This window comes from Leifsonia sp. 21MFCrub1.1 (assembly GCF_900107895.1).
In the GTDB taxonomy this organism is placed as follows: Bacteria; Actinomycetota; Actinomycetes; order Actinomycetales; family Microbacteriaceae; genus Leifsonia; species Leifsonia soli.
This window is the reverse complement of the sequence record NZ_LT629867.1, coordinates 2,938,529-3,051,895: the sequence shown is the minus strand read 5'-3', so window position 1 is coordinate 3,051,895 and position 113,367 is coordinate 2,938,529. Positions and strand designations below refer to the sequence as shown.

The following is a 113,367-nucleotide window of genomic DNA, read 5'->3' as shown; positions in this document are numbered from 1 at the left end:
AATCCCGGAGTCGCAGCTGCTGGTGACCAGCAAGATCAGCGGCCAGGAGTTCGTCGACAAGGTGCAGGCGTTCTACGAGCAGGAAGTGAAGAAGTAACGATGACCTCGGTGCGACCCCGCGCGGGCGACGACACGACCCGCCACTCCCCGTCGGCGCGACGGGCGGTTCGCGACGGCTCGCGCGGGGCCGCACCCGGGACCCCCGTGCGCCCGGCCGCCCGGAGACGGCAGGCCGGGCGCACGGGGAGGATCGGCTGGCTGCTCGTCGCGCCCGCGCTGTTCTTCTACGCGGCCTTCGTGCTGTGGCCGCTCATCCAGGGCGTCCAGTACTCGTTCTACGACTGGAACGGGATCGGCGCCTCCACCTGGGTCGGACTCTCGAACTACCTGACCGTCTTCACCGACCCGGACCTCCTCGGGGCGATCAGGAACGCGTTCATCCTCATCGCGTTCTTCACCGTCATCCCGGTGGTCGCGGGGCTGGTGCTCGCCACGCTCATCCGCTCCGTCCGCGCCGGGTTCTTCTCCAGCCTCTCGCAGACGGTGCTGTTCCTGCCGCAGATCATCCCGCTCGCCGCCGCCGGAATCGCCTGGTCGTGGATGTACGCCCAGACCGGCGCCGTCAACCAGATCCTGGGATGGATCGGGCTGGGCGGCCTGGCCCGGCCGTGGCTCGGCGACTACCAGACCGCGCTGCCGGCCGTCGGGCTGATCGGCTCGTGGACGCTGACCGGCCTGTGCACCGTGCTGCTCCTCACCGGCATCGGCAAGATCGACGCCTCCCTCTACGAGGCGGCGCGGCTCGACGGCGCCGGCTGGTGGCGCGAGTTCTTCACCATCACGCTCCCCGGCCTCCGGCAGGAGCTCGCGGTGCTCATCACCATCACGATCATCGCCGCGCTCAGCAGCTTCGACATCATCTACACGACCACCCTCGGCGGCCCGGGCAGAGCGACCCTGGTGCCGGGCATCTCGATCTACCGGATCGGGTTCACGCAGAGCGAGGTGGGGCTGGCCTCCGCCTTCGGCATCGTGCTCATGATCCTCGTCCTCGTGGTCGTCCTCCCGATCCAGCGCCTCTCGAAAGTCCGTGACCAATGATCGTCAATCCCGTCGAGAAGTGGACGGGCCGTGTGCTGCTCGTCCTCGTGCTCGTCCTCACCGTCATCCCGCTGCTCAACATGGTCTCGGCGGCGCTGCAGCCGGCCGACGTCAACCCGACCGGTCTGGCGTGGCCGACGAACCCGCAGTGGGGCAACTTCGTCGAGGCCTTCAACACCGGCCACGTCTGGGAGCTCCTCGGCTCGAGCGCCCTCATCGTGCTCGGGGTCGTCCCGATCAGCCTCGTCATCGCGAGCCTCGCCGGCTACGCCCTCGGCAGCCTCCGGATGAAGGGGTCGCGTGCGCTTCTCATCCTCTTCGTGCTGGGGCTCACCATCCCGTTCGAGGCGCTGATCATCCCGCTGTACTACGAGATGCAGTCGCTCAACGTTCTGAACACGCAGTGGGCGATCATCCTGCCGCTCATCGGGCTGTTCATGCCGTTCAGCGTGTTCTGGATGCGCGCCCACTTCGTCGGAGTGCCGACGGAGCTCTCCGAGGCGGCCAGGGTCGACGGGGCGGGGATGTGGCAGGAGCTCCGGCTCATCCACCTCCCGCTCGCGCGCCCCGCGCTGTCGGCTCTCGGCATCCTGCTGTTCCTGTGGACCTGGAACCAGTTCCTGCTGCCCGTCGTGCTCATCGCCGACCCGCTGCAGCGCACGGTGGCCGGGGCGCTGACGTTCTTCCAGGGGCAGTACAGCCTCAGCATCCCGCTGCTGAACGCGGGTGCGCTGATCATCATCCTCCCGACGATCCTGGTCTTCGTCATCTTCCAGCGCCAGTTCATCCGGGCGCTGATCCAGGGCGCGGTCAAGGGCTGACGGATGGGGTTCAGCAGAGACGGTCACTGGGTCTGGGATTTCTGGGTCGCCGACGACGGCGACCTCTTCCACCTCTTCTACCTGCACGCGCCGGTGTCGCTCGTCGACCCGGACCTGCGGCACCGCAACGCCCGGATCGGGCACGCGACCTCCTCGGATCTGATCGCCTGGGTCGACCACGGCACGGTGCTGGGCCCCGGCGGTCCGGGCGACCTGGACGCATCGGCGACCTGGACGGGCAGCGTCGTCCGCGACGGCGACGGCGCCTGGAGGATGTTCTACACGGGGTCCGTGTTCCTCTCGGCGGGCGAGATCACCAACATCGAGACGATCGGCGTCGCGGTGTCCGACGATCTCTTCCACTGGCGCAAGGACGACCGCCTGCGGCTGCAGGCCGACCCGCGCTGGTACGAGGTGCTGCCCGACCGCACCTGGCACGAGGAGGCGTGGCGCGACCCGTGGGTGTTCCGCGACCCCGAGGGCGACGGCTGGCACATGCTGATCACGGCCCGCGCACGCGACGGCGCCTCGGCCCGCGACCGCGGCGTGGTGGGGCACGCGGTCTCGAACGACCTCGTGGACTGGCGCGTCCAACCGCCCCTCACGGAGCCGGGCGCCGGGTTCGCGCACCTGGAGGTGCCGCAGAGCGTCCGCCTGGGCGGACGGGACTGGCTGCTGTTCTCGTGCGACACGGCCCACCTCGCCGGCGACCGGATGGCCGGCCCCGGCGGGATCTGGATCGCACCCGCCGCGTCACCGCTCGGCCCGTTCGACCTCGGAGCGGCGGAACTGCTCCTGGACGAGCGCTACTATGCGGGACGTGTCGTGGTCGGCCGCGACGGGTCGCCGCACCTCCTGGCGTTCGAGAACACCGGGGAGGCCGGCGGGTTCGGCGGCCGGATCACCGACCCGATCGCGCTGACGCTGGAGGCGGACGGCGCAGGAGGGATGCGGCCCCGGGCCGCCATCGACGACAGAGAGACGGAGACCACATGACCGACGTGATCGAGGGCACCGCCCAGGCCGGCTTCGACGGGGTCGCTTCGGCGTTCGCCGATGCGTTCGCCGGGAGGCCGACGATGGGAGCCGCGCTGTCCGTCCGGGTCGACGGCCGGCCGGTCGTACAGCTCTGGGGCGGCGTCAAGGACGAGCGCGACGGGCGGCCCTGGACCGCGGACACGGCCTCCGTGGTGTTCTCGTGCACCAAGGGCGTCATGTCCATCCTCGTCGCCCGCCTCGTGCAGGACGGCCTGCTCGACTACGAGGCGCCGGTCAGCCGCTACTGGCCCGAGTTCGCCGCGGCCGGGAAGGGCGGTGTGACGGTCGCCGAGCTGCTGTCGCACCGCGCCGGCCTCTCCGCGCTGCGCGAGCGGCTCACCCTCGACCAGGCGCTCGACTGGGAGACGGTCACCGGCCTCCTCGCCGCTCAGGAGCCGCTGTGGGCGCCGGGAACCGGCTACGCCTACCACGCGCTCACCCACGGCTGGCTGGCGGGTGAGCTCGTCCGCCGCGTCACCTCCACGATGCCCGGCGCCTACCTGGCGTCGATCGCCGCACCCTGGTCGGACGACCTGTGGATCGGGCTGCCCGCCGACCGTGCCGACCGCGTCGCGCATCTGCAGGCGTCGGAGAGCCAGGTCGAGGCGGGGGAGCAGCTGGAGCAGGCCGAGTCGCCCTGGACGGCGCTCGCCATGACGCTCGGCGACGCCTTCCCGCCGGAGCTCGTGACCCCGGAAGGCGGATTCAACGACCCGCGGGTCCGGGCGGCGCAGATCCCCGGCGCCGGCGGCATCGCGACCGCGGATGCGCTCGCGGCCCTCTGGTCGTCGACGGTGGCGGAGACCGACGGTGTTCGGGTGCTGGACGACGACGTGCTCGATGCCGGCCTCATCCCGATGAGCGGGGGAGAGCCGGTGTTTCCGACGCCCGGACCCTGGCCGCGCTGGGCGCGGGGCTTCCAGCTGGACTCGGAGGCGCGGCGGTACCTCGGTCCGTCGAGCCTCGGCCACGACGGGGCCGGAGGACAGGTCGCCTTCGCCGACCGCGACGACCGCGTCGGCTTCGCGTTCGTCACCAACTGGATGGAAGCGGGAGCCGACGAGCGGGCGACCAACATCGTCGCCGCGCTGAAGCGCGCGCTCGGCCGCTAGCTCGGCCGCTAGCTCGCCGCTAGCTCCCCGCGAGTTGCGACATCACGTCGCACCTCGCGCCGAATGGGAGCAACGACTCACCCCTCGATCCGCCGGCGGAGCCCGGGCTCAGTCGACGAGGAGGGCCGGCGCGACCTCATGCTCGTGCAGGGACGAGGCGAGCATCTCCATCCCGATGCCGGGCGCCAGCGGGGCACGATAGCGGCCGCCGGTCACCTCGGCCGGGGTGACGAAGTGCTCGTGCAGGTGCGTCGTGTACTCGATCATCCGGCCGTCCTGGCTGCCGGAGACGGCGACGAAGTCGAACATCGAGAAGTGCTGCACCGCCTCGCACAGGCCGACACCGCCGGCGTGCGGGCAGACCGGGACTCCGAACTTCGCCGCCAGCAGCAGGATCGCGATGTTCTCGTTGACCCCGGCGACGCGGGTGGAGTCGATCTGCACGATGGATGCGGCCCCCGCCTGCAGGAGCTGCTTGAACAGCACGCGGCTCATCCCGTGCTCGCCGGTCGCGATCGGGACCGGCGCGACGGCCTGGGCGATCGCGGCATGCGCGAGGATGTCGTCCGGGCTGGTCGGCTCCTCCACCCAGGCGAGGTCGAAGGGCTGGAGGGCGCGGATCCACTCGATGGCCTGGTCGCGGTCCCAGCGCTGGTTGGCGTCGATGGCGATCCGGATGTCGGGGCCGACCGCGTCCCGGGCGACCCGGAGGCGGCGGAGGTCGTCGTCGAGCCGGTCGCCGACCTTCAGCTTGATCTGGGTGAAGCCGTCGTCGACCGCCTCGCGCGCCAGGCGGCGCAGCTTCTCGTCCGAGTAGCCGAGCCAGCCGGGCGTCGTCGTGTACCCGGGGTAGCCGTCGGTGAGCAGCTCCGCCTCGCGGGCGGCGCGGCCCGGCTCCGCGGCGCGCAGCAGGTCGAGCGCCTGCTCGGGAGTGAGGGCGTCGGTGAGGTACCGGAAGTCGACGAGCGCGACGAGCTCCTCCGGCGACATGCGGGAGAGCAGCTGCCACAGAGGGAGGCCGGCGCGCTTGGCCTTGAGGTCCCAGAAGGCGTTCACCACGGCGCCGATCGCCATGTGCATGACGCCCTTCTCGGGCCCGAGCCAGCGGAGCTGCGAGTCGTGGACGAACTCGCGCCAGAACCCGCCGAGGTCGTCCAGGATCGCCTCGACGTCCCGGCCCTCGACGCGGTGGGCGATGGCCTCGATGGCGGCGACCTGGACGTCGTTGCCGCGGCCGATCGTGAAGACGAAGGCGTGGCCCTCGTGGCCGTCGGCGGCGTCCGTGGTGACGCGGAGGTACGCGGCGGAGTAGTCCGGATCCGGGTTCATCGCATCCGACCCGTCCAGCAGGGCCGATGTCTCGAACCGCACATCCAGGGTCTCGAAGCCCGTGACGATGCTCACGCCGTTGTCCTCTCGCTCGTCGTACTCAATATCCTATTGGATATAGCCAGCCAAGCGCCACCGAAAGGGCGACGAGTCGTGATTCGTTGCCGGTATCCGCGGCGAGTTGCGGCATGATGCCGCAACTCGGCGGGGTGGAGGGGGCTAGCCGGCCTTCTCGGCCTCGGCGAGGCTGGCGGAGATGCGCGCGTACGACTTGGTGATGTGGTCGAGCATCGCCTTCTCGGCCGACGCGGGCTTGCCGCTGCGCAGCGCCTCGAGGACGGCCTCGTGCTCGCCCGAGGTCTCGTCGACCACGCCGTGCTTGAAGTAGATGCGGTACTGGTGCATGTGCGAGCGGAGCCGGCCGATCGCGTCGGCGAGCAGGGCGTTGCCCGAGTGCTCCGCGATGATGCGGTGGAACTCGGCGTCCTGGTTGGCGAAGTCCTTGTAGTCCTTGAAGCGGTCGCCGCCGGTCTGCGCCGCCTGGCCGCTGCGGTGCATCGCGTCGCAGAGCTCCTCGAGCTGCGTCAGAGTCGCCGCGTCCAGCTCGCCGGCGGCGTTGCGCGTCGCGTACGGCTCCAGCAGTCGGCGCATCTCGAACAGCTGGCGCAGCCCGTCGCTGTCGAGCAGCGGGGCGGCGGTGTAGCCCTTCAGCGCCTTCTTGACGACGAGCCCCTCGGACTCCAGACGTGCCAGCGCCTCGCGCACCGGGGTGGGGGAGACGTTGAGCTGGCGGGCGATGCCGTCGATGCTGGCGCGGCTTCCCGGCTCGATCACCTGGTCCATCAGTAGTCCGAGGACGGCGTCGTACACGTCGTCGGCCAGCGCCCGCCGCGCCGGCAGGAAGTGTTCCCCCGATTGGATCGTCATGTGCACATCCTAGGTCTGCGCCCGCAGAACCGAGAGGATAGAGGATGCAGGATCTTCATGGCACCAGGCCCGCCTCCCGGAGCTCGTCCCAGACCGCCTCCGGCACCGGGGGTGCTGACAGGCGGGCGTTCCGCTCGATCTGCGCGGGGGTGTCCGCGCCGAGCACGACGGTCGAGACGGCCGGATGGCGCAGCGGGAACTGCACCGCGAGCTGCGGAACGGTCACCCCGTGGCGCTCGGCCACGTCGGCGATGCGGTTCACGCGGGCGATCAGCTCCGGCGACGCCGCGCCGTAGACGAAGGTGGCGTCGGGCGCCGGCCGGTCCGTCGCGAGGATGCCGGAGTTGAAGACGGCGGCGACAGCGACGGACACGCCGCGCTCCTGCGCCGCCGGGAGCAGGTCCTCCTCGGCGGTCGGGTCGAGCAGCGTGTAACGGTTCGCGCACATCACGATGTCGAGGTCCGTCTCGTGGACGAACCGGGTGAGCATGGCCGTCTGATTCATCCCGGCCCCGTACGAGCGGATGACGCCCTGCGACCGCAGTTCGTCGAGCGCGGGGAACGCGCCCTCCAGCGCTTCGCGCTCGAAGTCGTCCGGGTCGTGCACGAACAGCACGTCGATCCGATCGACCCCGAGGCGCCGCAGGGAGTCCTCCACCGAGCGGAGCACGCCGTCGCGCGAGTAGTCGAGGCGGCGCCGCCGCGTGGAGGGCACGTCGAACAGGTTCGCGATGTCGGTGTCGCCCGGCCGGTGGTCCGGGTTCGGCTCGAGCACGCGGCCCACCTTGGTCGAGAGCACGTACTCGTCGCGCGGGAAGGCGCGCAGGCCCTCGCCCAGGCGCTCCTCCGCGAGCCCCAGCCCGTAGTGCGGCGCCGTGTCGTAGTAGCGGATGCCGGCCTCCCAGGCGGCGGGCACGATGCCCGGCCACTCGTCCTCGGGGCGCGGCCGGTAGAGGTTGCCGAGGGCGGCGGAACCGTAGCCGATCGGCCCGACGGTCAGCCCGCCCCGGCCGAACGCGCGCTGGGGGCCCATCAGGCGACCCGCAGATCGTCGACGGCGTCCAGATCCCACTCGATCCCGAGGCCCGGCTGCGACGGCGCCAGGCCGTGGCCGTCTCGGATGACCATCTCGGAGCGGGTCACCGCGCGCAGCTGCGGGATGTGCTCCAGGTAGAGCGCGTTCGGCACCGCGCAGCAGAGCGACACGTGCAGCTCCATCAGGAAGTGCGGGGCGACCGCCACGTTGAACGCCTCGGCGAGGTGCGCGACCTTCAGCCACGGCGTGATGCCGCCGACGCGCGCGACATCCACCTGGACGATGGAGGCGGCCCCCGACTGCAGGTACTCGCGGAAGTGCCCGACCGAGTAGATCGACTCTCCGACCGCGACCGGAACGCTGGTCGACTCGGCGAGGCGGCGGTGACCGGCGACGTCCTCCGCGGGCAGCGGCTCCTCGAACCAGAAGATGTCGAGCTTCTCGAACAGTGCAGCGCGACGGATGGCCTCGGCGGCCGTCAGCGACTGGTTGGCATCCACCATGATGTCCATCCTGTCCCCGACGGCCTCGCGGACGGCGCTGAGCCGCTCGAAGTCCTCGTGCGCGCGCGGCTTGCCGACCTTGATCTTCACGCCGCCGAGCCCGCGCCGCTGCGACTCGACCGCCTGGGCGACGAGCTCGTCCGTGCTGAAGTGCAGCCAGCCTCCCTCCGTGTCGTAGAGGGGGATGCGCGGCTGCGCCCCGCCGGCGGCCACCCAGAGCGGGAGGCCGGCGGCCTTGCAGCGGGCGTCCCAGACCGCGGTGTCGACCGCCGCCAGGGCGAGCGACGTGATGAGGCCGACGGTCGTCGCCCGGGTGGAGGAGAAGAGCGCGCGCCAGACGTCCTCCGGACGGTTCACGTCCATCCCGACGACCACGTCGAGCAGCGTCTCGCGCAGCAGGCTCAGGACAGCGGCCCCGCCGGTCCCGATCGTGTAGCTGTAGCCGATGCCCTCGACCCCGCCGACGGTGCGCAGCCGGACGAAGATCGTCTCCTGCTTGAGGAAGGACTGCACCGCGTCGGTGCGGACCGTCTCCACCTCCAGGTCGCTCAGCCACGCCTCGGCGCTGACGATCGTGCCGTCGACGGCGGTGAGGGCGGCGGGCGGGGCGAGGCTCATGGGTGTCTGCTTTCTGGTGAGGGTGGGAGGATCAGCGGCCGCCGAAGCCGCCGAGGGCGACGCCCTTGATCAGCTGCCGCTGCAGCAGGGCGACGATGATCAGCGACGGGATGATCGCGATGGTGGATGCGGCCATCATCAGGCTCCACTGGGTGCCGTGCTCGCCGGTGAACATGGAGAGGCCGAGCGGCACGGTCGCGAGCTCCTGGCTGTTGATGATGATCAGCGGCCACAGGTAGGAGTTGTAGTAGCCGACGAAGGAGAAGACGCCGAGCACCGACAGCGGAGCGGTGAGCTGCGGCAGCAGCACGGACCACAGGGTGCGGAAACGCGAGGCGCCGTCGATGAGCGCCGCCTCCTCGAACTCGATCGGGATCGTCAGGAAGAACTGCCGAAGCAGGAAGGTGCCGAACGCGGTGAACGCGAACGGGATGATCAGCGCCGTGTACGTGTCGACGAGCCCGAGCTGGTTCATCATGATGAACAGCGGGACGACCAGCACCTCCTGCGGCAGCACCAGGGTGAGCACGTAGAGCAGGAAGATGCGGTCGCGGTACTTGAACCGGAGACGCGAGAACGCGTACGCCGACAGCACCGCGACGATGACGGAGAGCAGGGCGCCGCAGATCGAGACGAAGAAGCCGTTGAAGATGAACCGCCCGAACGGCACGAGGGTCCAGGCGTCGACGAAGTTCGACCACTTCACCTCGGAGCCGATGAAGGTCGGCTTCGGCGAGAACACCTCGGACTCCGGCTTGAGGGCCGAGAAGAACATCCAGATGAAGGGGAAGGTGAACAGCAGCGCGACGATGGCCATCAGCAGGGTGTTGAGCCAGGTCTTCGTGACGACCACGCGCTGGGCCGGTCGGAGCCGGTGACGGCGGAGCGTGTCACTTGTCATAGTTGACCCACCTCTTCTGGCCCGCGAACTGCAGGGCGGTGATGATCATGACGACGATGAACAGCATCCACGCCAGGGCCGACGCGTAGCCGAGCCGGTCGAAGACGAAGCCGTTGCGGTAGAGGTAGAGCACGAACGTGTTGGTCGACTCGCCCGGTCCGCCCTGGGTCAGGATCTGCGGCTGGACGAACACCTGGAACGCCCCGATCATCGTCATCGTCATGGTGAAGAACAGCGAAGGCGAGATCATCGGCAGGATGATCGACCGCAGCCGCTGCCAGGCGTTCGTGCCGTCCATCCGCGACGCCTCGAGGATCTCCTTCGGGATGCCGCCGAGACCGGCCGAGAGCACGATGACGTTGTAGCCGAACGACTGCCAGACCGACATCGCGATCACGGAGGCGAGGGCGAACCGGGAGTCGGAGAGCCAGCTGGGCCCGTCGATGCCGATGCCGGCGAGCGCCGAGTTCACCAGGCCGTTGTCGCTGAGGAGCAGCCGCCACACCAGGGCGTTCGCGACCATCGGGGTGATGGCGGGGAGGAAGAAGATCACGCGCCAGAATCCGGCGAACTTGATGCGGGTGTTGAGCCACAGCGAGACCGCCAGCGCCACGGCCAGGTTGAGGGCCGTGTAGACGAAGGCGAAGATCACCGTGTTGATCAGCACCGTGTAGAAGGTCGGGTCGCTGAACAGCTTCTGGTAGTTGGCCAGCCCGAGGAAGGTGGGCGAGCCGAACAGCGGCCACTCGAACAGGCTGATGACCAGCGAACCGATCAGCGGAACGACGATGAAGAACGTGAAGCCGGCGAGACCGGGCCAGAGGTAGGCGAGGGCGACCAGGCCGTCCCCGCGGCGCTTGCGGCCGCCACGGCGCGGAGGGGTGGGGTGCGGCACGCCGAAGGGGCGGGTCGGGGGCGCGGCGGGTGCCGCCGTCTCATCCGAGACGACGGCACCCGTGACCAGGGGGGAGGTCATGCGTTACTGTCCCACCGACTTCTGGATCGTGCTCAGCACGTCCTTGGCGGTCTTGTCACCCCGGTACCCCTCGACGCCGTACTGGGTGAACAGGGTCTCCACCTGGTTCCAGGTGGGGGTGGTGATCTGCGCTGTCGCGTTCTTCAGCAGCGCCTGCACGGCGGCGTAGGCCTCCGGGGACTTGCCCTCGGCCCAGGCCGACTGGGCGTCGGCGCGGGAGGGCACGATGCCGCGCTTCTCCGCCTGGCCCTTCAGGACGCTGGTGTCGGTCATCGCGACGATCGCCTTGAACGCGGCGTCGGGGTTCTTGCAGTTCTTCGCGATGCCGAATCCCGAGCCGGCCGTCATGCCGTGCGCCTCGCCCGAGGTGCTCGGAACGATCGTCACACCCATCGTGAACTTGGCGGCGTCGGCGAAGGTGCCGTACATCCACGGGCCCTCGATCAGCATGTCGACCGCGCCGCTGGTGAATGCGGCCTGCGACACGTCGGAGCCGTCGGCCGCCTCCGGCGCCTTGGCGATGCCCTCCTTGCCGACCAGGTCGAAGTACGACTGCACCTGGTCGACCAGCTTCGAGTTCGTGAGGTCGAGCTTGGAGCCCTTCACGGCCTCCGCGCCGTCGGCGATGGCCCAGGCGTTGGGGATGAAGAAGCCGGGGGAGATCGCCAGCGCCTTGTGGTCGCCGGTGGTCAGCTTCTTCGCGTCGGCCAGGAACTGCTCGCGCGTGTAGGTGGTGCTCGGGGCCTTCAGGCCCGCCTTCGCGAAGTTGTCGGCGTTGTAGTAGAGGACGATCGGCTCGGCGTCGTAGGGGATCGCGCGGATCGTGCCGTCCACCGTCATGCCCTTGAGCATCGACTCGTCGAACTTCGAGGTGTCGAGCTTGTACTTCTTGATCAGGTCGTTCAGCGGCATCAGCAGCCCGGAGAGCTCCTGCGCCCGCGCGGCCTGCGTGGTGAGCAGGCAGGGCGGGTTCGAGCCGCTGAGGCGGGTCTTGACCTTGGTCCAGTAGTCGTTGAAGCTCGGCCCCTCGATGGTGACGTCGAGGCTGGGGTCGACCTTCTTGCCGAGATCGATGAAGCCCTGCCACTGGTCGCGGTCGCTCTGACTGCTGACCCAGGTGTACATGCTGATGGGGCCGCCCTTGGCGTCGCCCCCGCTGCCGCCGGCGCAGCCGGCCAGTGCGGTGAGTGCTCCGGTCAACAGGACGGCGGTTCCGATCCGGGCCGCCCTGCGCTTGCTTCGTGGTGTCACGTGCTGTGCCTCCTCCATTGGATTCATCCAGGTGATCGCCTTGCGTTGGTGGTGCCTGTTTGTGATGCTTCGTTGCGGATCGTCCGGGGCTCCGTCGCCCCGTCGGGTGGTTCACGATCCTATAGGGTCTACGATATAGGCCTCATGCGGAGCTTAGATCGGAGCCCGACGGCCGGTCAAGAGATTCCACCGCCCTCTAGGCGAAATCGATAGCGATGACGTCGACGACGGCCCCCGATGCGGCGGGCGCCGGGATGTGCAGCTCGCCCAGCGGGTCCACTCCGGGCGCCGGCTGCTCGTGCACCTCCAGGTTCACGTCGTAGGGGAGCTCTTCGCCGGTCGCCAGCAGGCGGACGCCGGTCACCCGGCCCACCGGGATGCCGCGGACGACGACCTCCTCGATCGGACGCATCACCAGGTGGAGGTACAGCGTCCCCGGCCGGGCGGTGGACGGACCGTAGAAGTCGACGCCGACGGTGGAGGAGACGTCGACGACGCTCTCGGCGTGCACGTCCATCCACGCGCCGATCTCCTCCAGCGTGCGCACCTGCGACTCGTTGAGGCTGCCGTCGCCCTTGGGCCCGATGTTCAGCAGGAGGTTGCCGCCCCGCGATGCCACCTCGATCAGCGTCGTGACCAGCGAGGTCGTGCTCTTGCTCTTGGTGTCGCCCGGCCGCCAGGCCCACATCTGGCCGATGGTCATGCACAGCTCCCACGGGCCATCCGGTGCCGTGACGGGGAAGCCCTGCTCCGGCGTCTTGTAGTCGCCCTGGCCGAGCAGGCGGTCGTTGATGACGACATCCGGCTGCAGCGACTTGATGAGCGCGCGGAGGCCGGCGCTGTCCCACTCCTGCTCCGACCGCTCCCACTCGCCGTCGAACCAGAGCAGGTCGATGGTGCCGTAGCGGGTCAGCAGCTCGGTGAGCTGCCCGCGGAGGTAGGCCTGGTAGCGCTGCCACTGCTCGGGCGTCGCGCGGCGGTGCCGGTCGTCGGCGACGGGCGTTCCCGCGTTGGCGGGGTCGCCGGCGGCGGGCCAGTGCTCGAGCGCGTATGGGCGGTCCTCCATCCGGAACGCGGGGTAGTCGGGATGGTTCCAGTCCGGGAGGCTGTAGTAGATGCCGACCCGGATGCCCTCGGCGCGGATCGCCTCGACGAACTCCCGCGTGATGTCGCGCCCGAAGGGGGAGTGCTCGATGGAGAAGTCGGACTGCTCGGTGTGGAACATGGAGTAGCCGGCGTGGTGGCGGGCGGTGAAGACGACGTAGCGCGCACCGGCGCGCTTCGCGAGACGGGCCAGGGCGACCGCATCCCACTCGACCGGGTTGAAGGTGGCGGCGGTGGCCTGGTACTCGTCCACGGTCACGGTGTCCTCGACGCCGTCGGAACCGGGGATGATGGAACGGCCGACCAGGGGCCAGGAGATCTCGATCCCCTGCTGGCTGGCGTGGTCCCAGTGCACGAACAGGCCGAAGCCCGCACCGATGAACCATTCGCCTCCCGGGAGGCGGAAGTCGGTGGGCCGGACGAACGAGGCGGGGGGTGCGTCGAGCGCGGTGGTCACGGGAACTCTCCTTCGAGTGGGGGATCGCATCGTTGAACACGGATGCTATTGCCTATAGGATATGGATTCCGGACGCATCCCACAATCGTTCCGGCACATCCATTCGACGACGAAGGAGACCACTCGTGGCCATGTTCACAGACGACCCCGTCCGCCCGGAGAACTACCGCCGGTTCGAGCGCGAAGTGCCGCAGTGGTTCACCGACGCCAAGCTGGGGATCTTCGTGCACTGGGGACCCTACTCGGTGCCGGCGTGGGCGGAGCCGATCGGCGAACTCGGCACCATCGAGAAGGGGTACTGGTTCGCACACAACCCATACGCCGAGTGGTACTACAACACCATCCGCATCCCGGGCAGCCCGGCCGCGGAGCACCAGCGCGAGGTCTACGGCGGAGCCCCCTACGACGACTTCATCGACCAGTGGGACCCGGTCGACTTCGACCCGGAGGCGTTCATCGCGCTCGTGAAGAGCACCGGTGCCCGCTACTTCGTCCCGACGACCAAGCACCACGACGGCGTCACCCTCTGGGATGCGCCGGGCACCGACGGCCGCAACACCGTCGCCCGCGGCCCGCACCGCGACCTCGTCGGCGCTTTCGAGCGCGCCACCCGCGCGGCCGGTCTGCGCTTCGGGGTCTACTACTCCGGCGGTCTGGACTGGAACTTCGCCGACCTGGAGCCGATCACCGACGACGGACAGGCGTTCCGCCGGCCGGTCGACGCCGCCTACGCCGAGTACGCGTACGGGCACGTGGCGGACCTGATCGACCGGTACCGCCCGGACGTGCTGTGGGGCGACATCGAGTGGCCGGACGCGGGCAAGCCGAGTGGCCCGCACAGCATGGAGCGCCTGTTCGAGAAGTTCTACGCCGCAGCCCCCGACGGCGTCTCGAACGACCGCTGGGGCGAGACGCACTGGGACTTCCGGACCAGCGAGTACCAGAACGGCACCAACGTCGAGGGCACGGGGGCGTGGGAGAACTGCCGCGGGATCGGCTACTCCTTCGGCCACAACACGCTCGAGGACGAACGGCATATGCTCAGCGGCCCGGATGCGGTGAAGACGTTCGTCGACATCGTCTCCCGCGGCGGCAACCTGCTCCTCAACGTCGGCCTCACCGCGCGGGGGACCGTCCCCGACCTGCAGCGCCGGACCCTCGAGCACCTCGCCGCCTGGAACGCGATCAACGGGGACGCCGTGTTCGGGTCCCGGCCGCTGGACGCCTCCATCGCCGGTCCGTCCGACGAGCCGTGGGTGCGCTGGACGCGCGGCGGCGACGGTGCGGCGACCGACGCGGTCGCGAACGCGTTCGTGGATGCGGCGGGTGCGGTGCGCCTCGCGGGCGTCTCGTCCGATGTGGTTGCGGACAGCGCGCGGCTGGCGGACGGCACGGCGGTCTCCGCCACGCGGGACGGCGACGCCATCGCGCTGACCCTCCCGGAGCCGGCGGTCGCCGGCCCGACCCTCATCCGGTTCGACCTGGTCTGAGCCGTGACCGTCGACGCGCACCTGCACCTGTGGGACCTGGACCACGGAACGTACTCGTGGCTGTCCGACGCGGTCGCCCCGATCAATCGCACCTTCGCGCTCGCCGAGGCGGAGCCGCAGCTGCGGGAGGCCGGGGTCGACCGGGTCGTGCTCGTGCAGGCGGCCGGAACCCTCGAGGACTCCGCCGCGATGTTCGCCGTCGCGGCGGAGTCGCCGCTGGTCGCGGGCGTGGTCGCGTGGGTCGACCTGCTCGATCCCGACCGGGTCGGAGAGCAGCTCGAGCGCTGGGCGGAGGCGGGGCCGCTGGTCGGCATCCGGCACCTCATCCACGACGAGCCCGATCCGGACTGGCTGGCGCGGGAGCCGGTGCGCCGGTCGCTCGCCGTGCTCGCCGACCGCGGTCTGTCGTTCGACGTGATCGGGGTGCTCCCGCGGCACCTGGAGCACGCGGTCGCACTCGCCGACGAACTGCCGGAGCTGCGGCTCGTCATCGACCATCTCGGAACCCCGCCGGTCGGCGCGGAGCCCGATGACTGGGGGAGGCTGATGGACTCGCTTGCGCGCCGCCCGAACGTCTTCGCGAAGCTGTCCGGCCTGACGACCCTCGGGCCGGCCGGGCGCGCGTCGGCCGCCGACCTGCGTCGGTACGTCGATCGCGCGCTCGCCGCATTCGGCCCGTCGCGCCTCCTCTACGGCGGGGACTGGCCGGTCTCGACCCTCGCGGCGCCGTACGCCGAGACCATGGCGACCGCGCGCGCGCTCCTCGAGCCGCTGACCCCCGCCGAGCGCGACGAGGTGCTGTCGCTCGCGGCTCGCCGCACCTACCGCCTCCCCTGAGCCCGGCGACATTCGTGCCGAATGTGCCGCCCTGTCTCCACCGCGGCGTGTGAGATTTGGGCCAAATCGCGGTTCTGGGCGCCGCATTACCGCGATTTGGCGCAAATCTTGCGACGGGGTCAGGCGTCGGCGTCTTCCCGCACGGGGGAGAGGGAGGGGGCGGGGGCGTTGCGGCGGAGGGGCTGCAGGCGCGTGAGTTGAGTGACGTGGTGGGGGCCGAGTTCGGCCAGGGAGTTCACTTGGAGGAGCTTCATGGTGCGGATGAGCTGGTCGGTGAGGATCTGGATGGTGCGGTCGACACCCTCCCGGCCGCCGGCCATGAGCCCGTAGAGGTACGCGCGTCCGATCAACGTGAACTTGGCCCCCAATGCGTAGGCGGCGATGATGTCGGCGCCGTTCATGATGCCGGTGTCGATCGCGATCTCGGTGTGGTGGCCGACCTCGCGCGCGACGGACGGGAGCAGGTGGAAGGGGATCGGGGCGCGGTCCAGTTGCCGGCCGCCGTGGTTGGAGAGCACGATCCCGTCCACCCCGTGATCCACCAGGGTGCGAGCGTCCTCGAGGGTCTGCACCCCTTTGATCACGAGTTTCCCGGGCCACATGTCCCGGATGATCTTCAGGTCGTCGTAGTTGATCGACGGGTCCATCGCCGCATTCAACAAGTCCCCGACCGTGCCGCCGGTGGACGACAGCGATGCGAACTCCAGCTTCGGGGTGGTCAGGAAGTCGTACCACCACCACGGCCGCGGGATCGCGTTCAGGATCGTCCCCAGGGTCAGCTGCGGCGGAATCGAGAACCCATTGCGTTTATCCCGCAGCCGGGCCCCGGCGATCGGGGTGTCCACGGTGAAGAACAACGTGTCGAACCCGGCAGCTGCTGCCCGCTCCACCAGGCCGTAGGAGATCTCGCGTTGCCGCATCACATACAACTGGAACCAGTTCCTCCCGTGCGGGTTCGCCGCCTTCACGCCCTCGATCGACGTCGTCCCCAACGTGGACAGGGTGAACGGGATCCCCGCCGCCCCGGCAGCGCCGGCCCCGGCGGTCTCGCCTTCGGTCTGCATCAGCCGGGTGAACCCGGTCGGAGCGATCCCGAACGGCAACGCCGACGGGCCACCCCAGATCTCGCACGACGTATCCACCGTCGACACGTCGTTCAGGATCGAGGGGTGGAACTCCACGTCCTGGAACGCCTGCCGCGCCCTGGCCAACGACAGCTCGCCCTCCGCGGCGCCCTCGGTGTAGTCGAACGCCGCGCGAGGCGTCCGCCGCCGAGCGATCCGCGCCAGGTCCTCGATCGTCAACGCCGACTCCAGCCGCCGCTTCTTCAGGTCCAGCTCCGGCTTCTTGAAGCGCATGAGCTCCAGCAGCTCGACGGGCTTCGGAAATTGACGGTTCACCATGAAGGCTCCTGATGGGGTTCGCGGATGGGGGCGGTCAGCGCGGCGTCGCGGTAGTAGCCGCTGATGTGGTCGTGGATGCGGTGGCGGGCCGTCGACGCGTCGCCCGCTGCGATGGCGGCGACGACGGCGCGATGCTCGGCGCGCAGGCGCGCGGCCATCCCGTCCCAGTCGGTGAGACCCGATGCGGCGGCGAGCACATAGCTCTCGATGGAGGTGCGCAACCCGGCCATCATCGCGGCGACGACGACATTGCCCGATTCCTCGGCGAGCTGAAGGTGGAACTGCGCGTCGAGGGTGAGGAACTCCTCGCGGGCGAGGGAGACGTCGTCCATCGCGTCCAGCAGGTGCTCGGCGGATTCCAGGTCGACCGCCTCGGCGCGCTCCGCCAGCTCGGCGGCGACGGCCGTCTCCAGGATCAGACGGGTGCTCACCACGTCGGCGACCGGGAATCCGCTTGCCGCGACCTGTAACCGCATCAGCGCTTGCATCCCGCCGACAGGAAGCGCCACGATCACCGCGCCGGCGGTCGGACCGGACCCGGTCTGCGTCCGGACGAGGCCCATCGCCTCGAGCACCCGGATGGCCTCGCGGACGCTGGACCGGGCGACGCCCAGCTCGGCGGCGAGCGTGCGCTCTGCCGGCAGGTGGTCGCCGGGATGAAGGTCGCCCTCCACGAGTCCCGCCTCGATATGGGCGAGCACTCCCTCCCAGGCGCGCGGCTCCGCGCTCATCGCACCTCCGTGTGGTCGGACCATGTGGTCCGACCACACTACCATCGCGGTCTGGCGGTTGCCTAACGACTCATGGTCACCCGCGCGCGATCGGACCGGGGGAGACGAGGATCTTGACGTGGTTCTCGTTGTGGTGGATCAGTTGCTCGAAGCCTCCCTCAACGAGGTCGTCGAGTCCGATCCGGCCCGTGATGAAGGGTGCGAGGTCGATCCGGCCCTGCTGCACCAGCTCGATCACTCGCGCGTGGTCGTGCGCGTAGGCGATGGTGCCGCGGAGGTCGATCTCCTTCAGTACGAGCTTCTGCATGTCGACGCTCGCCGGATGTCCCCAGATCGAGACATTCACCACGACCCCTGTCGGCCTCACCGCGTCGAGCAGGGTGTCCAGGACGGCATTGACGCTCGAGCACTCGAAGGCCACATCGGCGCCCGATCCACCGGTGAGTTCGCGGACACGGTCCGCGACGTTCACGGTCGACGGATCCAGAACGTGATCGGCGACACCCGTCTCCGACGCTTTCGCCTTCCTGGCCTCGGAGAGCTCGGTGACGATCACCGTGAGCCCGTACGCTTTGCAGACCGCCGCGGTGAGCAGGCCGATCGGCCCGGCCCCGCCGATGAGTGCGACCTGACCCGCCGTCGCGCCGGAACGCACGAAGGCGTGATGTCCCACCGAGAGCGGCTCGATCAGTGCCGCCTGGTCGAGGGGCAGGTCGGGCCCGACGGGGTGCACCCAGCGTCGCTCCACCACGATGTGCTCGGAGAGCCCGCCGCCACGTCCTGCCAGCCCGATGAAGTTCATGTCCGGTGTGAGCTGGTATTCGGCGTCGCCGTCGACCGGGACGTCATCGCGGATGATGTAGGGCTCGACCACCACGTGATCGCCGACGGCGAGGTCGTCGACGCCGTCTCCGAGCGACGTCACGACCCCGGAGAACTCGTGGCCCAGCGTCACAGGCGCCGCTTCACCCGACAGCGGATGCGGATGCCCGGCCGGCGGGATGAAGATCGGTCCTTCCAGATATTCGTGCAGATCGGTTCCGCAGATCCCGCACCACGCCACGTCGATCCCGACCGTGCCCGGTTCCAGCGACTGCTCGGGGACGTCGTCGATCCTGATGTCTTTCTGACCGTGCCAGCGCGCTGCCCGCATACTCGTGCTCCTTAGGTTGGTGACCGGTGTGCTCGTGGTTCCAGGGTGCGAGGCCGGTTCCCGCCTTTCCAGGGTCGAACGTCCCGTAGCGATCCCTGCGGGCAGCATCGGTCGAGACTTTGGACCTTGTCCGCGCGCGCTGGGAGGGCCGAGGCTGGGGGTTCATCGAAGGAGTTGGGCGTGGGAAGAGTCGACCGCAAGGTTGCTTTGGTCAGCGGCGGCGCACGGGGGATGGGAGCATCGCACTGCCGAGCACTGGCACGTGAAGGCGCGAAGGTCGTGATCGCCGACCTCCTCGACGCGGAGGGGCAGGCCTTGGCGGAGGAACTGGGTGCGCAGGCGACGTTCGTCCACCTGGACGTGACGAGACCCGAGGAATGGGACAAGGCGGTCGCGCACGCGACCTCCACCTTCGGCTCGCTGGACATCCTGGTCAACAACGCCGGCATCGCCAACGGTGCTGCCCTGCACGAGTTCACCGACGACATGTGGTCGACGATCATCGCCATCAACCTCAGCGGAGTCTTCTACGGCATGCGCGCCGCGGTGCCCGCGTTGGCGGCCGGCGGGCGCGCCAGCATCGTCAACATCTCCTCGGTCGAGGGGTTGCAGGGAAGCCCCGGTCTACACGGCTACGTGGCGGCGAAGTTCGGTGTGCGCGGGTTGACGAAGTCGGCAGCCGTCGAGCTCGCTGCAGCGGGCATCCGGGTCAATTCCGTGCATCCGGGGTTGATCGAGACGCCGATGACGACGGGAATCGACGCGAAGCAGCTGCAGATCCCCCTGGGCCGGGCGGCGACACCCGACGAGGTGTCGAACCTGGTCCTCTACCTCGCCAGCGATGAGCCGTACTCGACCGGGTCGGAATTCGTCATCGACGGCGGCCTGACCTCGCACATTCCGCAGGGCGTGTGAGGGCCGGCCGCCCCGCGACTCCCGGGCTACCTCCTCGGCCGCAGGGAGTACATCCCGCCGTCGACCGGCAGGATGACACCGTTGCTCGAACCGGACGTCGGCGACGCCAGGTAGGCCACCGCCTCGGCGACCTCCTGCGGCTGCACGAGGCGTCCGCTGGGCTGGCGCGCCTCGAGCGCGGCGCGCTCCGCGTCCGGATCGGCGGCGGAGTCGAGCAGCCGGCCGACCCATGGGGTGTCGGCGGTTCCTGGCGCGATGGCGTTGACGCGGATGCCGAGCGGCAGGCAGTCGGCGGCGATCGCCAGGGTCATGGCCGAGATGGCGCCCTTCGACGCGGAGTACAGCACGCGCTGCGGCAGGCCGGCCCACGCGGCGATGGAGCTGGTGAGCACGACGGCGGGCGACGGCGACTCCTTCAGGTGCGGCATTGCGTGCCGGATGGTGCGGGCCGAGCCGATCACGTTCACGTTGAGGACGCGCATCCACTCGTCGTCATCGTTGGCCTCGACGTCACCCTGCGCGCCGATGCCGGCGTTGGCGATCACGATGTCGAGGCGCCCGGCGGCGTCGACGACCGCGGCGATGGCCTCACGCACGCTGGCGTCGTCGCCGATGTCGCAGCGGACGCCGGTGTGCGGCGCGCTCACCGCATCCGGGTCGAGGTCGAGCGCGAAGACGCGCGCTCCCTGTGCGGCCAGCTCGTCGGCGATCGCGCGGCCGAGCCCGGACGCGCCGCCGGTGACGGCGGCCACCAGGCCTTCGAAGTGCGACATCCTTGTCTCCTTGCGTTGAGGGTGGATGGTGGATGCGGTCAGAGCGCCGGCCGCACGGTCGAACGCTGCGCGCCCAGCCCGTCGATCTCGACCTCGACCTCGTCGCCGACGGCCAGGTACGGGAACCGGCCGGAGAGGGCCACCCCCTCCGGGGTGCCGGTGTTGACGAGGTCGCCCGGCTCGAGCACCGTGAACCGGCTGAGCCGGTAGACGATCTCGGCGACGCTGAAGATGAGGTCGCTCGTGGTCGAGTCCTGCCGTGCTTCGCCGTTGACTCGCGAGCGGATGCCGAGACCGCTGCCGTCGCCGACCTCGGCGGCCGGGACGAGCCACGGGCCCAGCGGGTTGAACGTCTCGAAGCTCTTGCCCTTGCTCCACTGGCCGAGCGAGCGCTGCAGCTGGTACTCGCGCTCGGAGACGTCGTTGGCGACCGCGAAGCCCGCGATGTGGTCGAGGGCCTGCTCGGGGGAGTCGAGGTAGCGGGCGCGCGTGCCGATGACGACGGCGAGCTCGACCTCCCAGTCGGTCGTCGTGGATCCCGGGGGGAGCAGGATGTCGTCGTACGGCCCGACGACGGTGTTCGGGTGCTTGTAGAAGACGACGATGTCGGTCGGCGGCTCGGAGCCGGATTCGCGCGCGTGGGCGGCGTAGTTCATCCCGATGCAGATGACCGCCTGCGGCCGGGCGATGGGGGCGCCGACGCGGAGGCCGGCCGGGTCGAGGCCGGGGAGGTCGCCGGCGGAGGCGGCGGCTTCCGCCCGGGCGAGGCCGTCGGCGGCGAGGAAGGCGCCGTCGATGTCGGCGGTGAGGGGGCGCAGGTCCCACGTGGTGACGCCGTCGGTGACGACGGGGATCTCCGCTCCCGGCTCGCCGAGTCGCATGAATCGCATCGAGGGTCCTTTCGCTCGCCTTCCGGCATCGAGACTATTACTATTTCCTATAGGAATTCAAACTTCGTTCGCAAAGGAGCATCGGGATGCGCGTCGCGCTACATTCCATCATCCGCGACGGCCACGAGGCCGCCTACGACGCCGCGCATGCCGCCATCCCGGACGACCTCGTCGTCTCGTTCGAGCGGGTCGGCATCCACGACTGGCAGATCTGGCGCAGCGGGCGCGACCTGTTCCATGTGGTGGACTGCGACGACTTCGCCGCGGCGATGCGAGAGCTCGACGACGACCCGGCCAACCAGCGCTGGCAGGACTCGATCAACCGCCACGTCGACCACTTCGTCACCTCGGGGCCGGACGCCGACGGGATGGTGCTGCCGCTCGTCTGGACGTTCGCGACGCAGCGCGACGGCGCCTGAGCCGTCCCGCCGTGACGGTCCCGCCGTCACGCTCCCGCAAGGCCGAGGCGATCGCGAAGCACCGCCAGCGCACCGCGCCGGTCGGCCGTCGCGCCGGCTTCGTGCCCAGCGCCCGGCCACTCTCGCAGCGTGACGGGGGCGGCGTAGGCCTCCGCGGCGGCGCGGGCGGTCTCCGGCGGGCAGATGTCGTCCTCGAGCCCGTCGCTGATCCATCCCGGTGCCGTCGCATGCCGGGCGGATGTGACCCCGTCGACGTACGCCAGCGTCCGCGCGACCGCGTCGGAGCGGTCAGGATGCTCCGTCAGGTATGCGCGCAGCTCCAGCCAGGGACCGGTGCGCGCCAGCCGGACGCCCTGCGGCGCGTCCGTCAGGAAAGGGGCCTGCGCCAGCACGGCGGCGAGGGTGGGCTGCAGAGCGCCGACGCCGAGGGCGATGCCGCCGCCTTGGCTGTTCCCGATCGCCGCGACGCGCTCGCCGTCCACCTCGTCGAGCGAGCGGAGGGCGTCCACCGCGCGAGCGGCATCCACGAACACCCCGCGGTAATAGGAGCGGTGCGGGTCCTCGATCCCGTCGAGCAGGTGGCCGGTGCTGCCGCCGCCCTGCCCGTGCGTGTTCATCACCAGCTGCGCGAGGCCCGCGACCGGCCAGGTGAGGTCGTCGATCGGGTCGAGTCGTCCGGCGCCGTAGCCGTTGAAGTGCACGACGGCCGGAACCCGGCCCTCGCGGTGGCGCGGCAGCCGCAGCCAGCCGCTGACCCGCCGGCCGTCCGCCCCGGCGAACGAGATGTCGAGCACCTCGACGGCGGCGAGGCCCGTGTCCACCGGCTCCCGGCGGACGGCGAGCGGATGCCGCGCGGCGTCGTCGACGGCGGTCGCCCAGTAGGCGGCGTAGTCGTCGGGGGTGGGGAGCGGGGCCGTGCCGAGAAGGGCGGCGGAGTCGGAGCCGGGCATGCGGCGAGCCTTTCGGAGGGGGTGGGCCGGGAGAGCTCCCGGCCCACCCGGTGGATCAGCGGACGGAGTAGCGGAGGGCGTCGGCGCGCATCACCGCACCCGACTCCTTGACCGCCATGATGGTGTGCTTCCCGTTGCGGAGCCCCGAGACGCTGAACACCTTCTGCTGGGTGCGGCGGGTGTCGCTGTGCGTGTCGACCTGCTTCACCAGCTTGCCGTCCAGATAGATGTCGACGACGCCCTGGTCGGGGCCCGTCGGCGCGAGCCAGTCGACCCCCGTGCCGGTGAAGGTGTACGACACCGAAGCGCCGGCCGCCGTCGTGGCGTGGACGTCGTTGAGGTAATCGCCGCGGAAGCCCACGTTGAGCGTCGTGGCCCCGACCGGCAGCGTGGCCAGGTACGACTGCTGCAGCGTGACCGTCGAACCCGACACCGTGTAGTCGGAGCCCTTCTTCAGCGCCGTCCCGTTCACGGTGATCCCGGTGAACTCGTCCGGGTCGCGCAGCACGGAGAAGGTCGCCGCCGCCGGCGCCTTCGTGTCGAACGACACGCTGGACGGGTCGATCAGGTTCGGCTGGATGACGTCGAGCCGATCGAGCAGCATGAACTGGCCCGACTTCATGACCACGCGAAGGGTGTGCTGTCCGTCGGTGAGGTCGTTCGTCGAGAACACCGTCTGCTGCGGCGTGTGGGAGGCGCTCGGGATGTTGGCGCTGACCGTCTTCACGAACTGCCCGTCGATGTACACGTCCGCTTCGCCCTCCGAGGAGTCGAGCTCGGTGAGGTACGAGATCCCGGTGCCGGTGAACGTGTACGAGAACGAGTCGCTTCCGGGATGCTCCGCATAGTGCACGTCGTCCTGGTAGTCGCCGAAGTTCCGGCCGTTGCTGTACCCCCACTGGCCGGAGTACGCGATGCCAGGGTCGGTGTCGTTGATGCTCGTGGTGCGGGTCGGCCCGGTGGACGTCGGCGGCGCCGGCGTGCCGGTGTCGGTGACGTTGACGGTCAGCGGCTGGGAGGTCGCGGCGACCTCGGCTCCGCCGTTGCGCGTCCAGGCGCCGCCGTACGAGAAGCCCTGGGCGTCGTCGTTGACCGTGACCGTCGCGCCCTTGTCCGGCGTGACCTTGAGCAGCCGGACACCGTGGATCGGCACATCGGACGCCGTGAACGAGCCGTCCGCGCGGCCCACGTTCTTGCGGGCCCACAGGTCGCGGACGGTCGCCGACCCGGTCAGCCCGATGTCGGACCACTTCGCGGTGATGTCGGACTCCGCCCGGCCCAGGTTGAACAGCGCGACCGTGTAGCTGCCGTCCTTGTTCAACGCGTACCAGACCTGCTGCTTGGTCGTCGTCGAGACCGGACGCGCGGGGACGCCCGCCTGATCGACGCCGACGACCTCCGGGTTGGTGAGCAAGTCGACGCCCAGCTTGTCGAGCTTCGTGAGGTCGTTGCCGGTGTACATCGGCGCGGCCGAGACCGCCCACAGCGTGGTGGCTGTGCGGCGCTCGTCCGGCGTCAGGCCGTCCATCTTCCCGTTGCCGACGTCGAGCGAGTCGAAGTCGTTCCAGCCGCCCGGGCCGGCGTGACGCCACCAGTCCGCCGCGCGGGGGAAGAGCCGGGCGATGTTGTCCCACTGGGTGAGCGCTTCGTTGCCGCAGTAGCACTCGACGTCCCACTCGACGCGCCAGCCGTTCGCGTACTTCTTCCAGTAGTCGGCCTGGTTGATGTCGAGCGCCCAGGAGAGCTCGAACCAGATCTTGTGCTTCTTGAGGGCCTTCGACCAGGCGGCGACGTCATCGCGCGCATCCACCGAGCCGTCGGTGATGCCGGAGCCGGGGGTGACGCTGTCGAACTTCACGAAGTTCACGCCCCAGGCGGCGAGCTGGTCCGCGATCGAGTCGATGTACTTCTGCGAGCACGGGTTCGAGAAGTCGATGGCGTAGCCGATCTTCCAGTAGTCCGCCTGCGTCAACGGCTGCTTCGCGATGTCGTGCGTGGTGCATCCGGGAGCGCCGGCGATCGGGTACGCCTTGTTGTAGACGTCGGGTCCGATGCCGGGGATCAGGTAGACGCCGAACTTCTGGTCGTTGGCGTGCACATGGTCGATGACCTTCTTCAGCCCCTGCGGATAGAGCGTCGTGCTCGGCGTCGGACGGCCGTTGGCGTCGACACCGTCGCTCCACCCGGCGTCGACGTTGATGTAGTCGTAGCCGGCCTTCTGCAGCTTGGCGTGCATGGCGTCGGACTGGGCGATGAGCTGGTCGGCGGTGATCCACTTCCCGTTGCCGGAGTAGACCTGCATGCTGTAGCTGCTCCAGCCCATGTAGGGCGTGACGGCCCACGGGTCCGGGGTGGCGGTCGCGGGCGGGATGGGCGTCGGCACCGCGGCCGTCGCCGACTTCGGCGCGCTCGTCGGGGTCGCGGTGGGTGTCGCGGTCGGCTTCGGTGTGGCTGTCGGCGTCTCCGTCGCACTCGGGGTCGCGCTGGGCGTCGGCGTCCCCGTCGGGGTCGCGGACGGTGCGGCTGTCGCTGTCGCTGTCGCTGTCGCTGTCGGTTGGGGGGTCGGCGTCGCGCCGGCGGGGACGGCGGCCGCGGCCACGATCCCCAGCGCCGCGACGGTCACGACCAGAGCCCGCAGGCTCCGTCGTGCACGCGTCTTGCGGGTCATGCGTTCTTCCTCTCTGAAGAGCCCCGGGCGCATCGGTGCGCGAGGGGTGTTCGGTGCGGTGGGCCGTCGGGGGCTCCGACCGGCGTCCGGCGGCTCAGGCCAGCCGGACGAGGTCGAAGAGCATCGCCTGGTGCGGGTTGAGGGTGGGCAGGGGGACACCGGCGACGCCGAGCACCGAGCCGGGGAGGGCGACGCCGCCCGGCTCGAGGGCGGAGGTGATCCAGGACGGGTCGGCGCTCTGGTGCCGGCTGGCCGGACCGAACTCGTCGCGGATGCGGACGGTGTACCGGGCGTCGGCGTCGAGGCCGGGGAATCGGACCCGGCCGGACTGGCCGGGTGCCGAGGTCACCAGCCGCGCCCAGGTGTAGACCGCTCGCGATCCGTCCTGGGCGATGATGCCGGTGAATGCGGTCGCGTCGTCCGCGAGGTCGGCATTGACGATCCGGCCGGAGTGGATCAGCCCCCGCAGCTCGCGGTAGACCTCCGCCCAGCGCGCGATCCGCTCCAGCTCCTCGTCGTCCGCCTCCTGCAGGTCCCACTCGATGCCGGCGTGGGCGGTGAGGGCGACGATCAGCCGGAACGACAGGTCGGTCCGGCGGGAGGTGGTGTGCGACCGCTCGGCGCCGAGGTGCGAGCCGATGAGCTCCGGCGGGAGGAGCATGCGCGTCCAGCGCTCGATCTGCAGGCGCTCGACGGGGTCGTTGCAGTCGGAGGCCCAGACGCGATCGGTCCGCTCCAGGATTCCGAGGTCGACCCGGCCGCCGCCGCCCGAGCAGGTCTCGATCTCGAGGTGCGGGTGACGGGCACGGAGGGTGTCGAGCATCCGGTAGAGCGCGAGCGTCTGCTCGTGGACGGCCGGCCGGTCCACGCCGATGGAACCGCTGACGGCCTCGGACAGGTCGCGGTTGTGGTCCCATTTGATGTAGTCGACGGCGTACTCCTCGACGATCGCGCTGATCTGCTCGAGCACATGGGAGTACGCGTCCGGGCGGGTGAGATCGAGGACGTACTGCGCGCGGGAGGTCGCTCCGAGTTCCTGGCGCGGGCCGAGCACCCAGTCGGGATGCTCCCGGGCGAGGTCGGAGTCGAGGTTCACCATCTCGGGCTCGAACCAGATCCCGAACTGCATCCCGTGCGACCGGACGAGGTCGACGAGCGGGGTGAGGCCGTCGGGCCACACGGTGCGGTCGACGAACCAGTCGCCGAGCCCGGCGTTGGCGTCGCGGCGTCCGTGGAACCAGCCGTCGTCGAGGACGACACGCTCGACCCCGACCCGGGCCGCGCGCTCCACCAGAGCGCTCAGGCGGGGGAGGTCGTGGTCGAAGTAGACGGCCTCCCACGAGTTCAGTGTGAGGGGACGCGGGGACCGCGGGTGCGACGGGCGCGCGCGGAGCCGTCGGTGAAGGCGGTCGGCCAGGCCGTCGAGCCCGCTCGCCGACCAGACGAACAGGGCGGTGGGGGCGGTGTACGTGTCGCCGTCGGCGAGCACGATCTCGCCGGGCCGCAGCCCTTCTCCGACGCCGAGCACCGACGAGAACGCACCGGCGCCCTCGGTCAGCCGCTCGACCACGTACTCGCCGTCGCCGCTCCACGCGAGGTGCGCGGCCCACGCCTCACCGCGCCCGAACCCGAGGTCTTCGGTGCCGGCGACGACCAGGTACGGGGCATCGTGGCCGGGCTTGCCCCGGCGCGCGCGGCGCACATGGCTGCCGAAGAACAGGGGACCGCGCTGCGGGGCGCGCTCACGGCACCACTTCCCGGTGAAGTCGAGGATGTCCACCGCCCGCTCCGGGATGGGCAGCATCACGCGGAGCGCGTCGAGCGTGTAGGGGATGCCCGCGTCGCCGAGGGCAGCCTCCCGGACGAGGGTCGTGTCCACCGAGAGCACGCCGAAGCGGTCGAGTGTCAGCGTCATCGTCGTCCGCAGCGCGGTGATCTCGTCGACCAGCTCGATCTCGATCGTCCCGCCCTGGTCGCCCTCCGTCCGGTACCGGACGGACTCCGTGCGGGGGCGCGGGGTGGTGGCGGTTCCGGAGGCGTGACCCTCCTGCGCGGGCGTCCCCGCCCATCCTTCGAACTCGGTCGGCGCCAGGCTGAAGGTGCGAGGGACATCGGGCGAGTTGTTGAGCAGGGCCGGTCCGCTGGTCGTCCGCAGCGCCTCGGCGGACGCGTCGTCGATCGGGCCGAGATCCCTGCCCCAATGCAGCACGCGCGGCACTCGACCCGCCGTATCGATGACGAGTGATGTGCCTGCGGCTCGCAGGCTCAGAACGGCGCCGTAGCCGTCGAGCATGAAGGGCTCCTAGAAGAGATCCGGTTACTTGACAGTGTCAATTAACCATGCCTAGTGTGTCGAGTGCAACCCCGAGAAGGAAGACCGATGACGATCTCCACCGAGACCCTCCAACTTGCCTGGAACCAGCCGGCTGACCAGTGGGAGGAGGCCATCCCGATCGGCGACGGCCTCCTCGGCGCGATGGTCTTCGGCGGCTCCGCCGGCCGCTACCAGGTCAACGACGCGACCGTGTGGTCCGGCACTCCCGAGACGGCGGCGGAGGAATTGCGTCGCGTGCTCGCGGGGGGCGCTGGGCCGGAGCGCCTCGACGAGGTCCGTGCGGCGCTCGCCGCCGGCGACCTCGATCGCGCGGAGGAGCTGCTGCTCACCTTCGAGGGGCGCTACAGCCAAGAGTTCCTCCCCTTCGTGGACCTCTCGGTCGAACTCCCCGGCGCGACCCCGGTCGACGGGGAGCCCGCTCGCGTCCTGGATCTCGACCGCCGCCTCGTCGAGGAGACGCTGCAGGTCGGGGGAGCACGCGTCGAGCGGGTGTCGCGCGTGGCCGCCCGCACCCTCCTCGTCTCGATCACCGCCACCGAGCCGCTCCCCGAGGTGCGCCTCTCTCTCCGGACGCCGCTCCGCGAGCTCGCGCGCACGGCGGAGGGCGGCATGCTGACGCTCGACCTCACCGTGCCGATCGACGGAGCGCCCCTGCACGAACAGTCCGTCGTCCCGCCGCTGACGTACGCGGAGCAGGACGACGCCGACTACGACGGCTTCGCCGCCGCGGTCCTCGCGGTGCGGAGCGACGGCACGATCGAGTCCGCCGATGGCGGCCTCGTCGTGCGTCAGGCCCGTCGGCTGTCGATCGCCCTCTCGTCGTCGACCCGCGCTGAGTCGTGGTGGGCCGGCGCGGACGACGAGTGGCGGACCGTCTCCCGTGAGACGATCCGGGACCGCGCCGGTGCCCGAGCCCTCGGCGCCATCGCCGAGGACGCGGGCGGCCAGGACGACGCACCGCGTCGCCCTGCACCGGCGCGGTTCGCGATCGGCGGCCGGCGCGCGGGCCGCTGGGATGTCGCGGCCGACATCCTGCGGGGCAGCGACGACGGGCTGCGGGCGACCGTCGCGGCCGAGTACGGGCGCTACCTGCTCACCTCGTCCTCGCGACCCGGCGGTCCTGCGGCGAACCTCCAGGGGATCTGGAACGGCGAGCTGCGCCCCGCATGGTCGTCGAACTACACCATCAACATCAACACCGAGATGAACTACTGGGCGGCCGGCCCGCTCGGCGTGATCGACGACGCCGAGCCTCTGATCTCGCTCGTCGAGCGTCTGGCCGCGAACGGCCGTGACGTCGCGCGCGACCTCTACGGCTGCCGCGGCTGGGTCGCCCACCACAACAGCGACCTCTGGGGCTGGGCGCTCCCCGTCGGCATGGGTCACGGAGCGCCGAGCTGGGCGATCTGGATGATGGGCGGCGTCTGGCTCACCCACTCGCTCTGGGATCACTACGAGTTCAGCGCGGACGACGCGCTCCTGCGCGACCGGATCTGGCCGCTGCTGGTCGGTGCGGCGGAGTTCTGCCTCGACTGGCTGCAGGTCGGGCCGGACGGCCGCGCCTTCCTCGCGCCGTCGACATCGCCCGAGAACTCCTACCGGGACGCCGACGGGAACCCGCGCGCCCTCGGACTCACGGCGACGATGGACCTCGAGTTCATCCGCTCCCTCTTCCAGCGCTGCCTGCACGCGCTCGACGTCCTCGGCGACGACGCGTCTCTTCGACGGGAGCTGGAGGCGGCGCTCGCCGTCATCCCGGAGCCGCCGATCGGTCGCGACGGCCGGCTGGGGGAATGGTCGGAAGAGGTGGCCGAGCACGAGCCAGGGCACCGGCACATGTCCCCGATGGTGGGCCTCTACCCGCTCGACCTCATCACGCCGGTGGGCACTCCACAGCTCGCGGACGCGGCCCGCCGGTTCCTCGACGAGAGGGGACCGGGTGCGATGGGGTGGTCGTGGGCGTGGAAGATCGCCCTCCGCGCGCGACTCGGAGACGGCGACGCCGCCCACGAACTGCTGCAGCAGGCCTTGACGCCGTACGACGGCGACGCCCGCAGGCACGGCCCGGTCGACGGGTCGGAGTGGGGCGGGCTCCTCCCCAACCTGTTCAGCACGCATCCACCGTTCCAGATCGACGGCAACCTCGGGTTCCCGGCGGGCATCGCCGAGCTGCTGCTGCAGAGCCACGGGGGAGTCATCCACCTGCTCCCCGCGCTGCCCTCCGCGTGGCCCGACGGGCGGGCCGACGGACTCGGGGCCCGCGGTGCGCTCAGCGTCGACCTGGAGTGGGCAGGAGGACGGCTGACGAGGGCCGTCATCCGCAACCCCCACCGGGAGCCGCGCAGCGTCCGCATCCGCTACGACGGGACCGACTCGGTCGTGCGCCTGGAGGCCGGAGGCGAGCACGTCCTCCACGGAGAGTCCCTGCTCCCCGTCCCCACTCCGTATGGTTGAAGCACCCCCGACCGGAGAGAGCCCCGCATGAACGACGAGCTACGGACGCGCACAGCGCTGCTCGGGTCGTCATCCGAGGCGGCGACGCGGGTCTTCACCACCATCCTCACCCGCAGCCCGATCAGCCGCATCGACGTCGCCCGGCTCACCGGGCTGTCGCAGGCCGCCGTGACCAAGGCCGTGACGCCGCTGGTCGCCGCCGGCCTCGTCGACGACTCGCTCGGCGTCACGCCGACGGGTCTGCCCGGCCGTCCCGCGAACCCGGTCGCCGTGGTCCCGGACGCGGTGATCGCGCTCGGGATCAAGGTCAACGTCGACGAGCTGATCGGCGTGGCGACCGATCTGACCACGCGCATCATCGCCTCCGACCGCGTGCCGCTGGCCTCCCACGACCCGGTCGCGGTGGTGGACGCCATCGTCGGCATGTGTGCGCGCCTGCAGGAACCGCTCGGCCACCTCCGGTCGAGCGTCGCCTGCATCGGCGTCTCGGTCTCGGGCGACGTGGACACGGCCACCGGCGTCGTCCGCGACTCGGCCATCATGGGCTGGCACGGGGTGGAGCTCGCCGCCGCGCTGAGCGAGCATCTCGATGCCGCGATCGTGGTGGACAACGACGTGCGTGCGCTGACCATCGGCGAGCACTGGTTCGGCGTCGGGCTCGGCACGAGCTCGTTCGGCATCGTCACGATCGGCCGCGGCATCGGAAGCGGACTCCACCTGAACGGCGAGGTCGTCGAGGGCGCCTACGGCGTCGCCGGCGAGATCGGGCACCTGCCGCTGACGTCACCCGACCGCATCTGCGCGTGCGGGCGGCGCGGCTGCGTCGAGGCGGTCGCCGCGACCAGCGCGATCGTCGCTGCGGTCTCCGCCGCCCACGGCCGGCCTGTGGCGGTGGAGGAGGCCGTCGCGCTGGCGCACGCGGGCGATCCGGCGGCCGTCGAGGCCTTCGGCGAGGCCGGCGCCGTCATCGGCCTCGCGATCGCCAGCCTGGTCAACATGGTCGGGCCGGAGCTCGTCATCATCGGCGGAGAGGGCGTCGTCGAGTTCGGCCTCTTCGAGGAGCGCCTGCGCGCCTCCTACGCCGAGCATGTGTTCGGGTCGGCCGGCGACTGCCGCATCGTCGTGCGACCGCACACCTTCGAGGACTGGGCGCGCGGTGCGGCCGCCTCGGCCATCCGCTCGCTCGTCCTGTGACGGGCCTCAGTCCCCGGCCGGCTGGGGGGAGACGGTGATGGACTCGCGGAGCGCGGCGACCGCGGCGCCGCGGGCCCAGTCCGTGAACGTGTGGCGGCGGACGACCAGGCGGCAGTTGGCCGCGGCGCCGAACGCGTGCGCCAGAAACTCCTCGCGGAACCGGCGCTCGTAGAGGTCGTAGTCCATGACGCCCTCGCCCGCGATCACCACCACCTCGGGGCCGAAGAGGTTCACGGTGGCGGCAACCGCGGCGCCGATGGCCGTGCCGGCCCGCTCGAAGGCGTCGACGGCCGCCGGGTCGCCCTCGTGCGCGAGACGGATGACGTCCGTCAGGGTGAGATCCGGTTCGCCGCGCTCCAGGCTCACGGCGTCCCGGATGGCCCTGGACGAGGCGACGGCCTCGACGCATCCACGCCGCCCGCAGACGCACAGGGCGTCCGATGAGGCGAGCGGGAGGTGCCCGATCTCGCCGGCGACGCCGTGAGCGCCGACGACCACGTCGTCGTTCACGTAGATGCCGCATCCGATGCCGGCGCCGATCGTGATGATGGCGAACGACTCCGCGTCCCTGCCCGCTCCGAACCACTGCTCGGACTTCGCGAGGGCCCTCACGTCGTTCTCCACGGTGATGGGCAGCGGGATCTCCTCCGCGAGCCGGCTGCCGAGAGGGAAGTGACTCCAGCCCAGCAGGGGGGAGTCCCGGACGAGTCCTGTCGTGCTGTCGATGTCGCCCGAGACCGAGACCCCCACGCCGGTGAGGTTCGCCGCTGCGTCGCCCAGCTGGGCGATGAGGGATGTCACCGAGGTCACGATCGCGGCGACCGTGCTCTCCGGGTCGTGGCTCTTGAGCCTCCGGCGGGTGGAGCCGAGCACCTCGTTGCCGAGGCTCACGGTCACGGCGAAGATCTCGTCCGCGTTCACCTTGACCCCGATCGCGATCATCGACCGCGGAACGACGCTGAGCGGGCGGACGGGCCGGCCGGGGAAGGAGTGCTCGGCGTGCTCGCCGACGGTCACGTAGCCGCTCTCGATCAGAGGATTGACGGTCTTGGTCACCTTCGCCTGCGACAGTCCGGTGAGACGGCCGATGTCGAGGCGGCTGACCGGTCCGTGCGTGATGATGCGCGTGAAGATCTCGGCCGACCGGGGAGTCCCCAGCTCCGGCCGCCGACGGGTGCCCACATCGTCGAGTGGCATGTCGAGAGAGTATCCCATCCCGCCGCTTTCTTTCTGTCGTGTTCGAATGCGTGACGCCCGCAGACGACGTGAATCCCGGCAGATCGCGGGCTCGCATCACGGCGTGCGCCTGACCTCAGGATAGATTATTGACAACGGCAAGGAAATAGGTTTTGCTGTATCCAGTCCGGGGCGGACCGAGCGTCCGCCCGGCTCGAACTGTTCAGGAGTCTTCGATGACGAAGCGGCAACACCGTGGGAACGCGGCGGTGCGCGGATGACCAGCGCCCCGCCCGTGACCACCACCCCCACCCGGCACCCGGCTCGGACCACTCCGCCGCCGCCCGCCCGCGTGACGACCCGTCGCAGGACCGTCGGTCAGCGCTGGCGGATCGCACTGCGGCGGCACTGGCAGCTCTACCTGCTGACGCTGGCGCCCCTCGCGTACTTCGCGATCTTCAAGTACGTGCCGATCTCCAACGCGATCATCGCGTTCAAGGACTACAGCCCGGTCCTCGGGGTGTGGGGGAGTCCGTGGAACGGCTTCGCGAACTTCCAGGCGATGCTGCAGAACCCGCAGTTCCCCACCCTCGTCTCGAACACCCTGATCCTCTCCGGATACGCGGTGCTGGCGAGCTTCCCCATCCCGATCATCCTCGCCCTCGCCCTCAACGAGGTGCGTCACCGGTGGTTCCAGAAGACCGTCCAGATGGTCACCTACGCCCCGTACTTCATCTCGACGGTGGTCGTGGTCTCGATGCTCATCCTGATCATGGCGCCGCGCCTGGGCGTCATCAGCCAGGTCTTCGGGTTCTTCGGCGTCCCGTCGCCCGACCTGCTGGGCAATCCCGACTACTTCCGCAACATCTACGTCTGGTCGGATGTGTGGCAGACCGCCGGCTACTCCGCCGTGATCTACATGGCGGCGCTCTCCGGCATCGACCCGTCGCTCTACGAGGCGGCGCGGATGGACGGCGCCTCGCGCCTCCGGAAGATCTGGCACGTCGACATCCCCGGCATCATGCCGACGGCGATGATCGTGCTCATCCTGAGCGTCGGCAACATCATGGCGATCGGCTTCGAGAAGGTCTACCTGCTGCAGAACCCGCTGAATCTCGGGCAGTCGGAGATCATCGCGACCTACGTCTACAAACTGGGCATCCTCAACGCCGACTTCGGGACGGCGACCGCCGTCGGCCTCTTCAATTCCGTCGTGAACCTCGTGCTCCTCCTGGTCGTCAACTGGGTGGCACGTCGAGTGAGTGGGAGCGGACTGTGGTGACCATCGATCTTCCGGCCGAGCGGGCGCGACAGAAGGCGCGCGCGACGCGCATCAAGAAGCCCCGCCGCATCAAGGAGTCCCCCGGGGACCGCGCGCTCCTCGTCGTCATCTACCTCGGCCTCACGCTGGCGGTCCTCGTCGTCCTCCTGCCCCTGCTGTTCATCCTCGCCAGCTCGTTCTCCTCGCCGCACGCGGTGACGGCGGGCCAGGTCTTCCTGTGGCCCGTGGACTTCACGCTCAAGGGCTACCAGACGGTCCTGGCGGACCCGCAGGTGCTGATGGGCTACGCGAACTCGCTGTTCTACATGGTGGCGGGCACCCTGATCAGCACCACGCTCACGGTCTGCATCGCGTGGCCCCTGTCGCGCCCGTCGTTCATGGGCCGCAACGTGATCATGTCGCTGCTGCTGTTCACCATGCTCTTCAGCGGCGGACTGATCCCGACCTACATGGTCGTGCAGAACCTCGGCCTCCTCGACACCCGCTGGGCGCTCCTGCTGCCGCAGGCGGTCGCCGTGTGGCAGGTCATCATCGCGCGGACCTTCTTCCGGTCGGCGATCCCCGAAGAGCTGGTCGAGGCCGCGTCCCTCGACGGCGCGAGCGACTTCCGGTTCCTGTGGACCGTCGTGCTCCCGCTCTCGAAGCCGCTGATCGCCGTCATCGCGCTCATGTACGCGATCGGCCAGTGGAACGGCTACTTCGACGCGCTCCTCTATCTGAAGAGCTCCGACCTGTTCCCGCTCCAGCTGGTGCTGCGCAACATCCTCGTCCTCAACGCGACCAACGGAGGGGTGAGCGACCTGGCGGCTCAAGCGCAGAACCAGGAGCTGGTCAACCTCCTCAAGTACGCGCTCATCGTGATCACCAGCGTCCCTGTGCTGATCATCTATCCGTTCGTCGCCCGCTACTTCAACAAAGGCGTGCTCATCGGCTCGGTCAAAGGCTGACCCGGCCGGGCGAGCATCTCCCACCACACACAGCACCATCCACATCCCTGACACACCCGAAGTTCCAAAGGAGGAACGCACCATGTTCTCGAAGACTGATCGACGACCCCGACGGGTCCGGTCGCGGGCTCTCATCGCCGCGGTGGGCGGCACAGCCGCACTGCTCGCCCTCTCCGCCTGCACCCCCGCGAGCGGGTCGAGCGCCGACGACAAGATCGGCGGGACCGCCCGCCTGAGCGTGTTCGCCCAGCAGGGCACCGGGCAGGATCTGGCCACCAACGCTTTCACCAAGGAGGTGGAGAAGAAGTTCAACATCAAGTTCACCTGGCAGACGACGACGCAGGACTCGTCGGTGGCGCCGGAGAAGCGGCAGATCCTGATGGCGAGCGGCGACTACCCCGACGCGTTCCTCCTCATCCCGTGGGTGGACCAGTTCAACCAGGTGGATATCGAGAAGCTGGCGAAGCAGGGGGTCGCGCTTCCGCTCAACGACCTCATCAAGCAGTACGCCCCCGACATCCAGAAGGCGCTCGACAGCAACCCCGACTACAAGGCGATGGCCACATCGCCCGACGGCAAGATCTACGGCCTGCCGCAGCTGGCCGAGACGCTGCACATCCAGTACCCGTCGAAGCTCTGGATCAACACGGACTGGCTGAAGAAGCTCAACCTCCAGATGCCGAAGACCACCGACGAGATGACGAAGGTGCTCGAGGCGTTCAAGAACGACGACCCGAACGGCAACGGCCAGAAGGACGAGATCCCGCTGAGCGGCGACTCGCACGACACGCTGATCCCGTTCTTCATGAACGCGTTCATCTACGACCCGCAGAACCCCGACAAGGGCATCCAGTCGACCACGGTCCTCAACAAGGGCAAGGTCGACATCCAGGCGAACAAGGACGGCTGGCGCGAGGGCCTGAAGTACATCAAGTCGCTGTGGGACGCGGGCCTCATCGACAAGGGCGCGTTCACGCAGAACCCCGCGGCGCTCGCCCAGGAGGGCAACAACGAGGGCCCGGTCCTGCTCGGGAGCGCGAGCGGGCTGCACCCGTACATCTTCGTCAGCCCCGGCGCGAAGGACGGCCGCGACAAGCAGTACGACGCCGTCCCGCCGCTGACCGGTCCCGACGGAGCGGACTACGCCACCTACGCCTTCGGCAGCACGCCGGGCGCGACGTTCATGCTCACCAACAAGGCGTCGAAGAACGACCAGGTCGCCGCGATCAAGCTGGTGAACTACCTCTTCACCGAGAAGGGCCAGCTCGACGGCAACTTCGGCCCGGAGGGCAAGGGCTGGGGCCCGGCGCCCGCAGGGTCCGAGGCGCTCAACCCGGACGTGAAGGCGAAGTTCGTCAACCTCCAGCTCTCGCAGGATGAGGCGAACGCCGTCCAGTGGGGCGCGCTGTCCACCTACAACCAGAACAGCGCCTTCCGCGAGTCGCAGGCCGTTCCGACGGACATCTACGACACGTCCGGCTACGAGCGCCGTCTGTTCGAAGCCACCCAGCTCTACCAGGGCCACGAGGACAAGAGCCAGATCTACCCGACCTGGAAGGTCTGGCCCGACCCCGCGAAGGCGACGCAGGTGGCCACGCAGCAGACGAACATCGACAACTACGTCACGCAGAACGCCCTGGCCTTCATCACGGGTTCCAAGAGCCTCGACAGCGACTGGGACTCCTACGTGAAGGGCTTCGACGGGCTCGGACTGAAGGACTACCTGAGCACGCTGCAGACGGCGTACGACAAGTCCAAGAAGTAGCGCGCGACGGACTGCGGCGGACGCCGGCGGGGACATCCCCGCCGGCGTCCGTCACGCGCCGAGAAGGCGTTCCGTCTCGTCCCACAGCCGCCGCTGCCACTCCGGGTCGGCGCCCGGGTGCGCCGGCGTCAGCGGCCTCGCGTCCCGCGCCGAGTAGTAGCCGCCGGTCCTGCCTGCGAACGCGGGATCGGTGGCCAGCCGGACGATCAGTCCGGCGCCGCGAGAGGGGTCGCCGATGCGGAGCGTTCGCAGCATCCGCTCGAGCGCTGCGGCGAAGCGGAGCTCGCGGCCCAGGCCGGTGACGTTGAACCCCGGGTCCAGGCAGTTCGCCGTCACGCCCGTGTCCTCGATCCGCCGCGCGAGCTCCAGGGTGAACATGATGTCGAGCAGCTTGCTCGCGCCGTAGACGCGGGACGAACCGCGTGCCGTGAACAGCCTGGTGTCGGTCAGATCGTCGGGCAGGGCGAGCGTGCCGTGCCGGCGGGAGGCCTCGGAGGCGACGTTCACGATCCGCGCTCCCGGCGTCCGCGTGAGCGCGGGGAGGAGTTCGTGCGTGAGCAGCCAGGGCGCGAGGTAGTTCACGGCGATCATCTCGGGGAAGCCGTCCGCCGTCACCCGCTGTTCGAAGGCATGGAGCCCTGCGTTGTTCACGAGCACGTCGACCTGTTCGTAGGCGGCGGCGATCTCCTGTCCCACCCGGCGGACGTCGTCCATGCGCGTGAGATCGGCGGAGAACACGCGCACCTCCGCTCCCGGGCGGGCGGCGTCGATCGCGGCGCGCGTGGCGTCGGCGCGGTGCGCATCCCTCGCCGTGATCGCCAGGCGCGCGCCCTGGCGGGCCAGTTCGATGGCGGCGAGCCGCCCGAGCCCGCTGGTGGCGCCGGTGATGACGATGGTCGGTGGATGTGCGGACGAGCCGGATAAAGTGGGCATTTCCACACCATAAGGAATTGATGGGGAAATGTCCACTAACTCACGGGCGGACGCGGACCGCCGGGCAGCCGAACTCGCCCTCGGCGTCGAGCTGAACGCCCTGCTCAGCGCATCCCGTGCCCTCACCGAGCGCAGCGCCGCCGTCTTCCACCCCGGCGTCCAGCCGGCCGCCTTCCACGTGGCCCGCTGGCTGTACGCCTACGGACCGGCGAACCCCAGCGCCGTGGCCGACGCCGTCGCGATGGACCGCAGCTCCACCAGTGCCCTCATCCGCCAGCTGAAGGCCGCCGGCCTCGTCGAGAGCACGCCCGACCCGACCGACGGCCGGGCCGTGCGGGTATCGCTGACGCCCGCCGGCTCCGAGCGGGCGCGCGAGGCGCTCGACCTCCGCGGAACCGCCTTCTTCGAGCGCACCGCCGACTGGTCCGTGGCCGACCTTCGCACCCTCGCGCGGCTGCTGCACGACTTCACCGCGCCCGGCGGCGGGGGCACGGTGCACCCGCCCGAGGAATAGCCCGCACCGTGCAGCGGTTTCGCCCATCGTGACGATCACCGGGATGCGCGCCCCCGCCACACTGGACGAGTTGCTCTCCACGCTCGAGTGGCAGGTGGATGCGTCGCGCCGCGAGGTCGTCCGGCCCGGCGCGCGGATCGCGCTGCCCGGACCGGCCTTCGTCTACATGGTCGCGGGATCGGTGAGGGTGCGCTCGACCGGACCGCAATCGACATCGTTCGCCTACGACGCGGGCGACGTGGTCTTCCACACCGGTCGGCACGACGCCGAGCTGACGTCCGTCGACGCCGGCGAGATCGTCGTCACGGAGCTCCGGCCGACGGCCGGCTTCCACGCGCTCGACCTGCTTCCGGATCTGCTGGGGGTCCAGCGGCTCGCGGACCTCGACCCCGGCGTCGCGCTGCTCGCGTCCCGCATGGGCTGCGGCACGGGGGTCCGGCGCGCGGGCGACCGGGTGATCTGCGGGCGGATCGCGACCACCATCGTGGCGGTGGCCATCCGCGCCTGGGCGGAGGGCGACTGCGCTCCGGAGAATTGGCCCGTCGGCGTCGACGACCCGTTCCTCGGCCGCGTGCTCGACGCCATGCACGCGAACCCGGGCCACCCGTGGACGCTGCGCGACCTGGCCGCGGTCGGTGCGATGTCGAGGACCACGTTCGCCGAGCGGTTCCGCGAGCAGATCGGTCAGTCTCCGGCGAGCTACCTCGCGCAGGTGCGGATGGATGCGGCGATGACCTACCTCGCCCAGGACGGCCTCACCGTGAGCGAGACCGCCCGCCTCCTCGGCTACGAGTCGGATGCCGGCTTCAGCCGCGCATTCCGCCGTCACACCGGGGCGGTCCCGTCCGTCTGGCGGCAGCGCGCGAGCTGAGCGCCGGCGCTGGCGACGCGTCGGCCGGGCGCGCTAGGGTCTTCCCATGCCGCCAGCGCGCTCCCGGGCCATCGTCCTGCTCCTCGGCGCCGGTGTGCTGGCGATCATCGTCGGCGAGGGCTGGTACCTCACCGCGAAGGCCGCCGTCGCGCACGCCGCCCAGAGCGCCATGGTCGTGCGCACCCTGCCGGTGCACACCTACACGCAGTACACCCAGCGCGGTCCCGGGTTCGACACGTCGGGCCTCTGGACGGGCCTGACGATCGCCGGTGTGGGCATCGCCGTGCTGCTCGCGGCCGCGGTCGTCGCGGTCATGCGATCGCGCGCCGCCTGACGGCGGGGGCCTCGTCCCGCGCTCTCAGCGGGTGACAGCGCTGCGCCGCCCGGCGCTGCCGAACAGCACGACGCCGACCGCGACGACGGCCACGGCGACGACGTACGTGAACCGCACATCCGCCGTGTCCACCAGCAGGCCGCCGATGCCCGCGCCGAGCGTGATCGCCAGCTGGAATCCGGCGACGACGAGGCCGCCCGCCGCCTCCAGGCGGTCCGGGATGTACCGGCCGGCCCAGGTGTTGATGACCGCGGGCCACGCGCCGAAGCCGAATCCCCAGACCACGACGGCCGCCGCGACGACGATGACGGACCCTTGCCCGACGATCGCGAGCAGGATGGCGCCGGCGATCAGCGACGGCTGCAGGTAGCGCAGCAGGGCCAGGTGCCGGTCGGCCAGGGCGCCGACGACGAGGTTGCCGATGACGCCCCCGACGCCGAAGGCCACCAGCAGGGCGGCCGCGAACGCGGTGTCCAGTCCCGGCACCTGGTCGAGGGCGAGCCGGATGAACGTGTACGCCATGAAGTGCCCGAGGACGATCAGGATGTGACCGGCCAGTCCCTGGCGGACTCCCGGCCGCCGCAGGGTGTCGCCGAGGATGCGCAGGCTCGACGCCTCGGCCGGTGCGACCGGGGGCAGGGCCAGGCGCAGGGCGACGGCGACGAGGGCGGTGAGCACTGCGGCCCCGACGAAGACGCCCCGCCAGTCCACGAGGGCCGTCAGGTACACGCCGACCGGCACGCCGGCGACGACGGCGAGCGTCATGCCCGCGCTGACGGTGGTCAGGGCGCGCCCGAGCCGGTCCGGCGTCGCAAGGGAGGCGGCCACCGTCAGCGACATCGACCAGAAGCCGCTGATCGCCACGCCGATGAGGAGTCGCGCGATCAGCAGGACCCACAGTGAGGGGGCCAGCGCGACCGCCAGGTTGGAGACGGCGGCGAGGCCCGCGACGAGCACGAGCAGCGTGCGACGGTCCATCCGCGGGATCAGGATGCCGATGGTCGGCGCCGCGAGGAATCCGACGAACGCGCTCACGGTCACGGTCTGTCCGGCCTGCCCCGGCGTCACGCCGAGTTCGGCGGCCATCGCGGTCAGCACGCCCGACGGCAGGAACTCCGCGGTCACCAGCACGAAGCTCGTGAGGAACATGACGATGAGGCCGGCCCAACGCGTGCGCGTGAGCGGCTGAGCGGCGGGGGAGGTGGCCCGAACGGGCGAAGTGTCTGTCGTCACCCTGCGACTCTGCCCGATCGCGGAGGCGAGCACCTGACTCTGCGTCCGGGCCTGGGCGACCGACCGTCCCGATCGAGCGCGTCGAGGGGATGCGGACGGTCGCCCCGCCCGCGCCCCCGCTCAGCGCGCGGGGACCGGGTCCGCGATCCTGCCGTCGACCAGGCGGACGACGGCGTGCATGCGGGGGAGGTGCACGAGGTCGTGCGTGACGAGGAGGGTCGATGTGTCGAGCTGGTCGGTGAGCCGCAGGATCAGCTCCATGATGCTGGCGCCGCGCTCCTGGTCGAGGGCGCTGGTGGGCTCGTCGATCAGCAGGACGCCGGGGTCGTTCATCAGCGCGCGGGCGATGTTCACCCGCTGGCGCTGACCGCCGGAGAGCTCGTGCGGGCGCCGCCCGCGCTGGTCGGCCAAGCCGACGGCGTCGAGGAGCTCGTCGGCGCGCGCCGACGTCTTCGCGCGGGCGCGCCGACCGGCCCGTCCGCCGAGCTCGGTCATCACGCAGAGCTGCTCCCGCGCGGTCAGCGAGGGGATGAGGTTCGACTGCTGGAAGACGATGCCGATGGAGGTGCGGCGCAGCTCGGCCGCCTCCGCGCGATCGAGCAGGGTGGCATCCACATCGTCGATGAGCACCTGGCCGGTGTCCGGCCGGATCAGGGTGGCGGCGACCGCGAGCAGGCTCGACTTGCCGGAGCCGGACGGCCCGGTGATGCCGGTGACCGTGCCGGGCCGGCCGGTGAGGGAGACGCGGTCGACGGCGGTGACGCGGCCGTCGCCGTCGGGGAAGGTCAGGGTGATGTCGGTCAGGCGGATCATCGGTTGCTCCCGAGTGCGGTGAGGGGGTCGGCGGAGGTGACGGAGCGGAGGGCGAACGCCGCCCCCGCGAGACCCAGCGCGATCATGATCGCGCCGGGGAGGAGGGTGGTGAGCGGGCTGAGGAGGAAGGGCAGGGCCGTCCCGGCCAGTGCTCCGAGCAGGGCGACCAGACCGAGGCCGACGCCGATGCCGGCGACGAGCACCACGAGGGCTTGGCCGAGGGCGTCGCGGACGAGGGAGGCGGTCGTCGCGCCGAGCGCCTTGAGCACAGCGATGTCCCCCTTCCGTTGCATGGTCCAGACGGTGAAGAACGCGCCGATGACGAGCCCCGAGATCCCGAACAGGAGGGCCACCATCAACAGCAGGGAGCCGATCTCCGACCGGAATGCGCTGAGCGCCGTCAGCGACTCCAACGGAGTCTTCGCCACGGTCCCGTTCGCCCGGTCGGCGTCGGCCCAGTCGGGGGAACCGGTCACGGCGAGGACGGTGGCGTACGCCCCCGGATCGCCGGTGGCGGCCGCGGAGGCCCGCCAGTCGTGCAGCGTCATCGTGACGACCGGTGTGTGGCTGTACCAGGCGTCGCCGCCGACCGTCTCGACCCGGTACGTGGTGCCCGCGATCGAGACGTCGTCGCCGACATCGGCTCCGAGGGCTTTCGCCGCGGGGAGGGACAGGCCGAGCAGGCCGTCGCGCGTCGGGGCGGCCGGATCGGATCCCGGCTCCCTCCCGAACACGGCGATCGCGGCCATCGTGTCGCCCGCCGTGCCGCGCGTCTGGCTGATCCCGACCGGATCGACGGCGGTGACACCGCGGGTGGCGCGCCAGTCCGTCGCCTGCGTCTCGGTGACGGCGGAGTCGGAGTAGCTGATGTCGCTCCCGGGGGACGGGGCGGAGAACACGATCCGGTCTCCCGGCAGGGCGAGCACCGCGGAGATGTTCTGGGTGGCCAGACCGCCGGTGAGGCCGCTGAGGAAGCCGACGAGCACGGTGATCAGGGCGACGACCGACCCGATCAGGATGAACCGGCCCCGGGCGAATCGGAGGTCGCGGAGGGCGACGAACATGGTGACGTTCCTTTCTGGCCGCCGAGGGAGGCGACACATCCAGCCTTCCCGCGGCGGTCTCCGGCGTCATCGACAGGGAGGAGGCACGTGCGCGGCCTGATGGTGGAGCCCGGATTCGTCCTTTCGGACGATGAACCACCCGGCGCTCGCCGCGTAGTCTTCAGACCATGGCGCATACCGCATTGACCCCGGTCTTCGTGGGCCTGCGCACCGGTCTGCACGTGCTCTTCCTCGCCCTGACGGCCCTCGTCGCGGCCCGCGCCCTCCTGTCGCCGACGCCCGCGAGCGGCGCCGTGATCGTCCTCTGCGTCGTGCTGGCGGCCACCTACCTGGCCGGAGCGTTCCTGGCGCGCCGGGGACGCACAGCATCGAAGGCTCCGGCGGTCGCCTGGCTCGCCCTGCTGACGCTCGAGTGGATGGCGCTGCTCTGGCTCATCCCCGAGGCCGCCTATCTCGTCTTCCCGCTTTTCTTCCTCTTCCTGCATCTGCTCGGCCGGACGTGGGGCCCGCTGGCCATCCTCGCCTCGACCGTCGTGGCCATCTGCGCGCTCGGCCTCCATGGCGGCTGGACGGTCGGCGGCGTAGTGGGTCCGCTCGTCGGCGCGGGGGTCGCCCTCCTCATCGGCCTGGGGTATCAGGCCATCGCGCGGGAGGCCGTCGAGCGCGAGGCGCTGATGTCGGAGCTGCTCCGCACGCGGGGCCAGCTGGCGGCCACCGAGCACGAGTCCGGCGTCCTCGCGGAGCGCGCGCGGCTGGCCAGGGAGATCCACGACACCCTCGCGCAGGGGCTGTCGAGCATCCAGCTGCTCCTCTACGCCGCCGAACGCGCCGATCCCGACCGGCCCGGCATCGAGCACATCCGGCTGGCGCGGGAGACCGCGGCGTCGAACCTGGCCGACGCGCGCCGTTTCATCCAGGAGCTCACGCCACCGGTCCTCGACGACCAGGGGCTGGGCGGGGCGCTGCGGAGACTGGCCGAGACCCAGTGGTCGACGCAGGGTCTGGATGTGCGGGTGCGGGTGTCCGACACGGCCGCTCTTCCGATGCACCTGCAGACCGCCCTGCTGCGCATCGCGCAGGGAGCGGTCGCCAACGTGCTCCAGCATGCCAACGCATCCACCGCCACCATCACCCTCGAGGTGCAGGGCGACGCGTTGTCGTTCACCGTGGAGGACGACGGCGACGGGTTCGATCCGTCCGCGGTCCCGTCGGACCAGGCCGGCCGGTCGGACTCGTTCGGCCTCCGGGCGACGCGGGAGCGCGTCCAGCAGCTGGGGGGAACGCTCGACCTCCGCTCGGCGCCGGGCCGGGGGACCACGCTCGTGGTGACCCTCTCGCCCGTGGTGGCGTCATGATCCGGCTGGTCGTCGCCGACGATCACCCCATCGTGCGCGCGGGACTCGTCGCCCTGTTCTCCCTGGAGGACGACTTCGAGGTCGTCGCGGAGGCCGGGACGCCGGATGCAGCAGTGGAGGCGGCCGAGCGCGAGAATCCGGACGTCGTGCTGATGGACCTGCAGTTCGGCGCGAACGAGAACGCCACCGGCGCGGACGCCACCCGCCGCATCCGCTCGCTGGACGCGCCTCCGTACGTGCTCATCCTGACCAACTACGACTCCGATTCCGACATCCTCGGAGCGGTCGAGGCGGGGGCGAGCGGCTACCTCCTCAAGGACGCCCCTCCGCACGAGCTCACCGCCGCGGTGCGGGCGGCCGCTGCGGGGGAGAGCGCGCTGGCGCCGGTCATCGCGACGCGCCTGCTGAACCGGCTCCGCGCCCCGCGGGTGAGCCTCAGCTCCCGCGAGATCGATGTACTGCAGCTGGTGGCGGCCGGCCGGTCGAACAGCGAGGTCGCCGCCTCCCTGTTCATCAGCGAGACGACGGTCAAGTCGCACCTGGCGCACATCTTCACGAAGCTCGGCGTCGCCTCCCGCACGGCGGCGGTGTCCGCGGCGCGCGAGCGCGGCATCCTGCGCTGAGGCGGCGGCCTCTCCCGTCCGCGGTGCTGGTCAGGCGTACTGGGGCCGACCGCCGACGCGGTAGGTGAGCGAGACGATGCCCGTCGGGAACACGCGGGTGCCGGTGAGGTCGAGCGCGAAGTCGAGGCCGCGCTGCGGGAGCCAGCGCTCGCCCTCGCCGACGATCACCGGGAACTGGAGGAGGTTCAGCTCGTCGACGAGCTCGTTCTCGAGCAGCCACCGCGCGAGCGCCACGCTCCCCACCACGAGCAGTTCGCCTCCCTCCCGCGCCTTCAGCTCGCGGACGCGGGCGGCGACATCGCCCGAGATCACGGTCGTTCCCTCCCAGGTCGGCGCGGTCACGGTGGTGGAGACCAGGTACTTCGGACGCGAGCTGATCGCCTCGCCGAACCCGCCGTCGTCGCTGCGCGCGCCCCAGTACGTCTCGAACAGTCCGTAGGTCTTCCGTCCGAGCAGGAAGGCATCGGGGCGCCGCCACGTGTCGAGGATGTCCTGCACGGCCTCGCCGTCGTTGAGCGGGAGTGCCCACCCGCCGCGCGTGAACCCGGGGTCCATCTCCTCGTTGTTCCCGCCGTTCGCCTGGGCGACGCCGTCGAGAGTGACCTGCAGGCTGATCGTGAGCTTCATGATGTGTTCCTCTCTGGATGTGTCCTTCACCCGTGCAACGAACGCCTGCCGCCGATTTCGACACCATCCGTCACCGACGAACAGGTACAGCACCGACGTGACGGGATCACCCTCCGGCGAGGCGGTTGCGCCCCCGCCCCCGCGTGAGCGATCCAGAGCCCCGGACAGGGGGGGAATGTCAGTCCCGCGGCTCGCGGGGCAGATCCGGGTCGGAGGGCGGAAGCTCGGCCGGCTCCTCGACGGGTTCGAGGGTCTCCGCGTTCACGGGCCGCTCGCCGGGCGGCAGATTGGAGAAGTCGGGCGCGATCACGGTCGCCGGCATGCGCGAGTCCGGGAGCCCGAACACGGCCTCGGTTCCCTCAGGGGAGAGGACCAGGTCGTCGGAGCGTCGGGGCAGGGTCCGTCCCCGGAAGAAGTCAGGACGGATCAGGCGCCAGACGATCAGGAGCACCACGCCGACGAGCAGGCCTCCGACTCCCACGACCGCCTCCGCGCCGATGCCGAAGATGGTGACATTCTTGCCGTTCGCGTCGGTGAGCCAGTCGGGCTGCGAAAAGTTGTAGACACCGTAGACGAAGACCGCCAGGAGCATCAGCCCGCCCGCCAGCGGGAACAGCCCGCGCATGATGGCGTGGCGGAAGCTGGTGAAGATGGTGCGGCGGTAGAACCAGACGCACGCGAATCCGGTGAGCCCGTAGTAGAAGGCGATCATCAGCCCGATCGAGCCGATCAAGGCGTTGAGGAGGGACACGCTGATCGCCGTGAAGATCAGATAGAACAACGCGGACACCAGACCCATCCCGATCGTGGACCAGGTGGGAGTGAGGAAGCGGGGATGGATGCGTGCGAACCGCTCCGGGATCGCCTTGTACACGGCCATCGACAACGCCGTCCGAGCGGTCGGGAGGATCGTGGTCTGCGTGGACGCGGAGGCCGAGGTCAGAATCGAGAAGCCGAGCAGCGTCATCAGGATCGTGCCGACCGGGCCGCCGCCGAACAGTGTCGGACCGATCGCCGAGAAGACGTCAGAGGAGTTGTCCGGATTGCTCAGACCGATGCCCTTCGTCCCGACCCCTGCGAACGCGACGGCCGCGACCGTGACGATGGCGTACGTGCCGAGGAGCAGCAGTGTGGAGATGATGGCCGCGCGCCCTGGCGTCTTTCCCGGGTCGCGCGTCTCCTCGTTCACCGATACCGCGGTGTCCCAGCCCCAGTAGATGAAGATCGCCGTCAGCAAGGCCGGCGCGATCGTCTGGCCGAAGTCGAGGGTGAAGGGGTTGAACCATGACCACTGCGGAATCAGCGAGTAGGGCTCGGCGTTGCCGCTGTAGACCTTCACCAGCGCGAACGCGGCGAAGAAGATGAGGATGACGACCTCGAAGCCGAGCAGCACGTACTGCACCCGGGCAGACACTTCGATGCCGCGGTAACAGATCCACGTCATCACCGCGATCCATACGAGGCCGGCGATCGTGACGGCGAGGTCGTTGTTCGCCAACGCCGCGACGCCTGGCAGCCCGAAACCGCCGATGAAGGTGTAGGAGTATTGTCCTGCGATCTGCGCCAGGTTCGCCATGACGATGACGTCGGCGACGATGATGCCCCAGCCGCCCATCCACCCGGTGATCGGTCCGAACGCGCGCGTGGCCCAGGTGAAGGTCGTGCCGCAGTCGGGCTCTGCTTTGTTCAGCTCCTGATACGCCACCGCGATGAGGTACATCGGGACGAAGGCCAGGAGCACGATCCCGGGTGCCTTGACACCTGCGGCGAGCGTCCCGCCGACCACGATGAATCCCAGGCTGGCCGCCAGGCTGTACGCCGGCGCCGTCGAGGCCACACCCACGACGACGCTGGAGAGCAGGCCCAGCGCCCCACCCTTGAGACCCTTGTCCGGCGACGTGCCCGAACTCGTCGATGCGCCGCTCATTCGACCTCCGCCCGTCGATGCTGGATCACCCGCGCACGCGACAGTGTCGCACCTCCTCTGCACGTCGGGGCGGGACCAAAGGCCTCCCTCCTGCGCGGAGTCGTCGCGAGCAGCCGATCGGCGGATGAATTCTCCGGAGTCCGTGAGGAGAATGACGGTATGAGTGCCGAGCGGATGGATGTCGTCGTCGTTGGTGCGGGTGTCGCCGGGCTCGCCGCGGCCGAGATGCTCCGGTCGGCCGGCCGGAGTGTCACCGTTCTCGAAGCGCGGGAACGCATCGGCGGGCGCGTGTGGACGGACCGGCGGTACGGAACGGCCCTCGACCTCGGCGCGTCGTGGATCCACGGCATCACGGACAACCCCGTGTGGGATGCGGTGCAGCGGCACGGCATCGCGACGCGCGAGTTCACCGTCGGGAGCTATCAGCCCGGCGGACGACCGATCGCCTACTTCTCGCCGGAGGGCGCGCGGCTGACCACGGGGGAGGTCGACGACTTCGTCTCCGACGTGTCGACGGCGTCGGGCCGGCTGGAGCGTGCGATCGCGGAGCTGGGCACGGGCATCCCGTACGCGACGGCGGTCGACCGCGCCCTGGCGGCGCTGTCGTGGCCGCACGAACGCGAGCAGCGGGTGCGCGAGTTCCTGAGGCATCGAGCCGAAGAGCAGTATGGTGTCTCGGCGGACGACCTGGACGCGCACGGGCTGGATGATGACTTCATCGAAGGCGACGAGGTCGTGTTTCCCAACGGCTACGACCAGCTCCCTCGAGCGCTCGCCGAAGCGCTCGACATCCGGCTCGGCCGCCCGGTGTCACGCGTCTCCTGGTCGGATCGGGGAGCAGAGGTGACGACCGGCAACTCGGTGGTGTCGGCAGATCATGTCATCGTCACCGTGCCCATCGGTGTGCTGAAGTCGCGCGGGATCGTCTTCGACCCGCCGCTTCCGGAGCCGATCGCGGGCGCGATCGGCCGGCTGGAGATGAACCGTTTCGAGAAAGTGGTGCTCCGCTTCCCGCGACGATTCTGGCCCGGTGGCGTGTACGCCGTCCGGCGGCAGGGTCCAGCAGCGCACTGGTGGCACTCCTGGTACGACATCACCGGTCCCGACGAGACGCCGACCCTGCTGACATTCGCCGCGGCGGAATGCGCGGCACAGACTGCTCTATGGTCCGAGGATCAGGTCACGGCGTCGGTGATGGCCTCACTTCGCGAGGTCTTCGGGGTCGCGGCGCCGGATCCGTCGGGAACCGTGGTGACGCGCTGGCAGCTGGATCCGTATTCGCGCGGCTCGTACGCCTACCTGCCGGTCGGTGCGCGGCGGCGGGACCACGAGGACCTCGCGACGCCGGTCGGGGGCGGGGTGCTGCACATCGCAGGCGAGGCGACCTGGATGGACGATCCCGCGACCGTCACCGCGGCCTTCGAGTCGGGGCGCCGTGCCGCGTCGCGCATCCTGAGTGGTGGGGCGACGAGCAGTCGATCCGCCTGACCGGAACGAGCCTCCGCACCTCCTGCTGCCGGCGCTCCGAGACGACGGGACGTGCTGGCGTGCGTTTGGCAAGTTTTGGCATTTTGGCACCGTTTGGCAGTTGACCTCGGAAGCCGCGCGTCCTTATCGTCGTGCCAAGACGTTTTGCCAAAACGTCTTGGCACCAGATACCCTCATCCATGCAGCCACCTGCTGCACAGCAGATTCGGAGTAACGATGCTTCGTAAGAAGTTCGCGGCAGCCGCAGCACTCGGCACCGCGGTTGCGCTCACCCTTGCCGGGTGCGGCGTCGGCGGCGGGGACAGTTCCTCGTCCGACAAATCCATCACCGTCCTCGTCGAGGCCGGCGGCCACGCCGAGCTTCAGCCGATCGCCGACCTCTACAAGAAGGACACCGGCACCACGGTGACCTTCGTGGAGCTTCCCTACGACGGGCTCTACAACCGTCTCAACAGCGAGTTCACCTCGGGGTCCGTCTCGTGCGACGTCGCCGCGCTCGACTCCATCTGGCTTCCCGCCTTCAAGGATGCCGTCACGCCCCTCGACAAGCTGTTCACCCCCGAGGTGAAGAGCGACCTCTTCCCCGCCCTGGTGAAGGAGGCGAACGTCGACGGCACCTACGCGGGCATGCCCGTGTGGACCAACTCGGAGATCCTCTACTACCGGAAGGACCTGTTCGACGACGCGGCGAACAAGGCCGCATTCAAGACCAAGTACGGGTACGACCTGGTGCCGCCGACCACCTGGCAGCAGTACCAGGATGCCGCCGAGTTCTTCACCCAGCCCGATAAGGGCCTGTACGGAACGGACGTGAAGGGCGCCGTCGAGACGGAGTACCTGGCGACGCTGTCGCAGACCGGCGAGAAGACGATGGTGCTGAACAACTCGGGCAGCGAGATCTCCCTCGGTGATGAGAACAGCCTGAAGGCCCTCGACTTCTACACCGGCCTGCAGAAGTACGCGCCCGCCGGCTCCGCCCAGCTCGACTGGGCCGGTGCGCAGAACCTGTTCAACCAGGGCAAGACGGCCATGATGCGCTTCTGGGCCCACGCCTACCGGCAGATTCCGAAGGACGCCTCGGTATACGGCAAGGTCGGCGTCGCGCCGATGATCGCCGGACCCGGCGGTATCGCGGGCGTCCCCGGCGCCTGGTACCTGTCGGTCGCCAAGGCGAGCAAGAAGCAGCAGCAGGGACTGGACTTCGTGAAGTTCGCCTACGAGCACAACGAGCTGAGCGCGAAGACCTCGCTCGGCCTCGTCGCGCGGAAGTCGGCCTTCGAGAAGTACCAGGACCAGCCCGGCTACGAGAACTACAAGCCGCTGGTGGAGACCCTGGATGCCACGGCCACCATCCCGCGGCCGGCGACGCCCAAGTGGCAGCAGATCGTGGACACCGTCCTCGTCCCGATGATCCAGAAGTCGTTGCAGCCCGGCGCGGACAAGCAGGCGCTGCTGAACGCAGCAAAGGAGCAGGTCCAATCGCTAGTCAAGTGATGGAGCAGCGAGCGGGCGGCCGCACCGGCCGCCCGCTCCGCTCTCCTCGTCAACGATCCATGCGCACCGCCGACCGGCGCTTCGCCGCCCTGTTGATGCTGCCCGCCGGCCTGTTCCTCGCCATCTTCATCGGGTGGCCGCTGCTCCAGTTCGTCGGCGACAGCTTCTTCAAGATCAGTCCGATCGCCGGAGGGCCCCGCGAGTTCGTCGGGTTCGCCAACTACGTCGCGGCGCTGACCAGCTCGGACTTCACCAATGCTGTGTGGCGCACCATCCTCTACACGGTGATCGTGGTGACGTTCGAGTTCGTCCTCGGTCTCCTCGTAGCGCTGCTGTTCACATCGCTCGGCAACTCCTCGCGCGTGTTCCGCACGATCTTCCTGTACCCCCTGATGATCGCCCCCATCGTGGCCGGTCTGCTCTGGCGGTTCCTCCTCATCGACAACTTCGGGATCGTCAACGAGATTCTGAAGTCCGTCGGGATCATCCAGTCGAGCGACCAGATCCAGTGGCTGAGCGATCCGAACATCGCGCTGTTCTCCGTCGCCATCCCCGACATCTGGCTCACCACCTCGTTCATCACGCTCGTGCTCTTCGCCGGCCTGCAGAACATCCCCGGCGATGTGATCGAGGCCGCACGGCTCGACGGCGCCCGGTACCCGACCATCCTGTTCCGCATCATCGTCCCGCTGCTGCGACCGGTCATCGCCGTCGCGCTGATCGTCCGCGGTATCGACGCGGCCCGCGCCTTCGACGTCATCGTCATCCAGACCAACGGCGGACCGCAGCAGAGCACGGAGACCCTCTCGCTGCTGATCTACCGGACGATGGTCCGCTTCGGCGATCCCGGCCTCGCCAGCGCGATGGGAACGATCTACCTGATCGCGATGCTCGCCGTCGCCCTCTTCGCGATCCTCACCATCTGGCGGCCGGGAAGCGAGACCGAACGATGAACGGATTGGAGGCGCGCCGCCTCAGCTCCCGCGCTCTGCTCTGGCTGATCCTGATCGCGGTCGTCGTGCTGTACGGGTTCCCCTTCCTGTACATGCTGTTCACCTCGTTCAAGACCCCGCTGGAGACCATCTCCGTCCCGCCGAAACTGCTGCCGAGCGTGTGGACCGTGGAGAACTACGTCTCGGCGCTCACGAGGGATGGCGTTCTCGCGTCGTTCATCAACAGCATCATCACGGCCGTCCTGAGCACCCTCATCTCGCTGGTCCTCGCGATCCCGGCCGCCTACGCGGTGACCCGGTTCCGGACCAGGACGGGCCGGATCTTCATCGTGCTCGCACTGGTCGCACGGATGGTGCCGCCGATCGTGATCGGCGTTCCGATGATCTCGATCTTCCGCACCCTCGGGATCTCGGACACCTCGCTCGCGTTGGCGATCGCCCACACCACGATCTCGCTCCCGCTGTCGATCTGGCTCATGTCCAGCTTCTTCGAGGCGGTGCCCGCCGAACTCGAAGAGGCCGCGAAGATCGACGGGAACAGCCGGCTCGGCGCGCTCTGGCGGGTCGTCATCCCGGTCACCGCCGGCGGCGTCGCGGTCACGGCGATCTTCGCGTTCCTCGCCAGCTGGAACGAGTTCTTGTTCGCCCTGCTGCTGACGGCGGTACGGTCGCAGACGACGCCGATCGTCATCGCGAACTTCCAGACGCAGTTCGGACTCGACTGGGGATCCATGACGGCGCTCGCCGTCCTCTACTCCATCCCCGTCATCCTGCTCACTCTGCTGCTGCAGCGGCACATCGTCGCCGGGCTCACCCTCGGTGCGGTGAAGGGCTGAGGCGGGGCCGTGGTACGGACGAGCGCCGATCGGTCGGTGATGACCTCGAGGGGGAAGGAAGAACCGTGTCAGTGAAGAGCGCGAGCATTCGCGACGTGGCGGAATTGGCGGGGGTGTCCGTCACCACGGTGTCGCATGTGCTGAACGAGACGCCGCACACACGAGTCGCCGAGGAGACCCGTGAGCGGGTCCGGCACGCGGCGAAGACTCTCGGCTATGGACCCAACCGGGCGGCGCAAGCACTGCGGACGAACCGGTCGGGCCTCATCGGGCTGCTGAGCGAGGAGATCGCCACCACACCGCACGCCGGACGGATCATCCTCGGTGCTCAGGAGGCAGCGCGGGAGCACGACCTCACGCTGGTCATCATCAACACCGAGCGAGAGTCGAGCGGCAACTCCCACAGAGACGACGTGCAGGCGCTGCTCGACCGGCAGGTGGACGCTGTGCTGTACGCGACGATGTACCACCGGGAGGTGTCGCTCCCGCCGAACCTCCAAGCGCTTCCCGCCGTCCTCATCGACGCGACGGATCGTGCCGGCATCGTCCCCGCCGTCGTCCCGGACGAGGTGGGCGGCGCGGTCGCGGCCGTCAGCCACCTCGTCGACGCCGGACACACCCGCATCGGCTTCCTCAACAACGACGACGATGTGCCCGCAACCCACCTGCGATTCGCCGGGTACCGGCAGGTGCTGGATGACCACGGCATCCGCTTCGATGCGACGCTGACCGCCTCCGCGCCGTCGGAAACCCTCCCCGGCTACGAACTCGCACGCGAGATGCTCAGCCGCAGCGACCGGCCGACAGCACTGTTCTGCTACAACGACCGGATGGCGATGGGTGCCTACCGTGCCGCCGCCGAGCTGGGGCTGGCGATTCCCCGCGATCTCTCGATCGTCGGGTTCGACAACCAGGAGCTCATCGCCGCGAACCTCTTCCCCGGCCTCACCACGGTCGCCCTCCCGCACTACGAGATGGGCGTGTGGGCCGTTGAGACCCTCGTCCATCTCCTTCACGGCGAGGCCGAACACCGCCTGCTCGCCGACAAGCCGACACTGCTCGACTGCCCGCTGGTCATCCGCGGGTCCGTCGCTCCGCCACGCGCCGACTGAAAGGTATCCGCACACATGCTTCGTCTCGCCGCCTCCTGGGTGTGGGATTTCTGGATCGCCGACGACGGCGACCGCTATCACCTCTTCTTCCTGAAGGCTTCCCGCGCGCTCCAGGACCCCGACCGCCGGCACTGGCGCGCCACCATCGGGCACGCCACCTCCCCGGACCTCGTCTCGTGGACGGAACAGCAGGACGCCGTCATCCCCGATGACGCGCCCGCGTTCGACGACCTCGCGACGTGGACCGGTTCGGTCGTCCGCCAGGACGACGGAACCTGGCGGATGTTCTACACCGCGGTCAGCCGCAGCGAAGGCGGACTCACCCAGCGCATCAGCTCCGTCGTGTCGGACGACCTGTTCACCTGGCGCCGCGAAGCAGGACGTCAGGTTCTCGAGCCCGACCCCCGCTGGTACGAGACCGCGGAAACGCGTCGGTGGCCGGATCAGGCGTGGAGAGACCCGTGGGTGTTCCGGCACGACGACACCTGGCACATGCTCATCACGGCACGCGCCAATCACGGAGACCCCGACGACCGCGGTGTCATCGGTCACGCTGTATCTCCCGACCTGACGACCTGGACGGTGCAGCCCCCGCTCTCGCAGCCCGGCGCCGGCTTCGGCCACCTCGAGGTCGTCCAGACGATCGACGTCGAGGGCCGGCCCGTCGGTCTCTTCTCGTGCCTCGGCTCCGAACTCTCCCGCGAACGGCGAGCCCACGATCCCATCGGGGGTGTCTGGGCGTTCCCCGCCGATTCGCTCACCGGGCCGTTCGACACCGCGCAGTCCTACCGGCTCACCGACGAAGCGCTCTATGTCGGCCGTCTCGTTCAAGACCGCGCTGGGGCCTGGCAGTTCCTGGCTTTCCACAACGACGACGACAACGGCGGCTGGATCGGCGAGATCTCCGACCCGCTTCCCGTCCGGTGGGTCGAAGGGCGGCTGACCCTCCAGGGGAGCTCGGCGATCCCCGCAGAACAGCTGCGAGTCGGCTCGTGAACGGCGGCGCCCTCGTCGTCGGCGAAGCCCTCATCGACGAAGTCGTCGCAGCCTCCACGGTCAACCGGTACCCCGGCGGGTCGCCGGCCAATGTCGCCCTCGGCCTGGCGAGACTGAACGTGGTCACACGTCTGCACACGGCGATCGGAGATGACGATGACGGAGCACTCATCCGCCGGCATCTGGCCGATTCAGGCGTGGGAGTCACATCCGAGTCGATCACCGCGCAACCGACCTCCCGAGCTGTCGCCACCATCGGAGCCGACGGGTCGGCCACCTACCGTTTCGCTCTCAGCTGGGATCCGCGGAGCCTCGACGACCTGCGAAGCCCGGCCATCATCCACACCGGTTCTCTCGGAGCATTCCTCGAGCCCGGATCGGATGTCACGCGGGACATCGTCCGGCGCGGACGCGCGGCGGGCGCGCTCATCAGCTTCGATCCGAACATCCGGCCGTCGCTGATCGCGGACCCGGAACGCTCCCGGGAAGACTTCATGGCGCTGGCGCGCGCGAGTCATCTGACCAAGCTCAGCGACGAGGACGCGGACTTCCTCTTCCCGGGTACGTCCATCGAGTCTGTCGTCGACCTGCTGGTCGACAGCGGGGTGGCCGTCGTCGGCGTCACGCGGGGGAGCAGAGGGGCGCTGCTGGGAAGCGGAGCGCATCGCGTGCACATCCCGCCCGTCGCCGTCGCGGTGGCCGACACCGTGGGCGCCGGTGACTCGTTCATGGCGGCCCTGATCTGGGCCCTCGCCGTCGAGGACGGCGGATGGGACGGTCAGCCCATCACGGAGAGCCGGCTCTTCGCGGTGGGCGCACGCGCCGCGCGGGCGGCGGCCATCACCGTCTCGCGGACCGGTGCCGACCTGCCCTCCCTGAGCGACGTGCGCTCGCCGTCGCCGGCAGATCATGGGAAGGACACCTGCCACGCATGACCCGTTACGACGTGACCACCTGGCCTGTCGGCGACGCCGCAGAAGACATCGGCGAGGTGATCAACAGCATCATCGCGGACGTGAAGCAGCATCAGGACGTCTCCGATCATCGGGACGGCGGCAAGCCGGGAGCGGTGATCTCCATTCCGTCGGGGGACTACCGTCTTCGCACCCAGGTGCTGATCGACGTCAGCTTCCTCCGGATCGAAGGGTCAGGTCACGGCTTCACGTCGTCGAGCATCCGGTTCAATGTCCCGGAGGACCAGTGGCCGGACCTCCACGAGCTCTGGCCGGGAGGAAGCCGCATCCTGGTCGACATCGCGGCGGACGCCGGCGGAGACCCGTCCACTGGCGCCGCCTTCCTGGTGAAGCGGACCGGAAGCCCTCGGATCAGCTCCGTCGAGTTCTCGAATTTCTGCATCGACGGCCTCCACTTCGTCGCCGACGGCTCCGGTCTTCATCCCGAGAACACCTATGTCAATGGAAAGACGGGCATCTACGTCGCGAGCGCGAACGATTCCTTCCGCTTCACCGGAATGGGATTCGTGTACCTCGAACATGCGCTCACCGTCTACAACGCCGACGCGCTCTCGATCCATGACAACTTCATCGCCGAGAGCGGCAGCTGCATCGAGCTGCGCGGCTGGGGCCAGGCGTCCAAGGTGACCGACAACCTGATCGGCGCCGGGCCCGCGGGTCACTCGATCTATGCCGAGAACCATGGCGGCCTCCTGATCACGGCCAATAACGTGTTCCCGCGCGGCGCGAGCAGCGTCCACCTGAGAAGCGTCACGCGCTCCAGCGTCACGAACAACCGTCTGCACTCGTTCTATCCGGGCATGCTGATCCTCGAAGACAACGCCTCCGAGAACCTCATCGCGTCCAATCACCTGCTGCGCGATCGCGAACCGTGGGCGCCGTTCCTCGACGTGGACAACGGCCGCGACGACCTCTTCGGGCTCCTGGTCATCGACGGCAGCAACAACTCGGTGATCGGAAACCACTTCTCGGAGGTGGTGGACTCGGCGAAGCTCCGTCCACGCGGGGCCACGCCCGTCATCGTGCGCCTCTCGTCGGGGACCGGCAACTACCTCGCCAGCAACCACATGGTCGCGCTGGACGTGCGCGCGACGTCCGGGGACTCGGCGTTCGACGCGCAGGTCGACGCGCTGCTCGCGACGGCCTCGATGCACCCCCTCGATATCGTCACGGTCCTGGTGGAGGACGGCTCGACGGCGAACACCGTCCTCGATTCCGGAACGACCGCTCAGACCATCCTGGACGCTGGCGCCAACGCCTTCCGGCCGACGCCGACGATCGGTTGACCCCGGGCGCCGGCCCGTCTCCGGCACTCGCCGGAGACGGCGACGCCGGTCATCTCGCTCCGTCGGCGATGGGCGTTCGGCGACACGCCGACACGCGGACGTGCCGATCGATTCGCCAGGAGTGGAGGGCGCGGAATGCGAAACGCCGTCCTTCGGTGCCCACCGGCGGACGGGCGGAAAGTTTGAGCCGGTCACGAGCGAGAAATGCCACCGGTGACGATCGGGGCGGCTCGGTCCGTGCGAGCCGGAAATGTCGGTGGTCTCCCCTACTCTGGGGGCAGCGAGAAAAAATCCCCAAAACACAACATGTAGTGGAATGACAATCGTGTCATTCGGGTTATATAGTGGGTGAACACCGCGGGAACGCGGATCACCAAGACTTCTAGGGGAGGCCATCATGGACTACGAAAACGACAGCGTTGGCGGCTACTCGGTTCCCGTCGACCCCATGGACCTGCTGCAGTGCGACAGCTGCCAGTAAGGCGCTAGCACCGAGCGCGAAGACCCCGGAGGCCCTTGAGGCCTCCGGGGTCTTCTGCGTTCGCGGGTGCCAGGAACCGGCGAGGGGCGCGCCGGTAGAATCGTCGGGTGCCAGTGAACCCAGAGCTGCAAGGGCGTGAGTTCCCGCCCACCCGGCCGTACCTCGTCGGGCGAGAGAAAGTGCGCGAGTTCGCCCGCGCGGTCTTCGCCACCTCCCCGATCAACCACGACGTGGAAGCGGCCCGCGCTGCCGGGCATCCCGACCTGGTGGCGCCGCCGACCTTCCCGGTCGTCGTGCAGGAGGCGACCCTCGCGCAGCTGCTCTCCGAACCCGATGCGGGAATCGACTTCAGCCGCGTCGTCCACGGCGACCAGCGGTTCACCTTCTCACGCCCGGTGTTCGCCGGCGACGAGCTGACCGCGACCCTGCGGGTGACCTCCGTGAAGAGCCTCGGCGCGCACTCGATGGTCACCGCCGAGTCGACCATCGTCGACGCCGACGGCGCGCACGTGGTGACCGCCACCTCCACCCTGGTCGTACGAGGAGACGAATGATGGCCACTCCCGACTTCGACACCCTCGCCGTCGGCGACGTGGTCGCCGAGCGCACGGTCGAACTGACCCGGGACTCCCTCGTCCGCTACGCGGGCGCCTCCGGCGACTTCAACCCCATCCACTACAGGGACGACATCGCGACCTCGGTCGGGCTCCCCGGCGTCATCGCGCACGGCATGCTGACGATGGGACTCGCTGTGCAGCCCGTCGTCGACTGGGCGGGCGACCCGGCGCTGGTCGCGGACTACCAGGTGCGGTTCACCCGCCCGGTGGTCGTCGACCCGACGGACGGCGCCACGGTGACCGTGTCCGCCAAGGTCGGCCAGCTGGATGCCGAAGCGCGCGTGGCGCGCATCGACCTGACCACGACGTTCGGCGGCGAGACGGTGCTCGGCAAGGCGCAGGTCCGCGTCCGGCTGGCATGACCGACGCGACGCCGGCACTCGCCGACCTGACCACCATCCGCGTCGGCGGGGTGCCCCACCGGCTCGTCGTCGCCGACGACCGTGACGCCCTCGTGGATGCGGTGCGCGAAGCGCGCGAGACCGGGGAGGACCGGCTGCTGCTCGGCGGCGGCTCGAACACGGTGGCGAGCGACGACGGTTTCGACGGAACCGTCATCCACATCCGTACCCGCGGTGTCGAGCGGCTGCCCGCACCGGACGGGCGGATCCGGCTCCGGGTGCAGGCGGGAGAGCCGTGGGACGAGCTCGTCGCGCTGACCGTGCGCAACGGGTGGTCGGGGATCGAAGCGCTCAGCGGCATCCCCGGGTCCACCGGCGCCGCTCCCGTGCAGAACATCGGGGCGTACGGCCAGGAACTCGAGTCCGCGCTCGTCGGCGTCGAGTTCCTCGACGACATGTCGGACGAGATCGTGTACCTGACCCGCCAGGAGCTGGGGCTCGGGTACCGCACGTCGGCGCTCAAGCGCGGGCGCGGCGGCGTGGTGCTCTCGGTGGACCTGGAACTTTCCGACGGCGCGGTCCCCGGCGAGGTCGGTGCGCCGTTGAGCGCGCCGGTGGCGTACGCGCAGCTGGCGGACGCCCTCGGCGTCCCGCTCGGTGCCCGGGTGCCGGTGGCGGAGCTGCGTCGCGCCGTGCTCGCCCTGCGGTCGTCGAAGGGGATGGTGCTCGACCCGGCCGACCCCGACTCGGTCAGCTCCGGATCGTTCTTCACCAACCCGATCGTGTCGGAGGGCTTCGCGCGCTCGCTTCCGGCGAACGCTCCCCGGTGGCCGCAGGTTCCGCCGGAGGCCGACACGGTGATGGACATCCCGCTCGGAGGGGTGCACCCTTTCGATGTCCCTCCGCTCGCCGCCGCCGAGTACACCGTGAAGCTCAGCGCGGCGTGGCTGATCGAGAACGCGGGCATCCACCGCGGGTTCGCACTGCCGGGGTCCGGTGCGGCGATCTCGTCCAAGCACACGCTCGCCATCGTCAACGGCGGCGGAGCGACCGCGGCGGATGTCGCCCAGCTGGCGTCGTTCATCCAGTCGCGGGTGCAGTCCGAGTTCGGCGTTGTTCTGCAGCCGGAGCCGGTGATGGTCGGGCTCGACCTCTGACGGCGATCTCGCATCTCGCGCCTTGCTGACACCCATCGAACTCTGAGAGTTTTCTCACGCCGTGCTCCGTAGGCTGAACCCGACACGGCGCGTGTGCGCCGGGAGGGACCGGAGGGAACGACATGGGATTCCTGGACCGCCTGCTCGGACGCGAGGAACCGCGCCCGAACGGCACGCAGACGCAGAACACCGCCTACCCGCCGTACGGCGGAGGGCAGGGCCAGGCACCAGGGCAGCCGTCCGGTCAGCCCCCGGCCCGCAGCGAGGACGAGATCGCGGTGGAGCGCTACCGCTACCTGCTCCGCACGGCTCCGCCGGAGACCATCGAGCAGGTGCATGAGGAGGCGTTCGCCAAGCTGACGCCCGACCAGCGTCGGCTGCTGTTCCAGCAGCTCAGCGAGAGCGCGCCGGCGGGGGAGCAGCCCCGCGGCGACGACCCGCGGTCGCTGGCTCAGGCGGCGACCCGTTCCGAGCTCCGCCAGCCCGGAACGCTCGAGCGCGCCCTCGGCGGCGGTGCTGGAGGCGCCGGTGGCGCGGGACGCCCCGGATTCGGGGGAGCGGGCTTCGGCAGCATGTTCGCGAGCTCCCTGCTCGGAAGCGTCGCGGGCTACGTGATCGGTTCCGCGCTGGTCAGCGCCTTTCTCCCCGCGCCGGGCGCCGACCAGGCGGACGGCGGCTCCGGCGACCAGAACGGCGACAACCAGAACGCGAACGACCAGGGCGGTAACGACAACGGCGGCGACCAGGGCGGCGATGGCGGCGCTGGTGACGGCGGCGCCGGTGACGGGTCGGTCGACGCGGCCGGCTGGGGTGGCGACGCTGGTGGCGGCGACGCAAGCGGCGGCGACGCAAGCGGCGGCGACGTGTCCGGCGGCGATTGGGGCGGCGGCGGCGACTGGGGCGGCTTCGGCGGTGGCGACTTCGGCGGAGGCGATTTCGGTGGAGGCGACTTCATCTGATCGCACACGGGGGTGAGCGCTCGCGCGGCGCTCACCCCAGTGTGTCTCGACCGCAGTTCGCAGGTGCACCGCGGGGCGCCGCTCAGCTGCGCACGGCGGCCGCGAACGGCAGCACGGCGCCGGCACCGACCCGGACGAGCTCCTGACCGGCGACCGTGATGGTCCAGCGACTGTCCACGAGGTCGTCGACGAGGAGTACCGGCACGCCGGCGGGCAGGTCGAGCCCGTCGGCGGAGAACCGGTTCCAGACGGATGCCAGCCGGAAGGCGCTGTTGCCGCCGGGTGCTCCGGACGGCGGGCCGCCGCGCCACTCCAGCGTTCCGGCGTACGGGAGACGGCCGATGCCCGCGAGCCCTCGGGCGAGGGATTCGATGAAGACGGGCCGCCGCCGCGACGGCATCGCGGCGACCACGCCCGGGCGCGCATTCCAGTCCCAATCGGCGAGCACCCGCACACAGGCGTCGAGAACCGCCGGAGGCACGGGCTGGTCGGGTGCATCCTCGGCCAGAAGGTCGCGCAGCCGCCCTCCCCAGCCCAGGTCGGTCAACCGGGCGAGCGCTCTTCCCGGCTCGAGCTGCTGACCGGCCGCGAGCTTGCCCTTCACCGGGACCCCAAGACGGTCCGCGCCGGTCGGCCACAGCTTGCGCGGCTCGACCTCGACGCCGACCCGATCGAGGATCGTGCCGACCTCGCCCGCCGCGCTGCCGTCGACCTCCGTCGGGTACCAGACGCCCGCGCAGTTGTCGCAGCGGCCACACGGCCCGGCGTCCGGGTCGTCGAGCGCGCGCTGCAGGAACTCCATCCGGCACGCGGACGTCGACTCGTAGTCGAGCATCGACTGCTGCTCCGCCTCGCGGGCGGCGGCGATGCGGGCGTACCGCTCTTCGTCGTACTCCCACGGAGCGCCCGTCGAGACCCAGCCGCCGCTCACCCGGCGCACGGCGCCGTCGACGTCGAGTACCTTCAGCAGGAGTTCGAGAGTGGACGCGCGGAGGTCGACACGGCTCTCCAGCACCCGCGTCGACAGCGGCTCCGACCCCAGGGCTTCGAGGACCGCCGCGGCCTTCTCGCGCGACGGCATGGATGCGGTCGCGAAGTACTGCCAGATGGCCCGGTCCTCCGGACCCGGCAGCAGCAGAACGTCCGCGTTCTCGGTCGCGCGGCCCGCGCGGCCCACCTGCTGGTAGTAGGCGACCGGTGACGAGGGAGCCCCCAGGTGCACGACGAACCCCAGGTCGGGCTTGTCGAATCCCATGCCGAGGGCGCTCGTGGCCACGAGCACTTTGACCTCGTTGCGCTTGAGCCGGCCCTCCAAGTCCTCGCGCTCTGCGGTGTCCGTCTGGCCGGTGTACGCGTGCGCTTCGTGGCCGGCGCGGCGGAGCACGCGCGCGGTGTCCTCCGCCGCCGACACCGTCAGCGTGTACACGATGCCGCTGCCGGGGAGATCGCCCAGATGGCCGGCCAGCCAGGCGAGCCGCGCGGTGGCGTCGGGCAGGGGGAGCACTCCCAGGCGCAGCGATCGTCGCGCGAGGGGCCCGCGGATCGTCACGACTTCGGCCTCCCGCCCGACGCCCAGCTGCTCGACCACGTCGGCCACGACGCGCTCGTTCGCCGTCGCCGTGGTCGCCAGCACGGGCACGCCGTCCGGAAGCCGCCCGATCAGGTCGCGGAGCCGGCGGTAGTCGGGCCGGAAGTCATGGCCCCAATCCGAGATGCAGTGGGCCTCGTCCACCACCAGGAGCCCGCTGCGGTCGACCAGCGCGGGGAGCTGCGTGTCGCGGAAGTCGGGATTGTTCAAGCGTTCCGGCGACACCAGGAGGACGTCGACCGTGTCCTCCCGGAGGCGGACCGCCACATCCTCCCACTCGTGACGGTTGGACGAGTTGATCGTGACCGCGCGCACGCCGGCGCGCTCGGCCGCCGCCACCTGGTCGCGCATGAGCGCGAGCAGCGGCGAGACGAGGATGGTCGGCCCGGCACCCCGCGCCCGGAGCAGCATGGTGGCCACGAAGTAGACGGCCGACTTGCCCCACCCCGTTCGCTGTACGACCAGGGCCCGCCGGTGGTCGTCGACCAGAGCGCCGATGGCCTCGAACTGCCCGTCGTGGAACTCGGCCTCCGGGCGCCCGACGAGGGCGCGGAGGCTGGTGAGGGCATCTGTTGCAGTGGTCATGGTGCCATCGTGTCAGGCACGCCTGACGCCCGCTCCCCTCCGATGACATCGGTGGAGAACGGGCGTCGGGTGTGTTCTGTGGAGAAAACCGCTCAGATCCGCGCGCGCACGCGCCTGCGCTGCGACGCGCGGATTCCCCCGAGCAGCGCGGAGACCACGATGACGAGCCCGATCACGGCGGCGCCGAGCGCCCAGGCGGAGCCCGGCGTGAGTGCCGCGATCCAGTCGGCCGCCTCCCGGACGCGCTCCGCCGATGCCAGGACGTAGAGGGTGGCGCCGGCGAACAGCGTCAGCAGCAGTCCCCACACGACACCGCCCCAGCGCACGGGCGCGTCGCCCGCCGGCGCGAGCGGCGCCGCGTAGGCGGGGCTCACCGGCGGGGTCGTGGATGCGGTGAACGGCACATCCGCGCGGGGCGATGGCTCGGCCGGCGAGGGCTCCTGCGGCTCCTGCGGTGCGTTCTGCGGGTTCTGATCGGTCATGGTCGTGTCTCCCGGTCGTTTCTGGTCCAGCACGGTCTCAGCGCTGGAGGAGCGCGGGCAGCCCGACGCTCGTCAGGTGGATGCCGGCGACGGTGTCGCCCGCGAGGAACAGCGCGGCGGCGGTCAGCGCTGCGAGCAGGATCCCGAGGAAGATGAGGAACCCGCTGCGGCGTCGGGCCAGCCCGGCGATGAGCACGACGACGCCGACGACGAGCGTGGCGGCGGCGAGTCCGGCGGCCGTGGTGAAGCGGCCGACGTCGGCGAGCTGCGGCCACACGATGGCCACCAGCGACCCGGCGACGAGCGCCAGCCCGACGGTCAGCCAGCCCACGGCCGCGCCCACCCGCGGATTCGCAGCTCGGTAGGCCTCGCGGCGCGCGGCGGCCTCGGCCGTCGCGGTGGCGACCTGCGTCCGGAGCTCGGCCGACCGCTGCGCCTTGACCGCGCGCATGTCCGCGGCGAGGCGCTGCTTCCAGGCCGCGTGCTCCGCGCGCCACTGCGCCTGCCGCTGCTGCCAGTCCGCGACCTCGTCGGGCGAGGCGCCGAGGCGCGGAGCGGGAGGCGCCGTCGGCTCCGCGGCGATGTCGAGCTGCGGAGCAGGTGCAGGAGCAGGGGCTGCGCTCGCCGCCGGCACGGTCGTCGACGGGTTCCCGGCCGCATCCACATCGCTCGGCTGCTCCGTCGACGTCGACGCGGCCGGAGCCGCATCGGCCGTAGAGGCGCTCGCCGCCCCCGTCGCCGCCGCGCCCGCTGCCGTCCGCGCGGCGGTCCGGGCATCCGAGTTCCGCACGGCCACCACGATCAGCGCGACCACCGCGCCGATCACCACCAGCGTCCAGATCACGCGGCCGATCACATCGCCCCAGACCGGTACGTTCCAGAACGGCCCGTCCGCCCACCAGACGCCGCTCGTCCATGGCAGAAGCGACAGCAGCGCCATCACGCCGATCGCGACCATCGGCGGCTGGAAGTCCCCGTCGAACAGCTGCTGCAGGTGGATGCGGCCGTCGCGGTCCGGCAGGAGCGCCCACGCCGCCGCGTACAGCAGCAGCACGGGTGCGCCGAGGATGCCGGCCACGACGATGATGCCGCGCACGATCAGCGGATCGATGCCCAGGCGGTACGCCACCCCGGCGCTCACCCCGCCGAGCCAGCCGTCTGCGCGGACGATGCCGAGGCCGCGCATCCAATCGAAGAAGCGGGTTCCGCGGCCGGAGAATCCGGTCTGCGGACCGCCGTAGGGGTTCGCGGGCGTTCCCACCGGGGGAGTCGAGTCGTTCTGTGACATGGTCCCCATCCTGGCGTCGGGAGTGCGGGCCCGGGTATCGGGTGAACCCCTGAGCCGACCCTGATTGCTGCGCCCATCGGGTGCGGGTCCGATCGGGGTCTGCTTGGATTCTGACTATGTCGTCCACAGCGCCCGCCGGTCCGCGCGCCGGTCTGCCGCGGCCTCCGTTGGCCCGGCCGCGCTCGTGCGCCGTGAGCGGAGTGAGCGTCGCGCTGGCCGATCATCTCGGCTGGCCGGTCGCGGCCGTGCGCTGGGCGTTCGTCGGCGCGACGCTGCTCGGCGGCGCCGGGATCCTGCTGTATCTCTGGCTCTGGGCGCTCACTCCGCTGCGTGCCGCGTCGGGGCTCGACCCGGCCGAAGGTGTTCGTCGGCGGGTGAACCTCCCCTGGCTGCTGGCCGGAGCCGGCGCAGCCGCCGGGATCACCGCCGTCGTCCTGGCCGCAGGGGGAGCGCTCGGCCCGGGCTTCGGGACGCTGGTCGCCTGCGCCGCCCTCCTGGTGCTCGCCGTTGCGTGGGAGCAGCTGGCCGACGAGGAGCCGGTCGCCTTCGCACCGCTCTCTCCCGGGGCCTTCCGGATCGTCTGCGGCGCGTTCCTCGTCCTCATCGCCCTGGCCATCGCGCTCACCCAGAACGTCGCGGGATCCGGGATGCTGTGGCTCGGCATCCTGATCGCCACCTTCGCCGGCGCGGCCGTGCTCGTCGCTCCGTGGGGGCTGCGGCTGTGGCGTGAGCTCATCACCGAGCGGACGGCACGCATCAAGGAGGAGCAGCGGGCGGAGATGGCCGCGCACCTGCACGACTCCGTGCTGCAGACGCTCGCGCTGATCCAGAACCGAGCGGGAGCCACCAGCGAGGTCGGGCGGATCGCCCGCGCACAGGAGCGCGAACTGCGCGACTGGCTGTTCACCGAGGGCGCGGCGGCATCCGCGGCCGAGGGGAGGGACCTCGCGGCGGAACTGCGGGAGGTCGCCGCGGCTCTGGAGGTCGAGCATCCGGTCACGTTCGACGTCGTCTCGGTCGGTGAACCCGTGAGGAACGCGCCGTCCGAGCTGGGTGCTGCCGCACGCGAGGCGATGCTGAACGCGGCGCGGCACGCCGGGGGCGACGTGTCCGTCTACGTCGAGCACGCATCCGGCCGGGTGGATGTGTTCATCCGCGACCGGGGACCGGGCTTCGATCTCGGAGCGCTTCCCGAGGGGCGCCTCGGTGTCCGAGAATCGATCATCGGCCGCATGCGCCGCGCCGGCGGTCAGGCGACCGTGACGGCGCGCGAGAGCGGCACCGAGATCCAGCTGACCATCGAGATCGCGAGCGAGACGACATGACCGAGAGCACCGCAGCAGGCCGGCCGGTCACCGTGGTGATCGTGGACGACCACTCCATCTTCCGCTCCGGCCTCCGCGCCGACCTCGACGACCGCCTGCACGTCGTCGGCGAGGCGGCCGATGTGGATGCGGCGGTCGCGGTGGTCGTCCAGACCCAGCCGGACGTCGTGCTGCTCGACGTGCACCTGCCCGGCGGTGGGGGCGGCGGGGGAGCAGAGGTCGTGCGCCGGACGTCCGCAGAGGCGCCGTCCACGCGCTTCCTGGCGCTCAGCGTTTCCGATGCGGCGGAGGACGTGGTCGGCGTCATCCGGGCCGGGGCCCGCGGGTACCTGACGAAGGGCAGCTCGGGCGGTCAGGTCAGCGACGCGGTCGTCGCGGTGGCGGGCGGCGACGCGGTCTTCTCTCCGCGCCTCGCCGGCTTCGTGCTGGACGCCTTCGGGGCGGCCGCCGGCGAGCAGGCGGAGTCGACGGACGAGCTCGACCGGCTGTCGGCGCGGGAGCGGGAGGTCATGCGGTTGATCGCACGCGGCTACGCCTACAAGGAGGTGGCCGCCGAGCTGTTCATCTCCATCAAGACGGTCGAGACGCACGTCTCGGCGGTGCTGCGGAAGCTGCAGCTGTCGTCCCGGCACGAGCTCACCGCGTGGGCGCTGGAGCGCAAACTCCTGTAGTCCGGTGACCGCTTTGCGGCCGGGCTGCCGCGTCCCGTACACTTGACGCGGTGGTTGAATCTGCCAAGCTTTTCTGCGCCCTTTTTCTGGTGTAGCGACGGCAGCACTGCCGCGCTCCGGCCGGGCATCCGCAGCACGTTCGGATGTTCGATCGGTTAGCCTTGAACAGCCAGCGCAGGAAGTCGGCGATTCGGTTCCCTAGGGCGGTAGCTCAATTGGCAGAGCAGCGGTCTCCAAAACCGCAGGTTGCAGGTTCGATTCCTGTCCGCCCTGCAAGTCGGCACTCTGGTGCCGATCCACGAAAGGTGTAACGAGGTGGCCCGAAAGGTAATCGACGAGCCGAGCGAGGAGATCGTCGCCAACGCGAAGAAGGATCGCGCCGCACGGCGCAACCCCTTCGCGCGGATCGCCCTGTTCATCCGGCAGGTCATCGGCGAGCTGAAGAAGGTCGTCACGCCGACCCGCAAGGAGCTCTTCAGCTACACCGGCGTCGTGCTCGTGTTCGTGGTGATCATGATGGCTCTTGTGTCACTCCTTGACTGGGTGTTCGGCATGGGTGTCGTCTGGGTCTTCGGAAACCCGAAATAGACGACGTCGATCGGGCCGCACCGGCCCTCCCGACAAGAAATGGAATGAATTCAGTGTCTGAGACGAATCGCGACGACGTGGACTGGGCGCCCGCTGCGGAGCAGTCCTCCGAGGACGACGAGGCGCAGACCGGCAACGTTCTCGCCAGCGAGGACGAAGCGTCCGACTCCGCCGAGCACGAGGCGCTGCACGTCGTCGCGGACGACGGCACCGAGATCGACCTCGACGCCGTGCTCGACGCCATGGCGGAGGCGGTGGACCCCGAGGCCGACCGCGCCGTCGACGAGGCGCTCGAGGTCGACAGCGTGGACGAGGCCGAGGCCGCCGTCGAAGCGGTCGAGGACGAGGAGGAGGAGACCTCCACCGACCCGTACGAGGAGTTCCGCGCCGAACTGCGCGCCAAGCTCGGCAAGTGGTACGTCATCCACTCGTACGCCGGGTTCGAGCGTCGCGTGAAGTCCAACATCGAGAACCGCATGGTCTCGATGAACATGGAGGACTACATCTACGAGGTGCAGGTCCCCATGGAGGACGTGGTCGAGATCAAGAACGGCCAGCGCAAGATGGTCAACCGCGTCCGCATCCCCGGCTACGTGCTGGTGCGCATGGACCTCAACGAGGACAGCTGGTCGGTCGTCCGGCACACGCCGGGCGTCACCGGGTTCGTCGGCAACGCCCACAACCCGACCCCGCTGCGCTTCGAAGAGGCCTTCTCGATGCTGAAGAGCCTCGTGCAGGTCGAGGCCGCGCCGGCCAAGGGCGCCGCGAAGGGCCAGAAGGCCGCCGCACGCGTCATCCCCGCCGAGGTCGACTTCGAGATCGGCGAGACCATCACCATCAAGGAGGGCTCGTTCGCGGGCCTCCCGGGCTCCATCAGCGAGATCAAGCCGGAGAGCGGCAAGCTCACCGTGCTCGTCTCCCTGTTCGAGCGCGAGACCCCGGTCGAGCTCAGCTTCGACCAGGTCACGAAGCTCTAGGGAACATTCAGAGCCTCCCCACTGTTTTTCAGAACACCGGGTCTCGGAAGGGCCGAGAAACCGGGAGAGCGATGCGGACCGCGGTCCGGCTCGCTCGAATACACAAAGAAGGAAGAGACATGGCACCGAAGAAGAAGGTCACCGGTCTGATCAAGCTTCAGATCAACGCCGGCGCCGCCAACCCCGCCCCGCCTATCGGCCCGGCGCTCGGTCAGCACGGCGTGAACATCATGGAGTTCTGCAAGGCGTACAACGCGGCGACCGAGTCGCAGCGCGGCAACGTCATCCCCGTCGAGATCACCGTCTACGAGGACCGTTCGTTCACGTTCGTCCTGAAGACCCCGCCGGCGGCAGAGCTCATCAAGAAGGCGGCAGGCGTCGCCAAGGGCTCCGGCGTCCCGCACACCAACAAGGTCGGCAAGCTGACCCAGGAGCAGGTGCGCCAGATCGCCGAGCAGAAGATGGTCGACCTCAACGCCAACGACATCGACGCGGCGTCGAAGATCATCGCAGGCACCGCCCGCTCGATGGGCATCACGGTCGAGGCGTAAGCCCGACCCCCTCAAGACATCTCGTGGAAGAGCCGGCCAGGCTCGCACCACATTCTCGTAAGGAGAAATCACATGGCACAGAAGTCCAAGGCCTACCGGGCCGCGGCCGAGAAGATCGAGGCCGGAAAGTTCTACACCCCCGCTGAGGCCGTCGCCCTGGCGAAGGAGACCGGCTCCGCCAAGTTCAACTCGACCGTCGAGGTCGCGCTGAAGCTCGGCGTGGACCCCCGCAAGGCGGACCAGATGGTCCGCGGTACCGTCATTCTTCCTCACGGTACGGGCAAGACCGCCCGCGTCATCGTGTTCGCGACCGGCCCAGCCGCCGAGGCGGCCATCGCCGCGGGTGCGGACGAGGTCGGCGGCGCCGAGCTGATCGAGAAGGTCGCCGGCGGGTACACCGACTTCGACGCGGCCGTCTCCACCCCGGAGCTCATGGGTCAGGTCGGTCGTCTCGGCAAGGTGCTCGGCCCGCGCGGCCTCATGCCGAACCCGAAGACCGGCACGGTCACGCCGGATGTGGCGAAGGCCGTCTCCGACATCAAGGGCGGAAAGATCGAGTTCCGCGTCGACAAGCACGCCAACGTGCACTTCGTCGTGGGCAAGGCGGGCTTCACCGCCGAGCAGCTGAACGACAACATCACCACCGCTCTCGAGGAGGTCGTGCGTCTCAAGCCGTCCGCCGCGAAGGGCCGTTACATCCAGAAGGGCGCCGTGTCGACCACGTTCGGCCCGGGCATCCCGCTGGACGTCAACGCCATCTGAGTTCGTTCCGCGAACATCCTCCGACGGGGTCGGGGCCGCTTGCCGGTCCCGACCCCGTCGTCGTTCGCGCTCTGTCGGATGCGCTCGTCGCCGTGAGGATGCTTCACCTCGGGCAACGATCGCAACAGACCTGTCTACCCCTCGTTGCGGTGGTAGAACGATGGGGTCTAGTGTCGCTCCTGTCGCGCGCCGTGCGCGACGGCTCGAAGTCGAGTCCGTCCGAGCTAAGGATGACATTCATGGCACAACGCACCACGGGATCCCTCCACAAGAGGGCGCTCGGAATCATCGCCACCACGTCTGCCGTGGTGGCTTTGTCGTTGGCGGGGGCATCGGCGGCGAACGCAGCCGACCGCGTGACCTACGCCGGCTCCGTCCCCTCCTGGGCGACCGCGGCGAACGACGCCGGCGCCGCACCGGCCGACGCGACGGTGGAGGGCGAGATCTACCTTCCGCTCCGCGACCAGGCGGGCGCCGAGGCGCTCGCGAAGGCGGTCTCGAACCCGCTCGACCGCGGCTACCGCAAGGCGCTCAATCCGAAGCAGTGGATCGATAGGTTCTCGCCGACCCAGGCCGACTCGGACGCGGTGGTCAGCTTCCTGAAGGCGGCCGGGCTCACCATCTCCGCCGTCCCGGCCAGCCGCCAGTACGTGGTCTTCCGTGGCACGCCGGACCAGCTCGGCTCCATCTTCGGCACCTCGTTGCACGCGTTCAACTACGCCGGGCGCCAGCTCGTCGCCCCCGCCTCCGCCCCGTCGCTGCCGACCAGCATCGGCGGCAAGGTCTCGGGCGTGAGCATCGAGCAGTCGCGCACGCTGACGCGTCCCGACTCGATCAAGCAGGGCGACCTGGGCCCCTCCGGCGCACCGCAGGTCGCGCGCAAGGCCGCTGCCGCACCGGTGATCCAGACGCCGTGCTCGCACTACTACGGCGAGCACACGGTGACCGTCCCGCCGGCGTACAACGGCAACACGCAGTACAGCACCTACAACTGCGGCTACACCCCGCAGCAGCTGCGCAGCGCGTACGGCCTGAACGACCTCGGCAAGCGCGGCATCAACGGCTCGGGTCAGACGGTGGCGATCATCGACGCCTACGCCAGCCCGACCATCGTCAAGGATGTCAACAGCTACTCGCAGCAGAACGGCGAGCCCGGGCTGACCAACTCCAGCTACCAGCAGCTCGTCCCCAGCCCCAGCGAGTTCGTCGACCAGGAGCTCTGCCAGTACCCGAGCGGATGGCAGGGCGAGCAGACGCTCGACGTCGAGTCGGTGCACGCTGTCGCACCGGGGGCTCGCATCCTCTACGTCGGCGGCTTCAACTGCGGCGGCGGCCTGGATGTGGCCATGTCGAAGATCCTCGACAACAAGCTCGCCAACATCGTCAGCAACAGCTACGGCAACGTGGGCGAGGCGGTTCCGGCCGACGTGATCCAGGGCGAGGTGAACCTGCAGCTCCAGGCCGCGGGCGAGGGTATCGGCCTGTACTTCTCGAGCGGTGACAACGGCGACGAGGTCGCGAACCTCGGCTACCCGTCGCCGGACTTCCCGGCATCCTCCCCGTGGGTGACCTCGGTCGGCGGAACGAGCACCGGCATCGACAAGAACGGCAAGATCGCGTGGGAGACGGGATGGGGCGACCAGTTCGACCAGATCGTCAAGAACGCCGACGGCACGCTCAGCTACGCGCAGCCCCTCCCGGGCACGCGGTTCGTCGGCGGCGCCGGCGGCGGCACGAGCGCGGTGTTCGCACAGCCCGGCTACCAGCGCGGGATCGTCCCCGCGGCACTCGCGAACGGCAAGCGCGTCTCGCCGGACGTCGCAGCACTCGCCGACCCGTACACCGGGTTCCTGATCGGCATCCGTCCGATCATCGACGACACGACGCTGGCGACCGGCGACTACATCAACGAGACCTACGGCGGAACGTCGCTGGCCTCGCCGATCGTCGCCGCCCAGATCGCGATCGTGCAGCAGGCGACGCGCTCGACGATCGGGTTCGCGAACCCGACGCTGTACGGCGTGAAGCGCATCCTGCCGAACGCGTTCCGCGACGTGCTGCCGCAGAACCCGACGCAGGCGCTGGTCTACACGAGCGCGATCAGCGGCAACACCTACCTGGTGTCGATGGATCAGGACACCTCGCTGAAGACGGCGAAGGGATACGACCCGGTGACCGGCCTCGGCGGTGTCTCCTTCGACCTGCTCAGCTGGGTGGCCCAGGGAAGGCACTGACCAGGCAATGCGCACCACGGACCGGCCGTCTCCCGATCGGAGGCGGCCGGTCCGCCGTGTGCGGAGGGCCGACCGCGCGCTGGCTAGGCTGACGAGGTGACCGTCACCATCCGCCCCGCCGTCGCCGGAGACGCCGCCGCCCTCTCCGCGGTCGCCGCCGCGACCTTCCCGCTCGCCTGCCCGCCGCACACCACCGAGGAGGCGAAGGCGGCGTTCATCGCGACCGTGCTCTCGGAGCAGCGGTTCGCCGAGTACCTCGCCTACGCGTCGCGCCGGCTGCTCATCGCGGAGGACGAGGCGGGCGTCGCGGTCGGATACACGATGGTCAACCTGGGCGACCCGGCGGATGCCGACGTGCGCGGCTGCCTCCGCATCCACCCCACCGCCGAGCTGAGCAAGTGCTACGTGCTGCCCGGCCACCACGGCGAGGGCGTCGCGAGCCGGCTCATGGCCGAGAGCCTGCGGGCGGGCGCCGAAGCGGGAGCCGGGGGGATGTGGCTGGGCGTCAACGAGGAGAACGCCCGAGCGCAGCGCTTCTACGGCAAGCACGGCTTCGAGCGCGTCGGAGCCAAACGCTTCCTCGTCGGCGACCGCTACGAGGACGACTGGGTGATGGAGCGGGCGCTGCCGTAGGCCGAACGGTCGCCGGTCAGCCCTCGGCGATCTTCAGCACGATCTTGCCGCGGGTGTGGCCGCTCTCGATGGCGTGGTGCGCCTCGGCGATCTGCTCGAGCGCGAAGATCTGATCGACGTGCACCCGCACATTCCCCGACTCCAGGAGGCGGGCGATGACGGCCAGGGTGCTGCCGTCCGGCGCGACCTTGTAGTCCGTGCCGCGCACGCCGGCGGCGGCGACCTCTTCTGCGAACGTCGGCCAGCTCCCCGTCGGGACGTTGACGATGAGGCCGCCGGGACGCAGCACCGAGAGGGAGCGCGTCCCCGTCTGGTCGTGGACGTTGCCGATCAGGTCGATCACCACATCGGCGTCGTGCACGACATCCTCGAACCGCGTCGTCGTGTAGTCGATCACCTCGGCAGCTCCGAGCGAACGCAGCCACGACGCCTTCGACCCGGACGCGGTCGCGATGACGTGCGCTCCGAAGTACGAGGCGAACTGCACGGCGAAGTGGCCGACTCCACCGCTGCCCGCGTGGATGAGCATCCGCTGGCCCTCGTGGGCCTTCGCGACCTCGACCACCATGCCCCACGCCGTCAGCGCGGCCAGGGGAGCGGCGGCCGCCTCGATGTGGCTGAGGGTGGCCGGCTTGCGCACGACGCTCAGCGACGGCACGGAGACGTATTCGGCGAAGCTGCCGCCGAGCCGCGGCACCATGACCATGCCGAAGACCTCGTCGCCCGGGCGGATGGGATGGGCGCTGTACGGCGATTCCACCACGACCCCGCTGAAGTCGTGCCCGAGGACGGCGGGGAACGAGTGGATGGCGCCGTAGATCCCGCGCCCGGCTCGCGTCTTCGCGTCGATCGGATTCACGCTCGATGCGACCACCTTGACCAGGAACTCGGCGTTCACGCGGTCCGGGTAGTCGGTCTCACCGATCCGGAGGGCCTCCGGGTCTCCCGCGGCGTCCAGAAGTGCGGCCCGCATGGTCTTCGGCATTCGTCATCCCCTCGTCGGTCTGCCGCTGCGTCGGCGCGGCGTCCCCTCAGTCAATCCTGCGCGTGCTTCGACGGTGTTACGGTCGGGTCACCAGATGTGAACACTCTGTTTCGGATACCCCCAGGCCGTTCTCAGCGCCGCGCCGGTTAGGATGCTGCGACCCGGGCTGTGATCTGGCCTGCGGGAGCGGAACGACGACGACCAGACCCGAGGAGCGACAGGTGCGACGACTGCTGCGGATCGCCCGGGAGCCGTTCGCCGTTCCTGTCCTCGCACGCGGCTGGCAGCGCGCCGTCCCCATCCTGCTCGGCATCGGAACCCTCTGCGTCCTGGGTGGGCTGACGGTCATCTGGGCGGCACGGCTGACCGTGCCGTACCCGGTCTACGTGAGCGAACTGGGCGCGAAGGGCGCGGCGACGTCCGGCGCCTTCGCCGTCGCTCTGCTGCTGATCGCCGGCGGCGGGTTCGCGATCGCCGTCGCCAGCGGCCACGTGCGGTCGTCGGCGCGGGTGCTCGACCGGTGGGCGCCGGCGATGACGCTGGGATTCGCCGCGGTGTGCTTCGTGCTCGCGTCGCAGGTCACCTGCACGGCCTACTGCCCCGTGCCGATCGTCGACCCGAAGTCGACCGTGCAGGATCTGGTGCACACGGTGTCCGCGGTGCTCGGCTTCGCCGCGGCCTGCTTCGCCATGCTGCAGGTGGGATTCAGCCGGAAGCTCCCGCGTCTGTCGCGTCTGTCGCGGCTCAGCTGCGGCGCGGTCGCGGCCATCACGATCGTGGGCGGACTGCTCGCCATCGTCCGGGTCGGCGCCGATGTCGGCGCGTGGCTCGAACTGATCGGCACGACGGTCGCCGTCGCGTGGATCGCGGTCTACGCGGTGGCGCTGACCCGCATCCCCGTCGGAGTGGAGGATGCAGCGGATGCGACGGACCTGGCGCCGTCGGCCGCGACGGGCACCGGCGTCGGCGCCGGAGCAGAGGTCGCCTGACGCAGGACCTCGATGAGGTCGGCCGCGAGGGCGACCAGCTTCGCGATCTCGGCATCGTCGCGGTCGACCCAGCGGCACTCCGGCTCGTCGCGGAGCGGGACGAAGCCGTCGTGCTGCTCCCACACGAAGAGCGTGCGCTCGGCGCCGAGCACGTACTGCTGCCACCAGATCTGACGGAGGTAGGGCCGGGGGATGCTGCGGAACGGCTTGTTCGTCGTCTTGATCTCGGCCAGCTCGATCCGGCCGCCGGTCCGGGCGATCAGGCCGTCCGGAGTGGCGAGATGGCGACGGTCGCGCTCGGCGTGGAACAGGAGGTCGGAGGGCTCGATGCCGTGCGTCGCAGCGACCCACGCGGCGATCTCGGGTTCCCGGGAACGGCCGTGCTGCGTGAAGACGTTCCCGCTGAAGCCCGTGCCGTGGAGCTTGTCGTAGGCGGCGGCGCGAATCGAGCGCGGGCTCGACAGCTTGGCGACGTCGGTGGCGGTGATGCCGCGGCTGCGCGCCCGCAGCCAGCCGACCCGGTCGCTGGAGCTGGCCACCACCCGGGCCAGGTGCCCCGTCTGGCCGGGCACGGCCGGGACCACCGGGACGGGAGCGGGTCGCGCCGGGCTCAGATCCGCGAGGACGCCCGGCCGGTACAGGTCGGCGGTGCGGTACGGAGCGGAGTCGAGCACCTGTCCATTGTGCCGCGTCGGGCCGACGCTCGCTGTCACTCCACGCGCGTCGCCCCGAGTTGCCTCCGCGCTTCGTCGATCGTCGCCAGCGTGTCGACCGCCTCGGCGAGCGGATGGAGCGGGGACTCCGTCCGCCCCTCTGCGACGAACCGGGCGAGCGCAGCGGCCTCGTACGACATGCCGTCGCGGTGGGGGCGGCCGTACGGGTCGCGCCAGTGGGCGGCCAGGGTGCCGTCGCCGCGGAAGACCCGCAGGCCGCTGGGGCCCCAGAACGGGCTGTCCGTCTCGACACGGCCCGCGCTGCCGCTGATGGTCGCGAGCGACGGCGTTCCCGCCAGCAGGGTGGTGCTCAGCAGCGCCTGGCCGCCGCCGGCGGACGACAGCACCAGAGCGGCCTGCTCGTCCACCCCGGTCTCGGCGAGGGTGCCGGACGCGATGATCCCCGCGGGGGCGCCGAGTGCGAACGAGGCCCACGACACCGTGTACACGCCGAGGTCGAGCAGCGCCCCGCCCGCCAGAGCGGGATTCCACAGCCGGCTCGATGGATCGAAAGCGGCCCGGCCGCCGAAGTCCGCTGTGACGACCCGGACGTCGCCGAGGGCGCCGTCCTCCAGCAGCTGACGCACGATGTCGGTCTGCGGCAGGTAGCGCGTCCACATCGCCTCCATCGCGAACACACCCGCCTTGCGTGCCGCCGCGACGATCCGTCCGGCCTGGCCGGCGGTGACGGCCATCGGCTTCTCGATCAGGACGTGCTTGCCCGCCGCGATCGCGAGCAGAGCGTGCTCGAGGTGCTCACTGTGCGGTGTGGCGATGTAGACGACCTCGACGTCCGGATCGGCCACGAGCTCCTCGTACGAGCTGTACGACCGGTCGACGTCGTGCGCGTCGGCGAACGCCTGCGCCCGCTCCGCCGAGCGCGACCCCGCGGCCACCACCCGCTGGCGGGTGTGCCGGTGCAGCGCGTCGGTGAAGTCGGCTGCGATCGCGCCGGGGCCGAGCACACCCCACCGCAGCGGAGGGGCGTCGGCGGGATCGGGGTGCCGCGGCAGCGGAAGCGTTGACAGGGCGTCGGTCATGGTCGGGCTCCTCGTCTCGGTCGGGGGTGCTCGGCCTAGACCGGCTGGGGGTTCGACACCTCGGGCGCCTGGCGTGCCCCCGTCACCGGCGCCGCCCACCGCACGCCGTTGGCGAGCACGCGGCGCACCTGCGGGTGGAAGTACACCGGGTACTCCTGGTCGCCGGGGCTGAAGTAGAAGATCTTGCCGCGACCGCGCGTGAAGGTCACGCCGGAGCGGAACACCTCCCCGCCGGTGAAGGAGCTGATGAACACCAGATCGTCGGGCGTGGGGATGTCGAAGAACTCCCCGTACATCTCCTGCGCGTCGATCACGATCGGCTGCTCGACGCCGGCGGCGATGGGATGCGTCGGGTTGACGTTCCAGACGAGCTCGCGCTCGCCGCCCTCGGGGTTGCGCCAGCGCAGGGAGCAGGTCGTCCCGAGCATCCGGATGAAGATCTTCGAGAAGTGGCCGGAGTGGAGGACGATGAGCCCCATCCCGCCGAGGACGTGCTGCCGGACGCGCTCCACGACCTCGTCGGAGACGCGGTCGTGCGCGATGTGGCCCCACCACAGCAGCACGTCGGTCTCCGCGAGCGCCTGCTCGCCGAGCCCGTGCTCGGGATCGTCGAGAGTGGCGGTGCGGACGGCGACCTCGTCGCCGAGCAGCTCCGACAGCCCCTCCGCGATCGCCCCGTGGATGCCGTGCGGGTAGATCGCGGCGATCTCGGGCTGGGTCGCCTCATGGACGCCCTCGTTCCAGACGGTGACGCGCAGTGTCATGGTCATGCTCCTTTCGTCAGGGCGGTGTCGGCCGAGGCGGTCGCGGCGCCGGTCGCTGGAGCGAGCCGCACCTCCGCGCCGATGCGGGCCGACTCGTAGGCGGCGTCGATGACGCGCGCGCGGTCGAGGGCGAGCGAGCCGTCCCAGTTCGACCAGTTCGCCGGGTCGGCGACGTGCTCGAGGAAGGTCTCGACCACCGCCAGGTGACCGCGGCCGGGATCGGCGGTGACGCTGATGTCCTCGCTCTGCTCGCCGTCGCCGGTGAAGATGGTCAGCTCGCCGGACGGGGCGTAGTCGACGACGCGCAGGTCCGCGCCGCCTTCCGTGCCGTACAGCGTGATGCCGAACTCGTCGCCGGCCGGACGGTACGCCGCCCAGCTGGTCTCGATGACGATCGAGCCGCCGCCCTCGAGCCGGAGCAGCAGGCTGGCCAGGTCCTCGACCTCGTACTCCGAGCCGACGTGCTGCTTGGAGGCGGCGGCGCCGCCCCGGCCACGGACGCCGAGTTCGGAGTGGGTGACGGCCGAGACGGCGACGACGCGCGGCTCGCCGAACAGGTGGAGGGCGTAGTCGAGCACGTGCACGCCGATGTCGATCAGCGGGCCGCCGCCGGCCATCTCGCGGTTGGTGAACCAGCTTCCGAGCGCCGGGATGCCGGCTCGTCGCAGCCAGGTCGCGCGCGCGTGATACGGCCGGCCGATCTTGCCGTCGTCGATCGCGGCCTTGAGGGCCTCGATGTCTCCGCGGCGGCGGTGGTTGAACGCCACCTCCAGCACACGGCCGGCACGGTGGGCCGCATCCACCATGGTCTGCGCCTCGGCCGCGGTGCGGGCGATCGGCTTCTCGCTGAGCACGTGGATGCCCGCGTCGAGCGCCCCGACGGCGATCGGCGCGTGCAGGAAGGTGGGGACGGCGACGCTGACGACGTCGAGGTCGCCCTCGGCCACCAGGTCCTGCCAGTCGCGGTGCAGGCGCGTGATACCGTACTGCTCGCCGAGTTCGGCGCGCGGGCCGTCCTCCATTCCGGCGATGGCGACCAGCTCCACGCCGGGAAGGGCCGAGTAGGCCGCCATGTGCTGCTGGCCGGCCCAGCCGAGGCCGACCACTCCGGCGCGGAGGGGGCGGTCGAGGGGTTCGCTCTGGGTGCTCACGGCACTCCTTTCAGGGGTTCGAATCGATTCGATGTTGTTGATGTGCGGTGGGGGTCCGCAGGTGGCGTCAGCGGAAGAGGGAGCGGGGTGTGCCCGCGTCGGGATCGAGCGCGCGCTGGATGACCATGATGGCCGCTCCGATCGCGCCGCCGGTCTCGCCGGAGCGCGACTGGGTGATGGTCAGATGCTGCGTCGCCAGCGGGGTGGACCGCTGGTAGACGACCTCGCGCATCCCGGCGAGGAGCTGCTCGCCGACGCGGGAGAGACTGCCGCCGACGACGATCATCGACGGGTTGAGCAGGTTGACGCACGTGGCGACGACCGCGCCCAGGTCGCGTCCGGCCTGGCGGATCGCGTTCTGGACGGCCGGGTTGCCGGTGCGCGCCAGAGCGACGACGTCGTCGCTGGTCTCCGCGGGCAGACCGGCCTCGGAGAGTGCCCGTGCGATCGCAGGACCGCTCACCAGCGACTCGAGGTCCGCATCCTGCTCTCCGTGGCTGGGGGTGTCGCTGCCGAACGGCACCCGGACGTGCCCGAGGTCGCCGGCCGATCCGAGCGCCCCGCGCTGCAGGCGCCCGCCGCTGATGATCCCGGCGCCGACGCCGGTGGCGACCTTGATGAACAGGAGGTCGGTCTCGTCCGGCCACATCAGGGCCTGCTCGCCCAGGGCGAGGAGGTTGACGTCGTTGTCGACGAGCACGGGCACGTCGAAGACGCGACGGATGTACGCGGGGATGTCGAAGCGGTCCCAGCCGGGCATGATGGGCGGGTTCACCGGCAGGCCGGTCGAGTGCTCGACCGGGCCAGGCACGCCGACGCCGACGCCGATCAGCTCCTCCGGCTGACGCCCGCTGGCCACATAGAGCTCGGACGCCGTCTCCATCGCCCAGTCGAGCACGGGCTGCGGACCGTCGGCGATGTCGAGCCGGCGGGAGACGCTGGCCGTGATGTTCCCGGCGAGATCGGCCAGCGCGACGACCCCGTGGGTCGCACCGAGGTCGATCGCGACGACGACGCGCGACTCCGGGTTGAACCGGATGCGCGACGGCGGCCGGCCGCCGGACGAGACGTCGTCGCCCGCCGGGGCGACGAGGCCCGCCGCGGTGAGGGTGTCGATCCGGGAGGCGATGGTCGACCGCGCCATCCCGGTCAGCTCGGCCAGCTGCGCGCGCGTCCGGGGGATGCCGTCGCGCAGGATCGCCAGCAGCTCCGCGGCGTCTGCGGCGACGAGCACCGAGTCTCGCGCGCTGTCGGTCATAGAGGGTATTGAACCACAGTGCCGGTGGACTGCTCAAAGGTCGTCCGCGATCGGTCGACTTTTGATTGACATCCGGCAGAAGTGCGGCTTGAATGGAGCCACGCCATCCGGCGCCCTTCCACTTCCATGAACTCGACGAGGAGAACAGTGTCGACGTCAAAAGTCTCCGTGCAGCTGTACACGGTCCGGGAGCTCCTGACCGAGGACACGGTCGGTACCCTCAAGCGGATCGCCGACATCGGGTTCACGCAGGTCGAGCCCTTCGCGTTCCTCACCTTCGGTGACGCGCTCCGCGAGGGGCTGGCCGAGGCCGGCCTGTCCGCTCCGACCACCCACCAGGGCTTCATCGGCGGCGACCTCGACGAGGTGTTCGGCGCCGCGAAGGAGCTGGGCGTCGAGACGGTGATCGACCCGTTCGTCGCACCGGAGCGCTGGCAGACCGCCGCCGACGTGGCGCAGATCGCCGAGCAGCTCAACGCCGCCGCCGAGGTCGCCGCACGCCACGGCGTGCGCGTCGGGTACCACAACCACGCGCACGAGCTCGAAAGCAGGATCGAGGGTGTGACCGCGCTGGAGTTCTTCGCCGGCAAGCTCGCCCCGGAGGTCGTCCTCGAGGTCGACACCTACTGGGTGGCCGTCGGCGGCGTCGACCCCGTCGCGCTCCTCCCCACCCTCGGCGACCGCGTCGTCGCCCTCCACATCAAGGACGGCCCGGGCACCACCGAGACGAAGGACCAGGTCGCCGTCGGCCAGGGCTCGCTCCCGATCGAGCAGATCATCGCAGCCGCGCCCGACGCGCTCCGCGTCATCGAGCTCGACGACTCCCGCGGAGACCGCTTCCAGGCCGTCGCGGACAGCTTCGCCTTCCTGACCGCCAAGGGTCTCGCATGAGCGGCGGGCGCGTGGGCGTCGGCGTCATCGGCGCCGGTGTGATCAGCAACCAGTATCTGGAGAACCTCACCTCCTTCCCCGACCTGGATGTGCGTTTCGTCGCCGACATCGACCTCGACCGCGCCAGGGCGCAGGCCGACAAGTTCGGTGTTCCCGGTTCCGGCACGGTCGAGGAGCTGCTCGCCGACGAGGCCATCGAGATCGTCGTGAACCTGACGATCCCCAAGGTGCACGTCGAGGTGGCGCTGCAGGCGCTCGCCGCGGGCAAGAACGTGTGGAGCGAGAAGCCCTTCGCCCTCGACCGCGCCAGCGGCCGCGAGCTGCTCGACGCGGCGCACGCCGCCGGACTCCGCGTGGCCACCGCGCCGGACACGTTCCTCGGCTCCGGCATCCAGTCGGCTCGCCGCCTGATCGAGAACGGCGACATCGGCGCGCCGCTGACCGCGCTGACGCTCATGCAGAGCCCCGGCCCGGAGTCGTGGCACCCCAACCCCGACTTCCTGTTCCAGGAGGGTGCCGGCCCGCTGTTCGACATCGGCCCCTATTACCTCACGGCCCTCGTGCAGATGTTCGGGCCGGTCGCCCGGGTGAGCGCCAGCGCCTCCCGCGCCCGCGAGACCCGGGTCATCGGCTCGGGCCCGCGCGCGGGCGAGGAGTTCGCCGTCACCGTGCCGACGCACGTCAGCGCCCTCTACGAGTTCGAGAGCGGGCAGACGGCGCAGGCCGTGTTCAGCTTCGACTCCAAGCTGGGCCGCACGCAGTTCGAGGTGGCCGGCGTCGACGGCACCCTCGTGGTGCCCGATCCCAACACCTTCGAGGGCGAGCTGCTCGTCCACGGAAGCGACGGCATCGAGACGTTCCCCTCGACCGGGACGACCGACTCCCGCGGCATCGGCGTGGTGGAGCTCGCGCGGGCCATCCGCGCGGGTGTTCCGGAGCGCGCATCCGGTGAGCAGGCGTATCACGTGCTCGACATCATGGTCTCGACCATCGAGGCGGGGGAGTCCCGCACCCCGGTCGAGGTCGAGAGCACGGTGAACGTGGCGCCGGCTCTCCCGGAGGACTGGGACCCGCGAGCGGCGACCCTGGCGTGATGGGGGCCGAGCGATGACGTACGGAGACCTGGCCGGCGCATCGGGCGGCGGAGCAGCGACCACGGGGGGGCTCACCCGGCGTGACGGCGGTACGGCAGGAGCGCGGCTCCGGGTCGCCATCGTCGGCGGCGGTTTCATGGCGGAGGTGCACTCGCGTGCGGCCCGTGCCGCGCGCGCGGACATCGCGGGCATCGTCTCGTCGACCCCGGAGCGCTCGGCGGCCGCCGCCGAGCGGCTGGGCATCGGCCGTTCCTACGGAACGCTCGACGAGCTGCTCGTCGACGAGACGATCGACGTCGTGCACGTGACCACACCCAATGCGCTCCATGCGGAGCAGGCCGCGGCGGTGCTGGCCGCGGGCAAGGACGTCGTCTGCGAGAAGCCGCTCGCCACCTCGGTCGCCGACGCGGAGCGCCTGGTGGCCGCAGCGGAGGGCCGCACGGCGACGGTCCCGTTCGTCTATCGCTTCCACCCGCTCGTGCGGGAGGCCCGCGCGCGGTTCGCCTCCGGCGAGGCCGGGCGCGTGCTGAGCATCAACGCCTCCTACCTGCAGGACTGGCTCCTGGGGTCCGGCGACGACAACTGGCGTGTGGATGCGGCGCAGGGCGGCCGGTCCCGGGCCTTCGCCGACATCGGGTCGCACCTCGTCGACCTGGTCGAGTTCGTCAGCGGCGACCGTGTGAGCCGGGTGTCCGCCACCAAGCGCACCGTCTTCTCCGAGCGGGCGTCGCACGCGGCGATCACGACGGAGGACGCCGTCGCCGTTGTGGTCGAGACGCGTTCCGGGGCGCTCGGCACGCTGCTGGTGTCGCAGGTCGCTCCCGGTCGCAAGAACCGTCTCTGGCTCGAGATCGCCGGAAGCGTCGAAAGCGTCGCCTTCGACCAGGAGCAGCCGGAGACGCTGTGGGTGGGGCGGCGGAAGGGAAGCCTGATCATCCCGCGCGACGCCGACCAGCTCAGCGAAGACGCCGCACGCCTCTGCGTCGTGCCCTCCGGGCACCCGCAGGGCTATCAGGACGCGTTCAACGCGTTCGTCGCCGACAGCTACGCGGCGGTCGCGGGGGAGAACCCCGACGGCCTTCCGCGCTTCACCGACGGCCTCCGCGCCGTACGGGTCACCGACGCGGTGATCGACTCGGCCGAGTCGGGCACCTGGATCGAGATGGGAACGAACAATGACTGACGCCACCAGTGCAGGCGGCCCGGAGACCACCGAGTCGGGCCGGACGCACCCGGTCACCCTCTTCACCGGCCAGTGGGCCGACCTCACTCTCGAGGAGGTGGCCAGGTACGCGAGCGAGTGGGGCTATGACGGCCTCGAGATCGCGTGCTCGGGCGAACACCTCGATGTGTGGCGCGCCGCCGAAGACGACGCGTACCTGCAGGGCCGCCTCGACATCCTCGACCGCTACGGCCTCAAGGTCTGGGCCATCTCCAACCACCTGAAGGGCCAGGCGGTCTGCGACGATCCGATCGACTTCCGCCACCAGGCGATCGTCGGCTCGAAGGTGTGGGGCGACGGCGACCCGGAGGGCGTGCGCCAGCGCGCCGCGGAGGAGCTCAAGCTCACGGCGAAGGTCGCCCGCAAGCTCGGCGTCGACACGGTCGTCGGGTTCACCGGTTCGAGCATCTGGCCCTACGTCGCGCAGTTCCCGCCCGTGCCGGCCGAGGTGTTCGACCGCGGCTACCAGGACTTCGCCGACCGCTGGAACCCCATCCTCGACGTGTTCGACGGCGAGGGCGTCCGGTTCGCGCACGAGGTGCACCCGTCCGAGATCGCGTACGACTACTGGACGAGCGTCCGATCCCTCGAGGCGATCGACCACCGCGAGGCCTTCGGCTTCAACTGGGACCCGTCGCACATGATGTGGCAGGACATCGACCCCGTCGGGTTCATCATCGACTTCCAGGACCGCATCTACCACGTGGACTGCAAGGACACCCGCCTGCGGCCGAAGAACGGCCGCGCCGGTGTGCTCGGCTCGCACCTCTCGTGGGGCGACCCGCGGCGCGGCTGGGACTTCGTCTCCACCGGCCACGGCGACGTGCCGTGGGAGGACGCCTTCCGGGCGCTCGAGTCCATCGGTTACACCGGCCCGATCTCGATCGAGTGGGAGGACGCGGGGATGGACCGGCTGCACGGCGCCAAGGAGGCCGTCGGCTACATCCGCTCCCTGCTCTGGAAGCAGCCGACCGCCTCCTTCGACGCGGCGTTCAGCAACCAGGACTGAGTACGGCGTTCACGGAACGAGGACGAGGCGGTCGCGGGTCGTGGCCGCCTCGTCCCACGCCTGCTCCACCCGGGAGAGCGGGACCGCACGCGCTGCGGTGACGAACGCTCCGGACGCGACCTCGACGGCCAGGTCCGAGAGCTCCGCGACGATCGTGTCCGTCCTCACCGACCCCTGGCCGCTGCCGACGATCCGGAGATCGACGGCACGGAGCGCCGCCGACGGGATCGGCGACTCCGGCCCGGCGACCGAGCCGATCTGCACCCAGGTGAGCGGCTGGTCGTCGCGTGCGCGACGGGGGACGACAGCACGCAGGGCGTCGGCCGTCGGCCGACCCCACAGGTAGTCCAGCACCACATCGACCTCGCTCGCCGCGCGACCCAGCGCCTCGGCATCATCCAGTTCGACGATGACATCCGCGCCCGAGTCCGCCAGCCGGCCCGAATCCCGTCCGGCCGCAACCACATGCGCCCCGCCCAACCGCCGCGCGACCTGCACAGCGAGCCCGCCGGCGTTCCCGGTCGCGCCGAGGACCAGCACGCTCTGACCCGCGTGCAGCCGGGCACGCCGGCGCAGCGCGATCCACGACGACATGGCGGGATTCATCACGGCCGCCAACTGCACGGGATCGCTATCGGGCGGCACGACGACGCTGCGCTGCAGGTCCACGACCGTCCGCTCCGCCATCGCCCCCTTCGCGGTGTCCGGGAGGAGGAAGTACCGCAGCGCACCGTCGGGCGTTCGGCCGACCCCGTCGATGCCGGGGATCAGCGGCAGTTCGCCGGTGCTGGTGTAGTGGCTGCCTGCTGCCTGGGATCGAACGCGGGGCGAGAGGGCCGCCGCGAGGACGTCGACCACGGCCTGGCCGGGTCGGGCCGCCGTCGGCTCCTCGACGTCCTGGTAGCGAGGGGAGGCGCCGAACTCGGTGACGAGGGCTGCTTTCATCATGACTCCAATAGTTGGGATTACCAATCAAATGAATGGTAATCCCAACTAATGCGCTACGCTAGCCCCATGTCAACGTCCCCGCGTGACCACATCCCCGAACCCCTCCTCGACGCGCTCGTGCAGACGGCGTTCGAGGTCATCGGGGTTGTCAGTCGTATCGCGGCGGAGAACGACCTCTCGCTCACTCAGCTGCGGGTGCTCGCGATCCTGCGCGACCGGGAGCCCACCATGTCCGAGCTCGCCGCACACCTCGGCGTGGACCGCTCGTCGGTGTCCGGGCTGATCGACCGCGCGAACCAGCGGGGTCTCGTGACCCGCGTCCGGGACACGGCCGACCGCCGCTCCGCCCGCGTCGGACTCACCCCGGCCGGTCAGGAGCTGGCCGGAGCGGGAGCCGCGGCGATCCGTGACGGCATCGCACCCCTCCTCGCGGACCTGGACGAGGGGGAGCGCGTGCGGCTGGCCGAGCTCCTGGATGCGGTGCTGGGCGGCCGTCGCTGACACCGCGGCGAAAACGGGCCTGTGGGTCGCGCGGGCCGGCGACGGCCGCCCGTCTCACGCCACGTCGAGCACCCAGGTGACGCCGAAGCGGTCCGTCAGCATCCCGAACCCGGCCGACCAGGCGGAGGCGGCCAGCGGTTCCACGACCGCGGCGCCGTCGGAGAGCCGCTCCCAGTACCCGGTCAGCTCCTCGAGGGAGTCGGCGCGTGCGGAGACGAAGGAGGGCTGATCGGTGATGGTCATCCCGTTCTCGCGTCGCGTCTCCGGCACCGGCCGGGCTGCGACCTGGTCACCGGCGCCCGGCACGTCGTAGGCCATCACCCGGAACCCCTCCGGGGAGACGACCTGGCCGAACACGATCCACTGCGCGCCGGGCAGCTCGGCGGGCATGCCGAAATCGGCATACGTCGCGGCGGTGACCGCGCCGCCGAACGCAGCGGCGTAGAAGTCGAGGGCGGCTCGGGCCTCGCCGTCGCGGAAATTGAGGTGCGTGGTGGTGGTGATGCTCATGACTGTGCCTCTCGTCGTTGCGCCGGGCTTCTCCCGGCGCTGCCAGGCTCGCAGGGGTAGCGGACAGTTATGGTCCGCTACTGCGACGAGAATCGAATCATGAACGCACCGTCGTCGCGCATGCTCACGATGCTCTCGCTGCTCCAGGCGCGGCGGGACTGGGGTGGACAGGCGCTCGCCGACCGCCTCGACGTCAGCACCCGGACCGTGCGGCGGGACGTGGACCGCCTCCGTGAGCTGGGCTACCGGATCGACGCGCTCAAAGGCCCGGACGGCGGGTACCGGCTGGCGGCGGGGTCGGAGCTCCCTCCGCTGCTGTTCGACGAGGACCAGGCGGTCGCCCTGTCCATCGCTCTGCAGAACGCCGGGGCATCCGGGGCGGGGATCGAGGAGGCGGCCGCCCGGGCGCTCGCGACCGTCCGCCAGGTGATGCCGTCCCACCTCCGGCACCGCGTCGACGGCATCCGCTTCGAGCGGCCCATCGCGGGGCCGGCGGTCGATCCTGCGGTGCTGGGCGTGGTCAGCGACGCCGTCCACGGGAGGAAGGTGCTCCGGTTCGACTACGCCGGCTCGGAGGGGGCGCCCCGTCGCACCGAGCCGCACGGCCTTGTTGCGCGCGACGCCCGCTGGTACCTGGTGGCCTGGGACCTCGACCGGGACGACTGGAGGCTGTTCCGGCTCGACCGGCTGGCGCCGCGCACCCCGGCCGGCCCGCTGTTCCAGCCGCGCGACATCCCCACCGGTGACGCGGTGTCGTATGTTGCGGCGCGCTTCACCGGCGGCGACGGCAGCGATGGAGGCGGCTGGCCATGTGTCGGAGAAGTCGTCATCGACCTCCCTGCGCGTGACGTCATCCCCTGGGTGACGGACGGCGAGATCCACGACCGCGGCGACGGCACGACGCGTCTGGTGCTCGGCTCCTGGTCGTGGATCGGCCTGCTGGCGTCTCTCGCGCGGTTCGACGCGTCGTTCGAGATCGTCGGGCCTCCGGCGCTCGCCGACGCTGCCGCGGTGCTCTCCGACCGTCTCGGGCGCGCGCGTGGACGGCAGGCGCAGTAGGTATCCTCAGTACTCACCGAACAGACCGATGGGCGAACGGAGCAGCTGTGGCCAGAGGAGCCAACCTCCCCGCCATCGCGGCGTTCAACGAGACGGTGGTGCTGGATGCCGTCCGGCGATCCCCGGACGGCTTCAGTCGCGTCGAGCTCGCCGCCCGCACCGGCCTCTCCGCGCAGACCGTGACGAACGTGACCCGCCGCCTCCTCGATCGGGGGTTCATCCGCGAGGCCGGAACGCGCAGCGAGGGGAGTCCGGGAAAGCCGCGCACCATCCTGCGCCTGGAGCCGGCCGGGGCCCATGCGATCGGAGTCCACCTGGACCCGACGGTGATCGCCTGCGTGCTCCTCGACCTCGCGGGAGCGGTGGTCGCCCAGGCGCACCGTCCCTCCCCACCGGACGGGGACGCCGCCGCGACGCTCGCGGCAGCTGTGGATGCGATCCGCGAGGTGCTGCAGACGCCGGGCGTCGACCCGGAGCGGGTGATCGGCGTCGGGGTCGCCGCACCCGGGCCCATCGACGCCGAGCGGGGAGTGGTGATCCGCCCTCCGCTGGCTCCTGGCTGGAACGACCTTCCCCTGCGGGATGAGCTGGCGCAGGCCACGGGACTGCCCTGCCTGGTCGCGAAGGACGTCACCTGCGCGGCCGTCGCCGAGCGGTGGCGGGATCCGGCGGGGGCCTCGCAGGACTACGCGTTCGTCTACTACGGCACCGGCGTCGGCGTCGGTCTGGTGCTGGGCGGAGAGGTCTACACCGGGTCCAGCGACAACGCCGGGGACGTCGGGCACACGCTCGTGGATCCGGAGGGCGTGCGCTGTTCGTGCGGGCGGCGGGGATGCTACGGCGAGTCCGTCCGCCCGTACCGGCTGGTCATGCAGGGACTGTGGTCGGGCGTCCTCACGCCGCCCCCGGGCACGAGCGTCGTGCAGGGCGAGGATCTCCGCCTCGATGTGGAGACCGTCGACCGGCTGTTCTCCGAGCTCGCGGCCGCCGCGGAGGCCGGGGATGCGGGAGCGCAGGAGATCGTCGACAGGAGCATCCGCCATTCGGCCTTCTTCGCATCCAATCTGTCGGCCCTGCTCGACCTCGACCGCGTGGTCTTCGGCGGCCCGTCGTGGGCACGCGTCGCGCCGCGCTACCTCGATCAGCTGCCGGGGCGGCTGGCCGAGCTCGACACCGGGGTCCTGACCCACGGCGTCGCGATCGCCGGCAGCGCGATCGGCGACGATGTCGCGGCGGTCGGGGCGGCCGCCCTCGTCCTCGACGGCACATTCTCACCGCGCTCCATCCTGCGGTAGCGCAGCGGATGCCTCCGGTCGGCGGAGATCTCCGCGCCTCTCTTGCGCCCATAAATCAAATTGTTTTATAAATTAGTCAGCCGGTCATCGGGTCGGCGGCCTCTCACGCAAGGAGAACCGGTGTACCAGCAGAACCAGCTCGCCGAGATGCGCATCGACCGGTTCGTCCGGGAGCGCCTCACGCCCGCCCTCGAGCGCGCGGCCGTCCCCGCCTCGATCGAGGCGTGGGAGGTGCCGGGCGAGCCGGTGCCCTTCGCGGAGGCCATCGCCGGCGATTTCCGGCCCTTCTCGGCCGGGCAGGCGTGGGGCCGTCCGTGGGGGACCGTGTGGTTCCGGGTGACCGGCGCCGTCCCGGCCGACTGGGACGCATCGGCGGACGAGGTCGAACTCCTCGTCGATCTCGGATTCACCCGCAGCCAAGTGGGGTTCCAGGCGGAGGGGCTGGTGTGGACGCCCGAGGGCAGGATCCTCAAGGCGCTCGAGCCGTACAACGCCTACGTCCGCCTGCAGGCCCGGCCGGGAGAGTCGTTCGAGCTGTACCTCGAGGCCGCCGCCAATCCCGACGTCGGCTCGAACTGGACGTTCGCGCCGACCGTGATGGGCCGCGTCTCGACCGCACCGCAGGACCCGATCTACACGCTCCGGCGGGTGGATGTCGTCCACCGCGACCGCGAGGTCTGGGAGCTGGTGCAGGACATCTTCACCGCGAAGGGTCTGGCGGTCGTCCTCCCCGAGACGTCGCCCCGCCGCGCGGCGCTGTTCGCCGCGCTCGAGGCGGCCGTCACCGCCGTCGATCCGTTCGACGTCGCCGCGACCGCGCCACGGGGGCGGGAGGCGCTCGCCGCAGTCCTCGCCTCGCCCGCGTCCGCGACGGCGCACCGCGTGTTCGCGGTCGGGCACGCGCACATCGACTCGGCCTGGCTGTGGCCCGTTCGCGAGACGATCCGCAAGTGCGCACGGACCTTCTCGAACGTGCTCGATCTGATGGACCAGGACCCGCAGTTCGTGTTCGCCTGCTCATCCGCCCAGCAGTTCGCCTGGATGAAGCAGTTCTATCCGGAACTGTTCGAGCGCATCCGTGCCCGGGTCGCCGAAGGCCGGTTCGTCCCGGTGGGCGGGATGTGGGTGGAGTCCGACACGAACATGCCCGGCTCGGAGGCGATGGCCCGGCAGTTCGTCGAGGGCAAGCGGTTCTTCCTCGAGGAGTTCGGGTACGAGCCGCGCGAGGTGTGGCTGCCCGACTCGTTCGGCTACTCGGGTGCGCTGCCGCAGATCGCGCGCGAAGCCGGGATGGACCACTTCCTCACCCAGAAGATCTCGTGGAACGAGGTGAACCTGTTCCCGCACCACACGTTCGCGTGGGAGGGCATCGACGGGTCGCGCATCTTCACGCACTTCCCGCCCGTCGACACCTACAACGCCATCCTGTCCGGCGAGGAGCTGGCCCGTGCCGAGCGGAACTTCGCCGACAAGGGCCGCGCCAACACGTCCCTGGTGCCGTTCGGCTTCGGCGACGGCGGTGGAGGGCCGACGCGCGAGATGCTCGCCGCCGCAGCGCGGACCGCGGACCTCGAAGGGTCGCCGTCGGTGCGCATCGCGTCGCCCGCCGCGTTCTTCGAGGCGGCGCGTGCGGAGTTCGACCCGGCCCCGGTGTGGGTGGGAGAGCTCTACCTGGAGTTCCACCGCGGCACCTACACCTCGCAGGCACGGACCAAGCGCGGCAATCGCCGGAGCGAGGCGCTGCTGCACGAGGCGGAGCTCTGGGCGACGACGGCCGCCGTCCGTGCCGGGGCGGCCTACCCGGAGCAGGAGCTGCGCGACGCCTGGCGGACGGTGCTGCTGCAGCAGTTCCACGACATCCTGCCCGGGTCGTCGATCGGCTGGGTGCACGACCAGGCGGTGGAGAACTACGCGCGGGTGGCGGAGTCGCTGGAGGCGATCATCGCCCGCTCGCTCGGCGCGCTGAGCGGTGCGGCGGCCGGCCAGGTCACATCCGGTCTCGTCGCGAACGCCTCGCCGTTCGCGATCGAGGGGGTGCCCGCCGGCGGCATCGGACGGCCCCGGCGTGACGGCGAAGCGCGGATCGAGCGGGACGGTGGCGGCATCCGGCTCTCGAACGGTCGCGTGAGCGTCGTCGTGGATGCCGACGGCCTGATCGCGTCGCTGGTGGATGCGGAGACCGGGCGGGAGGCGGTGCCTCCGGGAACGCGTGCCAACATCCTCCAGCTGTTCCGCGACACCCCCGCGCAGTGGGACGCCTGGGACGTCGACATCGAATACCGGCTGTCCGGAGAGGAACTGCCCGGCGCGGAGTCCGTCGAGGTGGTGTCCGAGTCGCCCGAGGCGGTCGCCGTGCGGACCGTCCGCCGCTTCGGGGCGTCCGCCGTCACGCAGACGCTCACCCTGGCCGCGGGCTCCCCGGCGCTCGACATCGAGACGCACGTCGACTGGCACGAGCGCCAGCGGATGCTGAAGCTCGCCTTCCCGGTCGACGTGCACACCGCGTCCGCGCGGTCGGAGATCCAGTTCGGCCACATCGAGCGCCCGACGCACACCAACACGAGCTGGGATGTCGCCCGGTTCGAGACGAGCGCGCACCGCTGGGTCCACGTCGGCGAGCCCGGGTTCGGCGTCGGCGTCGCCAACGACTCGACGTATGGTCACGATGTCACCCGCCACCCGCGCGACGGAGGCGGCACCTACTCGCTGGTGCGGCAGACGCTGCTGCGCGCCCCGCTCTTCCCCGACCCTGAGGCGGACCAGGGCGAGCACACGCTGCGCACTTCCCTCGTGATCGGCGGGGTGGATGCGGCGATCGAAGCCGGCTACCGGCTCAACCTCCCCGTGCGCCCGGCCGCGGCGCCGGTCGACCCGCTGATCGCGTCGAGCGATCCGGGCGTCGTCGTTGAGACCGTCAAGCTGGCCGAGGACGGCTCGGGCGACGTGGTCGTCCGGCTGTACGAGTCGCTCGGCGCCCGGGGCGCGACGACCCTGGCGGCCGCGTTCCCGTACGAGCGCATCCTGCGCACCGATCTGCTGGAGCGGGAGACCGGCGACGGCGCGCTCGATCTGCAGCTGCGTCCGTTCGAGCTCGTCACGCTCCGGTTCGTCCGCGGGTGACGCGCGGCCGGGCGCCGGTCATTCCGGAAGGGTGCGCCGTGCCCGGCGGTCGAGGACCCACGCGCGGATGCCCGCGACGAGGGAGGCGAGGATGACCACTCCCGCCACGATGTAGGCGACCGGGCGCACGCTGGGGTCGACCGCGGCGAAGTAGCCGATCACGGTGATGAGGACGCCCCAGCTGAGCGCCCCGACGATGTTGGCGCTGAGGAACCGCCAGTAGCTCATCGCGCTGATCCCGGCGATCGGCGGGATGAAGACGCGGCCCCAGGGGATGTAGCGGCTGATGACGACGGACCACCAGCCGAACAGCTCGTAGAACCGCTCCGCCCGCTTCACGCCGGCCTGCACCCAGCGGCCTCCGCGCCGGGTCAGGTACGGCCGGCCCAGCCGGCGTCCGAGCCAGAATCCGACCTGGTCGCCGAGCACCGCTGCGACTCCCACCCCGATCGCCAGCACCCAGATCGACAGCTCCGGGTTCGTGCCCGTCAGGATGCCGGCGCCGAACAGCAGCGAGTCGCCCGTGATGAACGGGATGAAGACGCCGACGAAGAGCGCGGTCCCGGCGAAGACCAGCCCCCAGACGGCCAGATAGAAGACGAGCGGCCCGACATCCCCGAGGAAGTCTGCGAGGTCGTGGGCCATGCTCCGAGCGTATCCGAGTGTCCCCTCCGCCCACCGTCGAGTCCGCGATCTTTGCACGCGCCGGGCCGCGTTGGCGTGCAAAGTTTGCGGACTCGACGGTGGGGGTGGGGGTCGGGGCGGGATGTGACCAAAGGTGTATTGGTTTTGGTCGTGCGAGCAAATACTTTCATTGTGCGCCCTCGGGGGACGGCGCTGGTGGTGGCGGGCAGTGGGGGTCCTGCCACCGCCCCAAACCCTTCGGTCGGGCCTGCTCTCAGTCGAGCAGGCCCAGCCGGGCGGCCTTCCTGACCGCGTCGATGCGGGAGGTGGCTCCGAGCTTCTCGTACATGTTCGTGGTGTGCCGTTTGACCGTGCCCTCGGCGATCGAGAGCGACATCGCGATGTCGCGGTTCGAGTAGGCCTGCGCGATCATGCGCAGCACCTCCTGCTCGCGGACGGTGAGGATGGCGCCGGCGGCCTCGGCATCGACGCTCGCCTCAGCAGGCTCACCGGTCGGCGGGGTGGCCCGCGCGATCACGGCGATCAGCTGCTCGCTCCCCACCGTCTTCGTGACGAAGGCCGCGGCCCCCGCACGGAGCAGCTGCCGTTCGAGCACGGCGTCGCTGTGCATCGTGAGGATGACGACCGCCGTCTGCGGGTGATGACGCCGGATGCGCGCGATCGTCTGCTCGGCCGGCGTCCCGGGGATCTCGACGTCGAGGAGCAGGACGTCGGGGGAGCTCTCGGCGACGAGAGTCAGTGCCTCCTCGCTGGAGCCGCCCTCCCCGACGATGAGGAACCGGCCCTCGATGAGGGCTCGGATGCCCTGCCGGAACATGCCGTGGTCGTCGATGAGGACGACGGTTCGCGGTTCGTTGCTCATTCGGATTCCCGGCCTCTCGGAATGGTCAAGGTGAGCGTCGTGCCTGTGCCGAGGCCCGGGACGATCTCGAGCTCTGCGCCGATCAGCTCGGCGCGCTCCTGCGCCGCGATCAGCCCCAGCGCGCCCGACCGGACCGTCTCATGGGCGAATCCATGGCCGTTGTCGCTGACGGCGATGGTCAGACTGCGCCGGTCCCAGTGCGAGTGGACGCGGATGCGTTCCGCACCGGAGTGCCTCCTGGCGTTGTGCACGGCCTCGCGGACGATGATGAACGCCTCCTCCTGCACCCCGGTCGACAGCCGGTACGGCGCGCCCTCGACCGTGGTCTCCACGGGAGGCCCGGAGTCGTCGAGATCGCCGACGTAGTCGTGCAAGGCCTCGTCGAGGCGCTTGTCGCCGACCGCATGGCGCAGGTCGAGTGCGATCGCGCGGGTCTCGTCCAGTGCGGCGCTGAACAGCTGCACCCCCTCCCGGAGCCGCGGATCCGACGCGGCGTCGATCCCCCCGAGCTGGAATCGCTGGAGACCGGCCGCGATGCTGTGCGCGACGCGGTCGTGCAGCTCGCGCGAGATGCCGAGGCGCTCCTCGCTGTGGGCGACCGCCAGACGCTCGAGCAGAACGTTGACATAGCCGACGGAGGCGGGGACGACGGCGCTCATGATGGAGGCGTTCAGGGCCCGGGCGAGATCGGCGGGGCTGACGTCCGTGTCCTGGTCGGCGCTGATGATCGAGAACGCGACATCGAAGAGCACGGTGGCCGCGCTGAGACTGTCGACCGGGTGGATGTTCTGGCGCGCCCGCTTCTCGCCGACCCCGGATCCATGCGCGGCCGGTGCGGTCGGCCGCTCCACGCCGCCGGGGCGCCCCAGCCGGTCGAAGGTGCGGTCGAGGATCCAGTCGACCTGCGCAGCGAGCTGCTCGCTGACCTCTGCATCAGCGACCAGGGTGCTCTCCGAGGCCCGGAGCCGCTCGAACAGTGCCGCCAGGATGCGGTCGCGCAGCGCGACCCCGTCGTTACCGATCACCACTCCGCCCCTCAGCTCTCGAGCGCTCCCAGAAGCGCTGCGACGTTCAGAGCGTACTGACCCGCCATGAAGGATCGGTACGGCCGCTTCTCGCCGCGGCGGTCTCCGCCACCGGCGAGGAGCGTGACGACGATCACGATCGGGCCGGCCGCGCCGAGGACCAGCAGCGTGCGGAGCTGGTGGACGAGCGCGCCGAGCGCCAGCGCCGCGGCCGATACGACACCGGTCCCCGCGGCGACGACGACCCGTGCCCGCTCCGCTCCGAGCATCACCGGAAGCGTGCGGCGCCCGTCGGCCGCGTCGCCGGCGACATCGCCGAAGTCCTTGGTGTGCCCGACCACCGCGATCCAGGAGGATGCGACCGCAGCGAAGACCACGGCGGACGCGGGCACCGTTCCGCCGACGACGAGCGCCGCGGCCAGGTACGTGAGGAACACGCCGGCCGCTGCGACCGCCAGGGCGGCCACCGCCGCCTTCTTCGCCGCCCACGGTCCGACCGAGTAGACGAGCCCCAGGCCGACGAAGGCCAGCACGGCGAGCAGGAAGGGGCGGGGGAACAGGGAGGCGAGCAGCAGAGACAGCGTGAGGAGGATCGCCGCGATGGCCCACGCCGCGGGAACCTCCAGCCGGCCGGAGGCCAGCGGCCGGGACGACCCGTTGAGCCTGTCGCCCTCGATGTCGCTGATCCCGTTGATCAGGTAGACGGCCCACACCGTGAGGAGCCAGGAGATGGTCGCGAGCCAGAGTCCCGGCGACGACCAGTCCGCGCCGACGACCAGCAGCGTGCCCACCACGAAGCGGAGGGCGAAGACGCCGAGCACCACCGGCCGCCCCTCCAGGAACGCCAGCCCCACCCGGGACGCGCAGGTCGCGATGGTGCCGCGATCCGGGTGGACGACGCTGCTCATCCGCTCATTGTCGAGCGCTCCTCACCATTTCGGGCGGCTCGGGGAGTACAACGAAAGTCACATTCCGGGCGACGCGTGGCCGCTCCCGCCCGAGCCGCGCCGGATAGGCTCGCCGCATGACAGGCACCGGGGAGACGATCGCAGGCGAGGACTGGTACGGGCGCGAACTCGACGGTGCCGAATACAGCGGGGTCGTGTTCGACGACGTCGACTTCACCGAGCTGCGCACCACCGGCGCGACCTTCACGGAGTGCGTGTTCCGGAAGGTCCGCTTCAACGTGAGCGAGCACAACGACTCGGCGTTCGTGAACTGCCGGTTCGAGTCCTGCAACTTCTTCGACGCGTCCTTCCGGCGGTGCAAGCTCACCGGGAGCACCTTCCAGGGCTGCGAGTTCTCGCTGCTGAAGGTCGAGGGCGGCAACTGGTCGTTCGTCGGCCTGCGCCGCGCCGAGCTGCGGGGCGTGTCGTTCGAGGGCGTCCGCCTCCGGGAGGCGGACCTGTCGGGCGCGCGGTGTCAGGAGGCCCGGTTCGAGGGGTGCGACCTCAGCGCCGTGACGCTGACCGGAGCCGACCTCAGCGCGGGAAGCGTCGTCGGCAGCGACCTGACCGGTGTCGATCCGGACGAGGTCGTGCTCCGCGGCACCGTCATCGACGAGCGGCAGGCGGTCGTGCTTGCCGAGGCGTTCGGGATGGTCGTCGTCCCGGCGCGCTGACGCATCCGGAGCCGGTTTGGCGATCGCGTCGTCTCGCGTTACGATACGGAACGTGTCGTATTCGGATACTCCCTCTCGCCGCGTGGGCCGGCCGCGCGACGACGACCGCGAGTCGCGCATCCTGGCCGTCGTCAACGCCCTGCTCGCCGAACGCGGTTACGACGGCGTCTCGTTCGAGGAGGTCGCCCGCCGAGCCGGCGCCTCCAAGCCGACCCTGTACCGCCGCTGGGCGACCAAGCGCGAGATGGTCGTCGCAGCCCTCAAAGCCGGGCCGGCCCGGCGGGAGGACACCGACGCGATCGACACCGGTTCGCTTCGCGGCGACCTGCTCGCGCTCTGCCGCCGCCTGTTGACGACCCTCCGGTCGGCCGACGGCCAGACCGCGCTCGCTCTCCTGCAGGCCGGGTTCGAGGACCCGGAGCTCGGCGAGACGATCGAGCGGACGGTCGGGCCCACCGGCGCGCGCCTCCCCGCCGAGGTCGTCGCGGCGGCGGTCCGGCGCGGCGAGCTCCCCGAGGGCGTCGACCCGTTCCCGTTCGAGGAGATCACCGGCTCGGTGCTGCTTCTCCGCCGCCTCAACGGCCTCGCCACCACCGACGCGTACCTGGAGGCCCTGGTCGACACCATCCTGCTCCCGGCGCTCCGCGCGACGCCGGGGCGCGCCGCGCTTCCCGCCGGCATCTTCTCCGGGCGACCGGAGACCACCGACGCCTGATCCCGGTACCGGACCATCCACCCTCACCCACACGCACACACGCACGCACGCACACGCACAAGGAGACCACCCGCCATGGCCACGATCGACGGCTTCCGATACGACACCATCCCCGGCAGCGGGGGCGTCCCGATCCACGTCGCCGTCGGAGGGAGCGGTCCCGCCGTCGTTCTGCTGCACGGTTTCCCCCAGACCCACTACATGTGGCGCGAGGTCGCCGGCCGGCTCTCCGGCGATCACACCGTGATCGTCCCGGACCTCCGCGGGTACGGCGAGAGCGGCAAGCCGGCGGAGACGGGCGACGACACCTATTCGAAGCGGACCATGGGCGACGACGTCGTCGCGGTCGCCGCCGCCCTCGGCCACGAGCGGTTCGGCCTGATCGGTCACGATCGCGGCGCGCTCGTCGGCGTCCGGACCGCCCTCGACCACCCCGATCGCGTGCGGTACCTCGGCATCCTCGACGTTCTCCCCACCCTCGACACCTGGGACGTGCTGCACGGGGTGGATGCGAAGATCGCCTGGCATCTCTACCTGATGGCTCAGCCCGTGGGGCTGCCCGAGCGCATGATCGCCGCCGTCGCCGACGACTTCTTCGCCTCGTTCCTCGACGCGTGGGACACCGACGGCTCCACCTTCCCGGCGGAGGTGCGGAGGCACTACATCGACAGCTCGGTGGCCGCGGTGCCGTCGATCGTCGCCGACTACCGTGCCAGCGCCGGCATCGATCTGGAGATGGACCGCGCGGATCGTGCCGCGGGAAGCCGGCTGGCCATGCCGGTCGGCGTCCTCTCGCAGGACTGGGGTTCGCAGCTCGGGTTCGATCCGCGGGCGATCTGGGGTGCCTGGTCCGACGACCTGACCTACGAGCCGATCGGCGCCGGCCACTTCATGGCCGAGGAGAAGCCGGACGACGTGGCCCGGTTCATCCGGTCGCTCGCCGCGCGCGCCGGTTCGTAGACCGGATCAGGCGACCTCGCGCACCTGTCCGTGCTTGATGTGCAGGCGGCGCTGGGCGCGCTTGGCGACCGCGGTGTCGTGCGTCACGATCACGACGGTGAGGCCGCGGTCGCGCCAGAGACCTTCGAGCAGGTCCATGATCTCGTCGCGCGTCTCCTCGTCCAGGTTGCCCGTCGGCTCGTCGGCCAGCAGCACCTCGGGGTCCTTCACCAGCGCCCGCGCGATCGCGACGCGCTGCTGCTGGCCGCCGGAGAGCTCCGACGGCAGGTGGTTGCCACGGTCGGCCAGTCCGACCGAGGCGAGGGCCTCTGCGGCACGGCGCTTGCGCTCGGCCGCGCCCACCCGGAGGGGGGCGAGGGCCGTCTCCACGTTCTCCTGGGCGGTGAGGGTCGGGATCAGGTTGAAGCCCTGGAAGACGAAGCCGATCTCCTTCGCGCGGATCTTCGCGAGACGTCCGTCGTGCTGCTTCGAGAGGCTGTCGGCTCCCAGCTGCACCGACCCGGAGGTGGGCCGGTCGAGCGCGCCGAGCATCTGCAGCAGGGTCGACTTGCCTCCTCCGGTCGGGCCCTGGATGGCGACCAGCTGGCCGTCGGGGATCTCCAGGGTCACGTCCGAGAGGGCGACGACCTGACGCTTGGACTGGCTGTAGGTCTTGGTGACGTCGGTGAGGGTGTACATGCGGGCTCCTTCGAGGCGGGATGACGTTCAGGCGACCGAGCGCAGGGCTGCGGCAGGGCGGAGACGCGAGGCGCGCCACCCGCCGATGGCGCCGGCGAGCAGACCGCCGAGGACGGCGAGGCCGACTGCACCGACGATGATCCAGAGCGTGACCGGGGCGTGCAGTGCGATGTTCGCGGAGCTGGTCGCCGCCTCCCTGGCCGCACCGAACGCGCCGCCGAAGCCGCGCGCGGCGCCCTCGCCGGTCCCGCCGGCCGCGGCTCCCTCCGCAGCGGGGCGCACGCCGGCCGCTCCGGTGGTGCCGCGCCCGATGCTGCCGGTCAGCGTCGGCGAGATCAGGTTCACGACCAGCACGCCGAGGAGGCCGACCGCGACGCCGATCACACCGCCGATCACTCCCTGGACGACCGACTCTCCGGCGACCTGCCCGACGATGCGCCGGTTGGACCAGCCGATCGCCTTCAGGGTGCCGAACTCGCGTGTGCGCCGGGTGACGCCGGAGATGGTGAAGAGGATGGCGATGAGGAACGCGGCCGCGAGCACGATCACCGACAGCCAGGTGCCCAGGTTCGCGATGAGCTGGCCGGCGCTTCCGAGGGAGCCGGACACCGTGGAGGCGAGGTCCGCCTGCGTGCTGACGGTCGCTCCCGAGACCGACTTCGTCAGGTCGGTCTTGATCTGGTCGATGTCGCCGGACGAGGCCGCCTTGACGTAGACGGAGGAGATTTTGCCGGTCTGGCCGGAGAGCGTCTGGGCGACGTCGAGCGGGATGTACGCGTTCGCCGCCGTCGTCGCATCGGAACCCGTCGCCGCGACGATCCCGATCACCGAGAAGTCGGTCCCGCCGATGGTGACGGTGTCGCCGACGGCCTTGCTCGCGGTCTTGGCGTAGCTCGCGTCGAGCACCACCACATCCTTGCCCGCGTCGGCGGACGTGAAGCTGCGGCCGCCGGTCAGGGTGACCGAGGCGAGCGGCCCGACCGACGTGCCGGTGGGGTCGAGGCCGAGCACGGAGAACGAGTCGACGGTGAAGGAGCTGCCGCCCGCGCCATCCGAACCTCCCGTCGGCGGTGCGGTCGGCTGCCCGCCCTGACCGCTCTCGCGCTCCTGGCGCAGCTGCTGGAAGTTCGGCAGCGTCCCGCTGAAACTGGTGTTCGTCAGCGAGAGCACGGCCGCGGCCGCCTGGACGTTGTCCACCTTCTTCACGGTGGTGAGGGTGGAGGCGTCCATGACGGTCGCCCCGCGCGTCGGCTCGAGGCGGGAGGTGTTCACCTGTCGGCCGGCGCCGGTCTCGGTCCCGGCGTCTGCGCCGAAGTCGAAGCGCGGTCCGCCTCCCGCTCCCTGCAGCCCCGACGCGTTCTGCGCCGTCGCGGGCTGGCTGACGGTGATGTCGGTGCCGACGCCGTAGACGGACTGGAGCACGCTCTCCTGCGCCTGGCGCACCCCCGCGGAGACCGCGTCGACGATGATGACCAGCGCGATCGCGAGGGCCATGCCGATGGCGATGATGATCGTCTGCTTGCGGCGGTTGAGCAGTTCGCGCCGGAGGTAGGTTCCGAACATGGGCTCCCAAACTGTTCTGTCGGATGAAGGTCTGACGCGAGGCTAGGAAGCGCCGTTTTCGGGCCGCTATGGCGAAGCTATGCATCCGCCGAGTCCCGGGTCTGCTCGCGGATGTCACATCCGGGCCCCCAGCCGTGTCGTACGGGTGAAGGCGACGAGAAGGAGGAGTCCATGCAGCAGCAGGCCGACGTGGTGGTGGTCGGAGGCGGATACGCCGGGGTGGCGGCGGCCAACCGGCTCAGCGGCACCGACGGTGTGTCCGTCACCCTGGTGAATCCGCGGCCCGTGTTCGTCGAGCGCATCCGGCTTCATCAGCTGGCCGCCGGCACGGACGACGCGATCGTGGAGTTCGGGAGGGTGCTCGCGCCGTCGGTGCACCTCGTCGTCGACGCCGTCGAGCGCATCGATGCGGCCGCCCGGCAGGTCGAGCTCTCCTCGGGCCGGCGGCTCGGGTACGACCATCTGGTGTACGCCGCGGGCAGCGTCCACGCCCGCTCCGATGCACCGGGTGCCGCGGAGCACGCCCGGCCGATCGCGCAGCTCGCCGATGCAGACCGGCTGCGGGAGGAGCTCGCCGCGCTCGGGTCGACCGCGCCCATCGCGGTGGTGGGCGGAGGCCCGCTCGGCATCGAGGTCGCGGCCGAGCTCGCCGAGCAGGGGAGGGCGGTCACCCTCTACTGCGGAGGACCGCTGGCGCCGTCGCTGCATCCCCGTGGCCGCCGATCCGTCGCCCGGCGGCTGGCCGCTCTCGGCGTCGCGGTGGAGGACGGCCCGGGTTCGCGGGTCACCGCGGTCGAGCGGGATGCGGTGGCGTTGGCCGACGGGAGCACGCGCCGCAGCGCCCTCACCGTCTGGGCGGCCGGATTCGTCGCCGCCGACCTCGCGCGGCGCAGCGGGCTCACCACCGACCGTGCCGGCCGGCTCATCGCCGACGAGACGCTGACCAGCGTCGACGACGACCGCATCGTGGCGGCGGGCGACTCGGCCGCGCCGTCCGGGCGCGCGCTGCGGATGAGCTGCCAGGCGGCCGGGCCGCTCGGGGGCGCCGCCGCGGACACCGTCCTGCGCAGGATCGGCGGACAGGATCCCGCGCCGTTCGTGATGGGGTTCGTCGGCCTCTGCATCAGCCTGGGCCGGCGGCACGGGATCTTCCAGTTCGAGCACAGGGACGACACGGCGACGCGGGCGCACATCGGCGGCCGGGCCGGAGCGGCCGTGAAGGAGCTGGTGTGCCGGGGGACCGTGCAGCAGCTCGCTCTCGAGGCGCGGCATCCCGGCGTCACGCGGCTCCCCGCGGGCTTCGGCGACCGGGAGCGCCGCCGTATGCTCGCTGTGGACGGGCGGGCCGGCGGAGTCGCCGGCGCAGCCCCGAGGCGGGAGGGCGTATGAACGCGCACCGGACGGACGAGGCGACGTCGCGCTTCGTGGCGCACCGCAACCTCCTCTTCACCGTCGCGTACGAGATGCTCGGCTCGGCGGCGGACGCCGAGGACGTCCTGCAGGAGACGTGGCTGCGCTGGAGCACCGTCGACCAGGCGGAGGTGCGGGAGCCCCGCGCCTACCTGGTGCGGATCGCGACCCGGCTGGCTCTCAACCGCCTCCGCAGCGCGCAGCGCCGTCGCGAGGCGTACGTGGGACCGTGGCTGCCCGAGCCGTTGCTGACGTCACCCGACGTCGCCGAGGACGCCGAGCTGGCGGAGAGCGTCTCCCTGGCGCTCATGGTGGTGCTGGAGACCCTCGGGCCGACCGAGCGCGCGGTGTTCGTGCTGCGGGAGATCTTCGGCTTCGAGTTCGACGAGATCGCGGCGACGGTGGAGAAGACGCCGGCGACCGTTCGTCAGATCGCGCACCGTGCGCGGCAGCATGTCGAGGCGCGGCGCCCGCGCGTGAGCGTCAGCGCCGACGAGGCGCGCACGGCGCTCGCCGCCTTCCGGGTGGCCGTCGAGACCGGCGACGTGCAGGCGATGCTGGACGTTCTCGCCCCGGACGTCGTGCTGATCAGCGACGGCGGCGGGGTGAAGCAGGCGGCGCTCCGGCCGATCCTGGGAGCGGACAAGGTGACGCGCTTCATCGCCGGAGCCATCGCCAAGGCGGGCGTCGCGGTGACCTCGGAGGCGACCGTCGTCAACGGCAACCCGGCGCTCGCCCTGAGCGTCGACGGCGAGCTGGACGGCGTCCTCGCGGCGCGCGTGCAGGACGGGCGGATCGCGGGTCTGTACTTCGTCCGCAACCCGCAGAAGCTCACACGGGTGGGGGAGGAGTTCGTCCTGTCCCTGCGCTGAAGGACAGAAATGGCCAAATGTTGGACATTTGGCCAAATCGGCCCTAGCGTGGAGGGATGCCACGGATCGCTCCCACCCCCACCCTGTCCGAACAGGTCGCCGACCAGCTGCGCCGGCGAATCACCGCGGGGGAGTTTCCGGTCGGCGCCCTCCTGCCGGCGGAGACGGAGCTGGCGCAGGAGCTCGGTGTCAGCCGCAACAGCGTCCGCGAGGCCCTCCGCTCCCTGGTCCACGCAGGGATGCTGGGTGCGCGGGCGGGATACGGCACGTTCGTGCTCGCCACCAACGACGTCGCTCCGACCCTGGCGCGCCGCCTCGACCAGGAGCGCGACATCGACGTCGCGGAGGTGCGTGCGCTCCTCGAACGGGAGGCGGCGCGGCTCGCCGCCCTCCGGCGCACCCCGGAGCAGCTGGCGCGCCTGAACGAGGCGCTGGCGGAGCGGACGGCGCTGATCGGGCTCCCCGGGTACGACGACGCGGACATCGCCTTCCACCAGGCACTGCTCGACGCGACGGGCAACGCCCTGCTGGCCGAGCTGTACCGCGGTGTCGGCGGCAACGAGCGCGCTCTGCACGCACTGCGGCACGAGGTTACGGTGTCCGCCGACGGCGAGGCGCGACCCACGGACATCGATGAGGCGCACGGCCCGATCGTCGATGCGGTCGCCGCCGGTGACCCGGTCGCCGCCGCAGCGGCGGCCGAGGCGGCGGTCCGCCTGATCAACGAGAGGCAGGGCATCCGACTGCCCGGATACGACGCGACGGGTGCCGACCGATGACGCCGGGGGAGAGGGCCGCGCTGCGCAGCGCCGAGGGCGCCCGCATCGCGCGGACGCTGAGCCCCGCGCTCGTCCTGGTCGGCCTGCTGCTGGTCGCGGGCAATCTGCGAGCGGGGCTCACCACCGTCGGCCCGGTACTGAGCGACATCACTGGCGCGCTCGGCCTCAGCTCGGTCGCGGCGTCCGTGCTGGTCAGCCTCCCGCTCGTGGCCTTCGCCGTCGTTTCGCCGTTCGCACCCCGTCTCGCGCGCCGTGTCGGACTCGAGCGATCCCTGGCGCTGGCGCTCGCCGTGCTCGCGGCCGGTCTCGTGCTCCGCTCCCTGCCCGGCCTCGGCTCCCTGTGGACGGGCACCGCTCTCATCGGTGTGGCGATCGCGGTGCTCAACGTCGTGCTGCCTGCGCTGGTGAAGCGCGACTTCCCGACACGGATCGGTCAGATCACCGGTGCCTACTCGGTCGTGCAGGCCGTCTTCGCGGCGATCGCCGCCGGCGTCGCGGTCCCGGTCGCCGGGCTGACGGCCGTCGGCTGGAGGCTGCCGCTCGGGATGTGGGCGGTGCTGGCGGTCGTCGCGCTCGCGGTCCTCGCGCCGCAGCTGCGCCGCAGAACCGTCGTGCCCGAGGGGCAGGACGACGTCGCCCTGGACGTCGACGGCCGCCGGACGGCGCGTGACAGCGCCGGGCGGGACGGCGCCGGGCATCGCTCGCCCTGGCGGTCCGCCCTGGCCTGGCAGGTGACGGCCTTCATGGGTCTGCAGTCGGTCGGCTTCTATGTCTTCATCACGTGGCTGCCGTCGATCGAGAGATCGGCGGGGATCAGCCCGGAGGCGGCCGGGTGGCACCAACTGCTCCTCAACGGCTGCGGCATCCTCGGCAGTGTCACGTGCTCGTTCCTCATCCCGCGCTTCCGCGATCAGCGGCTGCTGGCCGCCGCCGCGCCGGCCGTCACCGTGATCGCGATGCTCGGCCTGCTGTTCGCGCCAGAGCTTGCGGCCCTCTGGGACAGCATCGCCGGCGTGGCCGGCGGCGCCACGATCGTCCTGGCGCTCTCGTTCTTCGGCCTGCGCACGCGTCATCACGCCCAGGCGGCGGCGCTCTCCGGCATGGCGCAGTCGGTCGGCTACCTCGTCGCCGCCGCCGGACCGATCGGCGTCGGCGCTCTGCACGATGCGACGGGCTCGTGGACCGGTCCGCTCCTGGTGGTCATCGGCGTGCAGGCGGTGCTGCTGGTGTTCGGCCTGCTGGCCGGCCGGAACCGCTTCCTGGAGTGACCGGGAGCGCTCAGAGAGTTCATAGGTTGTGCAAAGACGGCATCCATCACCCTCCTCATAATGAGAAAGGTGACCATGAACGCGCGCGCCGCCTCCGGCCCCTCCAGCCAGCCCCGTACCCTCCTGCGCCGTGCGGACGGCAGCGCCATCCGCGTGCTCGTCGTCGATGACGAGGCGACACTGACGGATCTGCTCGCGATGGCCCTCCACTACGAGGACTGGGAGGTCAAGACGGCGTCGAACGGGCAGCAGGCGCTGCAGCTGTCGCGCGAGTTCAAGCCGGACGTCGTGGTGCTCGACATCATGCTTCCCGACATCGACGGCCTCCAGGTGCTGTCGCGGATGCGCGCCGACGGCAACGAGGCGCCCGTGCTCTTCCTCACCGCGAAGGACTCCCTGGACGACCGCATCGCCGGGCTCACCGCTGGCGGCGACGACTACGTGACGAAGCCGTTCAGCCTGGAGGAGCTGGTCGCGCGTCTGCGCGGCCTGCTGCGCCGGTCGCGCGCGGCCGTCGCCGACCACGACGACCCGGTGCTCATCGTCGGCGACCTCGTGCTCGACGAGGACAGCTACGAGGTGCACCGCGACGGCGAGCCCATCCAGCTGACCGCCACCGAGTTCGAGCTCCTGCGGTTCCTGATGCGGAATCCGCGCCGCGTGCTCAGCAAGGCCCAGATCCTCGACCGGGTCTGGAGCTACGACTTCGGCGGATCCTCCAGCGTCGTCGAGCTCTACATCTCTTACCTGCGCAAGAAGATCGACGCCGGCCGCGCCCCGATGATCCACACCGTCCGCGGCGCCGGCTACATGGTGAAGGCCGCGCAATGACCTCCGCCCGCGTCGCGGGCGCCCCGGTCACCGAGTCAGCCGGAACGGGTCGCGCGAGCGGCCGGTCCTGGCGCATCCGGCCGTTCCGCTCGTGGACGCTGCGGAGCCGTGTCGTGCTCGTCGTCGTGGCGATGCTGGCGGTGCTGGGCGCCGTGATCGGGACGGTCAGCGTGTTCGCGCTGCAGAACTATCTGATGCAGCGGCTGGACGGGCAGCTCACCTCCGCCCTCGACCGCGGTCAGCGCGCGGCGGACCGGATCTACGGCGACCAGCCGACGGGGCCGGATGTGATCGGCATCGTCCAGACGCCCGGTCAGCAGACCGGGACCTTCGGCGTGATCCGGAGCGGCGACATGCTGCTCTATCCGGTCATCCTCTCCGAGAGGCCGCCGGGCAGCACCCCCGATCAGCCGGTCGCGCCGAAGCGGGTGCTCATCTCCACCACCGCCCTCATCAGCCTGCCGTCGGACGGGCACCCGCGGACGATCGACCTCGGCGCGTCCCTGGGCGACTACCGCGTCGCCGCGGTGGAGCTCACGAACGGCGACAGCGTCATCATCGGGCTGCCCCTCAGCGACGTGAATGCGACCGTCGCCCGGCTCACCCTCGTCATCGTGCTCGTCACCCTGGCCGGGCTGGTGTTCGCGTTCCTCCTCGCGAGCGTCGTCGTCCGTCTGGCGATGCGACCCCTGGAGCGGGTGGCGGGCACCGCAGAGCAGGTCTCCTCCCTGCCGCTCGACCGGGGGGATGTCGCGCTGTCGGTCCGCGTGCCGGAGGCCGACACCGATCAGCACACGGAGGTCGGGAAGGTCGGTTCGGCGCTCAACCGCATGCTCGGCCATGTCGCCTCCGCTCTGACGGCCCGGCAGGCGAGCGAGCAGAAGGTGCGCCAGTTCGTGGCCGACGCCAGCCACGAACTGCGCACGCCGCTCGCGTCCATCCGCGGCTACGCCGAGCTGACCCGGCGGGCGCCGCACGAGCTTCCGCCGGACGTGACCCACTCGCTCGGCCGCATCGAGTCGGAGGCGACCCGCATGACCTCGCTCGTCGAGGACCTCCTGCTGCTCGCCCGCCTCGACGAGGGGCGTGAGCTCGACCGCGACCCGGTCGACCTGTCCCTTCTGTTGGTGGATGCGCTCAGCGACGCGCACGCCGCCGGCCCCAGCCACGAGTGGGCGCTCGATCTTCCGGACGAGCCCGTCGAGGTGGTCGGCGACGCCCCGCGACTGCATCAGGTGCTCATGAACCTGCTCGCGAACGCGCGCGTGCACACCCCGGACGGCACGAAGGTGACGGCCGGATTGCGGGTGGACGAGGACGCGCACCGTGCCGTGATCACGGTCGCGGACGACGGGCCCGGCATCCCGGAGGAGCTGCGGGCGACGCTGTTCGAGCGCTTCGCCCGGGGCGACAGCTCCCGCAACCGCGCCACCGGATCGACGGGACTGGGCCTCGCCATCGTGCAGGCCGTCGTCCAGGCGCACGGGGGAGACGTGTCGGTGACCAGCGAGCCCGGGCGCACGGTGTTCACGGTGTCGCTGCCGCTCGTGCCGACGGCCGCCTGAGTCCGATTTGCGGACACGGGTCCGCATCCCGTACCCTGTACGAAGCCAAAGACCGCTGGTTGTCGTGCTCGCATGACCGAAGATCCCACTCAGGTGGGGGCCCGCGCAGGTGTATGAAGCAAGTTCCGCATTTTCTGCGTCGCCAGCTCCGTGCCTCTGCGCCGGAGCTTTTTTCTTTGTCCGGTGACGGTGTCGTCCAGCGACTTTGGCGGGCACACCGCTCCCGCGGTGTGCGACGAAGAAGATTGAGGAGTAGGCCATGGCGAACAAGGAAGCCACGGTCGCCGAGCTCGAGAACCTGTTCGAGAGCTCGACCGCCGTTCTGCTGACCGAGTACCGCGGTCTCACTGTCGCTCAGCTCAAGCAGCTGCGCACGTCGATCAGTGAGCACGCGACCTACGCCGTGGTGAAGAACACGCTGACCAAGATCGCGGCCAACAACGCCGGCATCTCGTCGTTCGACGAGGAGCTCGCTGGGCCGTCCGCGATCGCCTTCGTGCACGGTGACCCTGTCGCCGTCGCGAAGTCGCTGCGTGACTTCGCCAAGGCAAACCCTCTGCTTGTGGTCAAGGGCGGTTACTTCGACGGTAACGCGCTGACCGCAGAAGAGGTAGGCAAGCTCGCCGACCTCGAGTCCCGTGAGGTTCTGCTGGCCAAGCTGGCCGGCGCCTTCAAGGCCTCGCTGTTCGGAGCCGCATATCTGTTCAACGCACCGCTGTCGAAGGCCGTTCGCACGGTCGACGCGCTGCGTGAGAAGCAGGAGTCCGCTGCCTGAGTCCTCACGGACCAGGCCAGCGGTGAGTAACCACACACACTAAGGAGAGAACAATGGCAAAGCTTTCGACTGAGGAGCTGCTCGAGGCGTTCAAGGAGCTCACGCTCATTGAGCTCAGCGAGTTCGTGAAGAAGTTCGAGGAGACCTTCGAGGTCACCGCCGCCGCCCCCGTCGCCGTGGCCGCTCCGGCCGCCGGTGGTGCGGGCGCCGCTGCTGAAGAGGTCGAGGAGAAGGACTCCTTCGACGTCGTCCTCGAGGCCGCCGGTGACAAGAAGATCCAGGTCATCAAGGAGGTGCGCGCCCTCACCAGCCTCGGCCTCGGTGAGGCGAAGGCCCTCGTTGACGGCGCGCCGAGCACCGTGCTCGAGGGTGCCAACAAGGAGACCGCTGACAAGGCGAAGGCCCAGCTCGAAGAGGCTGGCGCCACCGTCACCCTGAAGTAATCGGGGCCCCTCGGGGCTCTTCTTACCGACGGCTGACTGCCGCTGTGTCGTAGACACAGGCGCGACGCGGACTCCTCCCATCAGAGAGTGTCCGCGTTGCGGAGGGCGTCGCCCCCGTAACGGGGCGACGCCCTCCGTGCGTTAACCGACGCACGGGCGCGGATGCTCACCCATCCACGCGTCCGATCGCGCCAGCCAGCGTGCATCGGTGTGCAAGGACGCACAACCGGAAGAAGAACCACGATGAATACCAGTTCGTGGCGTGCCTACGCCTCGCGACTGCGTGACTTCGGTCACGCGATGCTCCACGGTCAGGACCGCGACAGCGGTTGCCACCCACCGGATCTGTGCCGCAGGACCCTCCTCTACGACAGGTACCTGCGGTAACACCCACCACGAAGCGCCCCGGCCACCCGGCCGGGGGCGCTTCGCCGTCGGCCGTCTAGACTCCGACCCGTGACCGACGAGCCCGCCGATGTGACCGCCACCCGCCTCGCCTACGACACCGTCGCCGAGGACTACGCCGACCTGTTGCGCGACGACCTCGCGGGGAGCGAGTTCGACCGCGCGATGCTCGGGGTGTTCGCCGAGCAGGTGACCCGCGCGGGCGGCGGCGTCGTGGGGGACCTGGGATGCGGTCCCGGCCGGATCGCCGGACACCTCGCGGGGCTCGGACTGGATGTCGTCGGCGTCGACCTCTCGCCCGCGATGGTCGAGGTCGCCCGTCGCGACCATCCCGCCGTGCGGTTCGAGGTGGGGACGATGGCGGCCCTTCCGTTCCCGGACGACGCTCTCGCCGGTGCGCTGGCGTGGTACTCCGTCATCCACACGCCGGACGAGCGGCAGGCCGGGCTCTACGCCGAGTTCGCCCGCGTCATCCGGCCCGGCGGCGTGCTCCTTCTCGCCTTCCAGGTGGGGGAGGACGTCGTGCACCTCACGCACGCCTACGGGCACGACCTCGACCTGCACACGAGGCGACAGCATCCCGGCATCGTCACGGGCAGGCTCGTCGGGGCGGGCTTCACGCCGACGGCGGAGCTGATCCGGCAGGCCGTCCCACCGGAGAAGTCGCCCCAGGGCTACGTGCTCGCCCGTCGCGACGCTTGATAAACATAGGCAAGCTATATATAATGGGTCTCATGCCCGAGACGCCCGAACTCCGCCAGACCCTCGGCGACCTCGTGGTCGCCGCGCACCGCCTCGCCCGGCTCGCGGCCCGGGTCACCGGCAGCACCGAGTCGCCCGCCACCTGGCGCACCCTCAGCGTGCTGCAGACGGTCGGCCCGATGCGCCTCGGCGAGCTCGCCGAGCACAGCCGGGTGTCCCAGCCGACCATGACCAAGCTCGTCCGCAACCTCGTCGACGCCGAATGGGTGAAGCGCATCGCCGACACCACCGACGCGCGCGCCTGGCAGATCGCGATCACGGCGAAGGGCGCGGACGCGCTCCAGACGTGGCGCGACGAGCTCTCGGCCGCGCTCGTCCCGATGTTCGCCGACCTCAGCGACGACGAGCTGGCCGCGATGCGCGCCACCGTCGAGATCATCGGATCACGCGTCGATCTCTCCACGGCGGCATCGGCGGCGCTGGCCGGCCGGGGCTGACCCCCGCCGCCTCTCGCTTCGTCGCATCCCGTCCCGCACCACCTCGTGCACCACCGACCGGCAAGGAGCCGTCCTCCCTTCATGTCCCACGATCGCCCCACCAGCATCCTGAAGCAGCCGACCGCCGTCTGGGCGGTCGCCTTCGCCTCCGTCATCGCCTTCATGGGCATCGGTCTCGTCGACCCGATCCTGCCCGCGATCGCGAAGAGCCTGGAGGCGACGCCGACCCAGACCGAGATGCTGTTCACCAGTTACCTGCTCATCACCGGCGCCGCCATGTTCTTCACCAGCTGGATCTCCAGCCGCATCGGGGCGAAGCGGACGCTGCTGATCGGCCTCGCTCTGATCGTCGTGTTCGCGACCGCCGCCGGCCTGTCGCAGAACGTCGAGTCGATCATCGGGTTCCGTGCGGGCTGGGGCCTCGGCAACGCCCTGTTCATCTCCACAGCGCTGGCGACCATCGTGGGCGCCGCGTCGGGCGGGACCTCGGCCGCGATCATCCTCTACGAGGCCGCGCTCGGCCTCGGAATCGCGATCGGACCGCTGCTCGGCGGCCTGCTCGGCAGCTGGAGCTGGCGCGGACCGTTCTTCGGCACGGCGACACTCATGGCCATCGGCTTCATCGCGATCGTCGCCCTGCTCAGGAAGAACCCCGAGAAGCCGCAGCCGACGAAGCTCTCTGCACCGTTCCGCGCCCTCGGCCGGCCCGCGCTCGGGTTCCTCGCCGGTGCCGCCCTGTTCTACAACATCGGCTTCTTCGTGCTCCTCGCCTACACGCCGTTCGCCCTGGTGCCGCTGGGCGTCGAGGACGCGATCACGCTCGGCTTGATCTTCTTCGGCTGGGGCGTCGCCCTCGCCGTCACCTCGGTGTGGGTCGCGCCGCTGCTGACCTCCCGGCTCCCGCGGACGCGGGTGCTCTGGCTCGTCATGCCCCTGCTCGCGCTCGACCTGCTGGCCGCCGGGCTGTTCGTCGGGTCGCTGGTCGCGCTCATCGTCTGCGTGATCGTCGGCGGTCTGCTGCTCGGCATCCTCAACACCGTGCTCACCGAGTGCGTGATGGAGGCCACCGACCTTCCGCGGTCCGTGGCGTCGAGCGCGTACTCGGGCGTGCGCTTCCTCGGCGGCGCCGTCGCCCCGCCGGCCGCGACCCTGCTGGCCGACACGGTCAGCCGCTCCATGCCGTTCTACGCGGGAGCCATCTCCGTGCTCATCGCGGCCGCACTGATCATGATCGGGCACAAGCACCTGAAGCGCGTGGATGCGCCGGCCGAGACCCCGCAGCAGGAAGCCGAAGTGCTGTCCTTCGCCGACGCCGACTGACGGCATGGCGGGAGCGGGAATGTTCCCACCGGATTCGAAGAGCCGCCCTGTCCTAGCCAGGGCGGCTCTTCCCGTCATGTGGGCCCCGATAGCCCGACGGGCGACCCCGTCAGCTGACCGTGCCTACCCGAAAGGCGCGCTCAGCCGGATGGCCGCACCACCATTGTTTCAGACGGTGGGCGCGCTGCGGGACATCAGCGCGGCGGTGCGGTGGACGACCGGATCACCAGACTGACCGGAGAGCGCACCGATCCGGTGCGCGGTTCGGCACCGGCGAGCTCGTCCAGCAGGATGCGCGCGGCGGTCGCACCTTGCTCGAACGGGTCCTGCGCCATGGTCGTGAGCCCGAACCCCGCCGCGTAGTCGTGGTCGTCGATCCCGATCACGGACAGGTCCTCCGGAACACGCAGTCCGTGGTCGCCTGCGGCGAGGATGGCGCCGAACGCCATCTCGTCCGACCCCGCGAAGACGGCGGTGGGGCGCGGCCCGTCCGCATCCAGCAGCCGGTTCATCGCCGCCCGGCTCTCGGGCAGCGAGAAGCCGCCCGGGATGACCCACTCCGGCCGTACCGGGAGCCCGGCGTCGCGCATCGCGTCCTTGAACCCGTGCAGCCGCCCGATCGGCACCTGGCTGTTGAGGCCCTCCTCGTCTTCGCCGCCGAGGTGCGCGATCGCGGTGTGGCCGAGCGAGATGAGGTGCGACGTCGCCGTGTATGCGGTGGAGGTCTCGTCGATGCCGACGCTGCGGAGACCCTTCACCGGCCCGCCGACGACGATGGTCGGGTGCCCGAGCGTCGCCAGCTGCTCCCGCTCCTCCGTGGTGAAGTCGAGGCAGAGCGCGAGCAGGGCATCCGTGCGCTTGCGCAGGATGCTGCGGTGGAACACCCGCTCCCGGTCGCCGCGATGACCCCCCAGGTTGAAGAGGATCATGTCGTAGCTCGCCGACCGCAGCTCCGCATCCACCCCCTCCAGCACCTGGGTGTAGAACCAGCGGCTCACCGACGGGACGACGACACCCATGGCCAGGGTGCGGCCGCTGGCGAGCCCCGACGCGCTCGACGATGCGACGTAGCCCAGCTCGTCGGCTGCGCGCCGCACCGCGGCCCGCGTCTTGTCCGAGACGTTGGGGAGTCCGCGGAGCGCCCGGGAGACCGTGGCCGTGGAGACCCCGGTCGCGCGCGCGACCTCCTCGATCCCTGCCATCGCCGGGCCCCGTTCAGGAGTCCAGGTGCTCGAGCCGCGCCTCCTCGGCCTCCTGCCGCCGCACGATGATGCGGCGGCGCAGCTGCAGGAGGCCGATGAAGGCGAGCACGAGAACGAGGAGGGTGAGCGCCCAGCCGAGGGCGGGCTCGCCGGTCAGCTCGCAGAACACGGTGATCGCGAGGAACGCGACCGCGAAGAAGCCGACGAAGCCGAGGCCGACGTCGACGACCTCGCGGGAGTCGCTCCAGCGCATGTGATCAGCCCTTCACGCCACCGGCCGTGAGTCCGGCCACGATGCGCCGCTGGAAGATCAGCACGAGGATGATCAGCGGCACCGTCACGATCGTACCGGCTGCCATGACCGCGGTGTACGGCTCCTGGTGCGGCTGGCTGCCGGTGAAGGAGGCGATGGCCACGGTGACCGGCTGGGTCGCGTCGCTGGAGAGCTGGCTGGAGATCAGGAACTCGTTCCACGACGAGATGAACGCCAGGATCGCGGTCGTGAAGACGGCCGGCGCCGCCAGCGGCAGGATGATCTTCCGGAACGCCTGCGCCTGCGTGCACCCGTCGATCCGCGCCGCCTCCTCCAGGTCCCACGGCATCTCGCGGAAGAACGAGTTGAGCGTGTAGACGGTCAGGGGGAGGGCGAACGAGATCTCCGGGATGATCAGGGCCTGGTAGGTGCCCATCCAGCCGATGTTGGTGAACAGCTGGAACAGCGGCGTGATCAGCGCGACGCCGGGGAACATCGACGCGGCGAGGATGATGCCGAGCACGATGCCCTTGAACTTGAAGTCCAGGCGGGCGAGGGCGTACGACGCGAAGATACCGACGACCAGGGAGATCACCGTGACGCAGATGCCGATGAACAGCGAGTTCAGCAGCGCCTGGCCCAGGTGGTTGCCCAGGTTGGTCGAGAGCGCGGTGATGTAGTTGTCCCAGGTGAAGTGGGTGATCCACGGCGTGTTGTCGTTCGTGTAGCCGACGTCGCGGAACGAGGTCACGACCATCCAGTAGAAGGGCAGCAGACACCACAGCACGATCACGATCGCCTGGATGCCGGTGCGGAGACCGGCGTTGCGGCGACGCTGCTTGCCACGGTTCTTGGTCTGGGTACGAGGGAGGGCTCCCGCCTCGGCGGTCGCTGCGGCCTGTCCGGCGACGGCGGTCATCGCTTCGCCCCCTTCTGCTGGTCCTCCTGCGTTCGCACCACGTTCGTGCCGAGGATCCGGACGAAGATGAAGGCGATCAGGAAGATGATGATGAACGTGATGGTCGACAGGGCGGCTGCGCTGTTGAAGCCCTGCCTGATCTGATCGACCACCAGGATGGACAGGGTGGTCGTCGCATGGCCGGTACCGCCTCCGCCGCCGGTGAGGATCTGCGGCAGGTCGTAGATGCGGAGCGCGTCGAGGACGCGGAACAGGATCGCGACCATGAGCGCCGGCTTCAGCAGCGGCATCGTGACCCGCCAGAAGCGCTGCCAGGTGGAGGCGCCGTCGACCTTCGCGGCCTCGTAGACCTCCTCCGGGATGATCTGCAGCCCCGCGAGGATCAGCAGCGCCATGAACGGCGTGGTCTTCCAGGTGTCCGCGATGATGACCGCGAACCGGGACGCCCACTCGTCGGAGGTCCACAGGATGTGGGCCCCCAGCACGGCGTTCGCGACGCCGGCGACCGAGAAGATGAAGAACCACAGCTTCGCGGTGACGGCGGTCGGGATCGCCCACGGGATGAGGATCGCCGCGCGGACGAGGCCGCGGCCGCGGAACGCGCGGTTCATGATGAGCGCGAACCAGAGTCCGAGGCCGGTCTCGAGGATGACGGTCGTCACCGTGAAGAAGAAGGTGACGAAGACGGCGCTCCAGAAGGTGGAGCCGAGGTTGCCGGGCGGGCAGGAGATGGTGGTGCCGTTGGGGCCCTGGCACTGCTGGAGCAGCCAGTGCGCGTAGTTCTGGAAGCCGGCGAACCCGCCCTGCACGAACAGGCCGGTCGCCGGGTCGAGCCCGGCGTCCTTCTGGAAGGACATCACGATCGCCGAGACGACCGGGTACCCGATCACGACCGCGAGCAGGATCAGGGTGGGGATGATCAGGTAGAACGCCCAGCGACTCTGCTGGGCACGCTGCCGCTTGGCTCCGGCGCGGATCGGCGGTTTGCCGTTCTTGCCGGTGCTGGTGGATGAGGGGGCGACGACGTTCGACGTTGACATGTGTGCCTCCGGATGCTTGTCGGAAGGAGAGGGGCCGGGCGGCGGGAGAGATCCCGCCGCCCGGCGACCGTTTCAGGCCGGGGTCAGCCGGCGCTCGCGGTGTTGATCGCCGAGGCCATGTCCTTCAGGGCCTGGTCGACCGTCTTGTCGCCCTTCAGGGCGGCGTACGCGTTGTCCTGCACGGCCTTGGTGATGGCCGGGTAGAACGGCGACACCGGACGCGGGACCGCGTTCTCGATCGAGGTCTTCAGCGTCGACAGGTACGGCAGCTGGCTGTTCAGCGCCGCGTCGTCGTACAGCGAGGCCACGACCGGTGCCAGCGAGCCCTGGGTCACGAAGAACTTCTGCGTCTCTTCGCTCTGCAGGAACTTCAGGAACTCGAAGGCGGTCGCCTTGTGCTTGGAGTACACGCTGATCGCGGCGTTGTGGCCGCCCAGGCTGGAGACGCCCGGCTTGTCCGCGCTGATGCCCGGGAGCGGCGCGATGCCGAAGGTGTCCTTCACCGTCGAGGAGCCGTCGGTCTTGGCCAGGTTGTACACGTACGGCCAGTTGCGCAGGAACATCAGCTTGCCGGCCTCGAACGCCTGCCGGCCCTGCTCCTCCTGGTACGTGATGGCCTCGGCCGGGATCTGGCCGTTCTTGAAGCCGTCCACCAGTCGGGTCAGGCCCGCCTTGGCCTCGGGGCTGTCGACGGTGACCTTCTTGCCGTCCTCGCCGACGATCGTGCCGCCGTTGGTGTTGATCGCCTCCGCGGCGTTCACCGTGAGGCCCTCGTACTGCGCGAACTGACCGGCGTAGCAGCCGATGCCCTTCGCCTTGGCGATGTCGCAGTCCTTGAGCATGTCGTCCCACGTCTTGGGCGGCTCGGGGACCAGGTCCTTGCGGTAGTACAGGATGCCGCCGTCAGAGGTCTGCGGCGCCGCGTACTGGGTGCCGTTGTACGTTCCCGACTTCACCGTCGGCTCCAGCAGGGACGAGTTGTCCATCTTGAACTTGCCGGTCAGCGGCTGGAGCCAGCCCTTCGCGGCGAACTCGCCCGTCCACACGACGTCGACGTCGACGACGTCGTAGTTGGTGTCCTTGGCCTGGAAGTGCTGCACGAGGTCGTCGTGCTGCTGGTCCGCCTGGTCGGTCTGCTCCTTGAAGGTGACCTTCTCGTCCGGGTGGGCCTTGTTCCACTTGTCGATCAGCGGGCGGACGACGTTGGAGTTGTCCTTGCCCTGCACGTAGGTGATCGGGC

At 70.4% G+C, this 113,367-nt stretch carries 107 protein-coding genes and 1 tRNA gene (2 of these 108 only partly in view); 63 read left to right on the top strand and 45 right to left on the bottom strand.

The window, feature by feature from the left end; translation table 11 throughout:
- The 5 genes in view from BLW09_RS14465 to BLW09_RS14445 are tightly spaced (at most 3 nt apart) and all read left to right on the top strand, a layout consistent with a single transcriptional unit that may run on beyond the window.
- Positions 1-97, top strand: partial view of an ABC transporter substrate-binding protein gene (locus BLW09_RS14465; protein ID WP_218857118.1) — the end only. Its footprint begins 1,256 nt before the window's first position; the window shows 97 of its 1,353 coding nt (coding positions 1,257-1,353); its start codon lies off the left edge, out of view; the stop codon is at positions 95-97.
- A gap of 2 nt (positions 98-99) precedes the next feature.
- Positions 100-1,101, top strand: coding sequence for a carbohydrate ABC transporter permease (locus tag BLW09_RS14460; RefSeq protein WP_231946871.1), 1,002 nt, complete (start codon positions 100-102; stop codon positions 1,099-1,101).
- Positions 1,098-1,922, top strand: coding sequence for a carbohydrate ABC transporter permease (locus BLW09_RS14455; protein ID WP_089914142.1), 825 nt, complete (start codon positions 1,098-1,100; stop codon positions 1,920-1,922). Before BLW09_RS14460 ends, BLW09_RS14455 begins: the two co-directional genes overlap by 4 nt.
- Before the next feature lie 3 nt (positions 1,923-1,925).
- Entirely contained in the window at positions 1,926-2,918 is a 993-nt protein-coding gene (locus BLW09_RS14450; protein WP_089914139.1) for a glycoside hydrolase family 68 protein, read from the top strand.
- A complete protein-coding gene (locus tag BLW09_RS14445; protein WP_089914136.1) occupies positions 2,915-4,072 on the top strand; it encodes a serine hydrolase domain-containing protein in 1,158 nt (385 codons plus the stop codon). The genes BLW09_RS14450 and BLW09_RS14445 overlap by 4 nt, the downstream gene beginning before the upstream one ends.
- A 108-nt stretch (positions 4,073-4,180) precedes the next feature.
- Here the strand turns inward: BLW09_RS14445 and BLW09_RS14440 are convergent, their stop codons facing one another.
- The 8 genes from BLW09_RS14440 to BLW09_RS14405 all read right to left on the bottom strand — a co-directional run bounded on the left by BLW09_RS14440 (position 4,181) and on the right by BLW09_RS14405 (position 13,174).
- Positions 4,181-5,476 (bottom strand): enolase C-terminal domain-like protein, encoded by a 1,296-nt coding sequence (locus BLW09_RS14440; RefSeq protein WP_089914131.1) that lies wholly within the window; start codon positions 5,474-5,476, stop codon positions 4,181-4,183.
- A gap of 144 nt (positions 5,477-5,620) precedes the next feature.
- Positions 5,621-6,328, bottom strand: coding sequence for a GntR family transcriptional regulator (locus BLW09_RS14435; protein ID WP_089914128.1), 708 nt, complete (start codon positions 6,326-6,328; stop codon positions 5,621-5,623).
- Between the two features lie 55 nt (positions 6,329-6,383).
- The gene (locus BLW09_RS14430) at positions 6,384-7,361 is read right to left on the bottom strand and encodes an aldo/keto reductase (RefSeq protein ID WP_089914125.1); all 978 of its coding nucleotides are present in this window, start codon (positions 7,359-7,361) and stop codon (positions 6,384-6,386) included.
- Positions 7,361-8,485, bottom strand: coding sequence for a mandelate racemase/muconate lactonizing enzyme family protein (locus BLW09_RS14425; RefSeq protein WP_089914122.1), 1,125 nt, complete (start codon positions 8,483-8,485; stop codon positions 7,361-7,363). Before BLW09_RS14425 ends, BLW09_RS14430 begins: the two co-directional genes overlap by 1 nt.
- Before the next feature lie 31 nt (positions 8,486-8,516).
- On the bottom strand, positions 8,517-9,386 hold the full coding sequence (locus tag BLW09_RS14420) for a carbohydrate ABC transporter permease (RefSeq protein WP_089914119.1): 870 nt from the start codon (positions 9,384-9,386) through the stop codon (positions 8,517-8,519).
- A complete protein-coding gene (locus tag BLW09_RS14415) occupies positions 9,376-10,362 on the bottom strand; it encodes a carbohydrate ABC transporter permease (protein WP_089914116.1) in 987 nt (328 codons plus the stop codon). The genes BLW09_RS14420 and BLW09_RS14415 overlap by 11 nt, the downstream gene beginning before the upstream one ends.
- Before the next feature lie 3 nt (positions 10,363-10,365).
- Positions 10,366-11,613 (bottom strand): ABC transporter substrate-binding protein, encoded by a 1,248-nt coding sequence (locus BLW09_RS14410; RefSeq protein WP_231946868.1) that lies wholly within the window; start codon positions 11,611-11,613, stop codon positions 10,366-10,368.
- Positions 11,614-11,809: 196 nt separating this feature from the next.
- Positions 11,810-13,174, bottom strand: coding sequence for an alpha-L-fucosidase (locus BLW09_RS14405; RefSeq protein ID WP_089914110.1), 1,365 nt, complete (start codon positions 13,172-13,174; stop codon positions 11,810-11,812).
- A 131-nt stretch (positions 13,175-13,305) separates the two neighbouring features.
- Between BLW09_RS14405 and BLW09_RS14400 the strand changes: the two genes are divergently transcribed.
- Both BLW09_RS14400 and BLW09_RS14395 read left to right on the top strand, forming a co-directional pair.
- The gene (locus BLW09_RS14400; RefSeq protein ID WP_231947186.1) at positions 13,306-14,664 is read left to right on the top strand and encodes an alpha-L-fucosidase; all 1,359 of its coding nucleotides are present in this window, start codon (positions 13,306-13,308) and stop codon (positions 14,662-14,664) included.
- 3 nt (positions 14,665-14,667) lie between these two features.
- Positions 14,668-15,501 carry an amidohydrolase family protein gene (locus tag BLW09_RS14395; RefSeq protein ID WP_089914104.1) on the top strand — a complete coding sequence of 278 codons (834 nt, stop codon included), beginning with the start codon at positions 14,668-14,670 and terminating at the stop codon, positions 15,499-15,501.
- Between the two features lie 119 nt (positions 15,502-15,620).
- Here BLW09_RS14395 and BLW09_RS14390 read toward each other — a convergent pair whose 3' ends face one another.
- From BLW09_RS14390 to BLW09_RS14380, 3 genes are all read right to left on the bottom strand, one after another.
- Positions 15,621-16,904: an alpha-hydroxy acid oxidase gene (locus tag BLW09_RS14390; RefSeq protein WP_089914101.1), complete on the bottom strand. Its 1,284-nt coding sequence runs from the start codon at positions 16,902-16,904 to the stop codon at positions 15,621-15,623.
- A complete protein-coding gene (locus tag BLW09_RS14385; protein WP_089914098.1) occupies positions 16,898-17,635 on the bottom strand; it encodes a FadR/GntR family transcriptional regulator in 738 nt (245 codons plus the stop codon). Before BLW09_RS14385 ends, BLW09_RS14390 begins: the two co-directional genes overlap by 7 nt.
- A 76-nt stretch (positions 17,636-17,711) precedes the next feature.
- A complete protein-coding gene (locus tag BLW09_RS14380; RefSeq protein WP_089914095.1) occupies positions 17,712-18,788 on the bottom strand; it encodes a 2,3-butanediol dehydrogenase in 1,077 nt (358 codons plus the stop codon).
- A gap of 180 nt (positions 18,789-18,968) precedes the next feature.
- On the opposite strand from BLW09_RS14380, the gene BLW09_RS14375 reads away from it, so the two are divergent.
- Complete coding sequence (locus BLW09_RS14375; protein WP_089914093.1) at positions 18,969-19,703, top strand: SDR family oxidoreductase; 735 nt, start codon at positions 18,969-18,971, stop codon at positions 19,701-19,703.
- A 26-nt stretch (positions 19,704-19,729) separates the two neighbouring features.
- On the opposite strand, the gene BLW09_RS14370 is transcribed toward BLW09_RS14375, so the two are convergent.
- Together BLW09_RS14370 and BLW09_RS14365 are read right to left on the bottom strand one after the other, a co-directional pair.
- Positions 19,730-20,476 carry an SDR family NAD(P)-dependent oxidoreductase gene (locus BLW09_RS14370; protein ID WP_089914090.1) on the bottom strand — a complete coding sequence of 249 codons (747 nt, stop codon included), beginning with the start codon at positions 20,474-20,476 and terminating at the stop codon, positions 19,730-19,732.
- A gap of 38 nt (positions 20,477-20,514) precedes the next feature.
- Complete coding sequence (locus tag BLW09_RS14365; protein ID WP_172824216.1) at positions 20,515-21,366, bottom strand: fumarylacetoacetate hydrolase family protein; 852 nt, start codon at positions 21,364-21,366, stop codon at positions 20,515-20,517.
- Positions 21,367-21,452: 86 nt separating this feature from the next.
- On the opposite strand from BLW09_RS14365, the gene BLW09_RS14360 reads away from it, so the two are divergent.
- Complete coding sequence (locus BLW09_RS14360; protein WP_089914087.1) at positions 21,453-21,785, top strand: L-rhamnose mutarotase; 333 nt, start codon at positions 21,453-21,455, stop codon at positions 21,783-21,785.
- A 26-nt stretch (positions 21,786-21,811) separates the two neighbouring features.
- Here the strand turns inward: BLW09_RS14360 and BLW09_RS14355 are convergent, their stop codons facing one another.
- From BLW09_RS14355 to BLW09_RS14345, 3 genes are all read right to left on the bottom strand, one after another.
- Positions 21,812-22,735 carry an acetylxylan esterase gene (locus BLW09_RS14355; protein ID WP_089914084.1) on the bottom strand — a complete coding sequence of 308 codons (924 nt, stop codon included), beginning with the start codon at positions 22,733-22,735 and terminating at the stop codon, positions 21,812-21,814.
- A 55-nt stretch (positions 22,736-22,790) separates the two neighbouring features.
- Entirely contained in the window at positions 22,791-25,403 is a 2,613-nt protein-coding gene (locus tag BLW09_RS14350; RefSeq protein WP_089914081.1) for a X2-like carbohydrate binding domain-containing protein, read from the bottom strand.
- A 94-nt stretch (positions 25,404-25,497) separates the two neighbouring features.
- The gene (locus BLW09_RS14345; RefSeq protein WP_089914078.1) at positions 25,498-27,696 is read right to left on the bottom strand and encodes an alpha-galactosidase; all 2,199 of its coding nucleotides are present in this window, start codon (positions 27,694-27,696) and stop codon (positions 25,498-25,500) included.
- Positions 27,697-27,783: 87 nt separating this feature from the next.
- Between BLW09_RS14345 and BLW09_RS14340 the strand changes: the two genes are divergently transcribed.
- Both BLW09_RS14340 and BLW09_RS14335 read left to right on the top strand, forming a co-directional pair.
- Positions 27,784-30,192, top strand: a complete 2,409-nt coding sequence (locus BLW09_RS14340) for a glycosyl hydrolase family 95 catalytic domain-containing protein (RefSeq protein WP_089914075.1) — start codon at positions 27,784-27,786, stop codon at positions 30,190-30,192.
- Positions 30,193-30,219: 27 nt separating this feature from the next.
- A complete protein-coding gene (locus BLW09_RS14335; RefSeq protein WP_089914072.1) occupies positions 30,220-31,386 on the top strand; it encodes an ROK family protein in 1,167 nt (388 codons plus the stop codon).
- A gap of 6 nt (positions 31,387-31,392) precedes the next feature.
- Here BLW09_RS14335 and BLW09_RS14330 read toward each other — a convergent pair whose 3' ends face one another.
- Positions 31,393-32,583: an ROK family protein gene (locus BLW09_RS14330; protein WP_231946866.1), complete on the bottom strand. Its 1,191-nt coding sequence runs from the start codon at positions 32,581-32,583 to the stop codon at positions 31,393-31,395.
- 256 nt (positions 32,584-32,839) lie between these two features.
- Here BLW09_RS14330 and BLW09_RS14325 point away from each other — a divergent pair, with 256 nt between their 5' ends.
- From BLW09_RS14325 to BLW09_RS14315, 3 genes are all read left to right on the top strand, one after another.
- Positions 32,840-33,844 carry an ABC transporter permease gene (locus tag BLW09_RS14325; protein WP_231946864.1) on the top strand — a complete coding sequence of 335 codons (1,005 nt, stop codon included), beginning with the start codon at positions 32,840-32,842 and terminating at the stop codon, positions 33,842-33,844.
- Complete coding sequence (locus BLW09_RS14320) at positions 33,838-34,791, top strand: carbohydrate ABC transporter permease (protein ID WP_089914066.1); 954 nt, start codon at positions 33,838-33,840, stop codon at positions 34,789-34,791. Before BLW09_RS14325 ends, BLW09_RS14320 begins: the two co-directional genes overlap by 7 nt.
- Before the next feature lie 82 nt (positions 34,792-34,873).
- Positions 34,874-36,556, top strand: a complete 1,683-nt coding sequence (locus BLW09_RS14315) for an extracellular solute-binding protein (protein ID WP_089914064.1) — start codon at positions 34,874-34,876, stop codon at positions 36,554-36,556.
- 51 nt (positions 36,557-36,607) lie between these two features.
- On the opposite strand, the gene BLW09_RS14310 is transcribed toward BLW09_RS14315, so the two are convergent.
- Positions 36,608-37,489 (bottom strand): SDR family NAD(P)-dependent oxidoreductase, encoded by an 882-nt coding sequence (locus BLW09_RS14310; protein ID WP_089914062.1) that lies wholly within the window; start codon positions 37,487-37,489, stop codon positions 36,608-36,610.
- A 28-nt stretch (positions 37,490-37,517) separates the two neighbouring features.
- Between BLW09_RS14310 and BLW09_RS14305 the strand changes: the two genes are divergently transcribed.
- The 3 genes from BLW09_RS14305 to BLW09_RS14295 are packed head-to-tail and all read left to right on the top strand — an operon-like array spanning position 37,518 to position 39,208.
- Complete coding sequence (locus BLW09_RS14305) at positions 37,518-38,003, top strand: MarR family winged helix-turn-helix transcriptional regulator (protein ID WP_089914060.1); 486 nt, start codon at positions 37,518-37,520, stop codon at positions 38,001-38,003.
- A gap of 43 nt (positions 38,004-38,046) precedes the next feature.
- On the top strand, positions 38,047-38,874 hold the full coding sequence (locus tag BLW09_RS14300) for a helix-turn-helix domain-containing protein (protein WP_089916926.1): 828 nt from the start codon (positions 38,047-38,049) through the stop codon (positions 38,872-38,874).
- A gap of 46 nt (positions 38,875-38,920) precedes the next feature.
- Entirely contained in the window at positions 38,921-39,208 is a 288-nt protein-coding gene (locus tag BLW09_RS14295; protein WP_089914058.1) for a hypothetical protein, read from the top strand.
- A gap of 24 nt (positions 39,209-39,232) precedes the next feature.
- On the opposite strand, the gene BLW09_RS14290 is transcribed toward BLW09_RS14295, so the two are convergent.
- The 3 genes from BLW09_RS14290 to BLW09_RS14280 form a co-directional block, all read right to left on the bottom strand.
- Complete coding sequence (locus BLW09_RS14290; RefSeq protein WP_089916924.1) at positions 39,233-40,441, bottom strand: MFS transporter; 1,209 nt, start codon at positions 40,439-40,441, stop codon at positions 39,233-39,235.
- A 120-nt stretch (positions 40,442-40,561) separates the two neighbouring features.
- Positions 40,562-41,254 carry an ABC transporter ATP-binding protein gene (locus tag BLW09_RS14285; RefSeq protein WP_089914056.1) on the bottom strand — a complete coding sequence of 231 codons (693 nt, stop codon included), beginning with the start codon at positions 41,252-41,254 and terminating at the stop codon, positions 40,562-40,564.
- On the bottom strand, positions 41,251-42,318 hold the full coding sequence (locus BLW09_RS14280) for an FtsX-like permease family protein (RefSeq protein ID WP_089914054.1): 1,068 nt from the start codon (positions 42,316-42,318) through the stop codon (positions 41,251-41,253). Before BLW09_RS14280 ends, BLW09_RS14285 begins: the two co-directional genes overlap by 4 nt.
- A gap of 167 nt (positions 42,319-42,485) precedes the next feature.
- Here BLW09_RS14280 and BLW09_RS14275 point away from each other — a divergent pair, with 167 nt between their 5' ends.
- On the top strand, positions 42,486-43,673 hold the full coding sequence (locus BLW09_RS14275; RefSeq protein WP_089914052.1) for a sensor histidine kinase: 1,188 nt from the start codon (positions 42,486-42,488) through the stop codon (positions 43,671-43,673).
- Complete coding sequence (locus tag BLW09_RS14270) at positions 43,670-44,296, top strand: response regulator transcription factor (protein ID WP_089914050.1); 627 nt, start codon at positions 43,670-43,672, stop codon at positions 44,294-44,296. Before BLW09_RS14275 ends, BLW09_RS14270 begins: the two co-directional genes overlap by 4 nt.
- A 30-nt stretch (positions 44,297-44,326) precedes the next feature.
- Here the strand turns inward: BLW09_RS14270 and BLW09_RS14265 are convergent, their stop codons facing one another.
- The gene (locus BLW09_RS14265; protein ID WP_089914048.1) at positions 44,327-44,923 is read right to left on the bottom strand and encodes a dihydrofolate reductase family protein; all 597 of its coding nucleotides are present in this window, start codon (positions 44,921-44,923) and stop codon (positions 44,327-44,329) included.
- Positions 44,924-45,101: 178 nt separating this feature from the next.
- Positions 45,102-46,850 carry an APC family permease gene (locus BLW09_RS14260; RefSeq protein WP_089914045.1) on the bottom strand — a complete coding sequence of 583 codons (1,749 nt, stop codon included), beginning with the start codon at positions 46,848-46,850 and terminating at the stop codon, positions 45,102-45,104.
- A gap of 24 nt (positions 46,851-46,874) precedes the next feature.
- Here BLW09_RS14260 and BLW09_RS14255 point away from each other — a divergent pair, with 24 nt between their 5' ends.
- The 12 genes from BLW09_RS14255 to BLW09_RS14195 all read left to right on the top strand — a co-directional run bounded on the left by BLW09_RS14255 (position 46,875) and on the right by BLW09_RS14195 (position 59,544).
- On the top strand, positions 46,875-48,338 hold the full coding sequence (locus tag BLW09_RS14255; protein ID WP_331712815.1) for a flavin monoamine oxidase family protein: 1,464 nt from the start codon (positions 46,875-46,877) through the stop codon (positions 48,336-48,338).
- Between the two features lie 216 nt (positions 48,339-48,554).
- On the top strand, positions 48,555-49,832 hold the full coding sequence (locus BLW09_RS14250) for an ABC transporter substrate-binding protein (protein WP_089914040.1): 1,278 nt from the start codon (positions 48,555-48,557) through the stop codon (positions 49,830-49,832).
- A gap of 59 nt (positions 49,833-49,891) precedes the next feature.
- The gene (locus tag BLW09_RS14245; RefSeq protein WP_172824215.1) at positions 49,892-50,785 is read left to right on the top strand and encodes a carbohydrate ABC transporter permease; all 894 of its coding nucleotides are present in this window, start codon (positions 49,892-49,894) and stop codon (positions 50,783-50,785) included.
- On the top strand, positions 50,782-51,621 hold the full coding sequence (locus tag BLW09_RS14240; RefSeq protein WP_089914034.1) for a carbohydrate ABC transporter permease: 840 nt from the start codon (positions 50,782-50,784) through the stop codon (positions 51,619-51,621). The genes BLW09_RS14245 and BLW09_RS14240 overlap by 4 nt, the downstream gene beginning before the upstream one ends.
- A 65-nt stretch (positions 51,622-51,686) precedes the next feature.
- Complete coding sequence (locus tag BLW09_RS14235) at positions 51,687-52,733, top strand: LacI family DNA-binding transcriptional regulator (RefSeq protein ID WP_172824214.1); 1,047 nt, start codon at positions 51,687-51,689, stop codon at positions 52,731-52,733.
- Positions 52,734-52,748: 15 nt separating this feature from the next.
- The gene (locus BLW09_RS14230) at positions 52,749-53,729 is read left to right on the top strand and encodes a glycosyl hydrolase family 32 (protein WP_089914030.1); all 981 of its coding nucleotides are present in this window, start codon (positions 52,749-52,751) and stop codon (positions 53,727-53,729) included.
- Positions 53,726-54,664 (top strand): carbohydrate kinase family protein, encoded by a 939-nt coding sequence (locus BLW09_RS14225; RefSeq protein WP_089914027.1) that lies wholly within the window; start codon positions 53,726-53,728, stop codon positions 54,662-54,664. Before BLW09_RS14230 ends, BLW09_RS14225 begins: the two co-directional genes overlap by 4 nt.
- Positions 54,661-55,989: a right-handed parallel beta-helix repeat-containing protein gene (locus tag BLW09_RS14220; protein ID WP_089914025.1), complete on the top strand. Its 1,329-nt coding sequence runs from the start codon at positions 54,661-54,663 to the stop codon at positions 55,987-55,989. The genes BLW09_RS14225 and BLW09_RS14220 overlap by 4 nt, the downstream gene beginning before the upstream one ends.
- Before the next feature lie 588 nt (positions 55,990-56,577).
- Positions 56,578-57,024, top strand: a complete 447-nt coding sequence (locus tag BLW09_RS14210) for a MaoC family dehydratase N-terminal domain-containing protein (RefSeq protein WP_089914022.1) — start codon at positions 56,578-56,580, stop codon at positions 57,022-57,024.
- Entirely contained in the window at positions 57,024-57,449 is a 426-nt protein-coding gene (locus BLW09_RS14205; RefSeq protein ID WP_089914019.1) for a MaoC family dehydratase, read from the top strand. The genes BLW09_RS14210 and BLW09_RS14205 overlap by 1 nt, the downstream gene beginning before the upstream one ends.
- Positions 57,446-58,585, top strand: coding sequence for a UDP-N-acetylmuramate dehydrogenase (locus BLW09_RS14200; RefSeq protein ID WP_089914016.1), 1,140 nt, complete (start codon positions 57,446-57,448; stop codon positions 58,583-58,585). Before BLW09_RS14205 ends, BLW09_RS14200 begins: the two co-directional genes overlap by 4 nt.
- A gap of 122 nt (positions 58,586-58,707) precedes the next feature.
- A complete protein-coding gene (locus tag BLW09_RS14195; RefSeq protein WP_089914012.1) occupies positions 58,708-59,544 on the top strand; it encodes a hypothetical protein in 837 nt (278 codons plus the stop codon).
- Between the two features lie 82 nt (positions 59,545-59,626).
- Here the strand turns inward: BLW09_RS14195 and BLW09_RS14190 are convergent, their stop codons facing one another.
- The 3 genes from BLW09_RS14190 to BLW09_RS14180 all read right to left on the bottom strand — a co-directional run bounded on the left by BLW09_RS14190 (position 59,627) and on the right by BLW09_RS14180 (position 63,487).
- Positions 59,627-61,717 carry a RecQ family ATP-dependent DNA helicase gene (locus tag BLW09_RS14190; protein ID WP_089914009.1) on the bottom strand — a complete coding sequence of 697 codons (2,091 nt, stop codon included), beginning with the start codon at positions 61,715-61,717 and terminating at the stop codon, positions 59,627-59,629.
- 92 nt (positions 61,718-61,809) lie between these two features.
- The gene (locus BLW09_RS14185; protein WP_089914006.1) at positions 61,810-62,199 is read right to left on the bottom strand and encodes a hypothetical protein; all 390 of its coding nucleotides are present in this window, start codon (positions 62,197-62,199) and stop codon (positions 61,810-61,812) included.
- A gap of 37 nt (positions 62,200-62,236) precedes the next feature.
- Entirely contained in the window at positions 62,237-63,487 is a 1,251-nt protein-coding gene (locus BLW09_RS14180) for a PspC domain-containing protein (protein WP_089914003.1), read from the bottom strand.
- A gap of 116 nt (positions 63,488-63,603) precedes the next feature.
- Between BLW09_RS14180 and BLW09_RS14175 the strand changes: the two genes are divergently transcribed.
- From BLW09_RS14175 to BLW09_RS14135, 9 genes are all read left to right on the top strand, one after another.
- Entirely contained in the window at positions 63,604-64,812 is a 1,209-nt protein-coding gene (locus tag BLW09_RS14175) for an ATP-binding protein (protein WP_089914000.1), read from the top strand.
- Entirely contained in the window at positions 64,809-65,483 is a 675-nt protein-coding gene (locus BLW09_RS14170; protein WP_089913997.1) for a LuxR C-terminal-related transcriptional regulator, read from the top strand. The genes BLW09_RS14175 and BLW09_RS14170 overlap by 4 nt, the downstream gene beginning before the upstream one ends.
- A gap of 200 nt (positions 65,484-65,683) precedes the next feature.
- A tRNA-Trp gene (locus BLW09_RS14165) sits at positions 65,684-65,756 on the top strand.
- Positions 65,757-65,798: 42 nt separating this feature from the next.
- Positions 65,799-66,071 (top strand): preprotein translocase subunit SecE, encoded by a 273-nt coding sequence (gene secE, locus BLW09_RS14160; protein WP_018189749.1) that lies wholly within the window; start codon positions 65,799-65,801, stop codon positions 66,069-66,071.
- A 53-nt stretch (positions 66,072-66,124) separates the two neighbouring features.
- Positions 66,125-67,048: a transcription termination/antitermination protein NusG gene (nusG, locus tag BLW09_RS14155; RefSeq protein WP_089913994.1), complete on the top strand. Its 924-nt coding sequence runs from the start codon at positions 66,125-66,127 to the stop codon at positions 67,046-67,048.
- Between the two features lie 119 nt (positions 67,049-67,167).
- Positions 67,168-67,599: a 50S ribosomal protein L11 gene (gene rplK / locus BLW09_RS14150; protein WP_018189751.1), complete on the top strand. Its 432-nt coding sequence runs from the start codon at positions 67,168-67,170 to the stop codon at positions 67,597-67,599.
- A gap of 72 nt (positions 67,600-67,671) precedes the next feature.
- Positions 67,672-68,361, top strand: coding sequence for a 50S ribosomal protein L1 (gene rplA / locus BLW09_RS14145; protein WP_018189752.1), 690 nt, complete (start codon positions 67,672-67,674; stop codon positions 68,359-68,361).
- A 239-nt stretch (positions 68,362-68,600) separates the two neighbouring features.
- Complete coding sequence (locus tag BLW09_RS14140; protein WP_231946863.1) at positions 68,601-70,595, top strand: S53 family peptidase; 1,995 nt, start codon at positions 68,601-68,603, stop codon at positions 70,593-70,595.
- A gap of 96 nt (positions 70,596-70,691) precedes the next feature.
- Entirely contained in the window at positions 70,692-71,228 is a 537-nt protein-coding gene (locus tag BLW09_RS14135) for a GNAT family N-acetyltransferase (protein WP_089913991.1), read from the top strand.
- Between the two features lie 16 nt (positions 71,229-71,244).
- On the opposite strand, the gene BLW09_RS14130 is transcribed toward BLW09_RS14135, so the two are convergent.
- Positions 71,245-72,213 (bottom strand): NADP-dependent oxidoreductase, encoded by a 969-nt coding sequence (locus BLW09_RS14130; protein WP_089913988.1) that lies wholly within the window; start codon positions 72,211-72,213, stop codon positions 71,245-71,247.
- A gap of 221 nt (positions 72,214-72,434) precedes the next feature.
- Here BLW09_RS14130 and BLW09_RS14125 point away from each other — a divergent pair, with 221 nt between their 5' ends.
- Positions 72,435-73,202 carry a DUF998 domain-containing protein gene (locus tag BLW09_RS14125; RefSeq protein ID WP_157696946.1) on the top strand — a complete coding sequence of 256 codons (768 nt, stop codon included), beginning with the start codon at positions 72,435-72,437 and terminating at the stop codon, positions 73,200-73,202.
- Here BLW09_RS14125 and BLW09_RS14120 read toward each other — a convergent pair.
- The 5 genes from BLW09_RS14120 to BLW09_RS14100 all read right to left on the bottom strand — a co-directional run bounded on the left by BLW09_RS14120 (position 73,085) and on the right by BLW09_RS14100 (position 78,128).
- A complete protein-coding gene (locus BLW09_RS14120) occupies positions 73,085-73,915 on the bottom strand; it encodes a YqaJ viral recombinase family protein (RefSeq protein ID WP_089913985.1) in 831 nt (276 codons plus the stop codon). The two genes, BLW09_RS14125 and BLW09_RS14120, sit on opposite strands and share 118 nt — an antisense overlap.
- Positions 73,912-74,955, bottom strand: a complete 1,044-nt coding sequence (locus tag BLW09_RS14115) for a Gfo/Idh/MocA family protein (protein ID WP_089913982.1) — start codon at positions 74,953-74,955, stop codon at positions 73,912-73,914. Before BLW09_RS14115 ends, BLW09_RS14120 begins: the two co-directional genes overlap by 4 nt.
- Positions 74,956-74,990: 35 nt before the next feature.
- Positions 74,991-75,725 (bottom strand): ThuA domain-containing protein, encoded by a 735-nt coding sequence (locus BLW09_RS14110; RefSeq protein ID WP_089913979.1) that lies wholly within the window; start codon positions 75,723-75,725, stop codon positions 74,991-74,993.
- The gene (locus BLW09_RS14105) at positions 75,722-76,870 is read right to left on the bottom strand and encodes a Gfo/Idh/MocA family protein (protein ID WP_089913976.1); all 1,149 of its coding nucleotides are present in this window, start codon (positions 76,868-76,870) and stop codon (positions 75,722-75,724) included. The genes BLW09_RS14110 and BLW09_RS14105 overlap by 4 nt, the downstream gene beginning before the upstream one ends.
- Before the next feature lie 67 nt (positions 76,871-76,937).
- Positions 76,938-78,128 carry an ROK family transcriptional regulator gene (locus BLW09_RS14100; protein ID WP_089913972.1) on the bottom strand — a complete coding sequence of 397 codons (1,191 nt, stop codon included), beginning with the start codon at positions 78,126-78,128 and terminating at the stop codon, positions 76,938-76,940.
- 168 nt (positions 78,129-78,296) lie between these two features.
- Here BLW09_RS14100 and BLW09_RS14095 point away from each other — a divergent pair, with 168 nt between their 5' ends.
- From BLW09_RS14095 to BLW09_RS14080, 4 genes are read left to right on the top strand one after another with little or no spacing between them, the layout of a single operon-like run.
- Complete coding sequence (locus tag BLW09_RS14095; RefSeq protein ID WP_089913969.1) at positions 78,297-79,019, top strand: sugar phosphate isomerase/epimerase family protein; 723 nt, start codon at positions 78,297-78,299, stop codon at positions 79,017-79,019.
- On the top strand, positions 79,016-80,113 hold the full coding sequence (locus BLW09_RS14090) for a Gfo/Idh/MocA family protein (protein WP_089913966.1): 1,098 nt from the start codon (positions 79,016-79,018) through the stop codon (positions 80,111-80,113). The genes BLW09_RS14095 and BLW09_RS14090 overlap by 4 nt, the downstream gene beginning before the upstream one ends.
- Positions 80,114-80,126: 13 nt before the next feature.
- On the top strand, positions 80,127-81,296 hold the full coding sequence (locus BLW09_RS14085; RefSeq protein ID WP_089913964.1) for a Gfo/Idh/MocA family protein: 1,170 nt from the start codon (positions 80,127-80,129) through the stop codon (positions 81,294-81,296).
- Positions 81,289-82,344 carry a sugar phosphate isomerase/epimerase family protein gene (locus BLW09_RS14080; protein ID WP_089913962.1) on the top strand — a complete coding sequence of 352 codons (1,056 nt, stop codon included), beginning with the start codon at positions 81,289-81,291 and terminating at the stop codon, positions 82,342-82,344. Before BLW09_RS14085 ends, BLW09_RS14080 begins: the two co-directional genes overlap by 8 nt.
- Positions 82,345-82,353: 9 nt before the next feature.
- On the opposite strand, the gene BLW09_RS14075 is transcribed toward BLW09_RS14080, so the two are convergent.
- Positions 82,354-83,292 (bottom strand): quinone oxidoreductase family protein, encoded by a 939-nt coding sequence (locus tag BLW09_RS14075; protein ID WP_231946862.1) that lies wholly within the window; start codon positions 83,290-83,292, stop codon positions 82,354-82,356.
- Between the two features lie 66 nt (positions 83,293-83,358).
- Here BLW09_RS14075 and BLW09_RS14070 point away from each other — a divergent pair, with 66 nt between their 5' ends.
- Complete coding sequence (locus BLW09_RS14070; RefSeq protein ID WP_089913959.1) at positions 83,359-83,793, top strand: MarR family winged helix-turn-helix transcriptional regulator; 435 nt, start codon at positions 83,359-83,361, stop codon at positions 83,791-83,793.
- A gap of 54 nt (positions 83,794-83,847) precedes the next feature.
- On the opposite strand, the gene BLW09_RS14065 is transcribed toward BLW09_RS14070, so the two are convergent.
- A complete protein-coding gene (locus BLW09_RS14065; RefSeq protein WP_089913956.1) occupies positions 83,848-84,303 on the bottom strand; it encodes a VOC family protein in 456 nt (151 codons plus the stop codon).
- Between the two features lie 99 nt (positions 84,304-84,402).
- Between BLW09_RS14065 and BLW09_RS14060 the strand changes: the two genes are divergently transcribed.
- From BLW09_RS14060 to BLW09_RS14050, 3 genes are all read left to right on the top strand, one after another.
- On the top strand, positions 84,403-85,362 hold the full coding sequence (locus tag BLW09_RS14060) for a helix-turn-helix transcriptional regulator (protein ID WP_089913953.1): 960 nt from the start codon (positions 84,403-84,405) through the stop codon (positions 85,360-85,362).
- Positions 85,363-85,409: 47 nt separating this feature from the next.
- Positions 85,410-86,657 (top strand): ROK family transcriptional regulator, encoded by a 1,248-nt coding sequence (locus tag BLW09_RS14055; protein WP_089913950.1) that lies wholly within the window; start codon positions 85,410-85,412, stop codon positions 86,655-86,657.
- Between the two features lie 120 nt (positions 86,658-86,777).
- The gene (locus BLW09_RS14050) at positions 86,778-89,777 is read left to right on the top strand and encodes an alpha-mannosidase (protein ID WP_089913948.1); all 3,000 of its coding nucleotides are present in this window, start codon (positions 86,778-86,780) and stop codon (positions 89,775-89,777) included.
- Between the two features lie 18 nt (positions 89,778-89,795).
- On the opposite strand, the gene BLW09_RS14045 is transcribed toward BLW09_RS14050, so the two are convergent.
- The 4 genes from BLW09_RS14045 to BLW09_RS14030 all read right to left on the bottom strand — a co-directional run bounded on the left by BLW09_RS14045 (position 89,796) and on the right by BLW09_RS14030 (position 93,217).
- A complete protein-coding gene (locus BLW09_RS14045; protein WP_089913945.1) occupies positions 89,796-90,422 on the bottom strand; it encodes a DedA family protein in 627 nt (208 codons plus the stop codon).
- 253 nt (positions 90,423-90,675) lie between these two features.
- Positions 90,676-91,284 carry a response regulator gene (locus BLW09_RS14040; protein ID WP_089913941.1) on the bottom strand — a complete coding sequence of 203 codons (609 nt, stop codon included), beginning with the start codon at positions 91,282-91,284 and terminating at the stop codon, positions 90,676-90,678.
- On the bottom strand, positions 91,281-92,312 hold the full coding sequence (locus BLW09_RS14035; protein WP_089913938.1) for a sensor histidine kinase: 1,032 nt from the start codon (positions 92,310-92,312) through the stop codon (positions 91,281-91,283). The genes BLW09_RS14040 and BLW09_RS14035 overlap by 4 nt, the downstream gene beginning before the upstream one ends.
- Before the next feature lie 8 nt (positions 92,313-92,320).
- Positions 92,321-93,217: a UbiA family prenyltransferase gene (locus BLW09_RS14030; protein ID WP_089913934.1), complete on the bottom strand. Its 897-nt coding sequence runs from the start codon at positions 93,215-93,217 to the stop codon at positions 92,321-92,323.
- A gap of 116 nt (positions 93,218-93,333) precedes the next feature.
- Between BLW09_RS14030 and BLW09_RS14025 the strand changes: the two genes are divergently transcribed.
- The 3 genes from BLW09_RS14025 to BLW09_RS14015 all read left to right on the top strand — a co-directional run bounded on the left by BLW09_RS14025 (position 93,334) and on the right by BLW09_RS14015 (position 95,605).
- Complete coding sequence (locus BLW09_RS14025) at positions 93,334-93,930, top strand: pentapeptide repeat-containing protein (protein ID WP_089913931.1); 597 nt, start codon at positions 93,334-93,336, stop codon at positions 93,928-93,930.
- A gap of 52 nt (positions 93,931-93,982) precedes the next feature.
- On the top strand, positions 93,983-94,645 hold the full coding sequence (locus BLW09_RS14020) for a TetR/AcrR family transcriptional regulator (RefSeq protein ID WP_089913927.1): 663 nt from the start codon (positions 93,983-93,985) through the stop codon (positions 94,643-94,645).
- A gap of 75 nt (positions 94,646-94,720) precedes the next feature.
- On the top strand, positions 94,721-95,605 hold the full coding sequence (locus BLW09_RS14015; protein ID WP_089913924.1) for an alpha/beta fold hydrolase: 885 nt from the start codon (positions 94,721-94,723) through the stop codon (positions 95,603-95,605).
- Positions 95,606-95,611: 6 nt separating this feature from the next.
- On the opposite strand, the gene BLW09_RS14010 is transcribed toward BLW09_RS14015, so the two are convergent.
- The gene (locus tag BLW09_RS14010) at positions 95,612-96,283 is read right to left on the bottom strand and encodes an ABC transporter ATP-binding protein (protein ID WP_089913921.1); all 672 of its coding nucleotides are present in this window, start codon (positions 96,281-96,283) and stop codon (positions 95,612-95,614) included.
- 27 nt (positions 96,284-96,310) lie between these two features.
- The gene (locus BLW09_RS14005) at positions 96,311-97,846 is read right to left on the bottom strand and encodes an ABC transporter permease (protein ID WP_089913918.1); all 1,536 of its coding nucleotides are present in this window, start codon (positions 97,844-97,846) and stop codon (positions 96,311-96,313) included.
- 171 nt (positions 97,847-98,017) lie between these two features.
- On the opposite strand from BLW09_RS14005, the gene BLW09_RS14000 reads away from it, so the two are divergent.
- The 11 genes from BLW09_RS14000 (at position 98,018) to BLW09_RS13950 (ending at position 108,713) form a co-directional block, all read left to right on the top strand.
- A complete protein-coding gene (locus BLW09_RS14000; RefSeq protein ID WP_089913916.1) occupies positions 98,018-99,235 on the top strand; it encodes an NAD(P)/FAD-dependent oxidoreductase in 1,218 nt (405 codons plus the stop codon).
- A complete protein-coding gene (locus tag BLW09_RS13995; RefSeq protein ID WP_089913913.1) occupies positions 99,232-100,128 on the top strand; it encodes an RNA polymerase sigma-70 factor in 897 nt (298 codons plus the stop codon). Before BLW09_RS14000 ends, BLW09_RS13995 begins: the two co-directional genes overlap by 4 nt.
- Before the next feature lie 56 nt (positions 100,129-100,184).
- On the top strand, positions 100,185-100,907 hold the full coding sequence (locus BLW09_RS13990) for a FadR/GntR family transcriptional regulator (RefSeq protein ID WP_089913910.1): 723 nt from the start codon (positions 100,185-100,187) through the stop codon (positions 100,905-100,907).
- Entirely contained in the window at positions 100,904-102,175 is a 1,272-nt protein-coding gene (locus BLW09_RS13985; RefSeq protein WP_089913907.1) for a CynX/NimT family MFS transporter, read from the top strand. The genes BLW09_RS13990 and BLW09_RS13985 overlap by 4 nt, the downstream gene beginning before the upstream one ends.
- 75 nt (positions 102,176-102,250) lie before the next feature.
- Positions 102,251-103,006 (top strand): response regulator transcription factor, encoded by a 756-nt coding sequence (locus tag BLW09_RS13980; RefSeq protein ID WP_231947185.1) that lies wholly within the window; start codon positions 102,251-102,253, stop codon positions 103,004-103,006.
- Positions 103,003-104,571, top strand: coding sequence for a sensor histidine kinase (locus BLW09_RS13975; RefSeq protein WP_089913901.1), 1,569 nt, complete (start codon positions 103,003-103,005; stop codon positions 104,569-104,571). Before BLW09_RS13980 ends, BLW09_RS13975 begins: the two co-directional genes overlap by 4 nt.
- 259 nt (positions 104,572-104,830) lie before the next feature.
- Complete coding sequence (rplJ, locus tag BLW09_RS13970; RefSeq protein ID WP_089913898.1) at positions 104,831-105,346, top strand: 50S ribosomal protein L10; 516 nt, start codon at positions 104,831-104,833, stop codon at positions 105,344-105,346.
- 53 nt (positions 105,347-105,399) lie between these two features.
- Positions 105,400-105,789, top strand: coding sequence for a 50S ribosomal protein L7/L12 (gene rplL, locus BLW09_RS13965; RefSeq protein ID WP_089913895.1), 390 nt, complete (start codon positions 105,400-105,402; stop codon positions 105,787-105,789).
- A gap of 456 nt (positions 105,790-106,245) precedes the next feature.
- Positions 106,246-106,896, top strand: a complete 651-nt coding sequence (locus BLW09_RS13960) for a class I SAM-dependent methyltransferase (RefSeq protein ID WP_089913892.1) — start codon at positions 106,246-106,248, stop codon at positions 106,894-106,896.
- A gap of 32 nt (positions 106,897-106,928) precedes the next feature.
- On the top strand, positions 106,929-107,393 hold the full coding sequence (locus tag BLW09_RS13955) for a MarR family winged helix-turn-helix transcriptional regulator (RefSeq protein ID WP_089916917.1): 465 nt from the start codon (positions 106,929-106,931) through the stop codon (positions 107,391-107,393).
- Positions 107,394-107,474: 81 nt separating this feature from the next.
- The gene (locus BLW09_RS13950; protein ID WP_089913889.1) at positions 107,475-108,713 is read left to right on the top strand and encodes an MFS transporter; all 1,239 of its coding nucleotides are present in this window, start codon (positions 107,475-107,477) and stop codon (positions 108,711-108,713) included.
- Between the two features lie 194 nt (positions 108,714-108,907).
- On the opposite strand, the gene BLW09_RS13945 is transcribed toward BLW09_RS13950, so the two are convergent.
- From BLW09_RS13945 to BLW09_RS13925, 5 genes are all read right to left on the bottom strand, one after another.
- Complete coding sequence (locus tag BLW09_RS13945; RefSeq protein WP_089913885.1) at positions 108,908-109,915, bottom strand: LacI family DNA-binding transcriptional regulator; 1,008 nt, start codon at positions 109,913-109,915, stop codon at positions 108,908-108,910.
- A gap of 13 nt (positions 109,916-109,928) precedes the next feature.
- The gene (locus tag BLW09_RS13940; protein ID WP_089913882.1) at positions 109,929-110,168 is read right to left on the bottom strand and encodes a hypothetical protein; all 240 of its coding nucleotides are present in this window, start codon (positions 110,166-110,168) and stop codon (positions 109,929-109,931) included.
- A gap of 4 nt (positions 110,169-110,172) precedes the next feature.
- Entirely contained in the window at positions 110,173-111,087 is a 915-nt protein-coding gene (locus BLW09_RS13935; RefSeq protein ID WP_089913879.1) for a carbohydrate ABC transporter permease, read from the bottom strand.
- Positions 111,084-112,127 (bottom strand): carbohydrate ABC transporter permease, encoded by a 1,044-nt coding sequence (locus tag BLW09_RS13930; protein ID WP_089913875.1) that lies wholly within the window; start codon positions 112,125-112,127, stop codon positions 111,084-111,086. The genes BLW09_RS13935 and BLW09_RS13930 overlap by 4 nt, the downstream gene beginning before the upstream one ends.
- A gap of 83 nt (positions 112,128-112,210) precedes the next feature.
- On the bottom strand, positions 112,211-113,367 hold the 3' portion of the coding sequence (locus BLW09_RS13925; RefSeq protein WP_089913873.1) for an ABC transporter substrate-binding protein. 127 nt of this gene lie beyond the right edge of the window; only the last 1,157 of its 1,284 coding nucleotides appear in the window; the start codon falls outside the window, past its right edge; it ends in the stop codon at positions 112,211-112,213.

Coding starts and splice junctions, on each gene's coding strand:
- BLW09_RS14460 (WP_231946871.1), top strand. CDS start 100: ATGACCTCGGTGCGACCCCGCGCGGGCGACGACACGACCCGCCACTCC.
- BLW09_RS14455 (WP_089914142.1), top strand. CDS start 1,098: ATGATCGTCAATCCCGTCGAGAAGTGGACGGGCCGTGTGCTGCTCGTC.
- BLW09_RS14450 (WP_089914139.1), top strand. CDS start 1,926: ATGGGGTTCAGCAGAGACGGTCACTGGGTCTGGGATTTCTGGGTCGCC.
- BLW09_RS14445 (WP_089914136.1), top strand. CDS start 2,915: ATGACCGACGTGATCGAGGGCACCGCCCAGGCCGGCTTCGACGGGGTC.
- BLW09_RS14435 (WP_089914128.1), bottom strand. CDS start 6,328: ATGACGATCCAATCGGGGGAACACTTCCTGCCGGCGCGGCGGGCGCTG.
- BLW09_RS14430 (WP_089914125.1), bottom strand. CDS start 7,361: ATGGGCCCCCAGCGCGCGTTCGGCCGGGGCGGGCTGACCGTCGGGCCG.
- BLW09_RS14425 (WP_089914122.1), bottom strand. CDS start 8,485: ATGAGCCTCGCCCCGCCCGCCGCCCTCACCGCCGTCGACGGCACGATC.
- BLW09_RS14420 (WP_089914119.1), bottom strand. CDS start 9,386: ATGACAAGTGACACGCTCCGCCGTCACCGGCTCCGACCGGCCCAGCGC.
- BLW09_RS14415 (WP_089914116.1), bottom strand. CDS start 10,362: ATGACCTCCCCCCTGGTCACGGGTGCCGTCGTCTCGGATGAGACGGCG.
- BLW09_RS14400 (WP_231947186.1), top strand. CDS start 13,306: ATGTTCACAGACGACCCCGTCCGCCCGGAGAACTACCGCCGGTTCGAG.
- BLW09_RS14390 (WP_089914101.1), bottom strand. CDS start 16,904: ATGGTGAACCGTCAATTTCCGAAGCCCGTCGAGCTGCTGGAGCTCATG.
- BLW09_RS14385 (WP_089914098.1), bottom strand. CDS start 17,635: ATGAGCGCGGAGCCGCGCGCCTGGGAGGGAGTGCTCGCCCATATCGAG.
- BLW09_RS14380 (WP_089914095.1), bottom strand. CDS start 18,788: ATGCGGGCAGCGCGCTGGCACGGTCAGAAAGACATCAGGATCGACGAC.
- BLW09_RS14370 (WP_089914090.1), bottom strand. CDS start 20,476: ATGTCGCACTTCGAAGGCCTGGTGGCCGCCGTCACCGGCGGCGCGTCC.
- BLW09_RS14365 (WP_172824216.1), bottom strand. CDS start 21,366: ATGCGATTCATGCGACTCGGCGAGCCGGGAGCGGAGATCCCCGTCGTC.
- BLW09_RS14360 (WP_089914087.1), top strand. CDS start 21,453: ATGCGCGTCGCGCTACATTCCATCATCCGCGACGGCCACGAGGCCGCC.
- BLW09_RS14355 (WP_089914084.1), bottom strand. CDS start 22,735: ATGCCCGGCTCCGACTCCGCCGCCCTTCTCGGCACGGCCCCGCTCCCC.
- BLW09_RS14350 (WP_089914081.1), bottom strand. CDS start 25,403: ATGACCCGCAAGACGCGTGCACGACGGAGCCTGCGGGCTCTGGTCGTG.
- BLW09_RS14345 (WP_089914078.1), bottom strand. CDS start 27,696: ATGCTCGACGGCTACGGCGCCGTTCTGAGCCTGCGAGCCGCAGGCACA.
- BLW09_RS14340 (WP_089914075.1), top strand. CDS start 27,784: ATGACGATCTCCACCGAGACCCTCCAACTTGCCTGGAACCAGCCGGCT.
- BLW09_RS14335 (WP_089914072.1), top strand. CDS start 30,220: ATGAACGACGAGCTACGGACGCGCACAGCGCTGCTCGGGTCGTCATCC.
- BLW09_RS14330 (WP_231946866.1), bottom strand. CDS start 32,583: ATGCCACTCGACGATGTGGGCACCCGTCGGCGGCCGGAGCTGGGGACT.
- BLW09_RS14325 (WP_231946864.1), top strand. CDS start 32,840: ATGACCAGCGCCCCGCCCGTGACCACCACCCCCACCCGGCACCCGGCT.
- BLW09_RS14315 (WP_089914064.1), top strand. CDS start 34,874: ATGTTCTCGAAGACTGATCGACGACCCCGACGGGTCCGGTCGCGGGCT.
- BLW09_RS14310 (WP_089914062.1), bottom strand. CDS start 37,489: ATGCCCACTTTATCCGGCTCGTCCGCACATCCACCGACCATCGTCATC.
- BLW09_RS14305 (WP_089914060.1), top strand. CDS start 37,518: ATGTCCACTAACTCACGGGCGGACGCGGACCGCCGGGCAGCCGAACTC.
- BLW09_RS14300 (WP_089916926.1), top strand. CDS start 38,047: ATGCGCGCCCCCGCCACACTGGACGAGTTGCTCTCCACGCTCGAGTGG.
- BLW09_RS14295 (WP_089914058.1), top strand. CDS start 38,921: ATGCCGCCAGCGCGCTCCCGGGCCATCGTCCTGCTCCTCGGCGCCGGT.
- BLW09_RS14285 (WP_089914056.1), bottom strand. CDS start 41,254: ATGATCCGCCTGACCGACATCACCCTGACCTTCCCCGACGGCGACGGC.
- BLW09_RS14280 (WP_089914054.1), bottom strand. CDS start 42,318: ATGTTCGTCGCCCTCCGCGACCTCCGATTCGCCCGGGGCCGGTTCATC.
- BLW09_RS14275 (WP_089914052.1), top strand. CDS start 42,486: ATGGCGCATACCGCATTGACCCCGGTCTTCGTGGGCCTGCGCACCGGT.
- BLW09_RS14270 (WP_089914050.1), top strand. CDS start 43,670: ATGATCCGGCTGGTCGTCGCCGACGATCACCCCATCGTGCGCGCGGGA.
- BLW09_RS14265 (WP_089914048.1), bottom strand. CDS start 44,923: ATGAAGCTCACGATCAGCCTGCAGGTCACTCTCGACGGCGTCGCCCAG.
- BLW09_RS14260 (WP_089914045.1), bottom strand. CDS start 46,850: ATGAGCGGCGCATCGACGAGTTCGGGCACGTCGCCGGACAAGGGTCTC.
- BLW09_RS14250 (WP_089914040.1), top strand. CDS start 48,555: ATGCTTCGTAAGAAGTTCGCGGCAGCCGCAGCACTCGGCACCGCGGTT.
- BLW09_RS14245 (WP_172824215.1), top strand. CDS start 49,892: ATGCGCACCGCCGACCGGCGCTTCGCCGCCCTGTTGATGCTGCCCGCC.
- BLW09_RS14240 (WP_089914034.1), top strand. CDS start 50,782: ATGAACGGATTGGAGGCGCGCCGCCTCAGCTCCCGCGCTCTGCTCTGG.
- BLW09_RS14230 (WP_089914030.1), top strand. CDS start 52,749: ATGCTTCGTCTCGCCGCCTCCTGGGTGTGGGATTTCTGGATCGCCGAC.
- BLW09_RS14220 (WP_089914025.1), top strand. CDS start 54,661: ATGACCCGTTACGACGTGACCACCTGGCCTGTCGGCGACGCCGCAGAA.
- BLW09_RS14205 (WP_089914019.1), top strand. CDS start 57,024: ATGGCCACTCCCGACTTCGACACCCTCGCCGTCGGCGACGTGGTCGCC.
- BLW09_RS14200 (WP_089914016.1), top strand. CDS start 57,446: ATGACCGACGCGACGCCGGCACTCGCCGACCTGACCACCATCCGCGTC.
- BLW09_RS14195 (WP_089914012.1), top strand. CDS start 58,708: ATGGGATTCCTGGACCGCCTGCTCGGACGCGAGGAACCGCGCCCGAAC.
- BLW09_RS14190 (WP_089914009.1), bottom strand. CDS start 61,717: ATGACCACTGCAACAGATGCCCTCACCAGCCTCCGCGCCCTCGTCGGG.
- BLW09_RS14185 (WP_089914006.1), bottom strand. CDS start 62,199: ATGACCGATCAGAACCCGCAGAACGCACCGCAGGAGCCGCAGGAGCCC.
- BLW09_RS14180 (WP_089914003.1), bottom strand. CDS start 63,487: ATGTCACAGAACGACTCGACTCCCCCGGTGGGAACGCCCGCGAACCCC.
- BLW09_RS14175 (WP_089914000.1), top strand. CDS start 63,604: ATGTCGTCCACAGCGCCCGCCGGTCCGCGCGCCGGTCTGCCGCGGCCT.
- BLW09_RS14170 (WP_089913997.1), top strand. CDS start 64,809: ATGACCGAGAGCACCGCAGCAGGCCGGCCGGTCACCGTGGTGATCGTG.
- rplK (WP_018189751.1), top strand. CDS start 67,168: ATGGCACCGAAGAAGAAGGTCACCGGTCTGATCAAGCTTCAGATCAAC.
- rplA (WP_018189752.1), top strand. CDS start 67,672: ATGGCACAGAAGTCCAAGGCCTACCGGGCCGCGGCCGAGAAGATCGAG.
- BLW09_RS14140 (WP_231946863.1), top strand. CDS start 68,601: ATGGCACAACGCACCACGGGATCCCTCCACAAGAGGGCGCTCGGAATC.
- BLW09_RS14130 (WP_089913988.1), bottom strand. CDS start 72,213: ATGCCGAAGACCATGCGGGCCGCACTTCTGGACGCCGCGGGAGACCCG.
- BLW09_RS14115 (WP_089913982.1), bottom strand. CDS start 74,955: ATGACCGACGCCCTGTCAACGCTTCCGCTGCCGCGGCACCCCGATCCC.
- BLW09_RS14110 (WP_089913979.1), bottom strand. CDS start 75,725: ATGACCATGACACTGCGCGTCACCGTCTGGAACGAGGGCGTCCATGAG.
- BLW09_RS14100 (WP_089913972.1), bottom strand. CDS start 78,128: ATGACCGACAGCGCGCGAGACTCGGTGCTCGTCGCCGCAGACGCCGCG.
- BLW09_RS14090 (WP_089913966.1), top strand. CDS start 79,016: ATGAGCGGCGGGCGCGTGGGCGTCGGCGTCATCGGCGCCGGTGTGATC.
- BLW09_RS14085 (WP_089913964.1), top strand. CDS start 80,127: ATGACGTACGGAGACCTGGCCGGCGCATCGGGCGGCGGAGCAGCGACC.
- BLW09_RS14080 (WP_089913962.1), top strand. CDS start 81,289: ATGACTGACGCCACCAGTGCAGGCGGCCCGGAGACCACCGAGTCGGGC.
- BLW09_RS14075 (WP_231946862.1), bottom strand. CDS start 83,292: ATGATGAAAGCAGCCCTCGTCACCGAGTTCGGCGCCTCCCCTCGCTAC.
- BLW09_RS14070 (WP_089913959.1), top strand. CDS start 83,359: ATGTCAACGTCCCCGCGTGACCACATCCCCGAACCCCTCCTCGACGCG.
- BLW09_RS14065 (WP_089913956.1), bottom strand. CDS start 84,303: ATGAGCATCACCACCACCACGCACCTCAATTTCCGCGACGGCGAGGCC.
- BLW09_RS14060 (WP_089913953.1), top strand. CDS start 84,403: ATGAACGCACCGTCGTCGCGCATGCTCACGATGCTCTCGCTGCTCCAG.
- BLW09_RS14045 (WP_089913945.1), bottom strand. CDS start 90,422: ATGGCCCACGACCTCGCAGACTTCCTCGGGGATGTCGGGCCGCTCGTC.
- BLW09_RS14040 (WP_089913941.1), bottom strand. CDS start 91,284: ATGAGCAACGAACCGCGAACCGTCGTCCTCATCGACGACCACGGCATG.
- BLW09_RS14030 (WP_089913934.1), bottom strand. CDS start 93,217: ATGAGCAGCGTCGTCCACCCGGATCGCGGCACCATCGCGACCTGCGCG.
- BLW09_RS14025 (WP_089913931.1), top strand. CDS start 93,334: ATGACAGGCACCGGGGAGACGATCGCAGGCGAGGACTGGTACGGGCGC.
- BLW09_RS14015 (WP_089913924.1), top strand. CDS start 94,721: ATGGCCACGATCGACGGCTTCCGATACGACACCATCCCCGGCAGCGGG.
- BLW09_RS14010 (WP_089913921.1), bottom strand. CDS start 96,283: ATGTACACCCTCACCGACGTCACCAAGACCTACAGCCAGTCCAAGCGT.
- BLW09_RS14005 (WP_089913918.1), bottom strand. CDS start 97,846: ATGTTCGGAACCTACCTCCGGCGCGAACTGCTCAACCGCCGCAAGCAG.
- BLW09_RS14000 (WP_089913916.1), top strand. CDS start 98,018: ATGCAGCAGCAGGCCGACGTGGTGGTGGTCGGAGGCGGATACGCCGGG.
- BLW09_RS13995 (WP_089913913.1), top strand. CDS start 99,232: ATGAACGCGCACCGGACGGACGAGGCGACGTCGCGCTTCGTGGCGCAC.
- BLW09_RS13990 (WP_089913910.1), top strand. CDS start 100,185: ATGCCACGGATCGCTCCCACCCCCACCCTGTCCGAACAGGTCGCCGAC.
- BLW09_RS13985 (WP_089913907.1), top strand. CDS start 100,904: ATGACGCCGGGGGAGAGGGCCGCGCTGCGCAGCGCCGAGGGCGCCCGC.
- BLW09_RS13980 (WP_231947185.1), top strand. CDS start 102,251: ATGAACGCGCGCGCCGCCTCCGGCCCCTCCAGCCAGCCCCGTACCCTC.
- BLW09_RS13975 (WP_089913901.1), top strand. CDS start 103,003: ATGACCTCCGCCCGCGTCGCGGGCGCCCCGGTCACCGAGTCAGCCGGA.
- rplJ (WP_089913898.1), top strand. CDS start 104,831: ATGGCGAACAAGGAAGCCACGGTCGCCGAGCTCGAGAACCTGTTCGAG.
- rplL (WP_089913895.1), top strand. CDS start 105,400: ATGGCAAAGCTTTCGACTGAGGAGCTGCTCGAGGCGTTCAAGGAGCTC.
- BLW09_RS13955 (WP_089916917.1), top strand. CDS start 106,929: ATGCCCGAGACGCCCGAACTCCGCCAGACCCTCGGCGACCTCGTGGTC.
- BLW09_RS13950 (WP_089913889.1), top strand. CDS start 107,475: ATGTCCCACGATCGCCCCACCAGCATCCTGAAGCAGCCGACCGCCGTC.
- BLW09_RS13945 (WP_089913885.1), bottom strand. CDS start 109,915: ATGGCAGGGATCGAGGAGGTCGCGCGCGCGACCGGGGTCTCCACGGCC.
- BLW09_RS13940 (WP_089913882.1), bottom strand. CDS start 110,168: ATGCGCTGGAGCGACTCCCGCGAGGTCGTCGACGTCGGCCTCGGCTTC.
- BLW09_RS13935 (WP_089913879.1), bottom strand. CDS start 111,087: ATGACCGCCGTCGCCGGACAGGCCGCAGCGACCGCCGAGGCGGGAGCC.
- BLW09_RS13930 (WP_089913875.1), bottom strand. CDS start 112,127: ATGTCAACGTCGAACGTCGTCGCCCCCTCATCCACCAGCACCGGCAAG.